Origin of the sequence: Xanthobacter aminoxidans, from assembly GCF_043193615.1 — a bacterium.
Classification (GTDB): Bacteria; Pseudomonadota; Alphaproteobacteria; order Rhizobiales; family Xanthobacteraceae; genus Xanthobacter; species Xanthobacter aminoxidans.
Window position 1 is genome coordinate 511,748 of the sequence record NZ_JBAFUS010000001.1, and the last position, 112,214, is coordinate 623,961.

The window sequence follows — 112,214 nt, forward strand, 5'->3', positions numbered from 1 at the left end:
TATGGTTAATGTTTAACGTTAACTTGCACGGCTGGGCGCAAGAGGCGTCACACGAAACGTATATTTTACTATGAAAATCAATAAGTTAACCAGTAAACCTGATAGTATACGGTTTTAAAATACCACTTAACACATTACATTAATACATCCATTTATTCCGGTATCATATTGAAAAATAATGATTTTTTGATTAAAGGAAAATATTCCTGCACATGCCGACAGGCCGCCCAGTGCCAGGAGAGACGTGCCCTCCCCTCCCGCACTCCGTTTTTCCGTGATGTCTGCTGGTGTTGGCTCGGCAAGGGCGCTCCAGCCCCTGCCCTTCCTCTCGAGGCGTTGACTGGCAACGCTGCAAGCGCTTACATCTGGGAGCGACCGCTTGTATTCGCGGGCCGATGCGATGTTACGGGCAAAACGGCGCTGCCGCTGCCCATAGAGGTGCCTTTATACCAATACTCAGGTGTCAGACTTTGTGAAACGGGCGCCCGTCCCAGCACCGGAGCGGCTGAGCCGCCCCGCCCCTCACCCTACGGTGTTGCGCGGCTTCAGATGGCGGTTCACATAGGCCGAAACGCCGTCTTCCAGCGAGGTAAACGGCCGGGTGAAGCCGGCTGCGCGGAGCTTGGAGACGTCGGCCTGGGTGAAATACTGGTAGGCCTTCTGCAGGCTCTCCGGCATGTCCACGTAGGTGATGTTCGGCTCTTTGCCGAGCGCGGTGAACACCGCTGTCGCGAGATCCGCGAAGGAGCGCGCCTCCCCGGTGCCCACATTGAAGATGCCGGACACGTCCGGGCTCTCCAGCAGCCAGCGCACCACTTCCACGCAGTCGCCCACATAGACGAAGTCGCGCAACTGCCCACCGTCGGTGTAGCGCGGGTCGTGGGACTTGAAGAGCGTCACGCTCTCCCCCGCCTCGGCGTTCGGATAGATCTTGTGCACCACCGAGCGCATGTCGCCCTTGTGGGCCTCACCGGGGCCATAGACGTTGAAGAAGCGAAGGCCGGCAAACTGGGGCGGCCGGGGCCGCCCTTCGGCGATGTCAGCCATGATGCGGCGATCCACGAACAGCTTGGACCAGCCATAGGGATTGAGCGGCGCGAGCGCGGCGAGATCGGCCCCCGCCTCGGAATCGCGAAAGCCGAGGGTGCCGTCGCCATAGGTCGCGGCCGAGGAGGCGAAGATCAGGCCCAGCGACTTGCGCGCGCACAGGTCCCAGAGGTCGAGCGTCGCGCGGATGTTGCGGGCGACGATCTTGTCGGCGTCGCGTTCGGTGGTGGCGGAAATGGCGCCCATATGGACCACCGCGGCCAGCCGCCCGCCTTCCTTCTCCACGAAGTCGTTGATCGTCTCGGGACGGATGACATCATGGAGCGGGATGTCGGAAATGTTGCGCCATTTGGGGCCGTCTTCCAGCCAGTCGGCCACGACCACGCGATAGCCGTCCTCCGCCGCCGCGCGGGCGATGTTGGAGCCGATGAAGCCCGCGCCGCCGGTGACGAGCAGAAGGTCACGACTCAACGCCACCGATCGGGTCATAGCGGGCATCCCATCCGTTCCACCGGGCGCAGGATGTGCCACACACGCCGACACCTTGTCCATCTCGACCGTGGCCGAAACGCCTGTATCAGGCTGCCGGGCCCAGCCTGCCGAGCGCCTGCCAGACCTCGGCGGCGGAGATGTCGGCGAGGCAGGGCGGCCCCTCGATGGTCTCGGGCGCGATGCGGCAGCGGGCCTTCTCGCAGGGCGCGCAATCGCGCCGCGCCTTCAGTTCCGTGACGCAGGGGCCGAACAGTCCGGTCAGCACCGGGTTGGTGGGTCCATAGAGACCGACGGTCGGCACCCCGTAGGCCGCGGCAAGATGGCCGAGGCCGGTGTCGACCGTCACGACGCCCGCCGCTCCGGCGATCTCAGGGGCGATCCCCTCCAGCCCCTGGGGCGGCAGCAGGCGCACATTGTCCTGTCCGGCAGCGATGGCCTCGGCGCGGGCACGCTCTTCAGCGCCGTGGGCGAAGAGGCGCACCGCCACCCCCGCCTTACCCGCCAACGCCGCCAAGGCGCGCCAGCCGTCGAGGGTCCAGGTCTTGGTCGGCCACGTGGTGCCGTGCAGGAAGACGAGATAGGGCACGCCGCCGGGGGCGGGCCGCAGCCCCGTGTCGGCGGGCAGATCGTCGAGCCCATAGCCGAGCGCCGCCGCGAACAGCTTCCGAAGACGCACCGCCATGTGCTCCACCTCGGGCACATGATGGCGCGTGCCATAGAGCAGGCTCGCCAGCCCTTCGCGCGCGCTCACCCGGTCGAAGCCGTGTCGCGGGCCACGGGCGAGCGCGGCCACGGCGGCGCTCTTCATCAGCCCCTGCCCGTCGATGACAAGATCGTACGGCTCGGCCGCCAGCGCCGCCCTCACCCGCATTGCCTCCCCATTGGAAACCGCGGCGAGCGGACGACGCGACAGGCGGCGAAGCGGAACGGTGATGGTGCGGCGGACGGCGGGATGGAGCCGGGCGACCGGCGCGAAAGCCTCCTCCACCGCCCAGTCCACCGTCAGCCCGGGCACGCAGGCGGCGGCGTCCGTCAGCGCGGGGAAGGTGTGGACCACATCCCCCAGCGACGACAGCTTCACCAGCAGCAGCTTCATCGGCGCATTTGCTCGGCCGCGGCCAGCACGTCCTCTGCGGCGATGCCTTCAAGGCACGCCAGCGTCTTGAGCGGGCATTCCCGCTTGTGGCAGGGCCGGCACGGCAAATCGCGGGAGACCACCCGGGCGAAGGGCGAGGCCGGGGGCGTCATCTTCTCGGACGACGCGCCGTAGATCACCACCAGCCTGCGGTCGAAGGCGCCGGCGATGTGCATCAGCCCGGAATCGTTGGAAATCACCACGTCCGCCCCCGCGAGGATGGCGGCGGCCTCGATGAGGGTGGTGCGGCCGACGAGATTGTCCACCGGCACGCCGGCCGTCTCCTCGATGGCGCGCGCGGCTTCGGCATCCTTGGGCGAGCCGAGGATGCGGATGCGATAGCCGTCCTTCACCGCCAATGCGGCAAGCGCAGCGAACTTCGCCGCCGGCCAGCGTTTGGCGGGCCCGTACTCGGCACCGGGGCAGAGCACCATCACCGGCGCGTCGCCGGCGAGAGGATACTTGGCGGCGGCAACATCCACGGCCCCGTCGGGCAGCATCAGGCGCGGGCGCGGGGCGCGGGCGATGGAGCCCGGCGGCAGGCCAAGGGCGACGAAGCGGTCCAGCGTGCGGGCGGTCTTGCGGTCGGGGTCGGGGCGCGCGTCGGTGAGAAGGGCGCTGCGCAGCTCCGCGCGATAGCCGACACGCTCGGGAATCTCGGCGGCGAGCGGAACGATGGCGGCCTTGAACGCCCGCGGCAGGATGATGGCCTTGCCGTAGCCTTCGCCGCGCAAGGCGCGTCCCGCCTTCCAGCGGGCGAGCAGGCCGAGTTCGCCATGGCCCAGCCCCAGCGGGATGGTGCGGCGAACGCCGGGGATCATGCGGGCGACGGGAAGGGAGGCGGGCGGCGCCATCACATCGATGGGCCGGCCGGGCTCGCGCAGGCGCAGCACGTCCACAAGGCTCGCCGCCATAACCATGTCACCGACCCACGAGGGGCCGATCAGCAGGAGCGGCGAGACTGAACCAAGGGCACGCATGCGATAACTCGCGGGGTGGAACGCCCCGCGTCATGACAAGGCGGACCCGCCGCGTCAAGCACGCTGGCCCGGACGCGGCGGTCGTTGAGGGGAGCGAAAGCTCAGGCGGTCGGACGGATCTTCTCGACCGAAGACTTGATCGGCTCGGACGAGTCCGCGGCGACCTTCTGCGCGAGGGCGGACAGATCCTTGGCCTGGCCGGTCAGCGTCTCGAACTGCTTGCGGACGTGGCCGGTGGAGAGTTCCACGGCCTCGGCGAGCGTCTTGGCCGTCAGGAGCGAATTGAAATAGTCGAACGCCGAGTTCACGTTCGATTGAACCGCCTCGAGCACCTTGGCATTGTACTGGGCCACGCCCTTGGAGGCGGTGGTGGCGCTTTCCTCGAGGGCGGAATTCACCTGCTCGGCGGCGGCCTTCAGCTTGCCGTAGTTCTCGCGGTAGGCGGCGAGACCCTTTTCCGCGATTTCGCGCACCGCCGGCGGCACTTCGACGGCCGGAACGGCATGAGTCGAGAACGCCTTTTTCGCCGCCTCGATCTGATCCTGATAAGCCTTGATGAAGGTGTCGTTCATGTCATCCTCGGAAACGGGGCATGGCGATCCGTGCCGAGGCGCATTGCTGCAGTGCCACCAGAATGAAACGCGACGCGCAGCGCCGTGCAACGCTTGCATTCCGGACATTCTAGGTGAGCTGTGTTTACCCCGACGATAGGGTTATACAGCAGTAAACGTGCAGCGCAAAATGAAATTCTGCGCTGCACAAGTCAAGCTTTCGCGCGCACCGGGGGTACGCGCGGACCGGTAGAGTAATCCCGTCAGCCCTTCTGATTGGGATCGGTGGCCTTGGCCGCAGCCGCCTGGGCTTCGCGCACCGCGGTCTCGCCCACCGTCTTCAGGTCCTGGGCGACGGCCTGGGCGCTCTGGGCGGCGGACGCGGCGAGGGCCTTCAGCCGCTCGGCGAGGGTGCGGGCGTGCTCGTCCATGGTGCGCACGGCGTTTTCGCCGAGAGCCTTGGCGTCGTCGCCGAAGGCCTTGGCCTGCTCGGAAACGGTCTTCAGCTGGTTCGTGAGGAACTCGGCCTGCAGGCTCATCATCTCCTGCGGGCTCTTGGCCGCGACAAGCTTGTGCAGGAAGTCGAAGCTCGCCTCGACATTGGCTTCCATCAGCCCGATGGCCTTCTGGCGGAAGTCCTTGATGTTGGAGCGAACCTCCTCGATATGGCCTTCGCTCTCGCCGACCGTCTCACGCGCATTCTGGAACAGCGTCTCGAACGCCTGGCGAGCCTGCGCCACATTCTTCTCGGCAATGGCACGCATTTCAGGGGGCAGCTCCAGCTCCGGACCGAACTTCGTCGTCATGGCCGTCTCTCCTCCGGTGTCGGGCGGCGCAAGCCACCGCACAGCGACCGATCTTAATCTACGGTAGTGCCGCTTCGCCAATATGAATGGCAGGCGCGCGGCGAAGTTGCACTGACGTTAATCAATGGCGGTGAGAATATGAGCCGGCGGGGTGGTCCCGCCTTTGTTCCCTCCTCCTCCGCAAGGTGCGATCCTGCAAACGATGACGCAGCACCACGGCAGCCCGGACGACCCGTCTCTCCTCTCCGGGGAGAGCGTGGAGGCCATCGCGTCCGCTCTTCCAGGCGCGGAGGCGGTGCTGGCGCCCCTCGCGCGGCAGGAATTCGTCTCCTTCCTTCTCGATCTCGGCACTGGGCGCATGCTGGCGGCGACGTCGGCGGCCGCCCGGCTTGCGATCGCGCCCGGTGAACCGGCACCCGAGCCGGTGATGACGGCGGCCACCCGCCTCGCCCGGCGCACCGCCGCCGGCTTCGGCGTGGCACGGCTGCGCCTGCCGGGAGACCTCTCGCCCCGCACCCTGCGCTTTGCCGCCCTCGCTTTGCCCTCCGGCCCCGCCATCCTGTTCGCGGACCCGGCCGCGTTCGCGCCCGCCCCGCCCTCGCCTGCGCGCCCCGCGGCGGCCCCGGCCGTGCCGGCGGCGCTGCGCCCGCTTCTGGCCCAGCCGCTGCGCGTGACGTGGGAGAGCGATGCGGATGGACGCCTGCGCGCGCTGTCCCCCCTGTTCGCGGCGGCGCTCGGCAGCCGCTCCGGCACCTTCATCGGCGCGAGCTTCGCGGATCTTGAGCGCGGCGGACACCTGACCGACGCTGACGCGCTCATCGACGCCATGGCTTCGGGCGAAAGCTTCACCGAGCGCACGGCGACGGTGCCGCCGGTGGGCGTCGAATCCCCGCTCGATCTCAGCCTCGGCGGCGCGCCGCTGTTCGATGCGGAGCGCCGGCTCAAGGGGGTGCGCGGATTCGGCATCGTTTCGGCGGCGGAGACACCTCTTCCCCTGCCGCCGAAAGCGCCGCAGGCGAGCGCACCGGCCGATCAGCCCCCGGTCGCCTTCGGCCGCAACGTGGTACCGCTCCGGCAGGGCAGCCTGTCGCCGCAGGAAAGCTCCGCCTTCCGCGAGATCGCCCGGACCCTCGCCGCGGCCATCGAGGACTGGCCGAGAATTCCGCCGGACACCCATCCGCCCGACCAAATGGACGCCGCATACGCCGAGCCCGAGCCCCCGCCCGCTTCCGGCGACGAGGCGGAATTGCTGGACAAGCTCCCGGTGAGCCTGCTGGTACAGCAGGAGGGCGAGCTGGTGCACGCCAACCGGGCCTTTCTCGCCCTGACCGGCTGGAGCGGACTGGACGCGCTGGCGGAGGCCGGCGGACTGGAGCGGGTCCTCTCCCGCGAATCCGGCGCCCTTCATGTGCTGACGCCCGACGGAGCCCGCCTGCCGGTGGAAGTGCGCCTCGTCGCCGCGCCGTTCCTCGGCCGGCCGGCGCTGATTCACGTCATCCGCGCCCTCGACACCACCGACGACGACCGCGAGGCCCGCGCGAGCGCCCGCCGCGCGGCGCTCGACATGGTGCCCTGGCCGGTCTTCCTGCTGGAGATGGACGGCACCATCCGCCTCGCCAATTTCGCGGCGGCCGAGCGGCTGGGCTTTCCCGCCCATGACCTTGCCGGCGAGCCCTTCACCATCGCCGTCGCCCCGACCGACCGCGCCGACGCCGTGGCCACCCTCGACCGCGTGCGGGACGACGGGGCCTCCGCGCAGGTCGCGCTCGCTCTGCGCAATCGCGAAGGCGACATGCTGCCGGGGTTGGCGGCCGTGACCCGCGCCGGCGCCGAGGACCAGATCCTGTGCGTCGTCATCGGTCCCGTGCCGCAGCAGCCCGAGCCGGCGCCGTTGGCGGTGCCCGTTGCGGTGCCCGAACCGGAACCGGCGGTGAATCTCCTTCCGCGCCTCGCCGGCCGCCTGCGCGCCGGGCTTGAAGGCCCCATGGCGATCCTGCGCGAAGCGCCCGCCGAGGCCCTGAGCGATCCGCTGCGGGGCGCCCTCAAGTCCCTCAACGCCGCCCTCGACGACCTCAACGCGCTCTCGCAGCCGACAGCACCGGCGGAAGCTGTCACCTGCGACGTGTCGGCGGCAGTGCGCGCCGCCGTGGCCGCGCTTCTTCCGGCCGCCCGGCGGCGGCGGCTGGCACTGCGCCTCGACGACGCCGGAGGGGTCACGGCCCTGGCCGCCGAAGCCCCGCTCGCGGAACTCGTGGCAATGCTGGTGGAAGAGGCCGTGGCGGCCACGCCGGCCGGCGGCGCGGTGGCCGTCTCGGTCTTCGCCGAGGACGAAGGTGATGGAGGACCGCGCGCCAAGGTGCAGCTGAGCGATGCCGGCGCGGGCCTTGACGCAACGGCGGCTGCGGCGGCCCTCGATCCGCTGTCCGGCCTCTCGCCGGACGACCGCTTCGCCGCGGACGGTCGCCCACTGCGTCTGACCCGCATGGCGGAAGCTGCGCGGGCGCTGGGCGGATCGCTTGAGATCGATCCGGTCGGGATGTCTCAGGCCGGTGAAGACCTGGGCCGGCGTCGCGGCATGATCGCGCGGCTCACCTTGCCCGCCTGAGCCTGCGAAGGTGTTCAACCACCAATCGGGTGGTATCCGCACAATGGAACTACTCCATTGTGCTGGCAAAAGCCTGTCTGAACGGCCCTCGACCCACCATGTCGCATATGTACGGAGTTGACGGGTCCGGCCGTCCTCTGCGAAAAATGCAATAGAAACAAGTTTTTAGAAGCCTTCCAAGTTAGCTTCGGGCCGTGCCATGATCGTTTGTTCATGCAACGTCTTTTCAGACCGGCAGGTGCTTGATGCGCTTGCGGGAACCCCATTGCGCTCCCCCAGCGAAGTTTATCGCTGCCTCGGCTGCTCGCCCCAGTGCGGACGCTGCGCCCGGACCATCCGCACGCTGATGGATCAGGTGCAGGCGCACGATTGCGGTGCCTGCGCGGACGAATGTCCCGTTGCGGGACTTACCGGAATGGTCGCCGCCGAATAAGCTTCCTAGAAGGGTGCCCGAACGCCCGGCGAACAACCGGCGGTGTGGTCGGGTACCTTGCCACCACATTAGAATTAGTCTAACGCTTAATCCAAACTAACTGTCCTTACGGCATCAGGAGCTGAGAATGAAGGGCGATCCGAAGGTTATTGAATACCTCAATCGGGGCCTGCGCTCTGAGCTGACCGCCATCAATCAGTACTGGCTCCATTACCGGATGCTCGACAATTGGGGCTACAAGGCGCTGGCCAAGAAGTGGCGCGCCGAGTCCATCGAGGAGATGGTGCACGCGGACAAGTTCACCGACCGCATCCTGTTCCTCGACGGCTTCCCGAACATGCAGGTGCTCGATCCCCTGCGAATCGGCCAGGACGTGAAGGAAATCCTCGACTGCGATCTCGCCGCCGAGCTCGATGCCCGCGCCCTCTACCAGGAAGCGGCCGCCTACTGCCAGACGGTGAAGGACTATCCGAGCCGCGACCTCTTCGAGGAGCTGATGGCGGACGAGGAAGGCCACATCGACTTCCTTGAGACCCAGCTCGATCTCGTATCCAAGCTCGGCCTCCAGCTCTACGCCCAGCACCACATCGGCGAGCTCGACGAGGACTGATCCTCCTCCGCCCGTCCGATATCAACGCAAAGCCCGGCTCTCACGCCGGGCTTTTTGCTTTGTGAGGCCCGATAGTCTGGAGAAAGTATAAACTGGCCCCACTGCGCGCAAAGCGTTTCGGAATTAGATGATTTCCAATGTTTCCGGGCTCACGTCCTTCTTCATTGACCCTTCGTAACGCGCCGGGCTAGCCAATTCTCCATCGTCTTGTCGTGCTCGCTCCGAGCCCGCGTGTGGGGATTTCAATGGGTCGCTTTCATCTCTTGCGCAGCCTTCTCGCCGGTGGCGCACTGCTTGTCGCGGCGCAGGGCGCCAGCGCGCAGCAGGTCGTCAACGTCTACACCACCCGCGAGCCCGGGCTGGCCGCTCCCCTGTTCGAGGCCTTCACCAAGGCCACGGGCATCGAGGTGAAGAGCGTCTTCATCAAGGACGGCCTCGCCGAGCGCGTGAAAGCGGAGGGCGCCAGCTCCCCCGCCGACGTGCTGATGACCGTGGACGTGGGCAATCTGCTCGACGTGGTGGATGCCGGCGTCACCCAGCCCGTCACCTCCCCTGCCCTCTCCGCCATTCCCGCCAACCTGCGCGATCCGGCCGGCAACTGGTATGCCCTCTCCCTGCGCGCCCGCCTCGTCTATGCGGCGAAGGACGAGGTGAAGCTCTCCGCCATCACCTATGAGGATCTTGCCGACCCCAAGTGGAAGGGTAAGATCTGCATCCGCTCCGGCCAGCACCCCTACAATGTGGGGCTGGTGGCGGCCTACATCGTCCATCACGGTGAGGAGAAGGCCGAGGCCTGGCTGCGCGGCCTGAAGGCCAACCTCGCCCGCAAGCCCGCCGGCGGCGACCGCGAGGGCGCCCGCGACATCCTCGGCGGCATCTGCGATCTGGCGGTGGGCAATTCCTACTATGTGGGCCTGATGCGCTCGGGCAAGGGCGGCGCCGACCAGAAGAAGTGGGGCGACGGCATCAACGTGCTGCTCCCCACCTTCCAGGGCGGCGGCACCCATGTGAACGTCTCCGGCGCCGCCGTGGCCAAGAACGCGCCCCACAAGGACGCCGCCGTGAAGCTGCTGGAATTCGCCATCTCCCCGGAGATGCAGGCGATCTATGCCAAGCAGAACCTGGAATATCCGGTGATCGCCGCGGCCGAGGTCGATCCCATCATCGGCGCGCTGGGGCCGCTCAAGGTCGATCCCATCCCGCTGGTGGACATCGCCAAGAACCGCAAGCGCGCCAGCGAGCTCATCGACAAGGTCGGCTTCGACAACTGACGGCCGATGGCTGAGACCGCATTGACCGGCGAGCCGCGCGCGACGCGGCTCCGCCTCCCCCGCCACCTCTCCCCGCTCCTTCTGGCGTCGGGATTGGTGGCTCTTTTCGTTCTGCTGCCCCTCCTCGCCCTCGCCGGCATCGCCGCGCGCGGGTCCGGGGACATGTGGCCCCACCTGATCGCCACCGTGCTGCCCGATGCGCTGGCCCAGACCGGCCTGCTGGTGCTCGGTGTCGGCGTGGTGACTCTGGTGGTGGCCGTGCCATGCGCCTGGCTGGTGGCCACCTGCACCTTCCCCGGCCGCTCGGTGCTGGAATGGGCGCTACTGTTGCCGCTGGCCGTGCCGGGCTACATCGTCGCCTTCTCCTATCTCGACGTGCTGCACCCCCTCGGGCCGGTGCAGGAGGCGCTGCGCGCGATGCTCGGCATCGCCAGCCCGCGCGGCCTGCGCCTGCCGGATGTGCGCTCCACCGGCGGCTGCATCCTCGTGCTTTCGGCCGTGCTCTACCCTTACGTCTACCTCTCGGCGCGGGCGAGCTTCGTGCTGCAGTCGGCGGCGGCGCTGGAAGTGGCGCGCACGCTGGGCGCCAGCCGCTGGCGCGCCTTCCTGCGCATCGGCCTGCCGCTGGCCCGCCCGGCCATCGTCGCGGGCCTGACCTTGGTGCTGCTGGAGGTGCTGGGCGATATCGGCGCCTCCGAATTCCTCGGCGTGCGCACCCTCACCGTCTCCATCTATTCCACCTGGGTGAACCGCTCGAACCTGCCCGGCGCGGCGCAGATCGCCCTCGTCATGCTCGCCCTCGTGCTGGGGCTGATCCTGCTGGAGCGATGGGCGCGGCGCGCCCGGCGGTTCGTCGCCACCGGCTCGGCCCGGCCGCAGGCGCCGCTGCGGCTGACCGGGCTTCAGGGCCTCGCCGCCGCCGCCTTCTGCGCCCTGCCGGTCATGCTCGGCTTCCTGGTGCCGTTGCTGCACCTCTCCATCTCGGCGGCGCGACGGATGGCGGAGACCGGCTTTCCCACACGGATCCTCGGAGAAGCTGCCACCACCGCCGCCCTCGCCGCCGGCACGGTGACCCTCGCCCTCGGCCTCGGCCTCGTGGTGGCGCTGGGGCAGCGGCTGACGCGCGCGCCGCTCGCCTCCGGCTTCGCGCGGGTGGCGAGCCTTGGATATGCAGTGCCGGGCACCGTGCTCGCCGTCGGCCTGCTCAGCCCCCTCGCCGGCTTCGACAACATGCTGGATGCCGCGATGAAGCAGGCCTTCGGCATCTCCACCGGCCTCCTCCTGTCGGGCTCGGGAGCCGCGCTGGTGGCGGCACTCGCCATCCGCTTCCTCGCCATCCCCGTCGGCGGCATCGAGGCGGGATTCGCCAAGCTCTCCCCGCATCTCGACATGGCCGCCCGCAGCCTCGGATCGTCGCAGCCGCGCACCGTGCGCCGGGTGCTGCTGCCGCTGCTGCGGCCGGCCCTCGCCACCGCTGCCCTGCTGGTGTTCGTGGATGCCATGAAGGAGCTGCCGGCCACCCTGCTGCTGCGTCCGCTCGGGTTCGAGACACTGGCCACCCACGTCTATGGCGAGGCGGCGCGCGGCACCTATGAGGATGGAGCGCTGGCGGCGCTGGTGATTCTCCTCGTCGGGCTGGGGCCGGTGATGCTGCTGGCCCGCATGTCCTCGTCCGCCCTTGCCGCTTCAGCGGACGGCACGCGCGGCAGCGCCTCGGCCCGCGACTGACCGGCGCGCCGGCCCACCCCGAAGCCCCCAGCCATCAAAGCGACACAGAGCCCGCTAAAGGTGCGGCCACGATCCAACGTGGCCTCAGGCGTCGCGCGCATCGCCCCGCCTGCTCCCTCGGAGACCTCTGTATCTTCATGCTGCGTGTCGGCCAGAACACCCGCCGGGCCGGGCTCATCGCTGCATCCGTGCTGGGCGCGGGAGCCGCGCTGCTGCTCGTCGCCATGGCGGTGCTGCCTTTCCTGGTCCCGGCCGCCGAGCTGCGGCGGGTGGCGGCGCAGGCGCTTGCCGGTTCGACGGGCCAGAAGGTGGAGATTCTCGGCGAGCCGTCGATTCGCCTCTTCCCCTCGCCGCGCGTGGTGCTCGGCAAGGTCAGCTTCCCGCTCCCCGCCGGCCAGTCGCTCGATGCCGAGAACGTGGTCACGCGGCTCGACCTGCTCCAGCTCGTCGCCGGGCGGGTGGCCGTGAACGACGTGATCGTCGAGCATCCGACCCTCGTCCTCACGGGCGAAGGCATGGCGCCCGCCCTCGGGATCGCGCCGGTGCTCGCCGCCACCGACCGGCCGGAGCTGCGCATCATCGACGGCACCATCGCCTGGCGCTCCAGCAGCGGCCTGACCCGCGAACTGGTGAGCGGCATCACGGCGAGCCTCGACCGGGTGCTCGACCGCGCCGGCATCGCCGTCGCCGTCCAGTTCGACTGGCGCGAGCAGCCGGTGAACGCGACACTCTTTATCGACGACATCACCGCCTTCATGGCCGGCACACCGGCGCCCATGCGCGTGACCGTGGCGACGGACGGCGCCAAGGCCCGCTTCCACGGCCGCGCCGCCCTCGGCAAGGCCCCCACCATGGACGGCGCGGTGACGGCGGACGCCGATTCGCTGCGTGACCTGTTCGACTGGGCCGGCATGGAAGCGCCCACGCGCAGCGGCTTCGGGTCCTTCTCCCTCGCCTCCCGCCTGAAGTTGGAGAAGGGCGAGGTGGCCCTGACCGAGGCGAGTGTCGATCTCGACGGCAACCGCGGCGATGGCGGCCTTCTGGTGAAGGTCTCCGGCCCACGCCCGCTCATCCAGGGCACGTTCGCCGCCGATCACATCACGTTCGCTCCCTACGGCGCCATGCGCCTGACGGGCGGCGAGCGGCAGGGCTGGGACCGGGGGGCGGTCGATCTCTCCGCCCTCGGCGCCTGCGACCTCGACCTCAGGCTTTCGGCGGCCCGGGTGGACGTGGGCGACACCGCGCTCTCCACCGTCGCCGCCAGTGCCGTTCTGACCGCCGGCCGGCTCGTGCTCGCCATCGGCGAAGCCCACGGCTGGGGCGGCGTGCTGCGCGCGTCCCTGACCCTCGCCCCCGCTCCGCCCGACGCGGCCGCCCCCCAGGCCCGCCGTTCGGCGGGCGCGGAGCTGCGGCTCGAGGCGGAAGCGAACGACGTGGAACTCGCCCGCGCCCTCGACGACATCGGCGGCTTTCGCCGCATCGACGGCACCGGGACACTCCAACTCGACGTGACGGGGGCCGGACGCAGCATCCAGGACATCGCCGCGAACCTTCAGGGCAGCGCGGCGCTGAGCGCGGCCAACGGCTACCTCAACGGTTTCGACGTGGCGCAGCTGCTGCAGCGCATCGAGCGGCGGCCGCTCTCCGCGGCCAGCGACTGGCGTGGCGGACGCACCGCTTTTACCGAACTCAACGGCCGCATCGCCATCAGCGACGGTGTGGGTACGGTGGAGGAGCTGGTCATGCGCGGGCCGCGCGCGCAGATCGACATGACTGGCTCGCTCTCCATCGCCCAGCGCGCGCTGGACCTCGCCGGCCACGCCGCGCTGCCGGCGACCAAGGGCGCGAAAACCGGCGCCATCGACCTGCCGTTCAGCGTCCGCGGCCCCTGGGACGAGCCGAGCATCATGGCCGACCCGCTCAGCCTCATCGAGCGCTCCGGCGCGGCTTTGCCGCTGCTGGAGGCGGTGAAGGCCCGTTCCTCAGCCCCCGCCGCCGAGCGGGCGATGGATGGCGGCGCGGCTGCGAACCCGCAGCAGCCTCCGGCGAACTGACAGCGCCCGCACCGGACACAACGGGAAGCGGAAACGAAAAAGGCCGGCGCGTTGGCACCGGCCTTAAATCCTGTTTGCCTGCGGCAGAGAAATCAGCCCTTGAGGCTGGCCTGCATGGCGGCGCCGAGGCCCTTGAACGAGAGCGGCAGGATGACCGGGCGGCGCGAACCGTCCTCGAACACGATCTCACCCTTGCCGGAGCTGGCCTTGAGCGCCGTCAGCTGATCCTGCGTCAGCTCGGTGGAGGCGACGCAATGCTGGCCGCAGCGCTTGAAGGTCAGCACCACGTCCGCGACGCCGGGAACCTTCAGGGAGACGTTTGAGGGCAGCCACACGCCGGGCGGGGTGAGGACGATGAGGCGCACCGGCCCACTCTTCTCAGCCCGCACGGCGACGTGGGCGAGGATATGGGCGAGGTCGGGGGTCTGCAGGGTCTGCACCGCCTCGCAGCCGCGCTTCTCGTCCTTGCCCTTGCAGCGGACGGTCCAGTCGTCGTGCACCGAATGGGTCTCGGTGGGATCGGCAGGAGCAGCAGCAGGCGCAGCGGCCGGAGCCGGCGCGGCAGCCGTCTGGGCGGCGGCGGGAAGGGCGAAGGCCGAGGCGGCAAGGACAGCAGACAGGAGCGAGAGACGGAAGGAGGGGATGAGACCGGTAAGCGCCATCTTTTACGTCCTCTCAATCGCACCCGCGCCCCGCAGCGGTGCCTCGCCGGGACATACCGACACCGGCCCCGCGAGGCAACGCAAATCGCGGCGGGACACCCCCTGACACTGGGGAAGGCGGCGCCCAAAGCACCGTCCCGCAGGGACAGTCCGACGCGACAATGGTGTCTGATTACAGGAAGCCGCACGCCCCGGCGTCTGGGCGTTCACCCCCGCGCCCTGTCCTCGCGCCGTGCGGCCACCGCGGCCAGCACACGCTCTGGTGTCGCCGGAGCGTCGAGCTTCACGGGACCCGCGCCCGGCAGGCCGGCGATGGCGTCGCGGATGGCCAGCCACACCGAGATGGCGAGCATCAGCGGCGGCTCGCCCACCGCCTTGGAGCGCAGCACCGTCTCTTCCGCGTTCGGCTTGTCGAGCAGGTGGACGTTGAGCACCGGCGGCACGTCGCGCGAGCCGGGGATCTTGTAGGTGGAGGGGCCGCGCGTGGCGAGGCGGCCGTTGGCGTCCCACTTCAGCTCCTCGCAGGTGAGCCAGCCCATGCCCTGCACGAAGGCACCCTCGATCTGGCCGATGTCGATGGCCGGGTTCAGCGAGCGCCCGCAATCGCCCACGATCTCGGCCCTGAGCACCCACACCGCGCCGGAGAGCGTATCCACCGCCACCTCGGCGGCGGCGGCGCCGTAGGTGTAATAATAGAAGGGCCGCCCTTCCGACTTCGCCATGTCGAAGTGGATCTTCGGCGTCTTGTAGAAGCCGGTGGCGGAGAGCGGCACGCGCTGCTGCCACGCCATGTGCGCCGCCTCGCTGAAGGAGAGGCTGCGGTTGCCCACGCTCACGCGGCCCTCGGCAAACACCACCTCCTCCACCGCCGCATCGAAATGCGCCGCCACCACGCCCGCCATGCGGCCCCGGATCTCCTTCGCCGCGATCAGCGCCGCCATGCCGTTGAGGTCGGAGCCCGAGGAGGCGGCGGTGGGCGAGGTGTTGGGCACCTTCGCGGTGCTGGTGGCGGAGACGCGCACATGGTCGAGCGGAATGCCGAAGGCGTCCGCCACCACCTGCGCCACCTTCACGAACAGCCCCTGCCCCATCTCGGTGCCGCCATGGTTCAGATGGACCGAGCCATCCGTATAGACATGCACCAGCGCGCCCGCCTGGTTCAGCGTCGTCAGGTTGAAGGAGACGCCGAACTTGATGGGCATGGTGGCGAGGCCCTTGCGGATCACCGGGCTCCGCGCGTTGAAGGCGTCGATTTCGGCGCGCCATGCGGCAAGGTTCGCCTTGGCGTCGAGGTGGGCCATGGCCTCCTCGATCAGGCTGTCCTCCACCTCCTGCCCGTAGGGCGTGATGTTGCGCGGGGCCGCGCCATAATGGTTGGCGGCGCGCACGACTTCGATGGGCTTGCCGAGATGGCGTGCGATCTCGTCCATCACCGCCTCGATGGCGAGCATCCCCTGCGGCGCGCCGAAGCCGCGAAAGGCGGTGTTGGAGACAGTGTTGGTCTTCACCAGCACGCCGCGGAAGCGCGTCGCCGGGATGAAATAGCAATTGTCCGCGTGGCACAGGGCACGGGAGACCACGGCAGGCGAGAGGTCCGCCACATTGCCGCAATCGGCGGCGAATTCCATGTCGAGCCCGGCGATGCGGCCGTCCCCGTCAAAGCCGGCTTCCCAGCGCACGCGGAAGGGATGGCGCTTGCCGGTGGCTTCCATGTCCACCTCGCGCGGCAGGCGCAGCTTCACCGGCTTGCCGGCGTGATGGGCGAGCAGCGCGGCGATGGCGGCGATGATGGTGGCCTGGCTCTCCTTGCCGCCGAAGGCCCCGCCCATACGCCGCACCTCCACCGTCACCGCCGCGAACGGCAGGCCGAGCACATGGGCGACACCGTGCTGCGCCTCGGTGGGGTGCTGGGTGGAGGAATAGACCAGCATGTCCCGGTCCTCGCCGGGAATGGCGATGGCGATCTGCCCTTCCAGATAGAAATGATCCTGCCCGCCGCATCGCACCTCGCCGGAGAGGCGCAAGGGCGCACCGGCCAGCGCGGCCGGCACATCGCCCCGCCCCACCTGCTGGTCCGGCGCGACGCGGGCGCCGGCCTCATAGGCTGCATCCAGATCGAGCAGCGCGGGCAGCGCCTCATACTCCACCCGCACCAGCGCTGCGGCAGCGCGGGCGGCATCGAGGGTCGGCGCGGCCACGGCGGCGACGGGATGGCCCACATAGTCCGCCTCGCCCGCCGCCAGCAGCGGCTCACCGGTGCGGATGGGCGCGATGTCGTTGACGCCGGGAATGTCGCCCGCCGCCACCGCCACCACGCCCGGCAGGGCACGGGCGGCGGACAGGTCGATGGAGACGATGCGCGCGCGGGCATGGGGGCTGAGCACCAAAGCGGCGTGGAGCAGGCCCGGCGGCTCCGGCATGTCGTCGAGATAGATGGCGCGGCCGCTCACATGGGCGTTGGCGCTCTCGTGGCGGGCGGGGACATGGACGGCGCGAGTCATAGCGCCTCCAACTCGAGTGGCACGCCGGGGCGCGTGGTGGCGATGTGGAGGCGGCGCACCAGATTGGCGGCGGCGGTGAGGCGATAGGCGGCGCTGGCGCGGTGGTCGGAGAGGGGCGAGAAGTCGGCGGCGAGGGCCGCCTCGATGCCTTCGGGCAGCGCATCGGCCCATGGCGCGCCGGTGAGGAGCGTTTCCAGAGCGGAAGCACGCTTCGCTCGGTCAGCCATGCCGCCGAAGGCCGCCGCGAAAGACATCATCCGTCCACCGTCCACCCGCAGGCGAAAGGCGCCGAGCAAGGTGGAGATGTCCTGATCGAACCGGCGGGAGAGCTTCCAGGCAAAGAGCTGCTCGCCCTCCGCGAGGCGCGGCAGACGAAGCGCGGCGATCACCTCGTCCGGCGCGAGCGCGGTCTTCCGATAGCCGGTGAGGAAATCCGCGACGGTCATGCGCCGCATCCCGGAGGGTCCGGCCAACTCCACCTCAGCATCCAGCGCCAGCAGCACCGCCAGCGTGTCGCCCACCGGCGAGGCGGTGCCGAGGTTGCCGCCGAAAGTCCCCATGGTGCGGATCTGCCGCGAGCCGATGCGGCGGATGAGGGCGCCGAACGCCGGGAAGGCCGTCTCCACCGCCTCCAGCCCCTCCGCATAGGTGACGGCGGCGCCGAGCACCAGCACATCGCCCTCCCACGCGATCCGCTTCAGTTCGGCGACGCGGCGGCTGGAGAGGACGAGGGGGAAGCCCTGCCGCTTCTTTGCGGGGATGAGGCCGAGATCGGTGGCGCCGGCGATCAGAACCGCGTCCGGATAGGCGCTGCGCAGCGCCACCAGCTCCGAAAGGGTCTGCGGCACGAGATGCAGTTCGCCCTGTGCCGCGATGCGGGTGTTGGGCTCCGGCGGAACGGACACAGGTTCAGCCATCGGCGGCGCGGCGCAGAGCGCGCGGGCGGCATCGACGATGGGGCGATAGCCGGTGCAACGGCAGAGATTGCCGGCCAGCGCCTCATGGATGTCGGCATCGCCCACCGGCGCATCAGCCGTGCGGCTCTCGCTCAGCGCATAAAGCGACATGACGATGCCCGGCGTGCAGAAGCCGCATTGGGTGCCGTCGCTCTCGGCGAGCACCGTCTGAACGGGATGGAGGCCGGACGCACCGGCAAGCCCCTCCACCGTCTTCACCTCGGTGCCGTCGATCTGGGAGAGCAGCAGGATGCAGGAATTGGCGACCTGCCACCGCGCCGCCCCGTTGTCCTGCCGGCCGAGGGCGATTGTGCAGGCGCCGCAATCGCCTTCCGCGCAGCCTTCCTTGGTGCCGGTGAGGCGGAGGCGGGTGCGCAGGAAGTCCAGCACCGTCATGGAGGGGGCGGCATCCGCCACCTCGATCCGCTCGCCGTTCAGGACGAAGGCGATGGCCACGCTTTCAGCCTCCCGCGCTCTGGGACGAGCGGAAGGCCCAGGCCACCATGCGCCGCTCGAACACGGCGAAGATCGCGTACATGAGGATGCCCTGGATGGCGAGGGAGATGAGCCCGGCGAACACCAGCGGCATCTGGAAGTTGGAGCCCGCCTGCACCATGAGATGGCCCACCCCCGCATTGGCGCCGATGGTCTCGGACACCACCGCGCCGACGAAGGCGAGCGTGATGCCCACCTTGAGCGCCCCGAAGAGATAGGGCCCGGTGCGGGGAATGCCAACCTTGCGCATGATGTCGAGCTTGGAGGCGCCGAGCGCCCGCAGCACGTCCTCCAGTTCCGGCTCGGTGGTGGCGAGGCCGGTGGCCACGTTCACCACGATGGGGAAGAAGGAGATGAGGAAGGCGGTGAGGATGGCCGGCACCTCGCCGATGCCGAACCACATGATGAGGATGGGCACCACCGCCACCTTGGGCACGGAATTGAACCCGATCATCACCGGATAGAGCCCGCGATAGATGGTGCGCGACCAGCCCACCACCACGCCGAGCGCGATGCCGAACACCACCGCGATGGCGAACCCCGCCATGGTGGTCCACAGCGTGACGAAGGAGTTCTTCAGCAGCGGCCACCAGTATTTCACCATGGCGGCGAAAATCTCGGTAGGCGCCGGCAGGATGAAGGTGTCGATTTTGAACAGGCGGCAGGCCGCCTCCCAGATCACGAACAATGCGACGGTGAAATAGACGGGGGCGAGGTTCTCAACGGAGAGCTTTTTCATCATCTCACGCCGCCTGCCGCACTTCGGCGATCTTGTTGCGCAGCTCGTGGACTAATCCGGTGAACTCTGGCCGGTAGCAGACATCGAGATCGCGCGGCCGGGGGAACGGCACCTGCCGCGTCTCCACGATGCGGCCGGGGCGCGCGCTCATCACGTGGATGGTATCGGTGAGGAAGGCCGCCTCGCGCAGATCATGGGTAACGAGGATGACGGTGAAGCCGAATTCCTGCCAGAGGTCGCGCAGCACGCACCACAATTCCTCGCGGGTGAAGGCGTCCAGCGCGGCGAAGGGCTCGTCCAGCATCAGCAGCGCCGGCTGGTGGATGAGGGAACGGCAGAGCGAGGCGCGCTGCTGCATGCCGCCGGACATCTCCCAGGGAAAGCGGTCGGCGAAGGCGCCGAGGCCCACCACATTGAGCAACGCCATGGCCTTGTCCTGAAACGCGGCCTTGTCGCGGGAGAAGCGGCGGCGATAGGGCTCGACGATCTCCAGCGGCAGCATCACATTCTGCAGCACGGTGCGCCACGGCAGGAGGTTGGCGTGCTGGAAGGCCATGCCCGCCACCTTCACCGGCCCCTTCACCTCCGCGCCATCGATGGAGACGGTGCCGGATGTGGGGCGGATGAGGCCGGTGACGAGCTTCATCAGCGTGGACTTGCCGCAGCCCGAAGGCCCCACCACCGCCGCGAACTCGCCCTTGCGCACATTCAGCGTGGTGCCGGCCAGCGCCGTCACCGGGCCGGTGCGGCCGGGATAGGTCAGGGTCACATTGTCGAGGACGATCACGGGGAGGCCTTTCGGTTCGGCGTCGGCCACTCCCCGGACAAGCGACACCGCAGGTGGAGCGCCGATCCGGGGTCCAGGGGAAAAGTCGGCGAAGCCGGCGATCGCCCCGGCGGCCTCAGGTCAGGTCGCTTTCGGCGATCCCTTGCGCTGGACCCCGGCTCGCATTCCGCTGTCGCTGCATGCGTCCGGGGTACGAAATCGCGTCACATCTTCCGCTCGCTCGCCGGCGGCAGGTACTCGCTGGTGAAGATGTCCGCCGCCGTGGGCTTGGCCTTGAACTCGTAGGTGATGCCCACCTGATCGATGGACTTCGCCAGACGCGCGGGGTCCACGTCGCCGGTGCCATTGGCCTTCACCCAGTCGGTGACGATGTTGTCCTTCAGCGCCATTTCGAGCCGGGCCAGCTCGATGGCCTCGTCGGCCGTCTCGTTGCGCTTCATCACGGACTTGATGGCGCTCTTGGGGTCCTTCGCCGTGTCGATGATGCCCTTGATGGTGGCCTTCACGAAGCCCTTCACCACCTCGGGATGGGCCTTAGCGAAGTCGGGGTTCACCATGATGGCGTTGCCGTAGAGCACGAGGCCGTGCTTGGACATGAGCATCACCGCGATGTCGTCCGCCGGCACGCCCTTCTGGCGCAGGTTGAAGAAGGAGGAGAAGGAGAAGCCGGTGATGGCGTCCACCTTGCCGTCGGCCAGCATGGGCTCGCGCACGGGGAAGCCGATGTTCTCGATCTTCACCTTCTCGGCGTCGATGCCGTTCTCCTTCACGAAGGCCTTCCACTGGGCGAAGGCGCCGTCCGGCGCGGGGGCGCCGAGGATCTTGCCTTCGAGGTCCTTCGGCTTGGTGATGCCGGTCTTCTTCAGGCTGACGATGGCGAAGGGCGGCTCGTCATAGACCATCTGGACGGCGGTGACCTTCTTGTCCGGGTTCTGGTCCCGGAACTTCATCAGCGAGTTGATGTCGAAGAAGCCGATGGGATAGGTGCCCGCCGCCACACGCGCGATGCCGGCCACCGAGCCGGGGCCGCTGTCGATGGTGACGTTGAGCCCCTCGGCCTTGTAGTAGCCCTTGTCCAGCGCCACGAAATAGGGGGCGGACGGCCCCTCGAACTTCCAGTCGAGCGCGAATTTCACGTCGGTCTCAGCCAGCGCGGGCGCCGCTGCCAGGGTGGCGAGAACGGCGGCGAACACGGAACGCATCAGGCCCATGAAAAAGCTCCTCGGTTTCGCTGCCGTGGACTGCAACCGCCATGCCAGCGGCCCCGCACGCCGTAGCGGCAGGCCACGGGCGCCCGGACCGTCGCGGATCGGCCACTGCCGCACGATGAGGCAGGCAGCCTCTGCCCTCAAGATCGGCAGATTGCTTAGGCCATAAGCAAACTGCGCTCTTCCCACCCTGCTGGACAGATCCCGCCGCCTGGGCCACTCCATCAATGACAGATGCCGACAAGCGGAGGGGCCATGGCACGGCGGGTGCTGCTCACCTGGGAACAGGGCGCGGGGTTCGGCCACACCATCCAGCTGGCGCGGCTCGGCCGGCGGCTCGCCGAAGCGGGCGCGGAGGTGGCGGCCGCGGTGCGCCACCTGCAGAATGCCGGGCCGCTGGCCGAAGCTGGCATCCGCCTGATGCAGGCGCCGCCGTGGCCCGCCCCTGCCCCGCGCGCTGGCGACCATATCCCGGCCTCGGCGACGCTGACCGACAGCCTCGCCCGCGTGGGCCTGCGCGATCCCGACAGCGTGCGCCCGGTGCTGCGCGCGTGGCGCGACCTGATGGATGTGGAGCGGCCGGACCTGGTGGTCTGCGACTATGCCCCCCTCGCCGGGCTTGCCGCGCGCGGGCGCTGCCCGGTGATGCAGGTGAGCACGGCCTATTGCCTGCCGCCGGCGGACCTCGAAGCCATGCCGGTGTTCCACGATTTCATGCCGTCCCAGCATCCGGATGGCGAAGTGGTCGCGGCGGTCAACACCGCGCTGGCGGATACGGGCCTTGCCCCCATCGACCGCATCGGTGCCCTCTTCACCGGCGATGACGCCTTCGTGCGCAGCTTCCAGCTGCTCGATCCCTACGCGGACCTGCGCAGCCGGCAGGCGGAAGGCCCGGTGATGACCGAGGCCATGCGCGAGGCGTCACCCGATGCCCGCACCGTCTTCGCCTATGTCCACACCGACGTGGCCTCGCGACCGGACATAGCCGCGGTGCTGATGGCGCTGGCCCCACGGCTGGAAATCTTCGTGCCGGGCGTCGACCGCTCCTGGCTCGCGCCGCTCTCGGCGGCCGGGGCCATCGTGCATGGGCGGCCGGTGTCCATGGCGGAGGCCATGACCCGAACCCGCCTGCTGATCCATCAGGGCAGCGCCGGGGTGGCGGCGGATGCGCTGGCGGCGGGCGTGCCGCAAGTCACCTTCTCGGTGCATGTGGAACACTGGCTGAACGGCGAGGCGCTTGCCGCCGCAGGGCTCAGCCGCAATTTCCCGCTGTTCCAGCCCGATGCACGGGTTGCGCCGGAGCCGGTTCTGGCCGCGCTGGAAGACAGGGACATGGCCATGATCGCCGCAGCGGCCGGCCGGATGCACCGGGCGGAACTCGCCGCCCGCGATCCGCTGGACGCACTGACGGAGCGCTGCCGCGCGCTCCTCTAGGCTCGCTCAGTAGCCGATCGGCCCGCCGCCACCACCGCCGATAGGTCCACCGCCGCCCCCTCCCCCGCCGCCACCGGGGAAGCCCGGAAAGCTCGGGATATTCGGGAAGGTCGGCAGGTTGGGGAAGCTCGGGAAGCCGCCACCGCCGCCATAGCCGCCGGGGAAGCCGCCGCCACCGCCACCGTAGCTATAAGGCGGCGGGGTGACAGGAATGACGACATTGCCCTGGTTCTGCTGGGAGGCCTGCTGGGCGATGGTGTCCGCCTCGCCCTGAAGCGCGGTGTTCACGGACCGGCAGGTCGCCGCCGCGAGGTCCATGGTGGTCTGGCCCTGCACCGGCACGCCGCACGGATGGCTGGACCCGCGGTCGAGGCCGGTCGTGTCCGCGACCGGGCCGCGGCGCCCGCCGGTCTGGCCGGTCTGGCTGCGGGTCTGGGCGATGACCGCGTCGATCTGGGCCTGCGAGACGCGCACCGGACCGCTCATGCCACCGCGCCCGACCGTGACCATGAAGCCGGGGCGGCGGATCACCACCGTCTCCCCGCCCGGCCCCACCACGGTGAGGGTGCCGAACTGGAGGATGGCCTGGGTCTCGCCGTCGCGGTGGATGATGGCCGCGACGCCGCCGCGGATGCCGATGGTCGCCACCGGCGTCTTCACCTCGGCGCCGCCGGTGTGGCTGGCATTGCCGCCGACGAAGCGCGCCGCGCCCTTGGTGAGGGTGAGCGCCATGGAGCCGGCCTTGGCGTTGGGATCGTAGACGAACTCGTCGATGACGAGGTTCGAATTGGGGCCGATGTTCAGCGTGGTCTTGTCCACGAACAGGACCTGCACGCTGCCGGCGGAGCTGGTCTCGATGCGTTCGCGGTGGATGATGCTGGAGCCGAGTTCCAGCGTCCGCACGCCCGACCCGGCGTTGCCGGTGGAGCGGGGATTGACCGCGGCGGCCGTGCCGACGCTGTTCTGCGCCAGCGCCGGGCCGGTGGCGGCCACGATGGCGAGGGAGGCGACCGAAGCCAGGAGACGGGCGGGGGTGCTGATGGGCATGATGCGTTGCTCCTCAGAACCGCACGTTCGGGCCGATGGAAACGCTGAAATTGTCGAACGCATAGTTCGGCAAGGTCGAGGTGGACCAGCTGTACTGGACCTGCGTCAGCAGCCCCCACTGCTCGTGGACCGGAACGTCCAGCGCGAGGCCGACCCGGTACTGGTTATCCTGTTCCGTGATGAACCGGGTGATGAACGGGTTGGGCGCGTCGTAATTGTAGCGCGTGTAGCCGACACTGGGGATGGCGATCCAGCGCTTCACGCCCCATAGGCCCTGGAACTCGAACGGCAGCGCAAGGTCCACCGCGAAGGTGTTGTAGGAGTACCAGGGCAGGTCGCCCGAGGCGTCGTTGTAGGAGAGCCGCGCGCGCCAGCGCCAGTCGTCGGTGATGCGGCCGAAGGCGTTGCCGCCCACCGTCCACATCTCGCCGCTCTGGAACGACGCGGTGGGATAATCCTGCGACGACTGGTAGTCGCGCTGGCGGATCTCCGCGAAGGGCTCCAGCCCGAACCAGGCGCTGAACGGCAGATAGAGCGAGACGCCCGCGCCGTAGGTGCCGAGATAGCCGCTGCCGCCCAGCGCCACACCGCCGGCGAGCACATAGGCGCGGATGGACGAGCCCGGCAGTGCGTCCGGCGCCAGCGCGAAGCGCGGACCGGTGTTGAATTCGGCAAAGCCCAGGTTCAGCTGCTGCAGCTGGAACTGCTGCGAATAATAGAGATTGAGGTTGGTTTCCCAGACATCGCCGCGCTGGTTGCCGAAGTCATAGACGTGGCGGATGGAGGCGAGCGCGAAGGCGTTGCCGTCCGCCTGCGCGGCGGCGCTCGGCGGCAGGAGCGCGCCCACATCCTGGCCGATCACGAGGCGGCTGGAGGGACCGTAGTTGGCGTTGGACTGGTAGCGCACGCCCACCTGCCCGTAGACGCTCCACTGGTTGGTGGAGAGGCGGCGGTCGATCTCCACCAGATAGGCGGCGATGTTGTCCCGCTCCTGCCCGGTCAGTTCCGGCGACTGGGCGATGGGCTCGAAATAGGCGCGCGCGGATTCATAGGAGCCGAGCCGGTAATAGAGCCGCGCCAGCTCAAGGCGCACGCGGACCAGCTTGGGATTGTAGAAGAGGATGCGCTCGTAGACGCCGATGGCGGCCTCGTAGTCGCCCACCTCCACCGCACGCCGGGCAAGGCGGAAGGCCAGTTCCACGTCCGCAGGACGCTTCATGGACTGGTCGAACAGGGTGTTGAATTCAGGGTCGGAGTCCGCCAGCACGGTCTGCTGCGCTGCCAGCGCGGGTCCCGCCAGCACGCTCAGCGCCACAGCCAGCACGATGCCGCGCACGGACGCCCTCTCCCCCAAGCTACCCCTGCTCGGGTCCGCAACCCGAGTATTGTACCGCTTCACCAGCATGCCTGACCATCCGGCTTGTGCTGGCAAGGCCCCGCCCCTTGCCCATGCAGCGATCCTTACCATTGCGGGTGCCGGAAGGGGATTCCGCGCGCCGGACAAGCCAAGGATTAATGCGCATTTCCGTGAGGTAAAAGCATTTTTGCCACAGGCGCCTGAGCGACGCGCCACGATCATACCGCCACGCAATCCTGTCCTCGCAATTCGCAGGACAGCGCACCTGGGACCGCCCGAACCCCTCGCATTTTCAGATTGCACGGATGCAATAAACATAGACTTTCATTCCATAAATGTTTGCATAAATTGACCTCAACGGCGGCCACGGTGCCGCCCAGAGGATCAAGGAGCAGACCCATGCGCAGCATCGGACTTCACCACGTCACCGCCATCGCCGGCCCGGCCCGTCGCAATCTGGACTTCTACACCCGCACCCTCGGGCTGCGGCTGGTGAAGAAGACCGTCAATTTCGACGATCCCGGCACCTATCACTTCTATTTCGGCGACGCCGCCGGCTCGCCCGGCTCCATCCTCACCTTCTTCCCCTGGGAAGCCGCCGGCACCGGCCGGGCGGGCGTGGGCGAGACGCAGGAGACCGCGTTCCGCATCCCGGAGGCGGCGGTGAGCTACTGGACCGAGCGCCTCATCGGCGCAGGCCTCGCGCCCGATCTGCCGGAGAAGCGCTTCGGTGAGACGGTGATCGCCTTCAAGGACCCGGACGGGATGCGCATCGCCCTCGTCGGCGTCCCCGGCATCGAGGCCGAGCCCGCCTGGGCCGGCGGCGAGGTGCCGGAGGCGCACGCCATCCGCGGCATGCATTCCGTGACCCTCCTGCTGAAGGAGGCCGGCGCCACCGCGGACATCCTCACCGACGTGTTCGGCTTCGAGGAGGCCGGCCGCGAAGGCACCCGCATCCGCTACCGGGCGCCGGGCGTGGCCGTGGGCGGCATCGTGGACATTCGCGAGGCCGGTGGCTTCCTCTCCGGTCGTCAGGGACGCGGCAGCGTCCACCACATCGCCTTCCGCGCCGCTGACGACGCGGCGCAGGCCGAGATGGTGGAGAAGCTGACGGCCCGCCACGGCCGCCACGTCACCGAGCAGCGGGACCGGAACTACTTCCGCTCCGTCTACTTCCGCGAGCCCGGCGGGGTGCTGTTCGAGATCGCCACCGACGATCCCGGCTTCGCCGTGGACGAGGCGCCCGAGCATCTCGGCGAGGCGCTGAAGCTGCCGGCCCAGTACGAGGCGCACCGCGCCGAGATCGAGCGGGTTCTGCCGCAGGTCGCCTGAGCGGACAGGCCCTACACCCCATCATCGCCCGGCCGCGCCAGCGGCCGGGTCGGAAAGGAACAGCCCCAATGACCACCGTTCCTGATGCGCTTGCCGCCCCCGCGCGGGGCGCCCTCTCCTTCACCCACCGCTTCTTGCCCGCCACCGATCCGGCCGCCGCACCGCTGCTGCTGCTCCACGGCACCGGCGGCGACGAGAATGATCTCATCCCCCTCGGCCGGATGCTCTCGCCCGGCGCGGCGTTGCTGTCGCCCCGCGGCAAGATCAGCGAAGGCGGAATGCCGCGTTTCTTCCGCCGGCTGGCGGAAGGCGTGTTCGACGAGGAGGACGTGGTGCGGCGCGCCCACGAACTGGCCGATTTCATCGGCGAGGCGCGCGCCGCCTATGGCCTTGCCGCCCCGGTGGCGGTGGGCTTCTCCAACGGCGCCAACATCGCCGCGGCCATGCTGATGCTGCGTCCGGACGTGCTCTCCGGTGCGGCCCTGCTGCGGGCCATGGTGCCGCTCGCCAACCCGCCGGCGGGCACCCTTCCGGGAACGCCGGTGCTGATGCTCTCGGGCGCCGCCGACCCCATCGTGCCCGCGAACAACGCGGCCCGGCTGGTTGCCCAGCTGGAGCAGCGGGGCGCCCGCGTGGAGCACCGCACGCTGCCGGGCGGCCATGGCCTCACGCCCACCGACATGACGGCCATGCGCGACTGGCTCACGCGGACCGGCGCGGCGGCGGCCTGAGGCTCAGCGCGCCGGTTCAGCGCGCCGGCTTGGCCGAAGCCGTGCCGCTGCCACCGCCCTGCTTCGCCGCCGCGATGATGGCGGGCGCCAAAGCATCGGCGAGGCAGGCGTAGCCGGCGTCATTCATGTGAAAGCTGTCCCACGACAGGGTGCCGCGGAACCCCTTCGGGTCTTCCGCGGCCCACTGCTTCATCATGGCGTAGCGGCGTAGCAGCGGCACGCCGCGCGCCGAGGCCGCCGCATTCACCGCCGCGACGAACGCCTCATAGCGGGCGAGATCGTTGATGCCGGGGAAATACTGCTGGTCGATGACCACCACCGCTGCGCCCGACGCTGCGATGGCGGCGAGGCCATCGGCAACCGTGGCGCGCAGCCGGGTCGGATCGCCGCCGAAGATCACGTCGTTCGTGCCCACCTGCCACAGCACCAGTTGAGGCGCCGGCTGGGTCTGCACGAGCGACTTGAGGCGCGCCAGCGTGGACGGCCCGGTCTCTCCCGAGACGCCGGCATTCACCATGGCGACCCGCCCTTCGCCCAGTGCCGCTGTCAGGCGGCGGGCGAGCTGGCTCGGATAGTTGGTGTCGCCGCTCGATGCGCCCACGCCTGCCGTGGTGGAGGAGCCGATGGCGAGGATGCGCAGGGGCTGGCCCTCCCTGAGCGCCTTGACGCCGGCAGGCATGGACAGCGCCGGCGAGGGCCGCGCCGTGCAGCCCGCGGCATGGGCGGCATTCGGCCCGCCGGCAACAAGGAAACCGCCCAGAACGGCGAGCAGCGGGACCGCAAGGAAACGAAGGCAGCGCATGGGGAAGGACCAATCCGGAAGAAACGGCGCCCGCCGAACGGACGCCGGGGCGGATTGAACCCAAGGCGCGCGCGACGTCAACAGCAAAGCTCCACGGGGCGCCTCGCTCCGCCGCGCCTCACTCCGCCGGGCCTCACTCTGCCGCGCGCATGGGGGATGCCCCCTCTTGCGGCCGCCCATCCGCCTTCACCCGGGGATCGGTCCAGCGGCCCGCCTCGATCTCGGCGATCTGCCGCGAGACGTCGCGCACCACCTTCCGGGAGAAGGGGCCGAGATGCATGTAGAACAGCGCCAGCGAGAGCAATTGCTCCAGCCTGTCCAGCCGCTTGAGCCCGCGCAACGCCACCGGCCAGATGTGCACCGCCGCCCGCGGATGGCGCCAGGTGACGGTGGCGAGCACGCCGAACAGCCGTCCGAGATCGGCGACCATCTGCCTGACGTCGATGGGCGCCGGCGGGGCCGGCGGCTCGGTCGCGGCGACCGCCCCTTCCTGCCGCCCGACGAGTTCAGAAAGCCGGCGGATGCGGCCGAAGAAGGCGCGCGGGGCATAGACCCGGGCATAGACCTCGCGGTAGCGCCGCAGCACGTCGATGCGCGGCTCCAGGGTCGCGAAATTGAGGCCGGCGCCGGTCTGGTCCCCGTGGCGGAAGTCTTCTTCCTTGATCGGGAACATCCGCCCTTCCCGCTCAAGCCGGCGGGAGAGCTGGGTATCGGGAAGCGCGTAGAGCAGGCCCAGCGAAACCACCGGGATGGCCGCCTCCTCGATCAGTTCCGCCATGGCGTCCGCCGCGTCGGGGGACTCATTGTCGAAGCCGACGATGAAGCCCGCGATCACCACGATGCCGGCGGCATAGATCCGGTGGACGCTGGCGGCGATGTCGCGCTTGGTGTTCTGCTTCTTCTGCGTGGAGCGCAGGACCTCGGGATCGGGGCTCTCGATGCCCACGAACACCAGATAGAATCCGGCCTCAGCCATCTGATCCAGCAGCGCGCTATCGTCCGCGAGGTTGAGCGAGGCCTCGGTGGAGAAGTGGAACGGGTGGCCGTGCGCCCGCTGCCATTCGATCAGGTGCGGCAGGAAGGCCTTCACCGCCTTCTTGTTGCCGATGAGATTGTCATCGACGAAATCCACATGGCCGCGATAGCCGAGCGCGTAAAGCGCATCCAGCTCCGCCAGCATCTGCGCCGCCGTCTTGGTGCGCGGCACCCGGCCATACAGCTCGATGATGTCGCAGAACTCGCAGGTGAAGGGGCAACCGCGCGAGAACTGCACGCCCACGAACAGGTAGTCCGGCAGGTGAAGCAGATCGAAGCGCGGCACCGGCGTTTGGGTCACGGCCGGCCGCTCTTCGGGCGTGGTGATGAGGCCGGAGCGGGCACCGCTCTCCCAGGCTTCGACGAAGGCGGAGAGCGTCGCCTCCGCCTCGCCGAGGACACGGAAGTCGGCGGCCGCATAGGCTTCGGGGCTCGAGGACACGTCCGGTCCGCCCACCACCACCACCTTGCCCGCCGCCTGCATGGCAGCGACGGCGGCCAGCGCCTCCTGGCGCTGGGGCAGCATGCCGCTGACGAACACCACGTCCGCCCATTCGAGATCAGCCGGGTCCAGCGCACGGGCGTTCAGGTCGCACAGGCGCGCCTCCCAGTGCGCCGGCAGAAGCGCGGCGACGGTGATGAGGCCCAGCGGCGGCGCCATGCAGCGCGCGCCCTTGAGCCGCGCCAGCTCAAGATTGCGCCAGAAGCTGTCCTGCGCAAACCGCGGATAAAGTAACAGTACCCGGACGCTCGACATCGCCGCCCCTATCGCCGCCCACATGATTCGCAGATGACCATAGGGCGGTTGCGGGACCGTGTCATCGCAACGGACCATGTGGCCTCAAGGGCAAGCTGGATCGCGGCCACGGCTTGCGCGACCACGGACACGTCAGGCGCGCGTTCCCCCCGTTTGATCGTCGGCCGAGATGGCCCCGCCGCGCACGAGTTGGGTCGGCGCCATATGGGCATCGCGATAGGAGACCATGCCGTCACCGATCTATTTTGTATCGTTTATTTCCTCAAGAAATAACGGGAAGTGCGCCGCGATATCGTCGACTTCCATGATGTGGTAAATGTTGAATCGGTAGGCTGGCCCAAGATCGACCTCCGGGGGCGTAAAGGGAAAGGCCAGATTACCAGCGGTCGACATGCGCCCCTCGAACCCCAGATGCAGCAGATATTGCTTGGTCGTCCGCATCACTTGCATGGCGCGGTCCGGGTTTGGCGCGAGACACTCGCCGAGTATGAAGACTTCATGGGGCGAAGGGGGCGCGCCATCGACGTCGAGCGGACGAACGCCGTCGATGCCGTACAGGCGGAACGCGAGCTGGTAGTCCTCCGGCGCGTTCTCGCACACGAGGTCACGCACCACTTCCTTGATCCGGTCCACGACCCCCGCGATGTGCAGGATGAAATTGGGATCCGCCGCCGCGCACAGCAGCACGGCCCGCGACCCGACGGACACGGCCCCCTCCAGTTTGATGGTCTGGCGCGAAGCGGGGCGAAAGTCCGCGCCGGAGACGCGGGTGCGCCGCGCGTCCAGCGCCTCGAAGCGGGCGTTGGAGAGATCGACCGCCCCGGCCGGCTCGCGGATGGTGAAAGGGTCTGCCTGTTCATAGAGGCTGTGGCCGGCCACAGAGGCCGGGGTGGCGGCGCGCTCGGGGTTCATGCTTTCAAGCTCGAACCCGTCGCGATCTATCGTCGCCAGGATCGCATCGCGCCCGCCGGGACGGCAGCAAATGGACGCACATTCGACGATTTTCGCCATGTGGATCGCCAGCCCCACCGGAAGGCCGGCCATGATCGGCAAGGCGGAGAAAATTCCGGTATCGCATGCGCGGCCGGCGATGATCACGTCGGCGCCGGACTGCAGGGCGCGCTGAAAGGCCTCCACACCCATTTGCCCGACGATGTGAGCGGCGGCGTCCACATCCGCCTCTGTGAGGTCGGGCATGGTATCCACCGGTCTGATACGGCCTTCGCGCAACGCCGCCTTGACGGCGGAGCGGGAAATGTCGGCGGGCATGTATGCAAGCGTGAAGGACAGGCCGTCTTCCGCAGCGATCTCGCGCACCAGCTCCAGCGTGCCTTCCAAATGCGGCGCGGCGCCCGCCGATCCGGCAGAGCCGATCACCAGTGGGACGCCAAGCTGCCGGGCGCCACCAAGGACCCGGCGCAGATCCTGCTTCGTACTGGTCCGGGATGTGGCCATCTTCCCGCTGCCGAGATAGGCGGGGCCAATGTCGATCGACCCCATGTCGCAGCCGATCATGTCCGGCCGGCGCGCAAGGCCGGCCTCGAATGCCGCCGCGGGAATGCCATAGCCGAGCTGCCCTGACGCCCCGAGGATGCGGATGCTGCGCCGACGGCCGGACGCGATGTCGTCGAGAAGCGTGCCGATGCCGTTCATAAGTCGATTCCAAGCAGCGGCGCGTGCTGTTGGGCGCCGTAGACGTCACGGTCGCCGGGATCCCCCGACATCACCTTTCGGGGGATCGATATCTTGATGGCCAGCGCCGGACGGTAGATGTGGACGGCAACCCGCTCCAGCGCTTCGCCATAGCGCCGCGCGACCTCCGCGCGCAGCGTTTCAGCCGCGGCGGCCACGTGGTTGAAGCGGTCCTCGTCGGGAAAGACGAGATCGAAGGTCAGGACCAGCGGCCCGGCATTCTTGCTCCGCAGAACGGAGACCATTTGATCGAGCCGCATGCGCCTGTCTCCGGCTGGTCGATCAGTTCACGCCGACGGCGTGACGGCCGGCGATCCGGCCGAAGACGGCCCCTCGCAGCACCGAGGTTGCCCCGGTATACCGGCCGTAATAGATGCCCATGGTCTCTCCGGCCGCGTAGAGATTGGCGATGGGCTGCCCGTCGTGGTCGACCACCTGGGCATTGGCGTTGCAGCGCAGTCCGCCGAAGGTGAAGCAATTGGCCGAACTGATCGGCCACGCCCGGAACGGCCCCTGAGCGAGGGGCAGCGCCCAGTTCGACTTTGGCGGCGAAATGCCCTCGGTCGCGAGCCCGTCACACTCGAGCGGCTTGAACGTGCCCGGCCGCGTCGCAGCGTTGAAGGCCGCCACCGTCGCAGCCAGTTTCTGCGGCGGGATGTCGAGCTGAAGCGCGAGGCCTTCCAGCGTGTCCGCCGTGAACGGCTTCTTGTCGCTCCGCACCGTGCGCTGCCAGTTCGGCACATCGTCCAGCCGCGCGTCGCAGATCACATAGGCGGTTCCGCCCGGCAGCCGCCCGATCAGGCGTGCGATGTTTTCATAGATCGTATCCACGGTGCCCGACGCCTCATCGACGAAGCGCTGGCCGTCGCGATCAACCAGGATGCCATAGGGAAACACGAAGACGATGGGCTCGGACTGCCCCGATCGCGGGTCGATGGGCTCGGCGTGGTACTCGGTGTAGTCACCGCAAGGAGCCGCTCCGGCTTCGAGGGCCATCTTGATGCCCTCGCCGCGATTGTAATAGCCGCCCCGGGCGACGGGACGGATGTACCGCGCCTGCGCCCCGTAATAGCGCGCCTGCATCTCCGAATTGCCTTCGAACCCGCCGCAGGCCAGCACCACCTTCCCGAGGAAGCGGCGCATGCCGTCCCCCGTCTGCGCCATGATCCCGGCGACCGACCCATCCTCGGCCCGCACGAGGCCGCGCGCGCTGGTCTCGTAGTGGAAGTCGACGCCGAGCTTCTCGGCGGTGGTGGCAAGCGCCTCCACCAAAGCGAGGCCCCCGCCCACCGGGCAGATGCGGGTGGTGGAGGAGGTGATCAGATACGTCGCCATGTCGGAGAATTTGATCCCGGCGCCGCGAAGCCAGGAGAGCGTCGGGCCGGCCTCCCGCGCGAGCGTCGAGATCACCTCAGGATCGGTGAAGGAGAGCGCCTTCACGATGGGGGACCAATCCGCATAGGGACGGCCGGTTTCGGCGATCAGCGACGGATCGAGGTTCCACCCCGCGTTCTGCATGAAGTGCTCTTCGAAGTCGTCGGAGACCTCGTTTTCGTTCTTCATGCGCATGAAGGCTTCGGTCCAGCGCGTGTTGCCGCCCCGCTCCTCGATGCAGGAGCGCTCAAGGACGGCCACGCGGCGACCGGTCTCAGCGGCGGAGACAGCGGCGGAGAGGCCCGCAATGCCGCAGCCGACAACAACGACGTCGTAAGCGTGCTCGATCATAGCTTGACCGCGAACGGATCGCGCTCCTCGTTGGAAAAATCGATCATCACGTTGCGAATGCTCGTGAATTCATCGAGCGCCACTTCGCCGCGCTCGCGCCCGAAGCCGCTCTCCTTGAAGCCGCCGAAGGGCGCCTGGACCGCGACCGCGCGATACGTATTGACCCAGACCGTGCCGGCCCGGATGGACCGGGAAACGCGCATGGCGCGTTGCAGGCTTTCCGTCCACACGCCGGCCGCGAGGCCGTAGCGGGTGTCGTTGCCGATCTCGATCGCCTCTTCCTCGGTATCGAACGGCAGGATCGACAGGACGGGGCCGAACACCTCCTCCTGGGCGATGGTCATGTCGTTCCGGACATCCTTGAAGATGGTGGGCTGTACGAAGAAGCCCTTCCCGAGCCCCGGGCCTTCGGCGGCGCCACCGCCGGCGGCGAGGGTCGCGCCGTCCCGCTTGGCGGCGTCGATCATGCCGAGGATGCGGGCGAACTGGGGCTCGTTGGCCGCGGTGCCCATCTCGGTCGCGGGATCGCAGGGATCGCCGAGCCGGATGCGGCTTGCGCGCTCCACCAGCGTCTCCACCACCTGGTTGTAGACGCCGCGCTGAACCAGCAGGCGCGATCCGGCGATGCAGGTCTGGCCGGTGGCGGCGAAGATGCCGGCCAGCGCACCGATTATCGCCTTCTTGAGGTCGGCATCGTCGAAAATGATGTTGGGCGACTTGCCGCCCAGCTCCAGGGTGGCCGGCACCAGGGCCCGGCCCGCCACGGCGGCGATCTCGCGCCCCACGCCGGGGCTGCCCGTAAAGCTCACGCGGTCGATCCGCCCCGAGGCCAGCAGCGCCTTGCCGACCCGCGCATCCCCGGTGACGACGTTGACGACGCCGGGCGGAAAGCCTGCGGCCTCCACGAGTTTCGCGAACTCCAGCGTGGTCGCCGACGCGTGCTCGGAGGGCTTGATCACCACGCAATTGCCGGCGGCCAATGCGGGGGCGAGCTTGTTGGACAGGAGCCCCATGGGGGAGTTCCAGGCAGTGATCAGCACGCACACGCCGATGGGATCGCGCACCGTGTAGTCGAGCGTGTCGCGCTGATCGAGCGGGATGGTCTTGCCCCAGAGCTTGTCCGCATAGCCGGCGAAGAAGCGATACTGCCGCGCCGCGAACAGCATCTGGCTCTGCGTCTCGCGGATGACCTTGCCGTTGTCCGTGCTCTCCAGCCGGCCCATGCGCGGCGCGTCCGCGGCCAAGAGGTCGGCGAGCTTGGTCATCAGCCGCGCGCGCTCGGCACCGGAGGTCTTGGACCAGTGGGTCTCGAAGGCCGTGCGGGCGGCCGCGATGGCGTCCGCGACCTGCTGGTCGCTGGCCTGCGCCAGCGAGGCCCACTCCTCGCGCGTGTAGGGGTTGATGGCGGGAAAGCGTTCCTGTCCCGGTTCCTCGACCCATTGGCCGTTGATGAAGAGCTTGTAGTGCGTCATGCGGAAACTCCGGCGATGTCCTGGATGCGTTTCGGGGCCGGTCAGACGTGACCCGCTGCGAACATCTGTCGTGCCACCTGCGAGTCGGGCAGGAAGGGACGGGCAGCAGTGATCTGGTTGATGGGCGCGCCGGCGAGCCAGGCGCGTAGGTTCTCAATCGTCTGCCCGTAGAAGATCTCGTAGTTCGCCTCGGTGACGAAGCCGATGTGCGGCGTAGCGACCACGTTCGTGAGCGTTCTGAACGGATGATCCTTCGGCAGCGGCTCGATCTCGAACACGTCGAGACCCGCACCGCCGATCCGTCGCTCCAGGAGAGCGCGGACAAGCGCCTCCTCGTTGACGATCTGGGGACGTGCCGTGTTGATGATGACGGCATCCCTCTTCATCTCCGCCAGCTCCGCGTCGCCGACAAGGCCGAGCGTCGCATCCGTCAACGGCATGTGGATCGTGATCACGTCGGACAGACGGAACAGATCGGACTTGGACACGCACTCCACCCCATGGGGCGCGGTGCGCTCGGGGGTCAGGTTGGGGCTCCAGGCAACGACCTTCATTCCCAGGATCTGGCCGATGCGGGAGACGGGAATGCCCATGTTGCCCAGGCCGACGATGCCAAGGGTGAGCCCCGCGAGGTTGCGGCCGAGACCGATCTGCCAGCCGCCCGCGCGCAGCGAGGCCGTCTCCTGGGGCATGTGGCGCGTCAGCGAGAAGATCAGCGCCCAGGTCACCTCCACGGTGGTCTGGTGCAGGGCATCCGTCGCGCACACGAAGATGCCCCGCGCGTCGGCGGCGGAAAGGTCGATGGAGCGGGCATTGCGCATGCCGGTGGCCAGGATCACCTTCAGATCGGGCAAGGCGTTGATGACCTCCGCCGGAAAGGCGGTCCGCTCGCGGATGCGCATGACCGCATGGAAGCCACGCAGGCGCCGGACCAGATCTTCGGACGTCGCCACGTGATCCGAGAACGCAACCGTCTCCACGCCGGCAATGGCGCCGTGGGGCCAGAACCGCGCCGCCACTCCCTGGTAGTCGTCGAGGATTGCCACCCGGAACGGATTGGGGACGCTGCTCTTGGGATGAGGGCTCTTCTCGTTCATCGATACCCCTTGTCAGATCTCAGCTCGCGGGCCTTCGCTCCAGCGTGAGCGCAATTCAAACCCGGCCTCCGGCTGCCATGCCGATGTGCCCGGGCACCCAGACCCGGCCGTCGAACAATCGCCGCGCGGTCCGGTAGAAACTGCCGCTGCGCACCTGCCAGCCGTCCGGTGTCCGCACCACGTCGGCATCGACCGTCAGCACACCGGCGGGCATCGCCAGCCGCATGGGTCCGGCGGAGCGTTCCGGCCGGCGGCATTCGGCGACGACCGATCCCTCCATCTGCACCGCCGCCGCCGCGCAGAGCGAAATGGTGAGCGGCAGCGCCCGGTGCGGCTGGCCGTTGGAGATGGCGCGGATGACGAGATCGCCTTCGTCGCCGGCCTTCGCGGATGCGACGAAACAGATGAAGGGGATGACGGGGATCCGCCGCGCGGCTTCCACATCCGGCGCGATGCCCATTGCCACCGACGCCGCACAGCGGATGGCATCGAGCCGGGCAAGAATGTCGGCGCGTGCGTCCAGCTCCTGGGGTGCCTCGTGGCCCGTGAGGCCCACGTCTTCAGCCCGCACGAAGATGGCCGCATTGGCCGCGTCCACCATGGAGACATCGATGCGTCCCAGGCCCGGCACATCCAGCACGTCGCGCACGGCTCCGGTGGGGAGCAGCCTGCCGGTCGACGCCCCGCCCGGATCGATGAAATCCAGCCGGATGGGAGCGCCCGTCCCGCTCACACCGGGAATGGCCAGATCGCCGTCGAACCGCGCACACCCGTCCTCGACGGGAAAGGTGGCATGGATGAGCTTGCTGGTGTTGGTGTTGAAGATGCGAACCCGCGCCTCGCCGTCTTCCTGCGGGGCGAGCATCATCTCGTCCAGTGCGAATGGCCCGACGGCCGAAGTCATATTCCCGCAGTTGCCGCTGTAGTCGACGCGCGACGCGCCGATCGCGACCTGCGCGAAGGTGTAGTCGACATCCGCGTCCGGCCGCTGGGAGGGCCCGACCACGCAGACCTTGGAAAGGGAGGAGAGACCTCCCCCCATTCCGTCCAATTGCCGCCCGTAGGGATCCGGGCTCCCCATGGCCGCCGCGAACACTTCGTCCCACGTCGCCCGATCAGGAGGCAGATCGCGCGCGTGGAACATGAGCGCCTTGCTCGTGCCGCCACGCATGAAAACTGCCGGAATGGAACGCTGCGCGGCCAAAGCCCTACTCCCCGATCCACACCCCTGCCCGCCGCCCACGCATCCTTACGTCCGGACGACATCGAACCTCACGACCTGCGCGCCGCCATCACACCTTGAGGAGACGGCACTTCGGATCCTTCTGCGCGGGAAACGCCGCCTCTTTCGAAACGGTGTCCACGAACTTCAGGAGATCCCAGGGGTCTTTCGATTCAGCCGGGGTCTTGCCGACGAACCGGTAGATCTGGCGCACCACCATGCCGTCCCCGCGGATGAAGCCATCCTTCGTGGACATGTCGTTGATGGGCATCTTCCGCATGGCGGCGAGCACGTCCGCAGTCTGATCCGTATTGGCGGCCTGCAGGCCTTTGAAATAGTGGATCAACGCATTGTAGGTGCCGGCATGCCCGACATCCGGCGGGCGGCCCGTCAGCTTGCGGAAGCGATCGGAAAAGGCGCGGGTCTCCGGATTGAGGTCCCAGTAGAAGGGCGCGGCAACCGGCATGCCCTGGATACCCTGCGGCCCCACCGCCTTCAGGTCGGAGTGGAAGGCGAACGGGGCGACCGGACGCATCGTCTTCACAATTCCGAAGTCGACGCACTGGCGCAGAAGGTTCACGAAGTCCTGCCCGAAAGTAACCACCCCGAGAACTTCCGCCTTGGAAGCCTGGGCGGTGAGCAGATGGGACGCGAAATCAGCCTCGCCCACCGGCGGGCGTGAGGTTCCCAGCACGGCGCCGCCCGCAGCCTTGATCAGAGGGGAGGCCTCGTCCTCCATGATGCGGCCGCCCGCATAGTCGGAGACGATGAAGTACCAGGTCTTGCCGCTGGTCTTCATCGCCATCTCGACCGTAAGCCTGACGATGGTGCGCGCCGTCCAGTTCCAGACGATGGCGTTGGGGGAGCAGTCCTGCTCGATCAACACGTCCGTCGAGGCATTCTGGACGATGTTGATCTTGTTCTTGTCGGCGGCAAGCTTCTGCACACCAAGCGCGACCGCGCTGTTGGTCAGGCCGGTGATGAGGCCGACCCCTTCGATGTCGTACCATTTGCGTGCGATGGAAAGGGCGAGGTCCGGCTTGTTCTGGTGGTCGCCGCTGACGATCTCGATGGGGCGTCCAAGCACCTTGCCACCGAAATCCTCGACCGCCATCCGGGCCGCGATCGTCGTGCCATTCCCACCGAGGTCGGAAAAAACCCCCGACATGTCTTCGAGCACGCCGACCTTTATGGGCTGCATCTGTGCATGCGCCCGCCCCAAGCCAGCACCAGTCAGTGCCAGCGCACCGCCAAACAAGACTGTTCGCCGCGAGACCATCGACACCTCCCTGTAGGCGCGGCGTGTTGTTCTGACATTTGGTGGCTGGAGCCCTCAACGGGAGACTCGCGGACGCCGACCGCCCCCTGGGACGGATCCGGCGCAGCCACGCAAACGCTGCCGCTACCATTATTGCTGTCGCCGCATCCATGTGCGGATGGCCAAGTCAGTCCCATGCCGCCCTCAAACTGTCAACAGTTTTCCGAAATTGCCGACAGGCGGGACTGCATCATGCTGTTTTTGAGCATTTCTCCATGGCTGATTGTCTGCAAGGTACGAAGCGTGCCAACGCCCCCCCCGCGCGGCAAGACGCCCCTCAATAGGAACGCTGCTGTCGCCGCGTCTCGCGGGGGGACGCGGCAGAGGCCTGGATCGAGGACAGGGCATTCAAGCGCGCATTGCGAATGTGCCGCCGCATGCAGCCTTCGGCGGCATCCGGGCTCCGGCTGAGGAGCGCGGCCAGAATTTCCCGGTGCTCGCCGAATGCCTCCTTGGCCCGGCCGGGCTGAGCGCTCGCCCTCAGCCGGTGCAGGCGGAGCTGATAGTAGAGACCATCCAGAAGAAGGCGCTCCAGCTGCTCACACCGGGCACCCTTGATGATGGCGAAATGGAAGTCATCGTCGCCGACACCCTGGTGATAGGCCTGCCCGGACGAAATATCCTGCTGCCGGCCATGCTCCTCCAGAAGATCGCCCAGTGCCGCAAGCTCTGATGTGGTCATATGTTCGGCAGCAAGCCTCGCCGCCATACCCTCCAGGGCCTCGCGGACGATGAAAAGCTGCGACACTTCTTCCGGACGGAAGTCGATGACACGGATGCCGATGCGGGGCGTGCGCATCACGAGGCGCCCCTCAAGGCGGCCCAGCGCCTCGCGAAGGGGCCCCCGGCTGATGCCGAGCTGGCGGGCAAGCTCCGATTCGGACAGGCGCTGACCCGGCAAGTATCGACCGGAGGTGATGACCTGCACCAGCTTCACGAAGGCCTCTTCCGCCAGCGAGGTCAAGGCGATGGGCTCAATGGCGCCGGGCCCCGACTGAGGGTCGGAATGAAGCGGGATCGGCCGGGTGGCCATGGTTGCACCTCACACGTTGAAGGGCACCCCTGCTGACAGGACTGCCGATAATTTTTGCTGAAAACACCATATCATCCCGGCAGACATTGAAGAAGCGCGCGCAGTCGGTACAAACCCAAAACTGTTGACAGTCGTCAGTATCCGGGTCTAGCTGAAGGCCAATGCCCCTGCCCCGGCGAGAGGAAACGGATGCGATCCGCGCTCGTTCTAAAAAACCTGGTTGCCCGCAGGGCGGCCATCACCGTGCCCGGCACGGCGAATGCCATGTTCGCACGGGTGATCGAGAACCTCGGCTTCGACGCCATCTATGTCAGCGGTGCGGGCATCGCCAACATGGCGCTGGGCGCGCCGGACATCGGCCTGACGACCCTGACGGAGGTCGCGGAGGCAACGGCCGCCATCGCGGACGCCGTCTCCCTGCCGATCATCGTGGATGCCGACACCGGCTTCGGCAACGCGGTCAACATGGTGCGGACCATCCGCATGCTGGAGCGCGCCGGGGCGGCAGGTATCCAGATCGAAGATCAGGTCTTTCCCAAGAAGTGCGGGCACTTCTCGGGCAAGGAAGTGATCCCGACCGGCGAAATGGTCCAGAAGATCAAGGCGGCGGTCGATGCGAGGGTCGACGGCGACATCCAGATCATCGCCCGCACCGACGCCGCCGCGGTGGAAGGCTTCGACCGGGCGATGGAACGCGCCCATGCCTTCATCGAAGCGGGCGCCGACATGACCTTCGTGGAAGCGCCCGTGACGGTGGAGGAGCTGGCGCGCATCCCGCGCGAACTTCCCGTGCCGCAGATCGCCAACATCGTCTTTGGCGGCCGCACGCCCGATCCGGGCCGCGAGCAGCTCGGGCAGATGGGCTTCTCGCTGGTTCTCTACGCAAACGCCGCTTTGCAGGCGGCGCTGAAGGCCTCCTACGAGGTTCTGGAGGCGCTGAAGCGGGAGGGATCGCTCGCCAGCGTCAGCCACCGGCTCGCCACGTTCGATGAACGCCAGAAGGCCGTCGCCAAGGATCATTGGGACGAACTAGAGAGCCGCTACAGCGCCGTTCCATGAGGCAGGGAACCCGCCGGACCATTTGCGACGACGCGTGCAGAGGCCTCGATCAACAAGAGGCCCAACCACATCTGGGAGGACGAAAATGATCTCGGCCACGAGGCGCGTATTCCTGAGTGCCGCCGGCATTGCGCTGCTGGCCTTCGCATCCCCCGCATGCGCGCAGAACCCGAAGCTGCGTGTCGGCGGCACACCGAACTACGGCCCGGTCCTGCCGATCATGGCGGCGGAGAAGCTTGGGCTTTTCAAGAAGGCGGGCGTGGACGTCGAATTCTCCGGCTACCAGGGTGGCAGCGCCTCCATGGAGGCGCTCGCGGCCGGTGAAGCCGACATCGTCAACTTCATTCCCCCGGGGCTGGCGCTGGCCAGGGCACGGGGCGTGAAGGCGAGGATCATCAGCGCGGGCACCATCACGCCACGCGGATGGTGGGTCATGTCGCGCGAGGATTCCTCCATCAAGACGATCAAGGATCTCGTGGGCAAGAAGGTCGGCACCAGCTCGCCCGGCGCCGCCACCGATTTCTTTGCCCTGTGGGTGGAGAGCCAGTCGGGCGGCACCTTCACGCGCGTTCCCGTCGGCGGCTCGGGCCTCATTCCAAACCTCACCGCCAAGAATGTGGATGCCGTGGTTGCCTTTCCGCCGGTGTCCTACCGCATCGCCAGCTCGGGGCTGGGACGCGTGGTCGTCGACCTGGGCACGGCCATGAAGCCCAATGTCCCCGACGTGTGGGTCGCCTCCGACGAGGCGATCGCGAAAAAGCCCGAAGCCGTCAAGAAATTCCTCGCCGCCTTCTATGGTGCCGTCCGCTACATGCAGGAAAACCGGGCGTGGACGGTCAAGTTCATCGATGAGGCCACGAAGTTCGGCGAAGCTGTCGCCGGCGAGGAGTTCGACAATACGGTCAAGGGGCTTTCCGCCGACGGCGCGTTCAAGGAGGAGTGGGTTCAGGAATCCCTCAATCTTGCGACGCTCGCCGGGATGAAGGAGCTGCCACCGGCAGCCTCGCTCTACACCACCGAGTTCGTGCCGGTCACGCCGCTTTCGCCCTGACCGGCCATGACCGCATCACCCCACAGCTGGCGCATTCGCGCCGTGCAGTTCGGGGCCGTGGCGATCGTCGCGGCCCTGTGGGAATTCGCGCCGCGGGCCGGCCTTGCCGATCCGACGCTGTTGCCGCCGTTCTCCGAGGTCTTGAAGCAGCTCATCGTGCTGCTCTCCGAGGGCAGCGTCGTGAAGGATCTCGCCATCACCGCGAGCGAGGTCGCACTCGCCTTCGCCATCGTCGCGCCGCTCGGGGTGGGCTGCGGCCTGCTGCTCGCCGAAAACGACTATATTGGACGGGTCTTCAAACCCTTCTTCTATTTCCTGGCGAGCGTGCCGAAATCGGTATTCCTGCCGGCTTTCATCCTGCTGTTCGGCATCGGCTTCGGGCAGAAGGTGGCATTCGGCGTCTTCCAGGCCATCTTCGTCCTGGTCATCAGCACCGTCGCGGCGGTGGCGAGCGTCGAGCCGGAGCTTGTGAAGCTCGCCCGCGCCTACGGTGCCTCGCGGGCTCGGATCTATGCCGAGATCTACTGGCCATCCATGCTTCCCTTCATCGTCGAAGGCATGCGACTTGGCGTCATCTTCTCCATCACCGGCGTGGTCTTCGCCGAGATGGCGGTGGCGCGCGCCGGCATGGGTGCGCGGATCGCGACCTGGGGACAGACCTTCCAGATGCCGGACCTCTATGCGGGCGTCCTTCTGGTTTCCCTGCTCAGCATCACCGTCAACGAGGCCCTGCGCGCCTACGAGAGAAAGGTCGGAAAATGGCGAGGCTGACGGCCGGCAAGCTCGATGCGGCGGACGACGAACGCGGCGCGGCCGGTGCCAGCCAGGCGGGACCCGCGCCGGTGGATGTGGCTGTGGAGCATATCTTCCACATCTACGGCGCCGGGGCCGTGAAGGCACTGGACGACGTGAACTTCACCGTCGAGCGGGGCCGGTTTGTTGGCCTCGTGGGGCCGAGCGGCTGCGGAAAATCTTCGCTACTGCTGATGCTTGCGGGCCTGATGCAGCCGAGCGAAGGGCGCATCGTGGTCGAGGGGACCGAGCTGTCCAGGCCCGATCCCGAGCGGGTCGGCGTGGTGTTCCAGGAAGCGAGCCTCCTGCCATGGAAGACGGCGCGCGAGAACGTGGAGTTTCCCCTGAAGGTGCGCGGCATCGGCAAGACTGAGCGGCGCGCGCGCGCCGACGCCTTCCTCGATCTCGTCGGCCTCTCGGAGTTCAAGGATCGCCTGCCCAACCAGCTCTCGGGCGGCATGCGCCATCGCGTTTCCATCGCCCGCGGCTTCTGCCAGGACCCGCACATCCTGCTCATGGACGAGCCTTTCGCCGCCCTCGACGAGCAGACCCGGATGACCATGGGCAACGAGCTGCTGAACATCTGGGAGAAGCGCCGCAAGACCGTGATCTTCGTCACCCACAGCCTGACCGAGGCGGTCTATCTGTGCGACGAGGTCGTGGTGATGAGCCATAGGCCCGGACGGATCCTCGAACGCATCGAGATCGATCTGCCGCGTCCGCGCACCTACGAGATGATGGCGACGGAAAAGTTCGGGCGGCTGCGGGATCACATCTGGCGCCTCATCCGGAAGGACTGACATGACCTCCGACGCATCCGGGGCCGCACGGCCGTTCATCAGCGTCCGTCAGCTCCAGGTCCTGCTCCTCGCCGGCCTGGTCGCCGCGTGGGAAATCCTGCCCCGGGCGGGGCTGGTGCCGCCGGTCATTCTCGCGCCCTTCTCGGCCACCCTTGAGGTCGGCTTCACCTCGTTCGGCATCTTCGCACCGGCCCTGCTGACGACGCTGGGCGAGATCGCGGTGGGCCTCGTCATCGCCTATGTCGGCGGGGGCAGCATCGGGCTCATTCTCGGCAGTGTGCGGGGGCTTCGGCTCACGCTGCTTCCGCTCCTCTCCTCGGCCTATGCCATTCCCTTCGTGGTGATCTATCCGATCCTCATCGCCTGGATCGGCATCGGCCCCCAGTCCAAGATCTGGTTCGGCGGCATGTATGGCCTGTTTCCCATGGCACTGGCGACAGCGGCGGGCGTGCAGCTCGTGGATGAGCGCCTCCTGCTGGCGGCGCGCAGCATGGGGGCGAACAGGCGCCAGCAGATCCTCGAGGTGATGATCCCCGCCACCCTGCCGGCGCTGGTGGCGGGCCTGCGGCTCGGCGGCGCGCTGGTGATCATCGGGGTGGTGGTGGCGGAAATGCTCGCCTCCACCGGCGGCATCGGATTCCTCATCACCCAGTACCGCACCATGTTCCAGACACCGCAGGTCTATTTCGGGGTGCTCATCGTCCTCGTTCTCGCCGGCGGTCTCGACTGGCTGATCGGACGGCTGGAACGCTGGGCGACACCGGCCCACCGGACCCGCGAGGCCCTCTGAAGCGCCGCGCAGCAGGGCGCGCCGTCCCCACAAACCGAGGAGGTCGCATTGCCCCATCCCGCAGCGCGTCTGCGCGCCCGCCTCACCCGGCCGGAGATCCTGATCGTGCCCGGCGGGGGCTCCCCCCTGGAGCTGAAGCTCATTGAGGGCGCCGGCTTCGAGGCGGCCTACGTCAGCGGGTACGCCGCGGCCGCGGCGCGCCATGGTGTCCCCGACATCGGGCTCATCGCCTATGCCGAGCAGGCCGAGCTGGTGCGGGCCGCGCGGCAGGTGACCGATCTCCCGCTCATCGTCGATTGCGACACGGGCTATGGCGATGTCGCCAATGTCGCGCGCACGGTGCGCGGCATGGAGGGGCTCGGCGTGGCCGCCGTCCAGATCGAAGACCAGGCGTGGCCGAAGAAGTGCGGCCACATGGACGGAAAAATCGTCGAGCCCGAAGATGTCGCCCTACGCAAGCTGGACGCCGCCCTCGCCGCCCGAAGAGCCGACACGGTGGTGATCGCCCGGACAGATGCCCGCGGCCCCCACGGCATGGAGGCCGCGCTTTCCCGCTGCCGCAAGTTTCGCGCGGTCGGTGCCGACGTGCTGTTCGTCGACGGGCCGGAATCCGCCGAGGAATTGCGCATCATCGGCCGTGAGCTTGACGGGCCCCTGATGGTGAACATGTCCGAAAGCGGCAAGACGCCCCTCTTCTCCGCCGTAGAGCTTGAGGCCATGGGCTTCTCCATAGTGATCTTCCCGAGCTCGACGGTCCGCATCATGGTCCGCCAGGTCTCGGCTTTCCTCGCCGACCTGAAGGCGACCGGCGATTCCCGCTCCTGGATGGACCGCATGGCGAGCCTTTCCGAACCCAACACGGCGCTCGGCCTGTCGGAGATCAGGGCGTTCGAGGCGAACATCCTGGAGAGGCAAAGATCATGAGCGAATTCCCGTATCCCTGGCCCCCGGGAGGTCCCTCCCCGGCAGATGAACTGGTGCGAGGGGCCATCGACCTGCACCATCACGGCTATCCGGAAATCGCCTTCGATCACCGGACCCGGCATGAGGATTGGGACGAGCTTGCCATCGCACGCGCCGCGGGCATGGCCGGTATCGTGCTGAAGTCGCACATGTGGCCGACCGTCGGGCGCGCCTATCACCTGCGCCGGATGGTACCGGGCATCGATGTCCACGCCTCGATCACGCTGAATCCGATCGCAGGCGGCTTCAGCCCGCTGGCCGTCGAGGCCGCCGCGCGGCAGGGCGCCCGCGTCATGTTCTTTCCCACATGGGGCGCCGCCCACGACCGGGAGCGGGGCGGCATGTCGCGGCATCTCGGCCACATTCTCCCCCGTGCCGCAGGCCTCACGCGCGAGGCCGGCCTGAGGGCCACCGACGAAGCCGGACGGGTTCGCCCCGAGGTGTGCGAGTGCCTCGCCGTTGCGGCCGAGCACAAGATGCTGGTCTGCACCGCGCACATTTCGCCGAAGGAGAGCATTGCCGTGGCCCAGAAGGCCAAGGACTTCGGCATCGAGTCCGTGGTCTTTTCCCACCCGGACAGCAACTCGGTCGCCGCGTCACGCGAGGAAATCCGGGACATGGTTGCGCTCGATGCCGTCTGCGAGTTCTGCACCCTCGGCATGCTGCCTCAATTCCAGCGCATCTCGCCCAGGCTGGCCATGGAGATCATCTCGGAAATCAGCGCCGACCGGGCGATCATAACCACCGATTATTTCTTCGAATGGTCTCCCCCGGCCTCCGAAACCCTCCGCATGCTCGCCGGAACCTTCCTCGATCTGGGCATGCCATTCGCTGACATCCGCAAGATGATGAAAGACACCCCCGCAAGGCTGCTCGGCATCGACTTGCAGCCGTGTCCGAGCCCGTAGGACATTGGGTTCAGACCCCGGCCTTCTGATCGAGCTTAATCCCAAACGGCAGGTAAGCCATCACGGCGTCGCGCGACGGCCGACGTGCCCAAGACAATGAGCATCTCCTTGCCTCCGAAGCGGGACTTCAGCCGCCAGAGGCGCGAGCCGTTCGGATTGACGAGAAGGTGCAGCCCACCGCTGTCCGACGCCTTGAACGGCTTCCCGGTGGGCTTGAGATTGCGAATGGCAAGGTCGGAAAGTGCCATCGGTGGGGGTATCGCCGCTGGGTGTAGGGAGCCGATCCCCCAAAGCTACCCCCTGATTGGCCGGATGCAACCGCCCCTTCCCGCACCATGCCGGACGGGGAAAACGGCTTAAGTTATTGATTTTTCAGATCTGACGGATTTCAGCGGGCTCATCGGGAGCGTGAAATGGTGCCCAGGGGCGGAATCGAACCACCGACACTGCGATTTTCAGTCGCATGCTCTACCAACTGAGCTACCTGGGCATCCGCCGGGCCGGGGCCCGGGTCCGGAGGGGCGTCAACCCCTTCGGAGCGGCGAGTGTATAGGGAGGAAATCGGGTCGTGTCCAGAGCCGGCATGCAGTCTGTAGGGCGGCGCGTGGGAGCTGTGGACAAGCCACGGCGGTGATCGCCTCGATGCGTTTCGGAACAAGCGTTTCCGCCCCCCTGTCACCGGAGACGCACGCGATCGCGGGACGGGCGCCCGCCGTCCTGAGCGGGTTGCAGACAGCCATTTTTCTCCACCCGCGTGCCATCGCGCGAGTCGCCAACGGTGCGATGCATTCTTGCGCGGAAGCTGGCACAATGGCCGGCAAATCACCGCCCGGACGCAGCATCACGGCTGGGGCGGATATGCGGGAACGACGGGGGATGGTGTGCCCGAGCGCAAGATGAAGAGCGTCGCCGAGCCGAAGAGCGTCGACCAGGAGACTGCCGACTATGTCACCGGGTCCAGCGCCCCCGCAGCGGAGGCGGTCACGCTGGAGGAGGCTCTGGGCGTGCAGGTGCGCTCCATCCGCCGCGAGCTGGATCTGACGGTTTCCGACCTCGCGGGCGCGGCCGGCATCTCGGTGGGCATGCTGTCGAAGATCGAGAACGGGCAGATCTCCCCCTCCCTCGCCACGCTGCAATCCATCTCCAAGGCGCTCAACGTGCCGCTCACCACGCTGTTCTCCGCCTTTGAGGAGCGGCGCGACTGCTCCTTCGTAAAGGCGCAGCAGGGCGTCATCATCGAGCGGCGCGGCACCAAGGTCGGCCATCAGTACGAACTGCTCGGCCACGGCCTCGGCGGCGACATCGTGGTGGAGCCCTACCTCATCACCCTCACCGAAGAGGCGGCGCCCTATACGGGCTTCCGCCATGCGGGCGTGGAGTTCATCTACATGCTCTCCGGCGAGGTGCTCTACCGCCACGCGGACCGCACCTATCACCTGCGTGCCGGCGATGCGCTGATGTTCGATTCTGGTGCCGCCCATGGCCCGGAAGACCTCATCAAGGCGCCCATGACCTACCTGTCCATCATCGTCTACGGCCGCGACCGGCACTGAGCCGGCGCCCCCTTCTCACCCTGACGATCGGCGAAGTTTTCCTCCAGAGAAAATTATATTCTCTTCCGATTGACGCCCTCGCCTAACGGGCGTACTCCTTGTGACAAGGCCGCAGCGGCGGCCCGCAATGGAGTAAAATCGAACGCCATGTGCGGCATCGTCGGACTTTTCCTCAAGGACCCGAAGCTCGAAGGCGAGCTGGGTGCCATGCTCGCGTCCATGCTCTGCGTCATGACAGATCGCGGCCCCGACAGCGCGGGCTTCGCGGTCTACGGCGCCGGCGGCAAGGACAGTGTGAAGCTCTCCCTGCGCGCCGCCCGGGGCTATGATTTCGAGGGCCTCGCCGCCGGCCTGTCCGGCCCGGCGAACGGCATGCCCGCCCTCGTCCTCCACGGCACCCATGCGGTGGTGGAAATCCCGCAGGTGCGTGAGGCCGCCGTGCGCGCCTTCCTCGCCGAGCGCCATCCCGAGGTGGCGGTGGTGGGCACCGGCTCCCGCATGGAAATCTTCAAGGAGGTCGGCCTGCCCTCCTCCGTGGCGCAGACCTTCGGCTTGGCGCAGATGCGCGGCACCCACGGCATCGGCCACACCCGCATGGCCACCGAGAGCGCGGTGACCACCGCCGGCGCGCATCCCTTCTCCACCGGCGCCGACCAGTGCCTCGTGCACAACGGCTCGCTGTCCAACCACAACGCCCTGCGCCGGCAGCTGAAGCGCGAAGGCATCGCCATCGAGACCGAGAACGACAGCGAGGTGGCCGCCGGCTATCTCACCTGGCGGATGCGGGAAGGCGCCTCGCTCGGGCAGGCTCTGGAAGCCGGCCTGAAGGACCTCGACGGCTTCTTCACCTTTGTGGTGGGCACCGAGAGCGGCTTCGGCGTGCTGCGTGATCCCATCGCCTGCAAGCCCGCCGTGATGGCCGAGACCGACCAGTATGTCGCCTTCGGCTCGGAATACCGCGCGCTCGTCGACCTGCCCGGCATCGCCAAGGCCAAGGTCTTCGAGCCCGAGCCCGCCACCGTGTATTTCTGGGAGCGCGCACAGTGAACGCCATTGCGCCGGACGTGACCTTCGACCTCGCCACCACGCCGCTGCGCGAGCTGAACGAGGCCCTTCACAAGGCCACCGCTGAATCCAACGCCCGCCGCTGGCGGGTGCTGAACCCCAACGGCCGCCACGCGGTGGCGGTGGGGCTGGCCATGCCCCTCACCGTCGAGATCGAGGGCAATGTCGGCTACTACTGCGCCGGCATGAATGCGGAAGCCTCCGTCATCATCCACGGCAATGCCGGTCAGGGCGTCGCCGAGAACATGATGAGTGGCTTCGTGCATGTGCGCGGCGATGCCAGCCAGTCGGCCGGCGCCACCGCCCATGGCGGCATGCTCGTGGTGGATGGCAATGCCTCCGCCCGCTGCGGCATCTCCATGAAGGGCGTGGACATCGTCGTGAAGGGCTCCATCGGCCACATGAGCGCGTTCATGGGTCAGTCCGGCTCCCTCGTGGTGCTGGGCGATGCCGGCGAGGCGCTGGGCGACAGCCTCTACGAGGCGAAGCTCTTCGTTCGCGGCACGGTGAAGAGCCTGGGCGCGGACTGCATCGAGAAGGAGATGCGGGACGAGCACAAGGCGCTCCTGGCCCAGAAGCTGAAGGCCGCCGGCCTCGAAGGCGCGGTCGATGTCTCGGAGTTCAAGCGCTACGGCTCCGCCCGCCAGCTCTACAACTTCCACGTGGACAACGCGTCCGCCTACTGACGCGCGCCGCCGTCGCGCCCGCCACGGGCGGGACGCACCGACCGCAGTTGAACTTTTCCGGGTGAGGACCCCATGACCGCCCACAACAACACGCCGCGCACCCCGCCGCGCTTCTCCGCCACCTTCGATCCGGCGACACTGGCCGAGATCCGCCGGGCCGCGGCGACCGGCATCTATGACATCCGTGGCGCCGGCACCAAGCGCAAGCTGCCCCACTTCGACGATCTGCTCTTCCTCGGCGCCTCCATGTCGCGCTACCCGCTGGAGGGCTATCGCGAGAAGTGCGGCACCGAGGTCACCCTCGGCACCCGCTTCGCCAAGAAGCCGATCACGCTGAAGACCCCCGTCACCATCGCCGGCATGAGCTTCGGTGCGCTCTCCGCGCAGGCGAAGGAAGCGCTGGGACGTGGCGCCTCCACGGTGGGCACCTCAACCACCACCGGCGACGGGGGCATGACGCCGGAGGAGCGCGGCCAGTCCAAGACCCTCGTCTACCAGTACCTGCCGTCGCGCTACGGCATGAACCCGGTGGACCTGCGCAAGGCCGACGCCATCGAGATCGTCATCGGCCAGGGCGCCAAGCCCGGCGGCGGCGGCATGCTGCTCGGCCAGAAGATCTCCGATCGCGTGGCCGCCATGCGCACCCTGCCCAAGGGCATCGACCAGCGCTCGGCCTGCCGCCATCCCGACTGGACCGGCCCGGACGACCTCGAGATCAAGATCGAGGAGCTGCGCGAGATCACCGATTGGGAGAAGCCGATCTACGTAAAGGTCGGTGCCTCGCGGCCCTATTACGACACCGCGCTGGCGGTGAAGGCGGGCGCCGACGTGGTGGTGCTCGACGGCATGCAGGGCGGCACCGCGGCGACGCAGGACGTGTTCATCGAGCACGTGGGCATCCCGATCCTCGCCGCCATCCGCCCGGCCGTGCAGGCGCTCCAGGACCTCGACATGCACCGCAAGGTGCAGCTCATCGTCTCCGGCGGCATCCGCACCGGCGCGGACGTGGCCAAGGCGCTGGCGCTCGGTGCGGACGCGGTCGCCATCGGCACGGCCGCCCTCGTCGCGCTCGGCGACAACGATCCCCAGTGGGAAGACGAATACCAGGCGCTCGGCACCACCGCCGGAGCCTATGACGACTGGCACGAGGGCCGCGACCCCGCCGGCATCACCACCCAGGACCCCGAGCTGTCCAAGCGGCTCGATCCGGTGAAGGCCGGCCGCCGCCTCGCCAACTATCTCTCGGTGATGACGCTGGAGGCGCAGACCATTGCCCGCGCCTGCGGCAAGAGCCACCTGCACAATCTGGAGCCGGAAGACCTCGTGGCGCTGACCGTGGAGGCCGCCGCCATGGCCGGCGTGCCCCTGGCCGGCACCTCCTGGGTGCCCGGCAGGACCGGCGGATACTGATCCGAACCTTCAAGCCGCGCCGCTCGACCGGCGCGGCTTTTTTCAAAGAATACCGCTTCCAAATTCCGGGGAATTTCGCATGGACCACTTCCGTACGCCGCTCCGCGAGGCCGAAGGCCGCGCTTCCGCCGCTGCCCAGATCGACCTCGCCAAGGTCGCGAAGGACCGCGGCATCAAGTATTTCCTGATCTCCTACGTGGACCTGTTCGGTGGCCTGCGCGCCAAGCTGGTGCCCGCCTCCGCCATCGGCCCCATGCAGAAGGAAGGCGCCGGCTTCGCCGGCTTCGCCACCTGGCTCGACATGTCGCCGGCCGATCCCGACCTGTTCGCCGTGCCGGACCCGACCAGCCTCATCCAGCTGCCCTGGAAGGAAGAGATCGGCTGGCTCGCCGCCGACCTCTACATGGGCGGCAAGGAAGTGGAGCAGGCGCCCCGCACGCTGCTGAAGAAGCAGCTCGCCGCCGCCGCGCGCCTCGGCTACGAGATCAAGACGGGCGTCGAGTGCGAATACTTCCTCATCACGCAGGACGGCAAGTCCATCTCGGACACCGCCGACACCGCCGAGAAGCCCTGCTACGATCAGGCCGCCCTCATGCGCCGCTATGATGTCATCAAGGACATCTGCGACGCCATGCTCAAGCTCGGCTGGGGCGCGTACCAGAACGACCATGAGGACGCCAACGGCCAGTTCGAGATGAACTGGAACTACGACAACGCGCTCCTCACCGCGGACCGCCATGTCTTCTTCAAATACATGGTGAAGTCGATCGCGGAGCAGCACGGCCTGCGCGCGACCTTCATGCCGAAACCCTTCATCAACCTCACCGGCTCGGGCTGCCACGCCCATGTCTCCATGTGGCAGAAGGGCAAGAACGCCTTCTCCGATCCCAAGGGCGAGCTGGGCGTCTCCGAGCTGGGTTACCACTTCATCGGCGGCCTCATCCACAATGCGGACGCGCTCTGCGCCCTCACCAACCCGACGGTGAATTCCTACAAGCGCATCAACGCCCCGCGCACCATCTCCGGGGCCACCTGGGCGCCGAACACCGTCACCTACACCGGCAACAACCGCACCCACATGATCCGCATTCCCGATGCGGGCCGGTTCGAGTTCCGCCTCGCCGACGGCGCGGCCAACCCCTACCTGCTCCAGGCGGGCCTCGCGGCCGCCGGCCTCGACGGCATCGAGAACAAGCGCGATCCGGGCAAGCGCCTCGACATCAACATGTACACCGACGGGCACAAGGTGAAGGGCGCCAAGCGCCTGCCGCTCAACCTGCTCGACGCCATGCGGGCGCTGGAGAAGTCCAAGGTGCTGACGGATCGCCTCGGCAAGCCGTTCGTGGACGGCTACCTGAAGCTGAAGACCGTGGAATGGAACGCCTTCTCCCGTCACCTCACCCAATGGGAAAGGGACAACACCCTCGACATCTGAGCCCTGCTCTGTCGGTTGTCCCCGGGAGCCCGGCGCATTCCCCTGCGCCGGGCTCTCACCTTTTTTGAGCACCTCACTCCGGCGCGGGCGTCGCCAGCGGCTTGTCTTTCTCGACGATGTAGGTGATGACGAGCTTCGTCTTGTCGCCCCCCACCTGGAAGGCGTGCGGCACTTCGGGCGGAATCTGGAAGCCGTCGCCCGGCGCCAGCGTGCGGTCGGGCTGGCCCTTCACCGAGAGCACGCCGCCCCCGGCCATGAGATAGGTGCTCTCGACGCCCGGATGGGTGTGACGCGCCACCTTGAGGCCGCCGTCGAACTCCGCCTCCATCAGGATCGCGACATACTTGTCGCCCGGCATGTCGGTGCGGCCGAGCACCTTGCGCGAGATTCCGGCGGGCGCCGCGGCGGGTGCTGATTGGCCCTGTGCCATGGCCTGCGTGCCGCCAACCTGCGTGGCGGCGAACCCCGCCAGCGAGCAGATGGCGCAGGAGATGAACCGGCGTCGAGCGAGCATGATCCTGTCCTCCCAATATTGGCCCGCGCGCCGCGCAGGCCCCTCAGGATAACGGGATTTCCGCGCGCGGCGAGTGGCTGCACCACGGGCCCGGACGCAACGAAGAAGGCGCCGCCCCGGCGGGGGGCGGCGCCTTCTTCATGCAGGATCGTCGGGGCTTCAGCGCTGGGCGACGTAAGGCGCGAGGCGGCCCACGGTGAAGATCTGGACGCGCCGGTTGATGGGATCGGTTGGCCGCTTGGGATCGAGCAGCACTTCCTCGCCCAGCCCCACCGCCTCGAGGCGGGTGGGATTGATGTTGAACACGCTGACCAGCGCGCTCACCACCGCATCGGCGCGGGCCTGGCTGAGCTTGAGGTTCACCTCACGCGGGCCGGTGACATCCGTGTTGCCGGTGACGATGAACTTGTAGCCGTGCAGGATCGGGTTGTGCATGGCATCGGCGATGGCGCCGAGCGTGCCGTAGGACGACGGCTCGATGATCGCCGAACCGAGGCGGAACTGGATCTGCACGTTGATCTGCGGCAGCTGGTCGAGCTTCAGCGCCAGCGAGGGACGGCTGAGCTGCTCGCCCGGGTTCTGCGCCATGTGGGTCTGGACCATGGAGCGCAGCTGCTGCGCGGTGATGGTCGGGGCCTTTTCGCTCAGGCCTTGCAGCCCCTGGAGGATCTGGCCATCGGAGAGGGCGGTCTGGGCATAGGCGGGGGTGATCGCCGGCACGGCGGCAGCGAGCAGCGCGGCCAGTGCAAGGCGGGTCAAAGGCGATGTCATCGCGAAACGTCCTTCGTTCGAGTGCGAGGATGTGAGGAGGACGCTCAGCGGTAGCCGGCGTTGGTGATCGCGGCGTTGCACTTGTCGCTCACCACCCGCGTCGCCTGGAGCAGGCAGGAGAGCAGGTTGCCATCCTGGGGCACCATGCCGGGGCACAGGCGTGCCGTATCCGCCGAGCAGACTTCCTGAATGGAATCCTGCGCCGCATCCCGCTCGGCGATGGAGGCCTTCGCCGTCGCATAGTCGGCTTTGCACTTGGCGCTGACCTGATTGATCTTCCCGTCCATGCAGGCGAGCAGCTTGCCCTCGCCCAGATTCACGTTCGAACAGAACTTGTTGATGTCCGCGCCGCAGCTGCGCGCCAGAAGGGCGCCGGCCTGCGCATAGCTCATGGTCTGCGCGCCTGCCGCAGAGGCAGACCCAGCAAGGATTACCGCTGCAAATAGAACTCCACCGATCCGCATTGTTGCCCCACCCCGTCTTCAAATGAATGCCCCGACACGACGTAGGGGTATCATCAAACGGTCGAGGCCGACAGCGGGCGGTGGTGCCTCCGGGATCGGACTTTTCAGCACAAACTTAACGTCAGGCCGAAAACTCGACTTCCAAAGCTTGGCAATTGGCCGCCACGAAGCTTGGCCTTCAGCAGTCTCACGCGTTGCCGCGCCTTCTATCCGAGCGTGTCGCCCACCCATGGCAGGGTGGCGCGCAGGACGGGCAGAACCGCCTCGTCCAGGGTCTGCCGGCAGAAGCCCGCCACCTCCCGCGGCAGGCGGCCGAGTTCCTGCCGGCGGCCGATCAGCGTCAGGCTGCGGGAGAAGGCGGGACCCGGCAGCGGCGCGTAACGGACCCGATCGCGATCCAGCCCCGCCTCGAAGATGCAGAGCGGCGTCGTCACCGCGAACCCCTCCCCCGCCGCCACCATGGCCGAGACGCCGAAGGGCGTGTCGAACTCCAGCCGGCGCGGCAGATCGAGCTTGAGGCGCCTCAGGTGCCTGTCCACCTCGATGCCCGTGCGCGAGCGGGCGGAGAAGCGCACCAAAGGCAGACGCTGCGCGAGGCGCGCCACCTCCTCCACCCGTTCGGGCGCCGTCTCGCCGGCGGGGAGCAGCAGCACATAGGGCTCGGTCAGAAGCGGGAAGCGCTCCAGCCCCTCGATGTCGGCGAGTTCGTCCACGCCCACCAAGAGATCGAGCTGGCGGGAGAGCAGCGCGCTGGCATGGGCGGCCGTGAGGCCGGCGAGCAGCGACACCTCCTCCGCCACCGCGCAGAGCCGCCCGGCCAGCGGCGCGGAGAGCGCACGGGAGAGGGAATCGACGAGGCCGGCGCGGATCAAAGGCAGGCGGCCGTGTTCCGTCTCCTTCAGCGCCGGCACGATCTGCCGGGCCTCGGAGAGGAGCGCGCTCGCCTTCTGCCTGAGCACGCCGCCCGCGGCCGTCAGCCCCAAAGGCCGGACGCTGCGATCGAACAGCGCGACGCCCATGCGCGTCTCCAGCTCCGCCACCGCCTGCGACACCGCCGGCTGGGTGAGCCCGAGCCGCCGCGCCGCGCCCGCCATGGCGCCCGCCTCGCAGACGGCGAGGAAGATTTCCAGCGCCTTCAGATCGAACGGCAGAAGCTCGCGCACCGTCATCCCCACAGAATAAGCAGGATTTATATTACCTGTGGTTTTTGGCGGGGCTATATCTTTTCCAAAGGGGTGCCTCGGCGTCCGCGCCGAGGGGTTCCCAAGGGTCCCGAGGGGTTCAATGTCCCGCTATTCCGTATTCAGCCTGATCGCCAACGCGCTCAACGGCCAGAAGGGCTGGACGCCCGCCTGGCGCGATGCGGTGCCCAAGCCGTCCTATGACGTCATCATCGTCGGCGGCGGCGGCCATGGTCTCGCGACCGCCTATTACCTCGCCAAGGAGCACGGCATCCGCAACATCGCGGTGCTGGAGAAGGGGCATATCGGCTCCGGCAACGCGGGGCGCAACACCACCATCATCCGCTCCAACTACCTGCTGCCCGGCAACGAGCCCTTCTACGAGTGGTCCATGAAGTTGTGGGAGGGCCTGGAGCAGGACCTCAACTACAACGCCATGGTCTCCCAGCGCGGCATCATCAATCTCTACCACTCGGACGGCCAGCGCGACGCCTATGCCCGGCGCGGCAACGCCATGCGCCTCGCCGGCGCCGATTCCGAACTGCTGGACCGCGAACAGGTGAAGGCGCTCTGCCCCTTCCTCGATTTCGACAACTCCCGCTTCCCCATCAAGGGCGGGCTGATGCAGGCCCGCGCCGGCACCGCGCGCCATGATGCCGTGGTGTGGGGCTATGCCCGCGCCGCCGACCGGCTGGGTGTGGACATCGTGCAGAATTGCGAGGTCACCGGCTTCATCCGCGAGGGTGACGCGGTGGTGGGCGTGGAGACCAATCGCGGCCCGATCCGCGCCGGCAAGGTGGGCCTCGCGGTGGCCGGCTCCACCTCGCGGCTGACCAGGCATCTCGGCCTGCGCCTGCCCATCGAGAGCCATGTGCTGCAGGCCTTCGTCTCGGAAGGGCTGAAGCCGCTGGTGCCGGGCGTCATCACCTTCGGCATGGGGCATTTCTACGTCAGCCAGTCGGACAAGGGCGGCCTCGTCTTCGGCGGCGACATCGACGGCTACAATTCCTACGCCCAGCGCGGCAACCTCCCCGTGGTGGAGGATGTGGCCGAGGGCGGCATGGCGCTGATGCCGCTCATCGGGCGGCTGCGCATGCTGCGCTCGTGGGGCGGCCTCGTGGACATGTCCATGGACGGCTCGCCCATCATCGACGTGGGTCCCCTGCCTGGCCTGTTCCTCAACACCGCGTGGAACTACGGGGGCTTCAAGGCGACGCCGGCCTCCGGCTGGTGCTTCGCCTGGACCATCGCCAAGGAAGAGGCGCACCGCTTCAACGCCGCCTTCCGCCTGGACCGCTTCCGCACCGGCCATGTGATCGACGAAAAGGGAGTCGGCGCCCAGCCGAATTTGCACTGATGGGCGCGCTTCTCGATTTTCGCGCCCCGGACCAGCGACGGCGGAGCCTAGAGTGCAATCCGTCTGGGAGCACGCTCTCGCCTTTTGGACTCCCTCTCCCCTTGCGGGAGAGGGTTGGGGTGAGGGGTATTTCCTCCACCACACGCCGGTCCATCCGAGCCCAGCGCAGCCCCCTCACCCCCTCTCCCGCGAGGGGAGAGGGGAGCCATGCTGCTCTTCACCCCTCCACCCGGACCTGACCCATGCGCATCACCTGTCCCTATTGCGGCGCGAGGTCGTCCCATGAGTTCGCCTATCTCGGCGATGCCGCGCCCACCCGGCCGGACCCGGCCGATCCCGAGGCGCCGGACGCCTTCAACGTCTACGTCTACGAGCGCGACAACGTCGCCGGCGTGATGGACGAGCTCTGGTACCACGCGGGCGGCTGCCGCCGCTGGCTCACCGTCACGCGCGACACCCGCACCCACACCATCACCGCAGTGCGCTTCACCCGGACGGAGGCGGCCGAATGACCCGGCTTTCCGCAGGGGGGCTGATCGACCGCAGCCGCACCCTCTCCTTCAGCTTCGACGGCAAGAGCTACACCGGCCATCCCGGCGACACGCTCGCCTCCGCGCTGCTCGCCAACGGCGTGCGGCTGGTCGGCCGCTCCTTCAAGTATCACCGGCCGCGCGGCATCGTCACCGCAGGGTCCGAGGAGCCGAACGCGCTGGTGGAGCTGCGCTCCGGCGCCCGGCGCGAGCCCAACACCCGCGCCACCACCATTGAGCTGTTCGACGCGCTGGACGCCACCAGCCAGAACCGCTGGCCCTCGCTGGACGTCGACCTGCTCAGCATGAACCAGCTCGTGTCGCCCTTCCTCGGCGCGGGCTTCTACTACAAGACCTTCATGTGGCCCGCCGCCTTCTGGGAGAAGGTCTACGAGCCCATGATCCGCCGTGCTGCCGGCCTCGGCCGCGCGGCCGAGGTGGCCGACCCGGACCATTACGAGAAGGCCACCCATTTCTGCGACGTGCTGGTCATTGGCTCCGGCGCAGCCGGCCTTGCGGCGGCCCTTGCCGCTGGGCGCACCGGTGCGCGGGTGGTGCTGGCGGACGAGGACTTCCGCCTCGGCGGCCGGCTCCTCTCCGAGCAGGCCGAGATCGACGGCGGCAGCGCGGCGGATTTCGTTACCCGCGCGCTCGCCGAACTGTCGAGCCTGCCCAACGTCCGCCTCATGCCGCGCACCACCGTGTTCGGCGCCTATGACGGCGGCGAGTTCGGCGCGGTGGAGAAGGTGAGCGACCATCTCGCCGTCCCCGCCCCCTTCCAGCCCCGCCAGCGGCTGTGGCGCTTCATCGCCAAGCGCTCCGTGCTGGCGGCAGGCGCCTTCGACCGGCCCATCGTCTTCCCTGGCAATGACCGGCCCGGCGTCATGTCGGCGCTGGCGCTCGCCACCTATGCCACGCGCTTCGGCGTCGGCGCGGGGCCGCGGGCGGCGGGCTTCACCAACAACGACCACGCCGTCGCCGCGCTGCTGGACGCCGCCGCGGCCGGCGTGAAGCTGGAAGCCATCGCGGATGTGCGCGACGCCGTCGCCCCTGCGCTGGCCGCGCGGGCGAAGGCGCTGGGCCTCGATCTCCTCACCGGGAGCGAGGTCATCGCCACCTCCGGCAAGTGCCTGTCCGGCGTCACCGTGCGCACGCCCAAGGGTGTCCGCACGCTCTCCGTGGAGGCGCTCGGCGTCTCCGGCGGCGCGACGCCCAACGTGAACCTCACCTGCCATCAGGGCGGCAGGCCCATCTGGCGCGAGGATATCGCCGCCTTCGTGCCCGGCGCCGTGCCGGTGGGCATGGCGGTGGCGGGCGCCGCCGCCGGGCACCTCACGCTCGCCGAAAGCCTCGCGGATGGCAGCGCGCTGGGCGCCGCAGCGGCGGAAGATGCGGGCTTCGCACCCGTCGCGACTCCCGCCCCCGTAGCGGGCGATGCGCCCAACGGCCTCAAGGCCTTCTGGCAGGTGCACGCCAAGGGTCCCGCCTTCGTGGACCAGCAGAACGACGTGACCGCCAAGGATGTGGCCCTCGCCCATCGCGAAGGCTTCCGGGCGGTGGAATTGCTCAAGCGCTACACCACCATGGGCATGGCCACCGACCAGGGCAAGACCTCCAACATGGCGGGCCTCGCCATCATGGCGGCGCTCACCGGCAAGGGCATTCCCGAGACCGGCACCACCGTGTTCCGCCCGCCCTATACCCCGGTGGCCCTCGGCGTGCTCGCCGGCCACCATCGCGGCGTGGACTTCAAGCCCACCCGCCCGACACCGACCCATCAGTGGGCGGAGGAACAGGGCGCGGTGTTCGTCGAGACCGGACAGTGGCTGCGCGCCGCGTGGTTCCCGAAGGCCGGCGAGGACTGGCAGGCGGCGGTGAACCGCGAGGTGAAGGCCACGCGCGAAAGCGTCGGCGTCATCGACGTGTCCACCTTCGGCAAGATCGACCTTCAGGGGCCGGACGCGGGCCGGCTGCTGGATCGTGTCTACATCAACATGTTCTCCACCCTCGGCGTCGGCAAGGCGCGCTACGGCGTGATGCTGCGCGAGGATGGCATCGTCATGGACGACGGCACCACCGCCCGTCTCGCCGACGACCATTATGTGATGACCACGACCACCGCCAACGCGGCCAAGGTGTTCCAGCATCTTGAATTCTGCCTGCAGGTGCTGTGGCCGGAGCTGGACGTGTGCCTCGCCTCCATCACCGAGCAGTGGGCGCAGATCGCCGTCTCCGGCCCGCGCTCCCGCGACGTGCTGGCGAAGCTGGTGGACGGCGCGGATGTCTCCAACACCGGCCTGCCCTTCATGGGCGCGCTCCAGACCACGGTGATGGGCGGCGTGGAAGCGCGCGTCTTCCGCCTCTCCTTCTCCGGCGAGCTCGGCTACGAGATCGCGGTGCCCGCCCGCCACGGCGACAAGCTGATGCGGGCGATCATGGCGGCGGGCGCGCCCTACGGCATCACGCCCTACGGCGTCGAGACGCTGGCCGTGCTGCGCATCGAGAAGGGCCATGTCTCCGGCAGCGAGCTGAACGGGCAGACCTCCGCCCGCGATCTCGGCCTCGGGCGCATGGCCTCCACCAAGAAGGACTTCATCGGCCGCGTGATGGCGGGCCGCCCCGCCTTCACCGATCCAGACCGGCCCACCTTCGTCGGCTTCCGGCCGGTGGACAAGGCGGCGCGGCTCAAGGCCGGCGCGCATTTCCTGCCCCTCGGCGCGGCCCCCACCACTGAGAATGACGAGGGCTACATGACCTCCGTCGCCTGGTCGCCCATCCTCGGCCACTCCATCGGCCTCGGCCTCCTCAAGCGCGGGCCGGAGCGCATCGGCGAGAAGCTGCGCGCCTATGACCCGGTGCGCGGCGGTGACATCGAGGTCGAGGTGTGCTCTCCCCACTTTGTCGATCCCGAAGGGGAGAAGCAGCGTGTCTGACCTCTTCCAGTCCCTCTCCCCCGCCCACCTCGTTCCGGCCGGGCACTATGGCGTCGCGGGCGCCACCGGCGTCACGGCGCAGGTGGTGACGAACCTTGCCGCCGCGACGCTGGTCGCCCGCAAGGGCAAGACCGCCGCGCTGATCGCCGCCGCCACCGCTTCCGGCCTACCTCTGGTGGATGCGCCGAAGGCGAGCGTCGGCGCCGGCCTTGAGGCCATCGGCACCGGCCCCGGCAAGTGGCTGGTGTTCGCCGAAGGATCGGACGGCGCCGCGCTGCGCCGGCGTCTCGAAGAGCTGGCGGCCGGCCTTGGCGCCGTCACCGACCAGAGCGACGCCAATCTCGTGCTCGACATCTCCGGCCCCAAGGCGCGCGAAGCGCTGGTGAAGGGCGTGGCGGTGGACCTCGATCCCCGCGCGTTCCAGCCGGGCGACGCGGCGACGACGCCGGTCTCCCACGTGGGCGTCACCTTCTGGCAGCGGGACGCGAGCCCCAGCTATCGCTTCGCGGTGGGCAACACCTTCGCCCCCGCCTTCCTGCGCTGGCTGGCGGCGAGCGCGGCGGAATACGGCTTCGCGCTCTCCGGCACCGATCGAGGTTGACGGCAGCGCGGCGCGCGCCTCCTCTCCCGCACCGATTTTCTGAACAGGGCGCCCGGCCGCATCGGTCGCGCGGCGCCATAAAGGACGCATCATGACCAGCCCCAACGAGCCGATCATCCTCGCCTTCTCCTGCCCCAACCGGCCCGGCATCGTCGCCGGCGTCTCGACCTTCCTGTTCGAGAAGGGCTGCAACATCCTGGAGGCGCAGCAGTTCGACGACACCGAGACCCGCCGCTTCTTCATGCGCGTGGTGTTCAACGTGGTCGAGGGCGAGGCGAGCCTCGCCGAAATCCGCTCCGGCTTCGCGGCGGTGGCGCAGACCTTCTCGCTGAGCTTCACGCTCCGCCCCGTGTCGGAAAAGCGGAAGGTGCTGCTGCTCGCCTCCAAGTTCGACCACTGCCTCGCCGACCTGCTCTATCGCTGGCGCATCGGCGAGATCCCCATGGAAATCTCCGGCATCGTCTCCAACCACCCCCGCGAGACCTACGCCCACCTCGATTTCGACGGCATCCCCTTCCACCACCTGCCGGTGACGAAGGCCACGAAGCTGGAGCAGGAAACGCAGGTCTGGGAGATCTTCCAGTCCTCCGGCTCCGAGCTTGCCGTGCTCGCGCGCTACATGCAGGTGCTGTCGGATGGGCTCTCCGCCAAGCTCTCGGGCAAGTGCATCAACATCCACCACTCGTTCCTGCCCGGCTTCAAGGGCGCCAAGCCCTATCATCAGGCCCATGCGCGCGGCGTGAAGCTCATCGGCGCCACCGCCCACTACGTGACCTCGGACCTCGATGAAGGCCCGATCATCGAGCAGGACGTGGAGCGCATCTCCCACCAGGATTCGCCCGAGGATCTCGTGCGCAAGGGGCGCGACATCGAGCGCCGGGTGCTGGCGCGGGCCATCTCCTGGCACCTGCAGGACCGGGTGCTGCTGAACGGTTCCCGCACCGTGGTGTTCCGGGACTGACCTCAAAAAGGGGAACCCGGCACCGGGGCCGGGGCGTTGAGGGGGCGATATCCACCAAAAGGAGAGAGCCCCATGCAACGCCAGGGCATGCTCGTCGCCGCGGCATTCGTGCTGGTCCTCGCGCTGGTCGCGGCGAACATGTTCTCCAACCGGGGCACGCCCGAACCGAGCGAGACCGCGCCGGAGAACATCACCGTGCCGCGCGGAAATCCCCCGCCCATGACCACCGCGCCCGACGCGCCTCCCGGCCGGACCCTTTCGCCGGCGGAGCAGAACCGGACGAGCCAGTAACGCCTGCCCATTTTTTCGGCATAAGGTGCACATCCCGCGCCCCGCAGTGGCAAATCCAGCCGCTGCGGGGCGCAGTTCGTTTGCATCAAGCATCTGATATTTATGAATTTATCGGAAATTGCATACAAGTGGCGCGCTTCCTGCTAGACCCCTGCCATCAGGCGCGTGGAGCGCCGTCATCAGGGTAGACCATGCAGACCGTCGCCAGCCTCCTCGAAGCCCACAGGTCCGGCCTCCGCTCCGTCTCGGATACGGTGCGCGGCGTCTATGCCCGGCTTGCGGTGCATGACGACCCGGCCATGTTCATCACCCTACGTGACGAAGCCGATGTGCTGGCCGAGGCGGCCACGCTGGAGGCCGCCGGCAATACGGCGCTGCCGCTCTACGGCGTCCCAGTGGCGGTGAAGGACAATATTGACGTCGCCGGCCTGCCCACCACCGCCGCCTGCCCGGCCTTCGCCTATGTGCCGGCGCGCGACGCCACCGTCGTGGCGCGGCTCAGGGCGGCGGGCGCGCTCATCATCGGCAAGACCAATCTCGACCAGTTCGCCACCGGCCTTGTGGGCGTGCGCTCGCCCTATGGCATCCCCCGCAACTCGGTGAACCCGGAGCTGGTGCCGGGCGGCTCCTCCTCCGGCTCTGCGGTGGCGGTGGGCGCGGGCATCGTGCCGGTGTCGCTGGGTACCGACACGGCGGGATCGGGCCGCGTGCCGGCCATGCTGAACAACATCGTAGGCCTGAAGCCCTCCCTCGGCCTCGTGCCCAACACCGGCCTCGTGCCGGCCTGCAAGACGCTGGACTGCATCTCCATCTTCGCCCTTACCGTGGACGACGCCATGGCGGTGCTGAACGTCATCTCCGGCTTCGACGCTGAGGACGCCTATTCCCGCGACCTGCCCGTCGGCCCGCTCACCGCTCCCCCGCCCGCGCCGGTGCTGGGCATCCTGCCCGAGGCGCAGCGGGAGTTCTTCGGCGATGCCGAGTCGGCGGCCGCCTATGAGGAGGCGCTGGCGCGCTTCGCATCGCTGGGCGCGGTGCTGAAGGAGATCGATTTCTCCGCCTTCGCCGAGACCGCGCGCCTGCTCTATGAAGGGCCGTGGGTGGCGGAGCGCTGGATCGCCGCCGAGCACCTTCTGACCACCGATCCCGATGCGGTGCATCCGGTGACACGGGCCATCACCGAGCCGGGCGGCAAGGCGAGCGCGGCGGATGCCTTCCGCGCCATGTACAAGCTCAAGGAGCTGCGCGCCCGCGTCGCCCCCATCCTCGCCGGCATCGACGCGCTGCTGCTGCCCACCGCGCCCTCCGCCTACACGGTGGAGGAGGTGCTGGCGGACCCCATCCGCCTGAATTCGCGCAATGGCACCTACACCAATTTCGTGAACCTGATGGATCTGTGCGGCATCGCGGTGCCGACCAAGATCACCGCCGCCGGCGTGCCCTATGGCATCACCCTCCTCGCCCCCGCCGGGAAGGATGCGGAGATGGCGGCGCTGGGCCGGGCCTATGTGGCGGCGGGCAATCTGCCGCTGGGCTGCGGCCATGCGCCCGCGCCGGCCCTGCCCCCGCTGGCGCCCGCCAGCGAGCCGGGGCGGCTCGATGTGTGCGTGTTCGGCGCCCACCTCTCCGGCATGCCGCTCAATGGCGACCTGAAGGCCATGGGCGCGCGCTTCGTGCGCGCCGCCAAGACAGTGCCGTCCTATCGCATGAAGCTCCTCCCCGGCGCCGTGCCCCGCCCGGGCGTGGTGCGCGTGACTGCGGAGGGCGCGGCGGTGGAGGGGGAGGTGTGGTCCCTGCCCTTCGAGGGCGTCGGCCGCCTGCTCGCAACCATCCCGGCGCCGCTGGGCCTCGGGCAGGTGGAGCTGGACGACGGCAGCCGCGTCACCGGCTTCCTGGCCGAGGCGGCGGCCCTCGACGGGGCGCGGGACATCACCCGGTTCGGCAGCTTCCGCGCCTTTGCCGCAGCCGCCGAATAGGCGCTCCGACTGACTGAGGGGAACCGCACAAAAGCGTGCGGTGGGGTGTCGGCGGGCTGGACAAGGTCGAGCGATACACTGTATCAACTGGCCATCGAAACCAGCGCGCCGGCCCCCATGTCCCTGTCCCTTTCCCCTTCCGCAGCGACGCCGCCGGCCCGCGAGGCGACCGGCCGGCAGGACCGCGCCGCGCCCGTCGGCGCCGGAGCCGCGGGGGGACACGACCAGGGCGATCATGGGCACGGCCATCACACCCATGCCGCTTCTCCGGCAGGCCGCAGGCCGCCCGTGCGCATCGGCGCGTCGGTGCTGCGCATGTCCCTAGCGGGGCGGCTCGCGCTGGTGTCGGTGCTCCTCCTCGTGCTGTGGAGCGCCGTCCTGCTGGTGACGGGAGGCGGCGCATGACCGCGCAGATTTCGTTCCGCAACCTCACCCTCGGCTATGAGCGCCACCCGGCCGTCCACCACCTCTCCGGCGATGTGGAGAAGGGCGCGCTGCTCGCCATCTGCGGCGCCAACGGCGCCGGCAAGTCCACGCTCCTCAAGGCCATCGGCGGTGCCCTGAAGCCGCTCGGCGGCACCATCGACCGTCACGGCCTCGACCCGCGCGAGATCGCCTACCTGCCGCAGGGCGCCGAGATCGACCGCAGCTTTCCCATCCATGTCTACGACATGGTGTCCATGGGCCTGTGGCGGCGCGCCGGCCTGTTCGGCGGCATCGGCCGGGCCGATCGGGAGAAGATCGAGCACGCCATCGCCGCCGTCGGCCTCGAAGGGTTCGAGAACCGGCCCATCGGCACGCTCTCCGGCGGGCAGATGCAGCGCACCCTGTTCGCCCGCCTGCTGCTGCAGGATGCCCGCGTGATCCTGCTCGACGAGCCGTTCACCGCCCTCGATGCCAAGACGGTGTCGGACCTCGTGGAACTGGTCCGCCGCTGGCACGGCGAGCAGCGCACCGTCATCGCGGTGCTGCACGATTTCGACCTGGTGCGCGCGACCTTCCCGCAGACGCTTCTCCTCGCCCGCACGCCTGTTGCATGGGGCCCCACCGCGGAAGCGCTCGACCCCGAGAACCTGCTCAAGGCCCGCCGCATGGGCGAGTCATGGAGGGACGACGCCGTCCCCTGCTCCGACGCGGCCTGATCCGACTTTCACCGACCGGCATGCGCCGGTCTTTTGGACGCACATCGCTGCTTTTGCGCTTGGCCGGGGACCACGGGCTCCGTCCAAGGCCGGTCCGGTTCCTCCAACCCACCGGATCGGCTCCCCGGCCAAGCGCAAGGGCAGGACGATGACAGATCCGGCCGGCCGCCCTGAGCGCGGCACGCGGCCCGGGATGGTTCGATGAGCCTCTATGACACCTTCATTTCTCCCTTCGTGGAGTTCGAGTTCATGCGGCGGGCGCTGGCCGGCGTGTTCGCGCTGTCGCTCGGCGCGGGGCCGGTGGGCGCGTTCCTGATGCTGCGGCGCATGTCGCTGACGGGCGATGCCATGGCCCATGCCATCCTGCCCGGCGCGGCCATCGGCTTCCTGTTCGCCGGCCTCAACCTCTACGCCATGACCGCCGGCGGCCTCGCGGCCGGCCTTCTGGTGGCGGTGGGCGCGGGCGTGGTGGCGCGGGCGACGGGGATGAAGGAGGACGCCTCGCTGGCCGCCTTCTATCTCATCTCGCTGGCGCTGGGCGTGCTCATCGTCTCGCTGCGCGGCTCCAACGTGGACCTGCTGCACGTGCTGTTCGGCACGGTGCTGGGCATCGACGACGCGACGCTGGTGCTCATCGCCGGCATCACCACCATCACGCTGCTCACCCTCGCGGTGGTATGGCGGCCGCTGGTGCTGGAATGCGTGGACCCGACCTTCCTCGCCTCGGTGAGCCGCAGCGGCGGCGTCAGCCACATCGCCTTCCTGTCGCTGGTGGTGCTGAACCTCGTGGGCGGCTTCCACGCCCTCGGCACGCTTCTCTCGGTGGGGCTGATGATGCTGCCGGCCGCCACCGCGCGCTTCTTCGTGCGCGACCTCACGGCGCTGGTCACCACCTCCACGCTGATCGCCTTCGGCTCGGGCGTCGCGGGTCTGCTCGTCTCCTACAACCTCGGCACGCCGTCCGGCCCGTCCATCATCCTGGTCGCCGGTCTCGCCTATGCCGGTGCCGTCTTTTTCGGGCCGATCGGCGGTCTCGCCGGCCGCCTCGTCCCTCGCCGTCACCTTGAAGCCTGAAGAGGACTTTCATGATCTCCAGACGTCTCCTCCTCGCCGCCGGCATGGTCGCCGGCCTTGGCCTGCCCATGGCCGGGCCGGCGCTCGCGCAGGCCCCGGCCCAGAAGATGCCCGTGGTGGCCTCCTTCTCCATCCTCGGCGATTTCGTGAAGCAGGTGGGCGGCGACCGCGTGGCCGTCACCACCATCGTCGGCCCCAACGGCGATGCCCACGTCTACCAGCCCACCCCCGCCGACGCGAAGGCGGTGGCCGCGGCCAAGGTGGTGTTCGTGAACGGGCTCGGCTTCGAAGGCTGGATGGACCGCCTCATCAAGGCGTCCGGCACCAAGGCGCCCATCGTCGTCGCCACCAAGGGCATCACGCCCCGCACCGGCTTCGTCGATCATGACGACGACGAGAAGCCGAAGGCCAAGGGCAAGGACAAGCACGACCACGCCAAGGAAGGCGGCCATGACCACGGCGGCATCGACCCGCACGCCTGGCAGTCCATCGCCAACGCCAAGGTCTATGTGGCCAACGTGCGCGACGGCCTGATCGCCGCCGATCCGGACGGCCGCGACGTCTATACCGCCAATGCCGCGGCCTACACCGCCAAGCTGGATGCGCTGGAGACGGAAGTGAAGTCCGCCATGGCCAAGATCCCGGCCGAGCAGCGCCGCATCATCACCTCCCACGATGCCTTCGGCTATTTCGGCGAGGCCTACGGCCTGGTGCTGGTCGCCCCCGAGGGTGTCTCCACCGAGAGCGAGGCCTCGGCCAAGGACGTCGGCCGCATCATCCGCCAGATCAAGGCGCAGAAGATCCCGGCCGTGTTCGTCGAGAACGTCACCGACCCGCGCCTCATCCAGCGCATCGCCAAGGAAAGCGGCGCCAAGGTGGGCGGAACGCTCTATTCCGACGCGCTGTCCGATGACAAAGGCCCCGCGAGCACCTACATCGACATGATGCACTCCAACGTGCGCGAACTCTCGTCCGCTCTGTCGAGCTGAGGGGACGCCCGTTTCCTTCCGGCGGCCGCCTCGCGCGGCCGCCGCAGTACCAAGGTGAAGCCATGGCTGAAACGCAGGCCGAGAAGATCCCCGTCACCGTGCTGACCGGCTATCTGGGTGCCGGCAAGACCACGCTGCTCAACCGCATCCTGTCGCAGCCCCACGGCAAGAAATTCGCCGTCATCGTCAACGAGTTCGGCGAGATCGGCATCGACAACGACCTCGTGGTGGGCGCCGACGAGGAAGTGTTCGAGATGAACAACGGGTGCATCTGCTGCACCGTGCGCGGCGACCTCATCCGCATCATCGACGGCCTGCTGCGCCGCAAGGGCGGCTTCGACGGCATCATCGTCGAGACCACCGGGCTGGCGGACCCCGCCCCCGTGGCCCAGACCTTCTTCGTGGACGAGGAAGTGCAGGCCAAGACCAAGCTCGACGCGGTGGTCACGGTGGCCGACGCCAAGTGGCTCTCCGACCGCCTGAAGGACGCCCCCGAGGCGAAGAATCAGGTGGCCTTCGCCGACGTGATCCTGCTCAACAAGACCGATCTCGTGACCGGCCCCGAGCTGGACGCGGTGGAAGCCCGCATCCGCGGTATCAACCCCTACGCCAAGCTCTACCGCACCCAGAAGTCCGAGATCGACATCGCCAAGGTGCTGAACCAGGGCGCCTTCGATCTCGAGCGCGTGCTGGAGCTGGAGCCCGCCTTCCTCGAGGAGGACGAGCACCACCATCACCACCACGCCCATGGCGAGGCGTGCGGCCCGGACTGCGGCCACGATCATCACGACCACGATCATGACCACCATCACCACGGGCTGAAGGCGGTGCATGACGAGGAGATCCAGTCGGTCTCCTTCTCCACCGACAAGCCGCTGGACCCGGACAAGTTCTTCCCCTGGGTGCAGAACATCGTGCAGGTGGAGGGGCCGAACATCCTGCGGTCCAAGGGCATCCTGTCGTTCAAGGACGATCCCGACCGCTTCGTGTTCCAGGGCGTCCACATGATCCTCGACGGGGACCACCAGCGCCCGTGGAAGGACGACGAGAAGCGCCTCAGCCGCATCGTCTTCATCGGCCGCCAGCTGAAGCGCGACCTGCTCGAAGAGGGCTTCCTCACCTGCGTGGCGTGAGGGCCGTCTGATCGGGGCGCTGACCCCGTTTCACAAGACGTCATCGCCCGGCTTGTCCGGGCGATGACAGCGGTGCAGCTGTCCCCCTCCCCTCTGGGTGAGGGAGAGGTGAGGATGCCGAGCAGCCTTGCCTACTTCCCCGCCAGCGCCTTCAGCGCCGCGAGCACCTGTTCCGTATCCGCACCCAATCGCGGGCTGGCGCTTTTCGCCACCTGCCGCACGCCGTCGAGCACGATGGGGCTCGCCACGGCGGGAATGGTGCCGCCGCCCGCCTCGGCAAGGTCCACGCGCAGGCCGCGCGCCTTGACCTGCGGATCCTCGAACACCTGCGACACCGTATTGATCGGCCCGGCCGGAACACCCTTCGCCTCCAGTGCGGCGAGGAGATCGTCGCGGGCGAACGCCATGGTCAGCGCGGTGAGCTTCGGCACCAGCACCGCGCGGTTGGCGACGCGGGCGGGATTGGTGGCGTAGTCGGCCGCCTGCGCCAGCTCCGGCGCGCCGAGCACGGCGCAGAAGCGGGCGAACTGCCCGTCATTGCCGATGGCGGCGATGAAATAGCCGTCCGCGCAGGGGAAGACCTGATAGGGCACGATGTTGGGATGGGCATTGCCCATGCGCTTCGGCGCCTTGCCGGAGGTGAGGTAGTTCATGGCCTGGTTGGCCAGCACGCCCACCTGCGTGTCCAAGAGCGCCATGTCCACATGGCCGCCCGTTCCGGTCTCGTCCCGCCGCCGCAGCGCCGCGAGGATGCCCACGGTGGCATAAAGGCCGGTGAAGATGTCGGCGAAGGCGACGCCCACCTTCTGCGGCTCCCCATCCGGCGCGCCGGTGAGGTCCATGATGCCGCCCATGCCCTGCACCAGGAAGTCATAGCCCGCGCGCGGCGCATAGGGGCCGTCCTGCCCGAAGCCGGTGACGGAGCAATAGACAAGGCGCGGATTCTCTTTCTTCAGGCTCTCATAATCGAGCCCGTACTTCTTCAGGCCGCCGACCTTGAAGTTCTCGATGAGCACATCGCTCTGCCGGGCGAGATCGCGAATGATCTTCTGGCCCTCTTCCGTCTCGAAATCCACCGCCACCGAGCGCTTGCCGCGATTGGTGGAGTGGAAATAGGCGGCGCCGAGGTCCGCCCCGTCCGCCCCCTTCAGGAAGGGCGGACCCCAGGTGCGGGTATCGTCCCCGCCCCCCGGCCGCTCCACCTTGATGACCTCCGCCCCAAGATCGGCGAGCAACTGCCCGCACCAGGGCCCCGCGAGGATGCGGGCGAGTTCAAGGACGCGAAGGCCGGCGAGGGGAGCGGAGGCAGGGGAGGACATGGGAGGACTCGTTGGGGAGGGGCGCACTCAAGGCAGTTTGTCATGGCCGGGCTTGTCCCGGCCATCCACGTGGTACGGCCGGGACCACATGTGCGGCCGTCGTCCCATCGGCCCGACGTGGATGCCCGGCACAAGGCCGGGCATGACGGCGGTGATGCGGGAACGCCGCACCGGTGCTCAGAAGAACGCCTGGATCCCCGTGATCGCCCGGCCGAGGATCAGCGCATGGATGTCGTGCGTGCCCTCGTAGGTGTTCACCGTCTCGAGGTTCGCCGCGTGGCGGATGACGTGGAATTCGGCGGAGATGCCGTTGCCGCCATGCATGTCGCGGGCGACCCGCGCGATGTCCAGCGCCTTGCCGCAATTGTTGCGCTTGAGGAAGGAGATGGCCTCGATGGGCAGCGTGCCGTCATCGAACATCCGCCCCGCGCGCAGCGCGAGCTGGAGGCCCAGCGCGATCTCGGTCGCCATGTCGGCCAGCTTCTTCTGCACCAGTTGGGTGGCGGCGAGCGGCTTGCCGAACTGCTTGCGGTCCAAAGTGTACTGGCGGGCGGCCGCGTAGCAGGCCTCCGCCGCGCCCATGGCGCCCCAGCCGATGCCGTAGCGGGCGCGGTTGAGGCAGCCGAAGGGGCCGGGCAGGCCGGCGGCGTTGGGCAGGAGGTTCTCTTCCGGGATCTCCACGTCTTCCAGCACCACCTCGCCGGTGATGGAGGCGCGCAGCGAGAGCTTGCCCTCGATCTTGGGGGTGGAGAAGCCCTTCATGCCGCGCTCCACGACGAAGCCCTTGATGGCGTTGTCGTGCGCCGCGGACTTCGCCCACACCACCGCGAGGTCGGAGATGGGCGAATTGGTGATCCACATCTTCGCGCCGTTGAGGCGGTAGCCGCCGTCAATCTTCTCGGCGCGGGTGCGCATGCCGGCGGGATCGGAGCCCGCGTCCGGCTCGGTGAGGCCGAAGCAGCCGACCCACTCGCCGGTGGCGAGCTTCGGCAGGTACTTCTTGCGCTGCTCTTCCGTGCCGTAGGCGTAGATGGGGTGCATGACGAGGGAGGACTGCACGCTCATGGCCGAGCGGTAGCCCGAATCCACCCGCTCCACCTCGCGCGCGGCGAGGCCGTAGGCGACATAGCCGAGTCCGGCGCCGCCGTATTCCGCCGGGATGGTGGGGCCGAGCAGGCCGAGTTCGCCCATCTCGTTCATGATCTCGCGGTCGAAGCGCTCGTCGAGATAGGCGGAGGTCACGCGCGGCAGCAGCTTTTCCTGCGCATAGTCGCGGGCGGTGTCGCGCACCAGGCGCTCGTCCTCGGTGAGCTGGCTGTTGAGATCGAAGGGGTCGGCCCAGTCGAAGATCGGCTTACCGGATGCGGCCATGGTGCGTCTCCCGCGCTAGAAATCACCGCCGGATGGCGGCAGGCATTTACATTCCTACCAGTCGGTATATAAATAAAAGCCAATCGTCAAGGAGCACGACGCTGCACGATCGAGGCGACCACGAACAGGATGCGCCGGCCCGCCCGGCCCCCGCCCGGCGGCGCGGCCGTCCGCCGAAATCGGCGGCCCTGCGCGTCGCGGCGGACGGCGACGGCGCGCGCCTTGGCCGCCCGCCGATGATGACCGACCCGCGCGCGGAAATCCTGCGGCAGGCTGCGCAAATGTTCGCGCAGAAGGGCTATGTGGATTCCTCGCTCAGCGAGGTGGCGCGGTCGCTCAATTATTCCAAGGGCGCCATCTACAACTATTTCTCCTCCAAGCAGGAGATCTACGACGCCATCATCATCTTCACCCTCACCGGCCTCAACGACGCGTCAGCCGCGGCGGTGAAGCGGGAGGACCCGCCGGCCGAGCAGCTGAAGCAGTTCATGGTCGCCCACGCCCGCTTCCTCGCCGACAATTACGATTGCTTCGTCACCATGCTGGTGGGCTTCTCCGGCATGGCCAATACCGGGCTGAAGGGCGATGCCCTCGCCTTGCGCGACGCCCATGAGGGCCTCCTGCGCCGGATCATCGCCGATGGCGTGACGGACGGTTCGTTTCGCGAGGTGGGCGCGGCCATGACCGGGCGCGCGGTGCTCTCGCTGCTGAGCTGGATGGTGCGCTGGTTCAAGCCCGGCGGCGGCAAATCCGCCGAAGAGGTCGCGCTGGAATATCACGATCTGCTGGTGCGCGGGCTGGTGGCCTGAGGCGTCACCCCCCTCCCCCCTCCATGCTCTTCATCAGCACATCGAGCCCTTCGTCGGGCGTTGCCTTTGGCCAGTCGGGCATCTGGTGGCGGAAGAAGGTGGCCTGCCTTTTGGCATAGCGGCGGGTGTCGCCCTGGCCCTCGGCGATGGCCTCGGCGAGGGACATCTCCCCCTTGAGATAGCGCGTGAGGGCCGGCGCGCCGTGGGCCTTCAGCACCGTGCGGTCGGGGGCGAGGTTGCGCGCGGCGAGCGCACGCACCTCCTCCAGCGCCCCGGCGGCCATCATGGCCTCGAAGCGCGCATCGATGCGCTGGCGCAGTGTCTCCCGGTCCACCTCCAGCACGATCTTCGCGCAGGCCGCCGCATCGAGCACCGGCGGCTGGGCGTCCTTCTGCCAGTCGGTGAGCGAGCGGCCGGTGGCGTGGATCACCTCCAGCGCGCGCAGCACCCGCTGGCGGTCGTTCACCTTCAGCCGTTCGGCACTTGCGGGATCGACCGTGGCGAGGCGGGCGTGGAGGGCGGCGCTGTCCAGCGCCTCGGCCGCGCCGCGCACCTCGGCGCGCACCGCTTCGGGAATGGCGGGAATTTCGGCAAGCCCCTGCGTCAATGCGCGGAAATAGAGCCCCGTGCCGCCCACGAACACCGGAAGGCGCCCCGCCGCCTCCGCCTCGGCGAGGGCGCGTTTCGCATCCTCCAGCCAGCGGCCGACGGAATAGTCCGTGTCCGCATCCACATGGCCGTAGAGGCCGTGGGGCACCTGCGCCATTTCCGCGACGGTCGGCCGCGCCGTGAGCACCCAAAGATCGCCATAGACTTGCATGGAATCTGCATTGAGGACGATGCCGCCCGTCCGCTCGGCCACGGCAAGCGCGAGCGCCGACTTGCCGCTGGCGGTCGGACCTGCGATGAGCACCGCCAACGGTTTTCCCCCTTCGAGCTTTGAAAATGCCATGGCCTATGTCGCGACGCTGATTTCAAACCCATCTGCCCCGGCTTTGACCTACGAGGCAATCCATGCCGCCCTTTCCGTGCTGCCGCAGGCGCAGGATCCGGTGGTGCTGGACGAAGGCGTGGCGGTGGATATCCACTTCGTCCCGGAACTTGCCGCCGATGCGGGCGCGCTGGCGGATGCGGTGCGCGGCGCGCTGAATGGCGCGCCCATCGATGTGGTGGTGCAGCTGGAGACCGGCCGGCGCAAGCGCCTGTTCCTCGCCGACATGGATTCGACCATGATCGGGCAGGAGTGCATCGACGAGCTGGCTGACCTCGTGGGCCTGAAGGCGCATGTCTCCGCCATCACCGAGCGTGCCATGCGGGGCGAAATCGCCTTCGAGCCGGCCCTGCGCGAGCGCGTGGCGCTGCTGCGCGGCCTGTCCGCGGGCGTGGTGGGCGACGTGCTGCGTGAGCGCATCACACTGACCCCCGGCGGGCCGGAGCTGGTGGGCACCATGAAGGCCAACGGCGCCTATGCCGCCCTCGTCTCCGGCGGCTTCACCTTGTTCACGCAGGAGATCGCCGCGCGCATCGGCTTCGACGAGAACCGCGCCAACGAGCTGCTGGTGGAAGACGGCACGCTGCTGGGTGCGGTCGCCGAGCCCATCCTCGGCCGCGACGCCAAGCTCGCGACGCTGGTGGAATTGCGCGACCGGCTGCACCTCGCCCCGTCCGAGACCATGGCGGTGGGCGACGGCGCCAACGATCTCGCCATGCTGGGAGAGGCGGGCCTCGGCGTCGCCTATCACGCCAAGCCGGCGGTGGCAGCGGCGGCCCATGCCCGCATCGACCACGGCGACCTCACCGCGCTGCTCTACATGCAGGGCTACAGAAGCAGCGAGTTCCGCACCGCCTAAGGGCATCGCCCGGCGCGTCCGGGCGATCCACGGGTCGGCCGGGTCGGATGGCCGGTCAGCGCGCAGGCGGAGGGGTGGATCGCCCGGAACCCGGCTGTTGCCGGGTCCCGCTCTCATCAACGGAAGTCGGCAACAGCCGACTTCCGGACAAGCCGGGCGATGACGCGGGCTGAAGGCGGGTCAGACTCCCGCGCGCCTTACTGCGCCGTCCCCTGCCCTGCTGCGGCGGTGCCCTGCTGACTCAAGGCGTTCTGGGAGCGCGGCAGGGGAATGACGCGCACCTTGCGCTGCCCCGGCTGTTCGGATTCCGGGGCGAGAGGGGCGGCGACGGTGGCGGCCACCGGACCACCGGCGGCGGCTTCGGCCGCGGCGGTGCTGCCCGCCGGCGGCTTGGCGCCGGCCTTGCCCTTGGGTTGATCGGCGGGGCGCGGCGCGGACATTTCGCGCGCCTGCTCCTCGGTCACGAGGATGTCGCCCTTGCGCAGGGTGGTCTCGTCCTCAAGCCCGGCGAGGGCCTGCGCCCAGGACTGGCCGGCCGGCTTGCAGGTGCAGGAGGGCACCAGTTCCTTGCGGTAGCGCAGGGCGTTGGGCAGCGACATGTAGGACTGGCCGGAGATGCTCACCGCGGACTTGATGTCGCCGCTATAGGTGAAGAGCTGCGCATCCGAGCCCGGGCACAGCCGCTTGCAGAGCTGTTCGTCCTGCGCGTAGCGGCTGGAGTTGGTGGCGCTCGCCATGGGGAAGAAGTAGCCGTCGCAGGTCCTGACGCACACGGTGCGCGAGGAATAGGTCTTCGGCGTCTCCAGCGGCATCAGGTCAAGGTCGGGCGAGGTTTCCTCGCTCTGGGGCTGCTGGGTGCCGAAAATGGCCTCGAAGAAGTTCTTCGGCTTCGCCGGCTCGGCGGCGCGGCGGGCGGCCTGCACGGCGGCGGTGTATTGCGGGCCGCAATTGTTCTGGGCAAGGGCGATGATGAGCGCCCGGCGCTGGCCGCCATTGTCGGTGCCACCGCGCTCAAGCCCTGCGATCTGCGACCTCAGGCGCGAGACCTGATCGTCGATCTGGTCGCACTGGGGCGGACGGGGCGGCCCCTGGAAGATGAGAAAGCCGCGCGGCGCATCGCAGCCCATGCCGCGCGCCTGGGCGGACAGACGGTCGAGATCGCCACGGAGCTTGGCGGCCTGCGCCTGCTGGTTGGCGACGCCACCGGCGCTGCGGTCGAGGGCCATCAGCGAACCTTCGAGCTGCTGGCAGGTGGGGCTGCCGGCCTGCGCCAGCGCGGTGCCCGCGGTGGTGAGGGCGACCATGAGGCCCAGCGCCAGACGGCGCGCAGCACCTCGCGCAGCCGTTCCACGGGCTGCAATCCGGGCCATCCGAATGGCGCCGATCCCTCGCGCGGACTCCATCCTCAGCTCTTCTCTCCACTGGCGCCGTGCCGATCCGGCGCCCCTCTATAGACCGACAGCGGGGGACAATGGTGACGAAACTGTGGCCCCTCTCCGGAAGGTGAGGGGCCAGCCCGGTTGCGTTCCGGCGCGCTCAGCCGCGGCCGCGCGAGCGGATGTTGTAGCTGTCGTAGGCATATTCCGCGATCTGCCACCACACCAATTGATCGGCGCGGATGGCGAGCATGGAATCCAGCGCCTGCTTGAACGCCGGGTTGGTGGCGGCCAGCTCGTTGTACAGCTCGAAGGACGCCTTGTAGCCCGCCTCCATGATGGACGCCGGGAACGGCTTCAGCTCCACGCCCTGCTGCACCAGCCGGCGCAGCGCCGGGGGGTTCACCGAATCGTACTTGGCCAGCATCCAGTTGTTGGCGGCCTCGGCGGCATTGCGGACGATGGCCTGGTAGTGCTTCGGCAGCGCGTTCCACTGGGCATTGTTGATGACGAGGTGCAGCATGGCGCCGCCCTCCCACCAGCCGGGATAGTAGTAATACTTGGCCACCTTCACGAGGCCGAGCTTCTCGTCGTCATAGGGGCCGACGAACTCCGCCGCGTCGATGGAGCCGCGCTCCAGCGCCGGATAGACGTCGCTGGGGGCGATCTGCTGCGGCACCACGCCGAGCTTCGCCAGCACCTGCCCGCCGATGCCGCCGATGCGGAACTTCAGGCCCTTGAGGTCGGCGACGTCGTTCAGCTCCTTGCGGAAGAAGCCGCCCATCTGGCAGCCGGAATTGCCGAGCGGCATGCCGGTGACATTGTACTTGGCGAGCACGCCGTTGATGATCTGCTCGCCCCCGCCGAAGAACCACCAGGAGTGCTGCTGGCGCGAGTTGAAGCCGAACGGCACGCCGGTGCCGAAGGCCAGCGCGGTGTCCTTGCCGGTATAGAAATAGGTCGCGGTCTGGGCGCACTCCACCGAGCCGGTGGAGACCGCATCGAGCGCCTGCAGGCCCGGCACCAGCTCGCCGGCCGGGAAGGTCTGGATCTGGAAGCGGCCGTCGGTGGCCTCGGCCACGTACTTGGCGAAGATCTGCGCCGTGCCGAAGATGGTGTCGAGGGAGCGCGGGAAGGAGGAGGTGAGGCGCCACTTCACCTCGGGCTGGGTCTGCGCGAGGGCGGGGGCGGCGACCGCGCCGGTGGCGAGCGCGGTGGCGGACGCGCCAATGAAATGGCGGCGCTTGATCTCCATGGATGTGCTCCTCGGGCCGGTTGATCGGCTCTCTAGGTTGGGGCGAAAACCGTGCGATGGGGCGAAAGGGGTGTCACGCGGCGCGGCGGCCGTCAATGTCGGCAATCGCCGGAGGAGTGATATTGCGCCGCTCTTCCGCTGCGGTCGGGGCATCCCATATGTCGGGGGCCCGCCTGTGGCAGCTTACCGGGGAGTTCCATGACGCACGCTGTCTCGACCATCCGTCCCACCCTCACCCGCCGCCTCGGCCGCCTCGCGCTCGCGGGCGCGCTGGGCGTCACGCTGGGTGTCATGGCGCTCGCGGGCGGGCCGGCGCTGGCGCAGGAGCCGAACCTCATCTTCCGCAAGTCCACGGTCTGGAAGTTCCTGACCCCCGACGACAAGCTTGCCGTCTACGGCATCGACGATCCGGTGGTGGAGGGCGTCGCCTGCCACTACACCACCCCCGAGAAGGGCGGCGTGAAGGGCATGGTGGGCCTCGCGGAGGAAGTCTCCGACATCTCGCTGGCCTGCCGGCAGGTGGGGCCGATCTCGTTCAAGTCGAAGTTCGAGCAGGGCGACGTGGTGTTCCGCGAGAGCCGCTCCTTCTTCTTCAAGAAGATGCAGATCGTGCGCGGCTGCGACACCAAAAGGAACGTGCTTGTCTATCTCGTCTATTCCGACAAGTTGATCGACGGCAGCCCGAAGAACTCCACCTCCACCGTCCCGATCATGCCGTGGGGCGGCAACACCGACGTGCCGAAGTGCGGGGACTTCCTGAAGTAACGGGAAGAGAAACGCCGCGCGCACAGGCGGGAGATCACCTCCGCCCCGGGCGCGCGGCGCATGCGTCAGAGGCAGGTCAGAGGAAGTTCACCTTGCCGGTGCCGATGTCGTACATGGCGGCGGCCGACTTCAACCTGCCGGCGGCGGCCCGCTCCGACAGGATCGGTGCCGCGGTCTGGGCCAGCTTGGCGTTCATCTTCACGTTCATGTCGCTGGCGGCGGCGAGGAGATCGGACGGGTTGCTCCGCATGGCCTCATAAACCGCCGGGCGGATGGCGTTGACGAGGCTCGGCAGGTGGCCGGGCGGCAGGGTGTTGTCCTTGATGGACGTGATGGTCGCCTGAATCGCGCCGCACGAGGCATGGCCGAGCACGACGATGAGCTTCACGCCGAGCACCGCGGTGGCGAATTCCAGGCTCGCCAGCCCGTTTTCATCGATGAAGTTGCCGGCCACCCGCACGATGAACAGTTCGCCCGGCCCCTGGTCGAACACCAGTTCCGGGACCACCCGCGAATCCGAGCAGGCGACGATGGCCGCGAACGGCTGCTGTCCCGTCGTGCGCTGCAGGCGGCCGGCGGAATAGTCCGCCTGCTGGGGCGTGCCGGCCACGTAGCGGGCATTGCCGTCCACCAGGCGCTTCATGGCTTCATCCGGAGTGACCGGCGTGGCCGTGCCATAGCCACCGCTCGACTGGGCGAAGGCGGAGGCGGCGAACAGCGGCGCGGCCGCAAGGGCCAGTCCACCCGCCAGTCCGCCGGCAAGCAGGCGTCGGCGTCCGATGGACGGTGATGAACACGTCTCGCACATGGGCGATCCTCTCCCGGTCACTGTGTTTGAGGCCTGTTTGGACCCGCCCGCAGCGGTGCCGCTGGGGCAGGCCGGGGCCGAACATAGCTGATCCGGGCACGAAGCATCAGGCCCGGCGATCACAAAACGCGGACCTAAAGCTTTGCCATGAAATGGCATTTCGGGTTCGATGGGACCATCCGGGCGATCGCGCGCAGCCGGGCTACCGCGAGCAGGTGATGGCCACCGTTTCCGGGCAGAGCGGGCCGGTGCAGGTCGTCGCCGGCGAGGCGACGCTGGAGGGGGTAAAGGCGGAGGCAGGCACCGCCACGCGGCCGAAGTCGATGACCTGCGTGTAGGCGTGGCTGCGGCACCAGGCTTCCGCCACCTTCCGCCCGCACGGCGCGCCGGAGGCGAGGCAGGAATCGATGTTGGAGCCGTCGGAATTGTCGATGAGGAAAATGCGCGTCTCCGCCATGGCCGGCGCCATCAGCGACAGGCTCGCCACGGCACCGGCGGCGAGGGTTCGGATCAGCGGCATGGACAGGTCGGCACCTCTTTGACAGGCGCGTCCCGAACGCGGCGGCGCGCTTTCGGGTCACGGGCGGGATCATCGGATGCGCCCCGACCCCCGCCCGGCGCAACTCAGCCGGGGATAGACGCTCACCAAGGGGCAGGTCAAGCTGGGGAAGATAACGATATCCGGAGGTGCCGGGCCGCGCCGGGCGGCGTGAAACATCTTGACGAGCGCCCGCGCCCGAACCATTGTCCCGCGCCATGAACGGCGGTCTCGTCACCATCTGCGCCATTGCGGCGATTATTTGCGGTTAGCCGAAAAGCTGGCCGCGGCCGTCCTTTGCTCATCTTCTTAGACAAGGATCTGGACGCCCCGGCCGGTGGACCGGCTTGGCGCTTGTGCGCCATTCGGGGGAACGATCCATGGAGCTCAGGCTCTACAACACGCTGACCCGCTCGAAGGACCTGCTGCGTCCGCTCGATCCCTTGAACGTGCGCATGTATGTGTGCGGGCCGACGGTCTACGACCATGCCCATATCGGCAATGCCCGCCCGGTCATTGTCTTCGACGTGCTGTTCCGCCTGCTGCGGCGCCTCTACGGGGCGGAGCACGTCAAGTACGTCCGCAACATCACGGACGTGGACGACAAGATCAACGCCCGCGCCGCCGATCGCGCCATCTCCATCCGCGACCTGACGGAAGAGACCTATCGCTGGTTCCGCGAGGACACGGCGGCGCTGAACTGCCTGCCGCCCACCGTGGAGCCCCGCGCCACCGAGCATATCGAGGAGATGCGCATCCTCATCGAGCGGCTCGTCGCCTCCGGCCACGCCTATGTGGCGGAAGAGCATGTGCTGTTCCACGTGCCCTCCATGCCGGACTACGGCCGCCTCTCCCGCCGCTCGCTGGACGAGATGATGGCCGGCGCCCGTGTGGACGTCGCCCCCTACAAGCGCGACGCCATGGACTTCGTGCTGTGGAAGCCGAGCGCCGCGGGCGTGCCCGGCTGGCCCTCGCCCGCCGGCATCGTCACCCCCGGCCGCCCCGGCTGGCACATCGAGTGCTCGGCCATGAGCTGGAAGCACCTGGGCGAGACCTTCGACATCCATGGCGGCGGCATCGACCTCGTCTTCCCGCACCACGAGAACGAGATCGCGCAGTCGCGCTGCGCCTTCCATTCCGGCGTCATGGCGCAGATGTGGATGCACAACGGCTTCCTGATGCTGGAAGGCGAGAAGATGTCGAAGTCCCTCGGCAACTTCGTCACCATCCGCGAGCTGCTGGACGAGTGGCCCGGCGAGGTGCTGCGCCTCGCCATGCTCTCCACCCATTACCGCCAGCCCATCAACTGGACCCGCCAGGGCCTCGGCTTCGCCGCCAAGACGCTGGACAAATGGTATCGCGTGATCGGCGACGTGGAGGCCGAGACCGGCGACGCCAACCCCTTCGAGACCGAGATCGCCGACCGCCTGTCCGACGACCTCAACACGCCCTCCGTCATCGCCCACCTGCACCACCTCGCCGAAGTGGCGGAGCACGAGGACACGTCCTCCGCTCTGCGCCGCCGCTTCAAGGGCGCGGCCAACCTGCTGGGCCTGCTCGGCGATACCGAAACCGGGTGGCGCGCGCGGCAGAAGGAGGGCATTGCGCTGGACGAAGGCGTGATTGCCGGCCTCATCGCCGACCGCATCGCCGCCCGCAAGGCAAAGGACTTCAAGCGCGCCGACCAGATCCGCGAGGAGCTGGCCGCCAAGGGCATCGTGCTGATGGACAACAAGGACGGGACCACCAGCTGGGAGGTGTCGCGATGAGCGCCATCGCTTTGCGCCCCTACCTCCCGGCCGACGCGCCGGCACTGGCCGACCTGTTCCGCGCCGCCATCGCCGAGCTGACCGGCGAGGATTACGACACCGAGCAGCAGGACGCCTGGGCCGCCAGGGCCGACGACGCGGAGGCCTTCGCCGCCCGCCTCGCCGCCAGCCTCACCCTCGTCGCCCTGCGCGGCAAGACGGTGGCCGGCTTCGTCTCGCTGAAGGACAATGCCCACATCGACATGCTCTATGTGGCGCCCGACGCCGCCGGCACCGGCGTCGCCAAGGCTTTGTGCGACGCCGCCGAGACGCTCGCCAAGGCGCGCGGCACCCGCAAGCTCACCGTGGACGCCAGCGACACCGCCCTCGGCTTCTTCCAGAAGCGCGGCTACGAGCCCCAGCGCCGCAACATGGTGCCGCTGGCCGACACCTGGCTCGCCAACACGGCGATGACGAAGACGCTGGGGGAGGACAATGCCGGCCCCCGGCACTGAGGCACCCGCTCCGGCGAAGCGGTCTCGCGCCCGTGCGCTGCGCGAGACGATGACCGATGCCGAGCGGAAACTGTGGCAAGTGCTGCGCGACCGCCGGCTCGAGGGCGCGAAGTTCCGCCGTCAGGTGCCGGTGGGGCCGTATGTGGCGGACTTCCTGTGCTTCCAGCACCGGCTGGTGGTGGAAGCGGACGGTGGGCAGCATGCGGAGTCGGCGCGGGACGCGGTGCGCGATGCGTATCTGGCGGCCAACGGATTTCGCGTCCTGCGGTTCTGGAACAACGACATCCTCCTGCGGACCGAGTCCGTTCTGGAGGCGATTTATCAAGCTCTGAGAGCCACCCCTCACCCCCAACCCCTCTCCCGCAAGGGGAGAGGGGAGGCAGGGCGGGGCAACCCCTCTCCCCTTGCGGGAGAGGGTGGATCGCGGCGCAGCCGCGAGACGGGTGAGGGGGCTGGCGCCGCAAAAGCAGGCGCCGAGGCGGGTCCCGCGATCACCCCTCACCCCCAGCCCCTCTCCCGCAAGGGGAGAGGGGAGGCAGGGCGGGGAGACCCCTCTCCCCTCGCGGGAGAGGGTGGATCGCGGCGCAGCCGCGAGACGGGTGAGGGGGCTGGCGCCGCAAAAGCCGATGCCCGAGGCGGACGGGGGAAAGAGAAAACAATGCCGACGAAAGAACGCCTCTACCTCTTCGACACCACCCTGCGCGACGGGGCGCAGACGAACGGTGTCGATTTCACCGTGGCCGACAAGCTCAGGGTGCTCTCCCTGCTGGACCGGTTGGGCGTGGACTATGTGGAGGCCGGCTATCCCGGCGCCAATCCCACGGACACGCAGCTTTTTGCCGAGAAGCACGAGGCGAAGGCCCGCCTCACCGCTTTCGGCATGACCAAGCGCCCCGGCCGCTCCGCCTCCAACGACCCCGGCGTGGCGGCGCTGCTGGCGGCCCATTCCGATGCCATCTGCTTCGTCGCCAAGTCCTCCGCCTATCAGGTGCGGGTGGCGCTGGAGACGACCAAGGAGGAGAACCTCGCCTCCATCCGCGAGAGCGTCGAGGCGGCCATTGCCGCCGGGCGCGAGGCGCTGGTGGATTGCGAGCATTTCTTCGACGGCTTCAAGGAAGACCGCGACTTCGCCCTCGCCTGCGCCCGCACCGCCTATGAGGCCGGCGCGCGCTGGGTGGTGCTGTGCGACACCAATGGCGGCACCCTGCCCCACGAGGTGGAGGCCATCGTCGCCGAGGTGGTGAAGGTGGTGCCGGGCACCAATGTGGGCATCCACGCCCACAACGACACCGAGCAGGCGGTGGCCAATTCGCTGGCCGCCGTCCGCGCCGGCGCGCGGCAGATCCAGGGCACGCTCAACGGCCTCGGCGAGCGCTGCGGCAACGCCAATCTCTGCTCGCTCATCCCCACCCTCTTGCTCAAGAAGGATTATGCGGCGCGCTTCGACATCGGCGTGGGCGAGGAGGCGCTGGGCGAATTGGTCCACGTCTCCCGCACGCTGGACGAGATGCTGAACCGCGCCCCCGACCGCCATGCGCCTTACGTGGGCGAGAGCGCTTTCGCCACCAAGGCCGGCATCCACGCCTCGGCCATCCTGAAGGACCCCGCCACCTACGAGCACATCGCCCCGGAAAAGGTGGGCAACCGCCGCCGGGTGATGGTCTCCGACCAGGCCGGCCGCTCCAACGTATTGTCCGAGCTGGAGCGCCTCGGCGTGCCGGTGGACAAGAAGGACCCGCGCATCTCCCGCCTTCTGGAAGAGGTGAAGGAGCGCGAGGCGCTGGGCTATTCCTACGAGGCGGCGGACGCCTCCTTCGCCCTGCTGGCGCGGCGGATGCTTGGCTCGGTGCCGGACTATTTCGCGGTGGAGCGCTTCAAGGTGAATGTGGAGCGGCGCTACAACGCGCAGGGCGAGCTTGTCACCGTCGCCGAGGCCATCGTGAAGGTGAAGGTGGACGACGAGACCATGATCTCCGCCGCCGAGGGCAACGGCCCGGTGAACGCGCTGGACGTGGCCCTGCGCAAGGATCTCGGCAAGTACCAGCCCTTCATCTCCGGCCTGCATCTCACCGACTATCGCGTGCGCGTGCTCAACGGCGGCACGGAGGCGGTGACGCGGGTGCTGATCGAGAGCGCGGACGAGACCGGCGACCGCTGGACCACGGTGGGCGTCTCCCCCAACATCATCGACGCCTCCTTCGAGGCGCTCTTGGATTCCATCACCTGGAAGCTGCTGAAGGAAGGCGCGCCGGCCTGACGGGCTCGCGAGCCGGAATGTGAAAAGGCCGGGCTGCGAAGGCCCGGCCTTTTCTTTTTTCAGTCCTGCGCTGGAGCCGTCAGCGCCCTGCCCTCACTCCGCCGCGGCGGGCGGGGGCGGCGCGACTTCCGGGGCGGGCGTGTAGATCAGGCCGCCGCCGTCGCGGAACTTCTGGGCCATTTCGGCCATGCCCGAGGAGGCGAGGTTGTCGGCCTGGGCGCGGGCGATGTCGCCGGCTTCCAGCTTCAGCTCCTGCGAGATCTTCATGGAGCAGAACTTCGGCCCGCACATGGAGCAGAAGTGCGCCACCTTGGCGCCCTCGGCGGGGAGCGTCTCGTCGTGGAAGCGCTCGGCCGTCTCCGGGTCGAGCGAGAGCGCGAACTGGTCGCGCCAGCGGAAGGAGAAGCGGGCCCGGGAGAGCGCATCGTCGCGGATGCGCGCGGCCGGGTGGCCCTTGGCGAGGTCGGCGGCGTGGGCGGCGATCTTGTAGGAGATGACGCCGGTCTTCACGTCGTCGCGGTCGGGCAGGCCGAGATGCTCCTTCGGCGTGACGTAGCAGAGCATCGCCGTGCCGAACCAGCCGATCATCGCCGCGCCGATGGCGGAGGAGATGTGGTCGTAGCCGGGGGAGATGTCCGTCACCAGCGGGCCGAGGGTGTAGAACGGCGCCTCGTGGCAGACCTTGAGCTGCTTCTCCACATTCTCGCGGATGAGGTGGAGCGGCACGTGGCCGGGGCCCTCGATCATCACCTGGCAGTCGTACTTCCAGGCGATCTCGGTGAGCTGGCCGAGCGTCTCCAGCTCGGCGAACTGCGCGGCGTCGTTGGCGTCGGCGATGGAGCCGGGGCGCAGGCCGTCGCCGAGGGAGAAGGCCACGTCATACTGGGCGAGGATCTCGCACAGCTCTTCGAAATGCTCGTAGAGGAAGCTCTCCTTGTGGTGCGCGAGGCACCACTTGGCCATGATGGAGCCGCCGCGCGAGACGATGCCGGTGACGCGGTTGGCGGTGAGCGGCACGAAGGGCAGGCGCACGCCGGCGTGCACCGTCATGTAGTCCACGCCCTGCTCGGCCTGCTCGATCACCGTGTCGCGGAAGATCTCCCAGGTCAGGTCCTCAGCGACGCCGTTCACCTTCTCCAGTGCCTGATAGAGCGGCACGGTGCCGATGGGCACCGGCGAGTTGCGCATGATCCATTCGCGGATGGTGTGGATGTTCTTGCCCGTGGAGAGGTCCATCACCGTGTCGGCGCCCCAGCGGGTGGCCCACACCAGCTTGTCCACCTCTTCCGCCACGCCCGAGGTCACGGCCGAATTGCCGATGTTGGCGTTGATCTTCACGAGGAAGTTCCGGCCGATGGCCATCGGCTCGGTTTCGGGGTGGTTGATGTTGTTGGGGATGATGGCGCGGCCGCGCGCCACTTCCTGCCGCACGAATTCCGGCGTGATCTCGGCGGGGATCGCCGCGCCGAGGCCCATGGCCTGATGGTGGGGGTGGGCGCCGCCGTTCACCTTGGCGAGGTTCTCGCGGGCGGCGACATATTCCATCTCGGGCGTGATGATGCCGGCGCGGGCATAGGCCATCTGGGTCGGGCGCTTGCCCGCCTTGGCGCGCAGCGGCCTGCGGCCGGAGAGATCGAACTGCGGCAGGGTGGAGGACTGGCCCTCCTTCAGGCCGTTGTCCTCGGGGCGGACGGCGCGGGCCTCCACCTCTTCCACGTCGCCGCGCTCGCGAATCCACTGGGCGCGCAGCTGCGGCAGGCCCTTGGTGAGGTCGATGACGGCATCGAGGTCGGTATAGGGGCCGGAGGTGTCGTACACCTTCACCGGCGGCTCGGACGGATCGGTCAGCGCGATCTCGCGCATGGCGACGCGCACGTCCGGCCGGGTGGCGGAAACGAACACCTTGCGCGAATGGGGCAGCGGCCCGGTGGTGACTTTCAGGGAGGACGTCGAGGCTTCGTCCAGCATTGCGGATCTCCGTTCAGCTTGCGCTTTCAACGAGAACCGGGGTGTTGAGCTAGGAGACGGGTGCGGAGCGACGCTGAGCGCCGGGAAGCACAAGTTCCGATCCCTTCGCCGGTATGACCCGGATCAGGTTCGAAGGGTCATCGCGGCGCCGCGGAGCATGACCCCCGCGAACTTGCGATATCTCAGCCCCTTCCGGGACCCCCCTTGGAACAGTGACACTGTGATGTATACGAAAGCCCAATGTCAACGCTGCACTGCAGCACGCGCATAGGTCAAGTCACCCAATTGGGAATGCCGGCGGTATTGGAACGCGCCGCGAAGCCGACTAGACCAGCCCTCCCACATCGCAAGGAGCATGGGCATATGGGCATGGCTGAAGACGGCACGATCCGCCACGACTGGACCGTTGACGAGATCGCGGCCCTCATGGACCTGCCCTTGCTGGAGCTGGTCGGCCGGGCCAATGCCGTCCACCGCGCCAATCACGATCCCAACGAAGTGCAGCGGGCGAGCCTGCTCTCCATCAAGACCGGCGGCTGCCCGGAGGATTGCGCCTATTGCTCCCAGTCCGCCCGCCATGCGGAAGTGGACCTGACGCGCGAGAAGTTCCTCGATCCCGCCTCCGTCATCGCCCTCGCCGGGCAGGCGCAGGCCAACGGCGCCGAGCGCTTCTGCATGGGCGCGGCGTGGCGGCGGGTGAAGGAAGGGCGCGAGTTCGACGCCGTGCTGGAGATGGTGCGCGGCGTGCGCGGGCTCGGCATGGAAGCCTGCGTGACGCTCGGCATGCTGGAGCCGCATCAGGCCCAGCGCCTCGCCGAGGCCGGGCTCACCGCCTACAACCACAATCTCGATACGGGGCCGGATTTCTACGGCGAGATCGTCACCACCCGCACCTATGCGGACCGCATCGACACCCTCACCTGCGTGCGCGCGGCGGGCATCGAATTGTGCTCCGGCGGCATCATCGGCATGGGCGAGACCATGCGCGACCGCGCGGCCATGCTGCAGGTGCTGGCGGGGTTCGATCCGCATCCCGAAAGCGTGCCGGTGAATGCGCTGGTGGCGGTGGAAGGCACGCCGCTGGCCGATCGCCCGCCGGTGGACCCGCTGGAGATCGTGCGCATGGTCGCCACCGCCCGCCTCGTCATGCCCGCCTCGCGGGTGCGCCTCTCGGCCGGACGCGCTGCCCTCAGCCGCGAGGCGCAGATCCTGTGCTTCCTCGCGGGGGCGAATTCGGTGTTCTACGGGGACACGCTGCTCACCACCCCCAATGCCGGCCTCGGCGCGGATGCCGCGCTGTTCGAGGCCATCGGCGGCGCCTGATGGGCGGGGGTAGGCGGAGATCAGGAGACCCTCGCACCCCGGACGCATGCAGCGATCAGCGGAATGCGAGCCGGGGTCCAGCGCAAGAAACCGCCGCAGGCGCTTCAATTCAACGGCTCAGGAGAATCGCCGGCTGCGCCGGACTCTCCCCTGGTCCCCGGCTCAGCGCTCCGTCTGCGCCGTCGCTTGGCCGGGGAGCGAGGCAGCCATGGGCCGCCTCGCCACGTTTCACGCCGCGAGGTGAGCGTGGTGCAGGCGCACCCGGTCGTGGTTGCGCGACTGGGCGCGGTCTTCCTTGTTCGGGCGCTGCTGGGCCTTGACCTGGCGCAGCACCTCGTCGAGCCGGGTGAGGGCATCGCTGGCGGCGTGCTCCTCGCGGCTCGATCCCGCCTCCCAGGCGGCCTCGTTGCGGAAATCCTCGGCCTGCGCTTCCTGCGCCAGATAGGCGCGAACCTCGAGCAGCGCTGCCGTGAGGTTGGTTTGGGAGCTCATGTGTCTTGCCCTTGATCGTCACGAGTCTTGGTGCGTGCTCTTGCTGGTCTAATACGGCCGGGTCGTGGCGAAAAAGGGGGTCTCCAAGGGTCATACGCTGCGGAAATCCCTCACTTTTTCGCCATCTGCCCCCACCGTGCCACACCTGTCCCAGCGTCAGCCTTGCCATAAGAAGCCGGCAACCATGTTCCCGCCGGCATGTGGATGGCGGCCGGCGGGTGCTGGCCGCATCCGGGCGGGCGGGCTAAAGTCGGACGGCGAAAGCCTTATGGCGCTTGATCTTGGCCGGACATACCTAATGGAAGCTTACCATCAGCTCCTGCGCCGCATTCTCGATGAGGGCGTGCGCAAGGACGACCGGACCGGCACCGGCACCCTCTCGGTGTTCGGGCACCAGATGCGATTCGATCTGGCGCGCGGCTTCCCCCTCGTGACCACCAAGAAGCTGCACCTGAAATCCATCGTCCACGAGCTTCTGTGGTTCCTCGCCGGCGACACCAACATCCGCTACCTCAAGGAAAACGGCGTCTCCATCTGGGACGAGTGGGCCGACGCCAAGGGCGATCTCGGCCCGGTCTACGGCCACCAGTGGCGCTCGTGGCCGACGCCGGAGGGCGGCGTGATCGACCAGATCGCGCAGGTGGTCTCCGATATCCGCCGCAACCCTGATTCGCGCCGCCTCATCGTCACCGCCTGGAACCCGGCGGACGTGGCGAAGATGGCCCTGCCCCCCTGCCACTGCCTGTTCCAGTTCTACGTGCTGGAGGGCAAGCTCTCCTGCCAGCTCTACCAGCGCTCGGCGGACGTGTTCCTCGGCGTGCCGTTCAACATCGCCTCCTATGCGCTGCTCACCCACATGGTGGCGCAGGTGACGGGGCTCGGCGTCGGCGACTTCGTCCATACGCTGGGCGATGCGCACCTCTATGTGAACCACCTCGATCAGGCCCGCGAGCAGCTCTCCCGCACCCCGCGCGCCCTGCCCTCCCTGCGGCTGAACCCGGCGGTGAGCGACCTCTTCGCCTTCCGCTACGAGGACATCGAGATCGTGAACTACGATCCCCACCCGGCCATCAAGGCCCCTGTGGCGGTCTAGCCGCCCGCAGCCATCCGGCCCGCCAAACCATGATCGAGACGCTGTTCCTGCCCGGCGCAACGGGAGACGCCGGGTTCTGGAAGCCCGTCGCGGCCCGGGCCGCATGGGACGGCATGTTCTTCTCCTGGCCCGGACTGGGCAGCCAGCCGGCCAGCGCGGACGTGAACAGCATCGATGATCTCGTCGGGCAGGTCGCGGACCGGATGCGCCAGCCGGTGGCCATCGTCGCCCAGTCCATGGGCGGCTACATCGCGCTCAGGCTCGCACTCGCCTTCCCCCACCTCGTCCGGACACTCGTTCTGTGCGTCACCTCCGGCGGGGTTCCGGTGGCTGATCTCGGCGGAGAAGACTGGCGCCCGGACTATTTCGGCGCCTTCCCGCACGCGGCGCGGTGGATCGCCGATCCCGTCGCGGATCTCTCCGACCGGTTGCCCTCGGTCCGCGCGCCGACGCTGCTGCTGTGGGGCGACGCCGATCCCATCAGCCCGGTGGCGGTCGGGGAAAGGCTGGCGCGCCTGCTGCCAAACTCGCGCCTGTGCATCCTGCCGGGGGCGGGACATGATCTGGCGCAGACCCACGCGGCGGCGGTAGCGGACGAGATCCGGCGTCATCTGATCGCGACTTCGTAAGCCTATTGAGCCGGGGCGGAGCATCTTCGGGCTTGTCCGGGTGCGGACTTCGTCCTTAGCTCACGCGCGGGATCGGGCGGCCCCATAAGCAAGATCATGCCCGCATTTGGACTCAACAGGGCTGTAGCAGCCCGATCGCGGCCGGGCCTTGCCCCGCGCAGCGGCACCTTGAGGGAGGAAGCCATGGCCGGAACGGGTGATCTTCTGGGACAGCTCATCGGCGCGGCGCTCGGCTCGGGCAGCGTGCGGGGCGGCGGCGCGCAGCAAAGCGGAGGCGGACTGCCGGGCGGGCTCGGCGACATTCTCGGACAGGTGCTCGGCGGCGGCGCGGGCGGCAGTGGCGCGGGCGGCGGCGCGCAGGGCGGCGGCGGCCTGCCGGGCGGGCTGGGCGACATCCTCGGACAGGTGCTCGGCGGCGGCAGCCAGCGCGGCGGATCGGGCGGAGCGCCGTCGGGACTGCCCGGCGGCCTCGGCGACATCCTGGGCCAGGTGCTCGGCGGCGGACGCGGAGCGCCGCAGGGTGGTCCGTCCGGCGGCGGAGCGGGCGGTTCCTCCGGCGGGCTGGAGGACATTCTCGGCCAGATTCTCGGTGGTGGCGCGGGCGGGCCGTCCGGCGGCTCCACGCAGGGGGGCGGCATGTCGGGCGGCGCGGGCGGAGGTCTCGGCGATCTCGCCTCGGAGGCCCTCGGCCGCGGCGGCTCGTCCACGGCCGGCGGCTATCCCCAGCCGGAGCCGGTCCCGCCTTCCGACTATCGCCAGCCGCAGCCCTCGCCCCAGCCCGGCCATCAACCCTCCGCCTCGGGCGGCAGCGACCTGATGCGATATGGCGGCCTCGCCATCATGGGGATGCTGGCCTGGAAGGCGTACCGCAAGTGGCAGGCGGGGGCCGGCGGACGCGCGGCCTTCACCTCCGGCACGCCGGACGCCGCCTTCTCCCCCGCCGCCGCGCCGGGTGGGCCGGAAGCCTTCTCCGGCGTGCTGCTCTCGGCCATGGCGGCCGCCGCGCAGGCCGACGGGGAGATCGATGAGGAGGAGGTCTCGCGCATCGGCGGCGGGCTGGAGCGCATGGGTGCCGGCTCTCCCCAGCGGGATGCCCTCATCGCCATCCTCACCACGCCGGTGGACCCCAACGAGGTGGTCGCCGCCGCGACGACGCCGGAGGCTGCGCTGCAGATCTACGCGGCCTCCGCCCTCGCCATCCGGCCGGACAACGACGCCGAGCACGCCTATCTGGACTGGCTCGCCGGCGCGCTGGGCATCGAACCCGGCCTCAAGGCGCAGATCGAAGGCGAGCTGAACGCCTGAGGAAGTCCGCCACGCTCAGGCGCCACGCGGGCTTGCAATGTGCTTCCGCTCAGGCGCCACGCGGGCTTGAAGTTCACGCCATCGTGCAGGCCGCGGCCGTAACGCTGCCGCAGGGGCCGGCGTAAGGGGAAGCAGGCGCCGGGCGGGCGCCTGCGCAGCTTTGCCGAAAGGTCCCGATGCCCCTGTTTCACGAGCGGTCCGGCCGTTTCAGCCCCGAGAAGACCCTGTTCCTCGTTTCCAGCATCCTGCCGGCGGTGTGGCTCGTGGGCCTTGCCGCCAACGGCCAGCTCGGCGCGCGGCCGTGGACCGAGGCGATCCATTTCACCGGCCTGTGGGCCATCCGCTTCCTCGCGGTGACGCTGGCGGTGACGCCGCTGCGGCGGCTGTTCAACATGCCGAAGCTGCACTTCGGCCGGCGCATCTTCGGCCTCGCCGCGCTCGGATACGCGGCGCTGCACCTCACGCTCTACATCATCGATCAGGGCTTCGGCCGGGCGCTGAGCGAGATCGTGCTGCGCATCTATCTCACCATCGGCGCGGTAGCGGTGGGGCTGCTCGTGGCGCTGGGCGCCACCTCCACCGACGGCGCCATCCGGCGGCTCGGCGCGACGCGCTGGAACCGGCTGCATATGGCCGTCTACGCCATCGCGGTGCTGGGCTCGGTGCATTTCTTCATGCAGTCGAAGCTTGATGTCACCGAGCCGGTGCTGATGGCCGGCATCTTCCTGCTGCTCTTCGCTTTCCGCGTCGCCGGGCGCGGCGGGAAGGCCGTCTCGCCCCTCGCCATGGCGGGCTTGTCCGTGGCCGGGGCAGCGCTCACGGCGGGCGTGGAAATGCTCTGGTATGCGCTGGCGACGCGGGTGGACCCGTTTCTGGTGCTGGATGCCAATTTCACCCTCGACCTCGGCCCCCGCCCGGCCGTGTGGGTGCTGGTGATCGGCCTCTGCGTGGCGGCGCTGGCCGCCATCAACCCGCCCGCCCCCCGTGCCGCCGGCCGCCGCGCGGCGATGACCGGCAAGACGACGACTGGAAATACGATGACCGGAAGTACGGAAGGCGCCGGCGCCTGAAACGGCGAAAGGAAGGGGTGCCCTGAGCCCCCTTCCTCCCGCGTGACGCCGGGCTGAACCCGTCTCGCACCCCGGACGCATGCAACGAAGTGGAATTCGATCCGGGGTCCAGCGCAACAGACCGCCGAAGGCGCTTCCTGCCCCGCCGCTCTGAGGCTTGGCCCCGCTGCGCGGGTGTTTCCCCTGGACCCCGGATCGGCGCTCCGGCTTCGCCGTCGCTGGTCCGGGGAACAGAGGAGACCGCCTCACGCCGCGGCGCGTTCCGGCACCGGCAGGCCGAGCCATTCGGTGTAGAAGGCGTCGATGTCGGGCTGGAAGTCGTGGATCACCGGATACCAGGGGGTCGGCGCCTCCACGTCATGGAGCGTGCCGCACTCGGGGCAGAAATATTCCCGGATCACCTGCCACGAGGGCGTCGGGGCCATGAGGCGGGGATAGATCTCCTCCATCTTCTGCGGCGTGTCGCGGACGTGGACGCGGGCATGCAGCTTCCAATTGTCCTTCCAGTCGCAGAAATCGTGGCCGCACTCGCAGCGCACGGTCCACTTCTTCGAGACCTTCTGCTGCACGATGTAGAGCTTCGGACCGAGCGGCAGGATGATCTTCTCATCCCACGGAACGCGCTCCTGCAGGATCTCCACATAGGTCACGAACCGCTCGGGGTCCTTCGGCGTGGAGAGCATCTGGTGCAGCGTATCGGGATCGATCTTGCCTTCCACGAGATCGACGATCTTGGCGCGGGTATAGGACATGGTTTCCTCCTGAATATTTCTGGGTTTCCTCGCCTCTCCGCGCGGAGAGGGCTTTCTGGATTTGTCATGCCCGGGCTTGTCCCGGCCATGACGGCCGTAAGAAAAAGCGGGCGGCGGCGCGGACCGCCGCCCAGTGGAGGGATCACTCCTCCACGAACTGCACGGTGCGCACGTCCGGCAGCTCGGAGATGTCCATGGAGTAGCGCGAGCCGTAGGTGGGGATGCCGATGTCTTCCTCGTTCAGCACCCAGCTCTCCGGCAGGTCCCAGAAGGCCCGGAACTCGCGCTCGAACTTCGGGCCCAGCTTGAAGGAGGCGGCGAACATCTGCTGCACCTGGGTGCCCGCATCCTTGGCGAGGATCTTCTCGCGCTCGCCCTTCATCCACTCGCGGGTGGGGACGGACTTGGCGATGCGCGCCTTGCGGATGTCCGCACGGGCGGCCTTGGTCGCCGCCTCGTCCACCACCACGAGGCCGCCGGCCCCCTTCTTCACCACCACGCCGTAGACATCGCCGGCGAGGCGCTCCAGCACGTAGCCGCCGTTGATGTCGTCGGCCACCGCCTGCGGCTCACGGTCGAGCGGATCACCGAAGCCGGGGCCGCCGCGCATGTAGTTGAGGTAGAGGTCGTAGTCGGAGAACATCTCCTCGGTGGTGATGGCCTGCTTGTCGCGCTTGATCTGCGCCTTGGGCAGCATCGCGTCCCAGGTGGGGTTCTCCGGGTCGGTGTCGCCGCCGAGCGGGATGTCGGCGCCGGAGGCGATCAGCTCCTTCAGCCCGGTCTGGTGGGCGGCGAAGCGATAGCCGGAGGCGGCGGGATAACCGCCCATCAGGCCCCAGTCGGACGAGATGTGGCCGTTGCCCATGAAGAACATGGTCCAGTCCTTGGCGTTCCAGACCATGCGCAGGCTCTCGAAGCCACAGCCGCCGCGATACTTGCCGGAGCCGCCCGAGGAGGCCTTGATCTGCCGGCCGAGATAGATCAGCGGCTCGGCCAGTTCCCAGATCTCCATGTCGCCCATGTCGCCTTCCGGGTTCCAGATGGCGGCGGCGTGGGAGAGGCCGTCCTGCACCGCGGTCGCCCCGGTGCCGTTGGCGGCGCACTCGAACGAGTTCACGGCGTGGATTTCGTCATACTGGTTGAAGCCGCCGCCCTGCAGCCAGTTGGAGGTGTTGGCGTTGCCCGCGTTCACCTCCTCCAGATAGCCGCGGCCGAAATAGGAGCGCGACAGGCCGCGCCACAGGGCCGTCCAGGCCGACACCAGGAAGTGCCAGGAATAGGAGAAGGCGACGCGGCGGTCGTCCGGGTTCATCCAGGTGCCCTTGGGCAGGCGGAACTCGGTGCCGTAGGCGGCGCCGTCGTTGATCATCTCCGAGGGGATGAGCGTCTGGGTCATCATCACCCAGATGCCGGAGGTGAAGCTCACCTGATGGGCATTGTAGGTGTGCCAGCCCCAGCGGCTCGACCCCTCGAAATCCAGCCGCCAGGAGCCGTCCTTGCGGATGGTCATCTCGCAGGGGGCATGCATGATGGTGTCGAGCTTGGCGAAGTCGGAGGGCACCCGCACGTCCTCATGGGCGTAGGGCACGTCCACGAAGCCCACCTGCCGGTAGGTGCCGGGTATGGTCATGGCCTTGATGCGCGCCTGAAGGCCGAGGCGGCCGTGCTCCACCGCCTCGTAGGCGAACTTCCAGTAGGCCTCGATGCCCTCTTCCGCGACCACCTCTTCCACCAGCTTGCGGATCATGTGGCAGCCGGCGATGCGGGTGCGCTCGTCCAGCATCCAGTAGCGGGTGGTGCGCACCATGCGCTGGCTCTCGTGCAGCCAGTCGCGGAACAGTTCGTCGTTGGCGCCCACCTTGCGGCAGGTGATCTGGTAGCCATCGCCGAAGCGCTGCACCTGCCCGGTGGCCATGGAGCCCGGCCCCACCGCGCCGGTGTCGATGACGTGGGTGACGCCGCCCACCCAGCCGATCAGTTCGCCCTCCCAGAAGATGGGAACGATGGTGTGGATGTCGCAGGGGTGGACGTTACCGATGAGGCAGTCGTTGTTGCAGAAAATGTCCTTGTCCTGGACGCCCGGATTGGCCTCCCACTCGTTCTCGATCATGTATTTGATGGCCGCACCCATGGTTCCCACATGGATGATGATGCCGGTGGAGGTGAGAAGGCTGTCGCCCGCCGCATTGTAGAGGGTGAAGCACAATTCGCCCTCCTGCTCGACGATGGGAGAGGCCGCGATCTTCTTCGCGGTTTCGCGCGCATCCACCACGCCGGCGCGCAGGCGCGAGAACAGCTTGTTGTAGAGGATGGGCTCGCTCTCGCGCAGCTCCAGCTTCTTGAGGCCGGCATAGTGGCCGGTGGCCTTGGTGGCCGTCATCAGCCGGTCGCGATGCTCTTTGAGCGTCTCGCCGCCACGGACGATGCCGCGGGTGGCGCCCTGAAGGCTGGTCTGGTTGACGTTGACGTTCATGGGTTCGTTTCCTCTTGAGATTGTTTGGGTTTGCTCCCCTCTCCCGGTGCGGGAGAGGGGGCATGACGGAGTCCTGCCCTCACACCTCCTTCAGGTGGAAGAGGCGATGCCCGTCGAGCCAGGTCTCGAAACCGTCGGGCACCACGAACGTGGTGGCGTCGGACTCGATGATGGCGGGGCCCATGACGCGGTTGCCGGGGCGCAGGGATTCCATCTTGTAGAGCTGCGCATCCACCCACTTCTTCTTGCGATAGAACTTGCGGGTGCCGATCTTTGCTTCGTCCGGCGGGGTCTCGCCCTCTTCCGGCTCCTTGGGGATGCGGGGCTTCGGGATCGGCACCATGCCGCGCATGATGGCGCCGGTGACCGAGTAGCCCAGCTCCGGCGAGCGGGCGGACGCCGCATAGACGCGGCCGTAAGTGGCGTTGAAGGCGTCGGTGAGCTGGTCCCAGTCAGCCGCCGTGCCGGCGGTGGCGATGGGGCTCTCGATCTCCAGGTCGTTGAGCTGCCCGCGATACTGCATGCGGTAGCCGGGCTGGAGCGTCACCTGATCGGCCGAATAGCCGTTCAGCTTGAACTCTTCCAGCACGTTGCGGGTCAGCTCCTCCCACGCCGCCTGAAGGGTTTCAGCCGCCTTCACCTTGTCCGCCTCCGGGGCGTCCGGCGGCATGTTGATGTCGAGGGACTTGTCGTAGCGATACTCGAAGTCAGCCGCCGCGCAGCCGAAGGCGGAGAAGCCGGCCGCCCAGGCGGGCACGATCACATCCTCGAAGCCGAGGCCTTCCGTATAGCCATAGGTGTGCACCGGTCCGGCGCCGCCGTAGGAGAAGCAGACGAAGCTCTGGGGCGAATAGCCCTTGCCCGAGATCATGGAGCGCAGGTAATCGCGCAGATCGGAATCCAGCAGCTCGATGATGCCGGCGGCCGCATCTTCCACTGAGAGGCCGAGCTTGTCGGCGATCTGCACCTTGATGGCATCCACCGAGCGCTGCCGGTCGAGCTTCACCGCGCCGCCGAGGAAGTTGTCGGGGTTGAGATAGCCAAGCACCATGTGGCAGTCGGAGATGGTGACGGTCTCGATGCCGCTCTCCTTCCAGCACACGCCCACCCGGTAGCCGGCCGAATCCGGGCCGAGCTTGATGGCGCGGGTGTAGGGATCGAGCCGGATGAAGGAGCCGGCGCCGGCGCCCACCGAATCCATCGCCACCAGCGGCAGGGACAGCACGAGCCGGGCCATGTCCGGGTCGTTCTTGATGGTCATCTCGCCCTGGGTGATGAGCGCCACGTCGAACGAGGTGCCGCCGATGTCCGAGCAGGCGATGTTCTTGTAGCCCAGCACCTCGCCGAGATATTTCGCGCCGATCACGCCGCCGATGGGGCCGGAGACGATGGTGCGGGCCAGCTCCTTCGCCTTCCAGGAGATGGTGCCGCCATGGGTCGCCATCACGCGGAAGTCGAACTTGGTGCCGCGCTCCTTGAAGGCGTTGGAGATCTTGGAGAGCGTCTGGCGCGAGGGCTCGGCGGCGTAGCCTTCGAGGATGGTGGTGTTGGTGCGGTGGGTTTCCTTACGCACCGGATAGTAATCGGCGGAAGCGAAGACCGGGATCTTCTTGCCGCTCTTCTCCACTTCCTCGATCACGATGTCACGCACGCGGCGCTCGTTCACCGGGTTCTTGTAGGAGTGCATCAGGGAGATGACGATGCCTTCCACATCCTCCGCGATCAGCTCGCGCGCCGCCTCGCGGGCGCTCGCCTCGCGCAGGGGGATCACCTCACTGCCCATCATGTCTGTCCGCTCGATGACGCCGCGGGTGAGCTGGCGGGGCACGAGCGGCGGGTCGTAGCGGTGGGTGTTGAGGTGGATGCGGTCCTCATAGGCATAGCCGAGGTGGCTCTGCACCGCGCGGCCCATGCGGTGGAAATCCTCCATGCCGCGATTGACGATGAGGCCGCATTTGAGCCCCTTGCGCTGGACCACGCGATTGAGCATCGCGGTGCCGGAATAGACGCCGGTCTGAAGCTGGGCGAGCGCGTCGTGGAGCGACATGCCCCAGTTGGCGAGCCCGTCCTCAGAGGAGGCGATGAGGCCGAGGGCCTCGTTCTGCGGCGTGGACTGGGCCTTGCCGACGACGAAGTCGCCGTCCTGGTCCACGAAGAAGGTGTCCGTCATGGTGCCGCCGGCATCGATGCCGAGCACCTGGACGCTGCGCAGGTTTCCCACGGGAACGTTCACGCTGGTTTCCTCCCTGTCGTGCCGGCGTTGGCTTTTCGGTGCCGGCTCGCAGCATGAGGGGCAGGATGCGTGCCATCCGCGCTCGACTGTATAAATGCGAGGATTCTCCTGATCTTTGTGCAATGCGTCATGTAATCTGGAAGTCTTCGACTGTCCGATTTCCGGACACTTGTTGTCCGCCGCCGGATCGTTTCAGACGACGACTGCCGCGGGGCGGCCGGCCGGACTTGCGAGCGACGTGAAAGTGCGCGTATTCTCCCGCCAAAGCCGCCGCCGCCGGCCTCGATGCCGGCGGTCAGAACGCGGCATTTCAGGGAGTGAACCCGCCTGCGGGCACCTCGGCCACCGGCCAAGGCGGCCTGCCGGCCAATGGCTCAGGCGGCGCGACCACGGGAACGCCGCGCCGCCCGGCCTGGAGGGCAGAGCTGGTGCCACATCGCGAGATCGCGCGTGCCTGGGAACAGTTTCACCAGGACGGCGCCGCCTCCGCCGTCATCCGCCCGGCGGTGATGGCGTCGTGGCAGCGCTCCCGCCTTCATCTCATCGCCGCCGACCGCGCGGCCGCCCCCGTGGTCAGCGAGGCGGAGCTGTTCCGCCGCCGCCACCAGAACAACCGCCTCGTCACCGCCGCGCGCCTCGCCATGGAAGAGGCGCGCCACCTGCTCTCCGACGCCCATTCCATGCTCATCCTCTCCGACCCCGACGGCACCATCCTCGAGGCGGAGGGGGACGCGCGGGCCCTCGACACCGGGCAGGAGGTGAAGCTCCAGCAGGGCGGCCTGTGGTGCGAGGCCGAGATCGGCACCAACGCCATCGGCACCGCGCTTGCCTGCGGGCGACCGGTGCAGATCCACGCCGCCGAGCATTTCTGCGCCCCGGTGCAGCGCTGGACCTGCGCGGCGGCGCCGGTGCGCCATCCCTTCGACCGGGAGATCATCGGGGCGGTGGACATCTCGGGCTCCACCGACACCTTCAACCCGCAGAACCTCGCCCATGCGGTGGCCCTCGCCCACCAGATCGAGGCGGTGCTGGGCCGGCGCATGGAGATGGAGCACGAGCAGGTGCTGCGCCATTTCCTCTCCAAGCGCTCGCTCTGGCTCACCGAGGAAATCCTCGCCTTCGGCCGCTCCGGCGCGCTGATCTATTCCACCGACCGCGCCCTGAAGGAGGCGGCGCGCCGCTCGGATCGCCTCATCGCCGACGGCCGCCTCACCGCCCTGAAGGACGTGACGCCCGACGCCTGGGCCGCCCGCATCGCCCAGTTACTCCCCGGCGCCAGCGTGGAGATCGTGCGGGAGGATGGCGAGGAGATCGGCGGCGTGGTGGTCCTCCACGCCGCGCGGCGTCCGAAGCCTTCACCGCGTGATCCGCAACGGGAGCTGGAGCCGCTGTCGTTCGATGCCATCATCGGCGAGAGCGCGATCATCGAGGAGGTGAAGGCCAAGGCCCGCCGCATGGCGGAGAGCGGCCTGCCCATCCTGCTGGAAGGGGAGACCGGGGTCGGCAAGGAGGTGTTCGCCCGCGCCATCCACGGCGTGCGCGCGCCCGTCGGCCCCTTCGTGCCGCTCAATTGCGGCGGCCTGCCGCGCGATCTCATCGCCAGCGAGCTATTCGGCTACGAGAAGGGCGCCTTCACCGGCGCCGACGCCGCCGGCAAGCAGGGCAAGGTGGAGGCGGCGGACGGCGGCCTCCTCTGCCTCGACGAGATCGGCGAGATGCCGCTGGAGCTGCAATCCTACCTGCTGCGCGTGCTGGAGGACGGCGTGGTCTATCGCGTCGGCGGCCACACCGGGCGACGGGTGGATCTGCGCCTCGTCTCCATGACCAACCGCGACCTCACCGGCGAGGTGGCGGCGGGGCGGTTCCGCAAGGACCTGTTCTATCGCATCGCCGCCCTGCGCCTGCGCATTCCTCCGCTGCGCGAGCGGGGCGACGACGTGCTGCTGCTGCTCGATCACATCGGCCGCAGCGCCGCCGCCCGCGCCGGCCTTCCCGCCCCGCGCTTCACGGATGCCGCCCGCGCGGCGCTCGCGGCCTATGCCTGGCCGGGCAATGTGCGCGAGCTGCGCAACGTGGTGGAGATGCTCATTGCCATGGGCAGCGCCGACACGCCCATCGATGTCGCCGATCTGCCGCCGGAAATCGCCACCGCCGCTGCGGCCGCGCCCCCCGCGACGGACCTTCGCACCGTGGAGGAAGCCGCCATCCGCGCCGCCGTGGACGCCTGCGGCGGCAACCTCACCCGCGCCGCCCGCCGCCTCGGCATCGCCCGCTCGACGCTCTACATGCGCCTCGCCGCGCTGGAGCGCGACGCCTGACCACCTGACGCTGGGTGATCTGCGCAGGTAACGGGGGGCGTGCTAGCCTGCGCGCCGACGCAACGCATCGACGCAACACATCCCTGCAGGCCCCCATGTCCCAGACACTGTTCGACATCCCCCTGAAACGCATCGACGGCACGCCGACGACGCTCGGCGATTTCAGGGGCGAGGTGCTCCTGGTGGTCAACGTCGCCTCCAAATGCGGGCTCACCCCGCAATATGCGGCGCTGGAAAAGCTGTATGAGGCGCGCCACGGCGAGGGGCTCGAAATCCTCGGCTTCCCCGCCAATGATTTCGCCGGTCAGGAGCCCGGCACCGAAAGCGAGATCGCCAGCTTTTGCAGCCTGACCTATGGCGTCACCTTCCCCATGTTCGAAAAGATCTCGGTGACGGGCGCCAACCGTCACCCGCTCTATGACGCGCTGGTGGCGGCCGAGCCCGAGGCCGAGGGCGCGGAGGCCATGCGCGCGCTCCTGTCGAGCCGCGGCCGCGCCGCCCCCGCCACGTCCGACGTGATCTGGAACTTCGAGAAGTTCGTGGTGGGCCGCGACGGCCGCGTCGTCGCCCGCTTCGCGCCAAACGTGGCACCCGACGATAAGCGCGTCATTGACGCGCTCGACGCCGCGCTGTCGGCCACCGCCTGAACTCCAGCCCGGCGCAACGAGCGGGGGAGCAGGGCCCCCTACCCCCGCCGTCCCGCCACCAGTTCCGCCGCCACCAGATCCTCGATGGCCGCGCCCACGGACTTGAACAGGGTGATGGCCTTAGGGGCCGTGCGCCCCTCCTTCGTGCCGCCGCACAGCTCGTAGAGGTCCGCCTTCACCTGATCGGTGGACCACACGCCCGCCGCCACCGGCAGCAGCAGGTCGCCGGCCTCGCCGAGGGCGCCGGCATAGGTGTCCACATAGACATCGCTGGCGCGGATGAGAGCGTCGTCGCTCTCGCGCATGGTGGGGGTGAAGGCGCCCACGAGGTCCACATGGGTGCCGGGCTTCACGTCCTGCCCGAGCACCAGCGGATCGTCGGAGGTGGTGGCGCTGGTGACGATATCGGCGGCGGCGACGGCGGCGGACAGGTCGCTCACCGGCTCCGCCGGCAGGCCCAGCGCCGCGAGATCGGCGGCCATGGCGGCGGCGCGGGCGGGCGCGCGGCCCCACACCAGAACGCGGCGGATGGGCCGCACGGCGCAATGGCCCTGCGCCAGCTGGAAGGCGAGATTGCCGGTGCCCACCACGGTGAGCGTCTCGCTGTCCATGCGCGAGAGGAAGGTGGAGGCCAGCGCCGAGGTCGCCGCCGTGCGCCGGTTGGTGAGCGCATCGGCCTCGATGATGGCGGTGGGGATGCCGGTGGAGCCATCGAACAGGGCATAGACGCCGTGCACCGCGCCGAGCCCGCGCGCGCCGTTGGTGGGGAACACGTTCACCAGCTTGACGCCGAACACCGCGCCCGGCCGCCACGCCGGCATGGTGAGCAGCCGGCCGGGCGTCTCGTCATTGCCCACATGGTGGACGCCGCGCACCGGCGATTCCACCTCGGCCGCAGCGAAGGCCGCCCGCAGCGCCGGCACCAGACGCTCATAGGTCAGCGCCGCCTCGACCTCGCTTGCATCGTAGAACGCGACCATCCCGCATCTCCTTCCGGAAACCTCTTCTACAGCATGGGCCGCCAGACGCCGCAACGGCGCAAAAACACGGGGCTCCGCCGCAACGGAGCAAAAACAAGGGTCTCCGCCGCAACGGCGCCAAATCAAAGGCCTCCACCGCAACGGCGCGGAACCAAAGGGCGGCGCGGCCACTTGGTTCTGCAAAGGAGACTTGACCATGCACCACGATGGCGCGAGCCGCGGACCCGTCCGCCATTTTTTCCACGAGGCCGGCAGCTTCTTCCACGCGCCGCCGGGCTCCGAGCCCATCCTCGAATGGCGCGCGCAGGCGCCGGGCACCGAGGTGCTGGTCTGCGACGGCATGCCCGTCGCCCGCCTCGACTGCCATGACCGCCGCTGGACGTGGCGCGTGCTGGACGACGCCTCCGCCCCCATCCGCGCGGGGTCCGAGGCCGAGGCGCGGCTGCTGGCGCGCTTCTACGCGCGGCGGCTGCATGGGTGATGTCGGGGATCGCCCGTAGCGCCCCCTCTCCCCTTGCGGGAGAGGGTTGGGGTGAGGGGTATGGCGCCACGAGAGCGGCGAACGGGACAAGGGGACAGGCTGCCCCCTCACCCCCGGCCCCTCTCCCACAAGGGGAGAGGGAAGACCCGAGCACCGAGCGCATTTTCCCTTGCCCGCGCCCCCGCGCGGGTGTGCTCTGAGCGGCGTTGAGAGAAAGCCTGCAACGAGGGGCGAGATGGCGCCACGGGCGAGCTGGAAAGGGTTTCTCACAGTCGGCGCGCTGAGCTGCGCCGTCGGCCTCTATGCGGCCGCCTCCACCTCCGAGCGCATCAGCCTGCACATGGTGAGCCGCAAGAGCGGCCATCGCCTGCGCCGGCAATATGTGGACGAGGAAACCGGCCAGCCGGTCGAGACCGACGATCAGGTGCGCGGCTACGAGGTCTCCAAGGGCGAGTACGTGACCATCGCGCCGGAGGAGGCGGCGGCCGTGCTGCCGGACAACGACAAGACCATCTCCATCGACGCTTTCCTGCCGTGCGACGGCATCGACACGGTGTATCTGGACCGCCCCTATTTCCTCGCCCCCGTGGATGAAGCCGCCGCCGAGGTGTTCGACCTTTTGAGGCGCGGGATGGCGGCGCAGAAGGTGGCGGCGCTGGGCGAGGCGCTGCTGTTCCGCCGCGTGCGCAAGCTGCTCATCCGCCCCGCCGGGGAAGGCGGAGCGCTCCTCGCCTCCACCCTATCGTTCGACTACGAGGTGCGCCCGGCGGAAGAAGCCTTCGCCGATGTGCCTGACGTGAAGATCACCGGCGAGATGCGGGAGCTGGCCACCCACATCATCAAGACCAAGGCTGGCACCTTCGATCCCGACGCTTATCAGGACCGCTACGAAACCGCTCTCTCCGAGCTGGTGCGCGCCAAGATGGAAGGCAAGCCCTTGCCCAAGGCGGCGCCGCGCAAGGAAGAGAAGGTGGTGGACCTGCTCGCCGCCCTGCGCGCCAGCGCCAAAGCCTCGGGTGGCGCGAGCGGGAAGGCTTCCGGCGGCATCAGCAAGAAAGCGCCTGCTAAAGCCAAGGCCACCGGGAAGGCCTCCTCCAAGAAGCCCGCGCCGGCCCGCAAATCCACCCGCAAGGCGGGCTGACCTATGGCCGACCTCGACCGCTACCGCGCCAAGCGCGACTTCGCCTCCACCCCCGAGCCCTCCGGCGCCGGTCGCCGGAAAGCGAAGGGCGAGGTCGCGCGGCCGGAAGGCTCGTTCGTCATCCAGAAACATGCGGCGCGGCGTCTGCACTATGATTTCCGGCTGGAGATGGACGGCGTGCTGAAGAGCTGGGCCGTCACCCGCGGCCCCAGCCTCGTGCCCGGCGAGAAGCGCCTCGCCGTGCATGTGGAGGACCATCCCCTCGACTACGGCGGCTTCGAGGGCACCATCCCCAAGGGCCAGTATGGCGGCGGCAACGTCATCATCTGGGATCGCGGCACCTGGACCCCCATCGGCGACCCGCACAAGGCCTATGCCAAGGGCCACATGGAATTCACCCTCGACGGCGAAAAGCTTCACGGCCGCTGGCATCTGGTGCGCATGGCGCCCCGCAAGGGGGAGACGAAGGAGAACTGGCTCCTCATCAAGGCCGAGGATGAATTCGCCCGGCCGGACGGCGCGCCGGACATATTGGAGGAAGAGCCCCTCTCCGTCGTCTCCGGCCGCGACGTGGACGCGCTTTCGGCCGATGACCCGCCGCAAAAGAAGCGGGCCGCGAAGTCCGGGATGAGTGCGAAGAAAGCCGCGCGAAAACCCACCGCGGCGAAGTCCCCCGCGCAGCCCGCCGACGATCCCCCGCCCGATGGTGCGAAGGGCACCAGCGGCACCCCCCTCCCCCTGCCCAAGGGGGCGAAGGCCGCCCCCCTCCCCACCTTCGTGCCCCCCGCCCTCGCCACTCTGGCGACGAAGGCGCCGGCCGGCACGCGCTACCTCCACGAGATCAAGTTCGACGGCTATCGCATCCAGGCGCGGGTCGAAAACGGGAAGGTGCGGCTGCTGACGCGCACCGGACTCGACTGGACTGACAGATTCGGCACTGGCATCCCTGCCGAACTCCACCGATTCCCCATCCGAACCGCGCTTTTCGACGGTGAAATCGTCGTGGAATCCGGCAATGGCGCAAGCGATTTCTCCGCCCTTCAGGCCGATCTTTCGGAGGGGCGCAGCGACCGTTTCGTCTATTACGTCTTCGATCTTCTCCACCTCGACGGCCACGACCTGACGCCCCTTCCCCTCAAGGATCGCAAGGAGTTGCTGGAAAAACTGGTGGGACAGGAGGGGGACAAGGTGCGCTACAGCGCCCATTTCGAGGACGACGGCGCCCTCGTCCTCTCCCACGCCTGCCGCCTGAGCCTGGAAGGGGTGGTCTCCAAGCTGAAAACCGCCCCCTATCACAGCGGCCGGACGCGCGACTGGATCAAGTCCAAGTGCCTGGAACGACAGGAGTTTGTGGTGGGTGGCTTCGTCCCCTCCACCACCTCGCGCACCGCCATCGGCTCGCTGATGCTGGGGGTGTTCGAGGACGGCAAGCTGCGCTACGTGGGGCGGGTCGGAACCGGCTTCACCCAGCGGGTCGCAGCCGATCTTCATAAGCTATTAGCCTCTGAAAAGACTGATGTTTCCCCCTTCTCCGGCAAGCTCACCGCCGAGGAGGCGCGGGGCGTCGTCTTTGTGAAGCCGCTCCATGTGGCGGAGGTGGAGTTCGGCGCCTGGACCGGCGACGGTCACCTCCGCCACGCCGCCTTCCGCGGCTTGCGGGAGGACAAGCCGGCCACCGAGATCGTGCGGGAAAGTCCTTCTGAAACAAAGGCTTCCGATCCGGACACGCCGAAGCGCCGGGTGCGCCTCACCCACCCGGACCGGGTCTATTGGCCCGATGTCGGCCTCACCAAGGAGGGGCTGGCGGACTATTATGCGCAGGTCTGGCGCCATATGGCCCCCTTCGTCACCGGCCGCCCGCTCGCGCTGGTGCGCTGCCCGGAAGGCATTGACGGTCAACACTTTTTCCAGAAGCACCCGTGGAAGGGACTGGACAAGAACATCCTTCAGGTCCCCGATCCCAAGGCGAAGGACGAAGCCCCCTACCTCGCCATCCGCGACCTCGACGGCCTGACCGCCCTGGTCCAGGGTGCGGCCCTGGAGATCCACCCCTTCGGTGCCACGCTGGCGGACTGGGAGCGGCCCGACCTCCTCACCATGGACCTCGATCCGGGGGACGACGTGCCGTGGCAGCACGTGATTTCCGCCGCCGAGGAGGTGAGGCAAAGGCTTGAGAAAAAAGGCCTTTTCGCCTTCGTGAAGACCTCCGGCGGCAAGGGCCTGCACGTCTGCGCACCGCTCTCGCCCAAGGCGGACTGGCCCCGGCTGAAGGTCTTCACAAAGCAGATGGCGGAGGAGATGGCGGCGGACGGCCCGGAGCGTTTCGTCGCCACCATCACCAAGTCGAAACGTAAGGGCCGGATTCTTATCGATTATTTGCGCAACCAACGCGGTGCGACGGCGGTGGCGCCTTATTCCACACGGGCGCGGCCGGGGGCGCCGGTGTCCATGCCGCTGGCATGGGACGAGCTGGGCGAGGCCATCGGCCCGCAGCACTTCAACGTGGGCAATGCCTTAGCAAGACTGATGAATCTCGGTCACGACCCGTGGGGAGACTTCCGCGCCGCAGCGGTGCCGCTGCCGGGCGCGTGAGGCGGGCGCGCCCTATTTGCGCTTGCCCTTCTCCGCCGAAAGGCTCCGGCGCAGCGCATCCATGATGCTGACCACATTGCCCCCCGCCGGCTCCTCCGCCGCGGCCTTGGCCGCCTTCTTCGCCGGGCGTTTCTTGCGCTTGGAGGCGATGAGATCGATGAGCCCTTCCTGCACGGGATCGTGCACCATCTCGGGCTCAAACGACTGCGTTCGCTCGGAAATCAGCTTCTTGACCAGACCCAGCGCCGCCTTGTCCGGCGCCTCCTCGGCCTCCGGTGCACCATCGAAATGGCGCACCTCGTCGCCGTAGCGCAGGGTCCACAGAATGAGCCCACGGTTGCGCGGCTCCAGCATCACGCCCCGCTCGCGGCGATACATGACAAGGCGCGAGAGCGCGGCCGTCTTCGTCTCCTCCATGGCGGATCGGATGACCGCGAAGGCTTCCGTGCCCACCTCGTCGTCGGGCACGAGATAGTGCGGCTTGTCCAGATAGACCCAGCCGATACTGTCCCGCGGCACGAAGCTCTCGATGTCGATGGTGCGGGTGGACTCCAGCGCGACATCGTCGAGTTCTTCATCCTCGACAAGGACATAGCTGTCGTCGCCTGTCTGGTAGCCGCGCGCTTCGTCGTCTTCAGAAACCGGCTTGCCGGAGAATTCGTCCACATAGCGGGAGACGATGCGGTTGCCCGTCGCCCGGTTCAGGGTGTGGAAGCGCACCTTCTCCCGCTCGGAGGTGGCCGGCGTCATGGCCACCCGGCAGGTGACGAGGGAGAGCTTCAGATAGCCCTTCCAGAAGGCCCGCGGCGCCATGGCCGGCTCACCGCTCAATCGTGGGAGACATGAGCGGGCTTGCCCTTCTGCTTGGTCGCGGCGAGGTCATGAAGCTCCTTCTCGCTCATGGAGTCCACCATCTCGCGGGAGGCGCCCTTGAGCGAGGATTTCTTGCGCTCGCCCCGCTTGGCGGAGAGGGCGGCGCCAGCCGCCATCTGCTGGGCCTTTGATTTTGCAGGCATAAAAAGCCTCCGTCAGTAGGAACGCCGGCCTTTCAGGATTTCCAGCTCCGCCCGCTCCCAGTATTCCCGGTCGCGGCCTTGGGGGCAGCCGTCCTCCCGCCAAAGCGCATGGGCGCGCCAGCGGATGCGGTCGCGTTCGGTGTCGGAGAGGCCTTGCAGCGCGTTGGCCGCATGAGCGGGATCGGTGCCGATGGATTCGGGGTTGGTGGCGTGGGGCATTTTGGTTCCTCCGCGCAAGTTGAAGGGCGCGCTTCGACGCGCGCCTCGCCCCCTCGGCTGAAACCCCCGGCCGCGCCCAATGGTTCCCGCCGGCCGAGAGGACGGCTAGAACAGGGCAAATCAGAACGAGGAGACGACCATGGCGCGCTTTCCCGGCACCGGCGAGATCGAAGCGGATGCAGATGCCCTGCTGGCGCGCCTCGGCATCCCGGATGACCGCCTCAAGGGCGGACGCGAGGCGGTGACGCCGCTGACCGGGGAAATCATCGCCCGCATCACGGAGATGGACGCCCCAGCGGTTCAGGACGCCATCGGCCGCGCCCATGAAGCCTTCCTCCAATGGCGCATGGTGCCGGCACCGCGGCGCGGCGAACTCGTGCGCCTGTTCAGCGAGGAGCTGCGCGCCGCCAAGGCCGACCTTGCGGCGCTGGTGACGCTGGAGGCCGGCAAGATCACCTCCGAGGGCCTCGGCGAGGTGCAGGAGATGATCGACATCTGCGATTTCGCCGTCGGCCTCTCCCGCCAGCTCCACGGCCTCACCATCGCCACCGAGCGGCCGGACCACCGGATGATGGAGACGTGGCACCCCATGGGGGTGGTCGGCGTCATCTCCGCCTTCAACTTTCCGGTCGCGGTGTGGGCGTGGAATGCCGCGCTGGCCCTCGTGTGCGGCAATTCCGTCGTGTGGAAGCCGTCTGAGAAGACGCCGCTCACCGCCCTCGCTGTGGACGCCATCTTCGCCCGTGCCGCCGCCCGCTTCGGCGGCGTGCCGGAAGGACTTTCGACGCTGGTGCTCGGCGGGCGCGCCGCTGGCGAGGCGCTGGTGGACGACGGGCGGGTGCCGGTCATCTCCGCCACCGGCTCCACCGCCATGGGCCGCCATGTGGGACCACGGGTGGCGCAGCGCTTCGGGCGGTCGATCCTGGAGCTGGGCGGCAACAATGCCGCCATCGTCTGCCCCTCGGCCGACCTCGATCTGACACTGCGCGCCGTCGCGTTCGCAGCCATGGGTACCGCTGGCCAGCGCTGCACCACCCTGCGCCGGCTGATGGTGCACGACAGCGTCTACGACGTTCTGCTGCCCCGCCTGAAGTCGGCCTATGCCTCCGTGAGCGTCGGCGATCCGCGCGAGGAGGGCACGCTGGTGGGTCCGCTCATCGATGCCGGCGCGTTCGAGGCCATGCAGGTGGCGCTGGAGGCGGCGCGCGCCGCTGGCGGCACCGTGATCGGCGGCGAGCGGCTCGGGGCCGAGTTCGCCCTCGATGCCTATTATGTCCGTCCGGCGCTGGTGGAGATGCCTGCCCAGACGGACAGTGTGGCAGCGGAGACCTTCGCGCCCATCCTCTACGTGCTGCGCTATTCGGACCTTGCCGACGCCATCCGCCTCAACAACGAGGTGCCGCAGGGCCTCGCCTCCGCCATCTTCACCGCCGACCTGCGGGAGGCGGAGCGGTTCCTCTCGGCGGCAGGCTCGGATTGCGGCATAGCCAATGTGAACATCGGCCCCTCCGGCGCTGAGATCGGTGGCGCGTTCGGCGGCGAGAAGGAGACCGGCGGCGGGCGCGAGGCGGGCTCCGACAGCTGGAAGGCCTACATGCGCCGCGCCACCAACACCATCAATTACGGCGACCGCCTGCCGCTGGCCCAAGGCGTGACCTTCGACGTGGGATGACCAGAGCGATTGGGGCTCGACACGACGGCAGGACTCCGCTTCAAACGATTTAACGGAGATACCTCATGAGCCTTCCGAGCCCCCTTCCCTTCGTCGCCAAGGCCCCGGTGGTGCCGGTCGTGGTCATCGAACGCCTGGAAGACGCCGTTCCCCTCGCCCGTGCGCTCGTGGAAGGCGGCCTGCCGCTGATCGAGGTGACGCTGCGCACGCCGGTGGCGATGGAAGCCCTGCGTCTGATCGCGGCCGAGGTGGAGGGCGCCATTGCCGGCGCCGGAACCGTCACCAATCGCGCGCAGATCGAGGCGACCATCAAGGCCGGCGCCACCTTCCTCGTCAGCCCCGGCACGACGCCGGAACTTGCCGCCGCCTTCACCGAGGCGCCAATCCCGGTCATGGCCGGCTGCGCCACGGCCTCCGAGGCCATGCGGCTGGCGGAATTGGGCTTCGAGGTGCTGAAGTTCTTCCCGGCGGAGGCGTCGGGCGGCGCGGCCTTCCTGAAGTCCATCGCCGGTCCCCTGCCCCACCTGCGCTTCTGCCCGACCGGTGGTATCGGCCCGGCGAACGCGGGCGACTATCTCTCCCTGCCCAACGTGGTGGCGGTGGGCGGCTCCTGGGTGGTGCCGACCGACGCCATCCGCGCCGGCAACTTCGACAAGGTGCGGGAACTCGCGGCGGCAGCTTCCCAGCTCAAGCGGGCGGCCAAGTTCGCCTGACCGGGACGCACCTGTCCAAAAGCAAAAGCCCGGCACTTGGCCGGGCTTTTTCGTCTGCTGAGGCTCAGTTCGCCTTGCCTCAGACGATGTTCTTGCCTTCGCCCTCGGCGAGGAAGTGCTCCAGCCAGTGGATGTCGTACTGGCCCTCGGCGACGTCGCGGGTGCGCACCAGCGTGCGGAACAGCGGCAGCGTCGTGTCGATGCCGTCCACCACGAACTCGTCCAGCGCACGGCGCAGGCGGCGCAGGCACTCGTCCCGCGTCTTGCCGTGAACGATGAGCTTGCCCACGAGGCTGTCGTAGGTGGGGGGAATGACGTAGCCCTGATAGGCGTTGGAATCGACGCGGATGCCGAGGCCGCCGGGCACGTGATAGTGCGTGATCTTGCCGGGCGACGGGCGGAAGGTGGTCGGGTGCTCCGCGTTCACGCGGCACTCGATGGCATGGCCCTCGATCACCACATCCTTCTGCGTCAGGGTCAGCGGCTCGCCCGCGGCGACGCGGATCTGCTCGTTGATGAGATCGATGCCCGTGACCATCTCCGTCACCGGATGCTCCACCTGGATGCGGGTGTTCATCTCGATGAAGTAGAAGTTCCCGTTCTCGTACAGGAACTCGATGGTGCCGACGCCGATATAGCCGAGCTTGCGCATGGCCGCGGCGCAGGTCTCGCCGATCTCGGCCCGCTGGGCGGCGGTGATGACCGGGGACGGCGCTTCTTCCCACACCTTCTGATGGCGGCGCTGGAGCGAGCAGTCGCGCTCGCCGAGATGGATGGCGTGGCCCTTGCCGTCGCCCAGCACCTGCACCTCGATGTGGCGCGGGGTGGAGAGATACTTCTCGAGATAGACGGCATCGTCGCCAAAGGCCGCCTTGGCCTCCGTGCGGGCCGTGGAGAGGGCCTGCGACAGGTCGTCGGCGGTCATCGCCACCTTCATGCCGCGCCCGCCGCCGCCGGCAGCCGCCTTCACCAGAACCGGGAAGCCGATCTCGGCCGCGACGCGGTGGGCTTCCTCGTCCGAATGGATGCCGCCATCGGAGCCGGGCACCACGGGGATGCCGAGGGCCTGGGCCGTCTTCTTGGCCTCGATCTTGTCGCCCATGATGCGGATGTGCTCCGCCTTGGGGCCGATGAAGTGGATGTTGTGATCGGCAAGGATCTCGGCGAAGCGGGCGTTCTCGGCGAGGAAGCCGTAGCCCGGATGCACCGCATCCGCCCCGGTGATCTCGCAGGCGGCGAGCAGCGAGGGGATGTTGAGATAGCTCTCCCGGGCCGGCGGCGGGCCGATGCACACGCTCTCATCCGCGAGGCGCACATGCATGGCGTCGGCGTCGGCGGTGGAGTGTACCGCCACCGTCGCGATGCCCAGCTCCTTGCAGGCGCGCAGGATGCGCAGCGCGATCTCGCCGCGGTTGGCGATGAGGATTTTTCTGAACATCAGCGGTGCGTACCTTGTAGGTGCCTGCCTCGTGGGTCTCTGCCGGTGTGTGCGTGCCTCGCGGGCGCGCTCATTCGATGATGAGCAGGGGCTCGCCGTATTCCACCGGCTGCGCGTTGCCCACGAGGATGCGCGTGACGGTACCGGACCGCGGCGCGGGAATGGCGTTCATGGTCTTCATCGCCTCGACGATGAGCACGGTCTGCCCCTCGCGCACGCTGGTGCCCACCTCGATGAAGGGGGGCGCACCGGGCTCGGCGGCGAGATAGGCGGTGCCCACCATGGGGGAGGCAACGACGCCGGGATGCTTGGAGAGGTCCGCCGGGGCCTCGGCCGCGACAGCCGGGGCAACCGCCGCGACGGGCGCGCCAGCCGGATAGGGCGCCGCGTAGGGGGCACCCTGGGCGATGGTAACCGAGGCGGGCGCGCGCACCACGCGGATGCGCAGGCCCTCGTGCTCCACCTCGATCTCGGTCAGGTCGCTGCCCGAGAGGAGATCGGCGATCTCCTTGACGATGGCGGTGTCGATGGGAGGGTTGGAGGGCTTCATGATGTTCCTGGCTCTGGCTGGCCGTCGGGCCGCGCGAGGGCGTTGGGGGATCTAAGGGGTCTGCGGCAGGCCGGCGATGGCGCGCAGGCCCAGCACATAGCTCTGGGGTCCGAAGCCGCAGATCACTCCGCGGACGACGGGCGACAGGTAGGAATGGTGGCGGAAGTCTTCCCGCGCGAACACGTTGGACAGATGGACCTCAATGGTCGGCACCCCCACCGCGGACACCGCGTCGCGCAGCGCGACGGAGGTGTGGGTGTAGGCAGCGGCATTGAGGACGATCCCCCGCGCTCCACGGGCCGCCTGGATGAAATCCACCAGCGCGCCTTCCGAATTGGTCTGGCGGAAGACGATGTCAAAGCCCAGCGCCTCGCCCTCGGCCCGGCACAGCGCCTCGACATCGGCAAGCGTCGCCGCGCCATAGATGCCGGGCTCGCGGGTTCCGAGCAGGTTGAGGTTGGGCCCGTTCAGGACGTGGACAGTGTCTGTCATCCGTGCGTGATCTGCCACCGGCCTCCTGTCGGCCGGGTCGCAGCCTTATAGGGGTGCGCGCGCCCGATGGAAAGAGCGCCCGCGGGACGGTCTGCCATGTGAAGGTTAGACCGAGTCCGCGGGCATCGGGCGGGTTGCCCCTCTTATTTCGCCGCCGGCTGCTTGCTGCGGGCGGTGGCGATGGCGGCCTTCAGCTTGTCGAAGCCGACGGCGCCGATGACCACCTGATCGCCGACCACATAGGACGGCGTGCCGTTCAGCGACAGCGCCTCGGCGATCTTCATGCTCTCGTCGAGGGTCGCGTTCAGCTCGGGCGAGGTGGACTGCTTCTGGATCAGCGCGGGGTCGATGCCGACCTCCTTGGCCGCCGCCAGCGCCTTGGCGCGATCGGCCTGGCCACGGCCGCCGAGCAGGGCCTGATGGAAGGCCATGTACCTCTCGGGGGCAACCATGCGCACGGCCACGGCCACCTGCGCCGCCTCCACCGAGCCCTGGCCGAGGACCGGGAATTCCTTCAGCACCACGCGCAGCTTCGGATCCTGCTTGATGAGGTCCTGAAGGTCCGACAGCGCCTTTTTGCAATAGCCGCAATTGTAGTCGAAGAACTCGACCAACGTGACGTCACCCTGCGGGTTGCCGGCGACGATGCCGCGCGGGCTGGACAGGAGGAGCGGCTTCAGCTCGGCGACCGCCTTGCTGCGCTGGGTCGCATCGGCCACCATCTGCCGGCTTTCCAGCACGGAGATGGCCTCCTGGAGGACTTCCGGATTCTGGATCAGATACTCGCGGATGATGCCGCCGAGTTCCTTCTTCTCCTCGTCCGTGAAGGCCGCGGCCGGGCTGGCGGCGAGGAAGAAGGCCGGTACGGCAGCCAACGCCAGCGCGGAGAGGCGGGCGGCGAGGTGCCGGAAACCGGTGCGGGCCAGGCCCGTGGGGGAGAACATGCGGGGCTCCTTGGGTGAAAAGCTGTCTTTTGGCATCAGCGCTGGTTTGCGGCAGATGCGGGCGGTTTGAAATTCACGAGATCGTCGGCCTTGAGCCAGCCGGGTGACCCCTGCGGAAACTTAGTCCGGGCACGGGCCGCGAGTTCCCGGCCGAGCTTGAAGTCACCGGAGGCGAAATAGGACTGCGCCGAGGCCAGGTCTGCATTGGCAATGTCGCCGGTGCGGCCGTAGGCGAGCGCGAGGGACCGCCAGGCCGAGGGCGAATTGGGATCGCGCTGCGTCGCCTGGATCAGCTCCCGGATCGCCTCCTGGGTGTTCGCCTGATTGCCCGACTGCACGAGCGCCTGCCCGAGCATCGCCCGGATGAGCGGCGCGCCGTTGGTCATCTGCACGGCCTTGCGCAGCGGACCGACCGCATCGCTCGCCCGTCCCGCCTCCAGCAGCGCCTGGCCTTTCAGCTCCTGGAAATAGGGATTCGAGGGCTCCTTGGCGATCAGCGCATCGATCTGACGGATGGACGAATCGACGTTGCCAAAACGGTAGGCCGAGATGGCGCGCGCATACTGCGCCGCCATGGAGGTATCTGACGGCGGGTAGCGCCGCACCACGGCCTCCGGCCGCTCCATGAAGCCGATGAGCTTCGCCCGCATCATGTCGTGACGCGCCTGCAGGGCCGGCGGGTCCTTGACGTTGTAGTAGGGGCTGGACTTGGCGAGCTGTTCCAGCGCGCCGATACGCTCGCGGGCCATCGGGTGGCTCAGGACGTAGGGATCGATCCGCTGGCTGATGAAGAGCTGGTCGTTCTGGAAGCGCTCGAACGTCTCCAGCATGCCCTTGGACGACTGGCCGGTGGCGTTGAGATACTTCACCGCCGACCGGTCGGCGGCCGCCTCCTCGCCGCGCTGGTAGGAGAGCAGCGAGCGGCGGATCATCTCCTGCGGTGCTGATATCGCGGCTGCGCCCACATTGCCCACGTCCCGGCCGTTCATGCCGCTCGCTGCGCCGGCCGCGACACCGCCCGCCGCCAGAAGCATGGCGACGATGGCCATGGTCTGGGCGCCGGCCAGTTGCTCGCGCATGCGGGCGAGGTGGCCGCCGGCGATATGGCCGGTCTCGTGGGCGAGCACGCCGATGATCTGGTTGGGCGTCACCGAATCGACGAGGGCGCCCGTGTTCACGAAAATGCGCCGGCCGTCCGCCACGAAGGCATTGAAGGCGCGGCTGGAGATGAGCACCACCTCCACATTCTGCTGCGCGAGGCCTGCGGCCTTCAGGATCGGACGGGTGTAGTCCTTCAGCAGGGCCTCGATCTCGGTGTCCTGAATGGTCTGCGGCGCCGAGCGGGGCGCCTGCTCCTGCGCATGGGCAGCGCCCATCCATGTCGCCTGGAACGGCAGAGCGGTCGCGGCGGCGAGGCAAAGCATGCGTCCGGCGGCACGAAGCCCGTGCCGGGCACGCTTTCCAGTTCCGATCCGCATATCCGCTCGGGTTCGATCCATTCCGTCAACCACCACGCAAG

100 protein-coding genes, 1 tRNA gene, 1 pseudogene and 1 riboswitch are annotated in these 112,214 nt (G+C 68.4%); of the genes and pseudogenes, 52 read left to right on the forward strand and 50 right to left on the reverse strand.

Annotated features, from left to right (window positions below):
* Nucleotides 1–522 precede the first annotated feature (522 nt).
* The 5 genes from rfaD to V5F74_RS02300 all read right to left on the reverse strand — a co-directional run bounded on the left by rfaD (nt 523) and on the right by V5F74_RS02300 (nt 5,011).
* Entirely contained in the window at nt 523–1,536 is a 1,014-nt protein-coding gene (gene rfaD / locus V5F74_RS02280; RefSeq protein ID WP_029558112.1) for an ADP-glyceromanno-heptose 6-epimerase, read from the reverse strand.
* Nucleotides 1,537–1,624: 88 nt separating this feature from the next.
* Entirely contained in the window at nt 1,625–2,635 is a 1,011-nt protein-coding gene (gene waaC / locus V5F74_RS02285) for a lipopolysaccharide heptosyltransferase I (RefSeq protein WP_029558111.1), read from the reverse strand.
* Nucleotides 2,632–3,654 (reverse strand): lipopolysaccharide heptosyltransferase II, encoded by a 1,023-nt coding sequence (gene waaF, locus V5F74_RS02290; protein ID WP_029558110.1) that lies wholly within the window; start codon nt 3,652–3,654, stop codon nt 2,632–2,634. Before waaF ends, waaC begins: the two co-directional genes overlap by 4 nt.
* A gap of 101 nt (nt 3,655–3,755) precedes the next feature.
* Complete coding sequence (locus tag V5F74_RS02295) at nt 3,756–4,226, reverse strand: phasin (RefSeq protein WP_051679188.1); 471 nt, start codon at nt 4,224–4,226, stop codon at nt 3,756–3,758.
* Between the two features lie 242 nt (nt 4,227–4,468).
* Nucleotides 4,469–5,011: a phasin family protein gene (locus tag V5F74_RS02300; protein WP_024279490.1), complete on the reverse strand. Its 543-nt coding sequence runs from the start codon at nt 5,009–5,011 to the stop codon at nt 4,469–4,471.
* 202 nt (nt 5,012–5,213) lie between these two features.
* Between V5F74_RS02300 and V5F74_RS02305 the strand changes: the two genes are divergently transcribed.
* From V5F74_RS02305 to V5F74_RS02330, 6 genes are all read left to right on the forward strand, one after another.
* A complete protein-coding gene (locus V5F74_RS02305) occupies nt 5,214–7,616 on the forward strand; it encodes a PAS domain-containing protein (protein ID WP_394006047.1) in 2,403 nt (800 codons plus the stop codon).
* A gap of 199 nt (nt 7,617–7,815) precedes the next feature.
* On the forward strand, nt 7,816–8,049 hold the full coding sequence (locus V5F74_RS02310; RefSeq protein WP_081762651.1) for a (2Fe-2S)-binding protein: 234 nt from the start codon (nt 7,816–7,818) through the stop codon (nt 8,047–8,049).
* Between the two features lie 127 nt (nt 8,050–8,176).
* Nucleotides 8,177–8,659 (forward strand): bacterioferritin, encoded by a 483-nt coding sequence (bfr, locus tag V5F74_RS02315; RefSeq protein ID WP_024279492.1) that lies wholly within the window; start codon nt 8,177–8,179, stop codon nt 8,657–8,659.
* A gap of 245 nt (nt 8,660–8,904) precedes the next feature.
* Nucleotides 8,905–9,930, forward strand: a complete 1,026-nt coding sequence (locus tag V5F74_RS02320; protein WP_394006050.1) for an extracellular solute-binding protein — start codon at nt 8,905–8,907, stop codon at nt 9,928–9,930.
* Between the two features lie 6 nt (nt 9,931–9,936).
* Nucleotides 9,937–11,658, forward strand: a complete 1,722-nt coding sequence (locus V5F74_RS02325; protein WP_394006052.1) for an ABC transporter permease — start codon at nt 9,937–9,939, stop codon at nt 11,656–11,658.
* A 137-nt stretch (nt 11,659–11,795) separates the two neighbouring features.
* On the forward strand, nt 11,796–13,712 hold the full coding sequence (locus V5F74_RS02330; protein WP_394006054.1) for an AsmA family protein: 1,917 nt from the start codon (nt 11,796–11,798) through the stop codon (nt 13,710–13,712).
* A 92-nt stretch (nt 13,713–13,804) separates the two neighbouring features.
* Here the strand turns inward: V5F74_RS02330 and V5F74_RS02335 are convergent, their stop codons facing one another.
* The 6 genes from V5F74_RS02335 to V5F74_RS02360 form a co-directional block, all read right to left on the reverse strand.
* On the reverse strand, nt 13,805–14,374 hold the full coding sequence (locus V5F74_RS02335) for an invasion associated locus B family protein (protein ID WP_394006056.1): 570 nt from the start codon (nt 14,372–14,374) through the stop codon (nt 13,805–13,807).
* A 206-nt stretch (nt 14,375–14,580) separates the two neighbouring features.
* Complete coding sequence (xdhB, locus tag V5F74_RS02340) at nt 14,581–16,875, reverse strand: xanthine dehydrogenase molybdopterin binding subunit (RefSeq protein ID WP_394006058.1); 2,295 nt, start codon at nt 16,873–16,875, stop codon at nt 14,581–14,583.
* On the reverse strand, nt 16,872–18,287 hold the full coding sequence (gene xdhA, locus V5F74_RS02345; protein WP_394006060.1) for a xanthine dehydrogenase small subunit: 1,416 nt from the start codon (nt 18,285–18,287) through the stop codon (nt 16,872–16,874). Before xdhA ends, xdhB begins: the two co-directional genes overlap by 4 nt.
* 4 nt (nt 18,288–18,291) lie before the next feature.
* Nucleotides 18,292–19,068 carry an ABC transporter permease gene (locus V5F74_RS02350; RefSeq protein ID WP_371745079.1) on the reverse strand — a complete coding sequence of 259 codons (777 nt, stop codon included), beginning with the start codon at nt 19,066–19,068 and terminating at the stop codon, nt 18,292–18,294.
* 1 nt (nt 19,069) lies between these two features.
* Nucleotides 19,070–19,852: an ABC transporter ATP-binding protein gene (locus V5F74_RS02355; RefSeq protein WP_394006062.1), complete on the reverse strand. Its 783-nt coding sequence runs from the start codon at nt 19,850–19,852 to the stop codon at nt 19,070–19,072.
* A gap of 203 nt (nt 19,853–20,055) precedes the next feature.
* On the reverse strand, nt 20,056–21,063 hold the full coding sequence (locus tag V5F74_RS02360) for an ABC transporter substrate-binding protein (RefSeq protein ID WP_374254233.1): 1,008 nt from the start codon (nt 21,061–21,063) through the stop codon (nt 20,056–20,058).
* 252 nt (nt 21,064–21,315) lie between these two features.
* On the opposite strand from V5F74_RS02360, the gene V5F74_RS02365 reads away from it, so the two are divergent.
* Nucleotides 21,316–22,494, forward strand: coding sequence for a hypothetical protein (locus tag V5F74_RS02365; RefSeq protein WP_394006064.1), 1,179 nt, complete (start codon nt 21,316–21,318; stop codon nt 22,492–22,494).
* 6 nt (nt 22,495–22,500) lie between these two features.
* Here the strand turns inward: V5F74_RS02365 and V5F74_RS02370 are convergent, their stop codons facing one another.
* A complete protein-coding gene (locus tag V5F74_RS02370) occupies nt 22,501–23,541 on the reverse strand; it encodes a FecR family protein (protein WP_394006066.1) in 1,041 nt (346 codons plus the stop codon).
* Nucleotides 23,542–23,554: 13 nt separating this feature from the next.
* Nucleotides 23,555–24,877 (reverse strand): tetratricopeptide repeat protein, encoded by a 1,323-nt coding sequence (locus V5F74_RS02375; protein WP_394006068.1) that lies wholly within the window; start codon nt 24,875–24,877, stop codon nt 23,555–23,557.
* 420 nt (nt 24,878–25,297) lie between these two features.
* Here V5F74_RS02375 and V5F74_RS02380 point away from each other — a divergent pair, with 420 nt between their 5' ends.
* Entirely contained in the window at nt 25,298–26,230 is a 933-nt protein-coding gene (locus V5F74_RS02380; protein ID WP_394006070.1) for a ring-cleaving dioxygenase, read from the forward strand.
* A 68-nt stretch (nt 26,231–26,298) separates the two neighbouring features.
* On the forward strand, nt 26,299–26,961 hold the full coding sequence (locus tag V5F74_RS02385; protein ID WP_394006072.1) for an alpha/beta hydrolase: 663 nt from the start codon (nt 26,299–26,301) through the stop codon (nt 26,959–26,961).
* A 16-nt stretch (nt 26,962–26,977) separates the two neighbouring features.
* Here V5F74_RS02385 and V5F74_RS02390 read toward each other — a convergent pair whose 3' ends face one another.
* The 10 genes from V5F74_RS02390 to V5F74_RS02435 all read right to left on the reverse strand — a co-directional run bounded on the left by V5F74_RS02390 (nt 26,978) and on the right by V5F74_RS02435 (nt 39,114).
* Nucleotides 26,978–27,763 carry an SGNH/GDSL hydrolase family protein gene (locus V5F74_RS02390; protein ID WP_394006074.1) on the reverse strand — a complete coding sequence of 262 codons (786 nt, stop codon included), beginning with the start codon at nt 27,761–27,763 and terminating at the stop codon, nt 26,978–26,980.
* Between the two features lie 133 nt (nt 27,764–27,896).
* Entirely contained in the window at nt 27,897–29,555 is a 1,659-nt protein-coding gene (locus V5F74_RS02395; protein ID WP_394006076.1) for a radical SAM protein, read from the reverse strand.
* 240 nt (nt 29,556–29,795) lie between these two features.
* Nucleotides 29,796–31,208: an acyclic terpene utilization AtuA family protein gene (locus V5F74_RS02400; RefSeq protein WP_394006078.1), complete on the reverse strand. Its 1,413-nt coding sequence runs from the start codon at nt 31,206–31,208 to the stop codon at nt 29,796–29,798.
* The gene (locus V5F74_RS02405) at nt 31,205–31,507 is read right to left on the reverse strand and encodes a DUF4387 domain-containing protein (RefSeq protein WP_029558089.1); all 303 of its coding nucleotides are present in this window, start codon (nt 31,505–31,507) and stop codon (nt 31,205–31,207) included. Before V5F74_RS02405 ends, V5F74_RS02400 begins: the two co-directional genes overlap by 4 nt.
* Before the next feature lie 22 nt (nt 31,508–31,529).
* The gene (locus V5F74_RS02410) at nt 31,530–32,972 is read right to left on the reverse strand and encodes an FAD-dependent oxidoreductase (protein ID WP_394006080.1); all 1,443 of its coding nucleotides are present in this window, start codon (nt 32,970–32,972) and stop codon (nt 31,530–31,532) included.
* Nucleotides 32,969–34,444, reverse strand: a complete 1,476-nt coding sequence (locus V5F74_RS02415) for an aldehyde dehydrogenase (RefSeq protein ID WP_029558087.1) — start codon at nt 34,442–34,444, stop codon at nt 32,969–32,971. The genes V5F74_RS02410 and V5F74_RS02415 overlap by 4 nt, the downstream gene beginning before the upstream one ends.
* 41 nt (nt 34,445–34,485) lie before the next feature.
* Nucleotides 34,486–35,541, reverse strand: coding sequence for a D-2-hydroxyacid dehydrogenase family protein (locus V5F74_RS02420; RefSeq protein ID WP_081837685.1), 1,056 nt, complete (start codon nt 35,539–35,541; stop codon nt 34,486–34,488).
* 55 nt (nt 35,542–35,596) lie between these two features.
* Nucleotides 35,597–36,745: a 2-methylaconitate cis-trans isomerase PrpF family protein gene (locus tag V5F74_RS02425; protein ID WP_081837684.1), complete on the reverse strand. Its 1,149-nt coding sequence runs from the start codon at nt 36,743–36,745 to the stop codon at nt 35,597–35,599.
* Between the two features lie 88 nt (nt 36,746–36,833).
* Entirely contained in the window at nt 36,834–38,042 is a 1,209-nt protein-coding gene (locus V5F74_RS02430; RefSeq protein ID WP_029558084.1) for an ABC transporter substrate-binding protein, read from the reverse strand.
* A 316-nt stretch (nt 38,043–38,358) separates the two neighbouring features.
* Complete coding sequence (locus V5F74_RS02435; RefSeq protein WP_374254209.1) at nt 38,359–39,114, reverse strand: GntR family transcriptional regulator; 756 nt, start codon at nt 39,112–39,114, stop codon at nt 38,359–38,361.
* A gap of 189 nt (nt 39,115–39,303) precedes the next feature.
* On the opposite strand from V5F74_RS02435, the gene V5F74_RS02440 reads away from it, so the two are divergent.
* The 7 genes from V5F74_RS02440 to V5F74_RS02470 all read left to right on the forward strand — a co-directional run bounded on the left by V5F74_RS02440 (nt 39,304) and on the right by V5F74_RS02470 (nt 45,477).
* Nucleotides 39,304–40,173 carry an isocitrate lyase/PEP mutase family protein gene (locus V5F74_RS02440; RefSeq protein WP_029558082.1) on the forward strand — a complete coding sequence of 290 codons (870 nt, stop codon included), beginning with the start codon at nt 39,304–39,306 and terminating at the stop codon, nt 40,171–40,173.
* Nucleotides 40,174–40,258: 85 nt separating this feature from the next.
* Nucleotides 40,259–41,224 (forward strand): ABC transporter substrate-binding protein, encoded by a 966-nt coding sequence (locus V5F74_RS02445; RefSeq protein WP_029558081.1) that lies wholly within the window; start codon nt 40,259–40,261, stop codon nt 41,222–41,224.
* Between the two features lie 6 nt (nt 41,225–41,230).
* Nucleotides 41,231–41,995, forward strand: coding sequence for an ABC transporter permease (locus tag V5F74_RS02450; RefSeq protein ID WP_051679178.1), 765 nt, complete (start codon nt 41,231–41,233; stop codon nt 41,993–41,995).
* Nucleotides 41,983–42,816: an ABC transporter ATP-binding protein gene (locus tag V5F74_RS02455; RefSeq protein WP_394006085.1), complete on the forward strand. Its 834-nt coding sequence runs from the start codon at nt 41,983–41,985 to the stop codon at nt 42,814–42,816. Before V5F74_RS02450 ends, V5F74_RS02455 begins: the two co-directional genes overlap by 13 nt.
* A gap of 1 nt (nt 42,817) precedes the next feature.
* Nucleotides 42,818–43,606 (forward strand): ABC transporter permease, encoded by a 789-nt coding sequence (locus V5F74_RS02460; RefSeq protein ID WP_394006087.1) that lies wholly within the window; start codon nt 42,818–42,820, stop codon nt 43,604–43,606.
* A gap of 48 nt (nt 43,607–43,654) precedes the next feature.
* Complete coding sequence (locus tag V5F74_RS02465; protein WP_394006089.1) at nt 43,655–44,530, forward strand: isocitrate lyase/PEP mutase family protein; 876 nt, start codon at nt 43,655–43,657, stop codon at nt 44,528–44,530.
* A complete protein-coding gene (locus tag V5F74_RS02470; protein WP_394006091.1) occupies nt 44,527–45,477 on the forward strand; it encodes a DUF6282 family protein in 951 nt (316 codons plus the stop codon). Before V5F74_RS02465 ends, V5F74_RS02470 begins: the two co-directional genes overlap by 4 nt.
* Nucleotides 45,478–45,512: 35 nt before the next feature.
* Here V5F74_RS02470 and V5F74_RS02475 read toward each other — a convergent pair whose 3' ends face one another.
* Together V5F74_RS02475 and V5F74_RS02480 are read right to left on the reverse strand one after the other, a co-directional pair.
* Entirely contained in the window at nt 45,513–45,725 is a 213-nt protein-coding gene (locus V5F74_RS02475; RefSeq protein WP_394006093.1) for an Arm DNA-binding domain-containing protein, read from the reverse strand.
* 166 nt (nt 45,726–45,891) lie between these two features.
* A tRNA-Phe gene (locus V5F74_RS02480) sits at nt 45,892–45,967 on the reverse strand.
* Between the two features lie 406 nt (nt 45,968–46,373).
* Here V5F74_RS02480 and V5F74_RS02485 point away from each other — a divergent pair.
* The 5 genes from V5F74_RS02485 (at nt 46,374) to glnT (ending at nt 51,626) form a co-directional block, all read left to right on the forward strand.
* The gene (locus V5F74_RS02485) at nt 46,374–47,030 is read left to right on the forward strand and encodes a helix-turn-helix domain-containing protein (RefSeq protein ID WP_029558051.1); all 657 of its coding nucleotides are present in this window, start codon (nt 46,374–46,376) and stop codon (nt 47,028–47,030) included.
* Nucleotides 47,031–47,177: 147 nt separating this feature from the next.
* Entirely contained in the window at nt 47,178–48,077 is a 900-nt protein-coding gene (locus V5F74_RS02490) for a class II glutamine amidotransferase (RefSeq protein WP_024279531.1), read from the forward strand.
* Nucleotides 48,074–48,781, forward strand: coding sequence for a GltB/FmdC/FwdC-like GXGXG domain-containing protein (locus V5F74_RS02495; RefSeq protein ID WP_024279532.1), 708 nt, complete (start codon nt 48,074–48,076; stop codon nt 48,779–48,781). Before V5F74_RS02490 ends, V5F74_RS02495 begins: the two co-directional genes overlap by 4 nt.
* A gap of 72 nt (nt 48,782–48,853) precedes the next feature.
* Nucleotides 48,854–50,191, forward strand: a complete 1,338-nt coding sequence (locus V5F74_RS02500; RefSeq protein WP_024279533.1) for an FMN-binding glutamate synthase family protein — start codon at nt 48,854–48,856, stop codon at nt 50,189–50,191.
* Between the two features lie 79 nt (nt 50,192–50,270).
* Nucleotides 50,271–51,626, forward strand: coding sequence for a type III glutamate--ammonia ligase (gene glnT / locus V5F74_RS02505; RefSeq protein ID WP_245272262.1), 1,356 nt, complete (start codon nt 50,271–50,273; stop codon nt 51,624–51,626).
* 73 nt (nt 51,627–51,699) lie between these two features.
* Here glnT and V5F74_RS02510 read toward each other — a convergent pair whose 3' ends face one another.
* The 4 genes from V5F74_RS02510 to V5F74_RS02525 form a co-directional block, all read right to left on the reverse strand.
* Nucleotides 51,700–52,140 carry a cupin domain-containing protein gene (locus tag V5F74_RS02510; protein ID WP_394006097.1) on the reverse strand — a complete coding sequence of 147 codons (441 nt, stop codon included), beginning with the start codon at nt 52,138–52,140 and terminating at the stop codon, nt 51,700–51,702.
* Between the two features lie 159 nt (nt 52,141–52,299).
* Nucleotides 52,300–52,911, reverse strand: coding sequence for an OmpA family protein (locus tag V5F74_RS02515; RefSeq protein ID WP_394006099.1), 612 nt, complete (start codon nt 52,909–52,911; stop codon nt 52,300–52,302).
* Nucleotides 52,912–52,955: 44 nt separating this feature from the next.
* Entirely contained in the window at nt 52,956–53,303 is a 348-nt protein-coding gene (locus V5F74_RS02520; protein WP_051460615.1) for a cysteine rich repeat-containing protein, read from the reverse strand.
* 278 nt (nt 53,304–53,581) lie between these two features.
* Nucleotides 53,582–54,544, reverse strand: coding sequence for a LysR family transcriptional regulator (locus tag V5F74_RS02525; protein WP_250168554.1), 963 nt, complete (start codon nt 54,542–54,544; stop codon nt 53,582–53,584).
* A gap of 115 nt (nt 54,545–54,659) precedes the next feature.
* On the opposite strand from V5F74_RS02525, the gene V5F74_RS02530 reads away from it, so the two are divergent.
* The 12 genes from V5F74_RS02530 to V5F74_RS02585 all read left to right on the forward strand — a co-directional run bounded on the left by V5F74_RS02530 (nt 54,660) and on the right by V5F74_RS02585 (nt 67,543).
* Nucleotides 54,660–55,913, forward strand: coding sequence for a sarcosine oxidase subunit beta family protein (locus tag V5F74_RS02530; RefSeq protein WP_029558046.1), 1,254 nt, complete (start codon nt 54,660–54,662; stop codon nt 55,911–55,913).
* A 242-nt stretch (nt 55,914–56,155) separates the two neighbouring features.
* Nucleotides 56,156–56,425 carry a sarcosine oxidase subunit delta gene (locus tag V5F74_RS02535; RefSeq protein WP_029558045.1) on the forward strand — a complete coding sequence of 90 codons (270 nt, stop codon included), beginning with the start codon at nt 56,156–56,158 and terminating at the stop codon, nt 56,423–56,425.
* Complete coding sequence (locus V5F74_RS02540; RefSeq protein ID WP_394006102.1) at nt 56,422–59,376, forward strand: sarcosine oxidase subunit alpha family protein; 2,955 nt, start codon at nt 56,422–56,424, stop codon at nt 59,374–59,376. The genes V5F74_RS02535 and V5F74_RS02540 overlap by 4 nt, the downstream gene beginning before the upstream one ends.
* The gene (locus V5F74_RS02545) at nt 59,369–59,977 is read left to right on the forward strand and encodes a sarcosine oxidase subunit gamma (RefSeq protein WP_394006104.1); all 609 of its coding nucleotides are present in this window, start codon (nt 59,369–59,371) and stop codon (nt 59,975–59,977) included. The genes V5F74_RS02540 and V5F74_RS02545 overlap by 8 nt, the downstream gene beginning before the upstream one ends.
* A 91-nt stretch (nt 59,978–60,068) precedes the next feature.
* Nucleotides 60,069–60,938, forward strand: coding sequence for a formyltetrahydrofolate deformylase (purU, locus tag V5F74_RS02550; RefSeq protein ID WP_024279543.1), 870 nt, complete (start codon nt 60,069–60,071; stop codon nt 60,936–60,938).
* Between the two features lie 72 nt (nt 60,939–61,010).
* Nucleotides 61,011–61,229: a hypothetical protein gene (locus V5F74_RS02555; RefSeq protein ID WP_250166586.1), complete on the forward strand. Its 219-nt coding sequence runs from the start codon at nt 61,011–61,013 to the stop codon at nt 61,227–61,229.
* A gap of 191 nt (nt 61,230–61,420) precedes the next feature.
* Entirely contained in the window at nt 61,421–63,205 is a 1,785-nt protein-coding gene (gene atzF / locus V5F74_RS02560) for an allophanate hydrolase (protein WP_394006107.1), read from the forward strand.
* Between the two features lie 117 nt (nt 63,206–63,322).
* Nucleotides 63,323–63,610 (forward strand): hypothetical protein, encoded by a 288-nt coding sequence (locus V5F74_RS02565; RefSeq protein WP_051679168.1) that lies wholly within the window; start codon nt 63,323–63,325, stop codon nt 63,608–63,610.
* Nucleotides 63,607–64,347, forward strand: a complete 741-nt coding sequence (gene aztA / locus V5F74_RS02570) for a zinc ABC transporter ATP-binding protein AztA (RefSeq protein ID WP_250166589.1) — start codon at nt 63,607–63,609, stop codon at nt 64,345–64,347. Before V5F74_RS02565 ends, aztA begins: the two co-directional genes overlap by 4 nt.
* A gap of 201 nt (nt 64,348–64,548) precedes the next feature.
* The gene (locus tag V5F74_RS02575; RefSeq protein ID WP_029558038.1) at nt 64,549–65,421 is read left to right on the forward strand and encodes a metal ABC transporter permease; all 873 of its coding nucleotides are present in this window, start codon (nt 64,549–64,551) and stop codon (nt 65,419–65,421) included.
* A gap of 11 nt (nt 65,422–65,432) precedes the next feature.
* Nucleotides 65,433–66,410, forward strand: coding sequence for a metal ABC transporter solute-binding protein, Zn/Mn family (locus tag V5F74_RS02580; RefSeq protein ID WP_394006111.1), 978 nt, complete (start codon nt 65,433–65,435; stop codon nt 66,408–66,410).
* A 62-nt stretch (nt 66,411–66,472) separates the two neighbouring features.
* Nucleotides 66,473–67,543 (forward strand): CobW family GTP-binding protein, encoded by a 1,071-nt coding sequence (locus V5F74_RS02585; protein ID WP_394006113.1) that lies wholly within the window; start codon nt 66,473–66,475, stop codon nt 67,541–67,543.
* A 131-nt stretch (nt 67,544–67,674) separates the two neighbouring features.
* Here V5F74_RS02585 and V5F74_RS02590 read toward each other — a convergent pair whose 3' ends face one another.
* On the reverse strand, nt 67,675–68,862 hold the full coding sequence (locus tag V5F74_RS02590) for a CaiB/BaiF CoA transferase family protein (RefSeq protein WP_394006115.1): 1,188 nt from the start codon (nt 68,860–68,862) through the stop codon (nt 67,675–67,677).
* Nucleotides 68,863–69,039: 177 nt separating this feature from the next.
* Complete coding sequence (locus tag V5F74_RS02595) at nt 69,040–70,233, reverse strand: acyl-CoA dehydrogenase (protein ID WP_250166593.1); 1,194 nt, start codon at nt 70,231–70,233, stop codon at nt 69,040–69,042.
* 239 nt (nt 70,234–70,472) lie between these two features.
* Here V5F74_RS02595 and V5F74_RS02600 point away from each other — a divergent pair, with 239 nt between their 5' ends.
* Nucleotides 70,473–71,042, forward strand: a complete 570-nt coding sequence (locus tag V5F74_RS02600; protein WP_394007456.1) for a TetR/AcrR family transcriptional regulator — start codon at nt 70,473–70,475, stop codon at nt 71,040–71,042.
* 4 nt (nt 71,043–71,046) lie between these two features.
* Here V5F74_RS02600 and miaA read toward each other — a convergent pair whose 3' ends face one another.
* Nucleotides 71,047–71,994: a tRNA (adenosine(37)-N6)-dimethylallyltransferase MiaA gene (gene miaA / locus V5F74_RS02605; RefSeq protein ID WP_394006118.1), complete on the reverse strand. Its 948-nt coding sequence runs from the start codon at nt 71,992–71,994 to the stop codon at nt 71,047–71,049.
* Between miaA and serB the strand changes: the two genes are divergently transcribed.
* Nucleotides 71,993–72,892, forward strand: coding sequence for a phosphoserine phosphatase SerB (gene serB / locus V5F74_RS02610; RefSeq protein ID WP_029558031.1), 900 nt, complete (start codon nt 71,993–71,995; stop codon nt 72,890–72,892). The genes miaA and serB overlap by 2 nt on opposite strands.
* A 197-nt stretch (nt 72,893–73,089) precedes the next feature.
* On the opposite strand, the gene V5F74_RS02615 is transcribed toward serB, so the two are convergent.
* On the reverse strand, nt 73,090–74,262 hold the full coding sequence (locus V5F74_RS02615) for a DUF2865 domain-containing protein (RefSeq protein ID WP_394006120.1): 1,173 nt from the start codon (nt 74,260–74,262) through the stop codon (nt 73,090–73,092).
* 166 nt (nt 74,263–74,428) lie between these two features.
* The gene (locus V5F74_RS02620; RefSeq protein ID WP_374252775.1) at nt 74,429–75,517 is read right to left on the reverse strand and encodes a TRAP transporter substrate-binding protein; all 1,089 of its coding nucleotides are present in this window, start codon (nt 75,515–75,517) and stop codon (nt 74,429–74,431) included.
* A gap of 297 nt (nt 75,518–75,814) precedes the next feature.
* Between V5F74_RS02620 and V5F74_RS02625 the strand changes: the two genes are divergently transcribed.
* Nucleotides 75,815–76,288, forward strand: coding sequence for a CreA family protein (locus V5F74_RS02625; RefSeq protein ID WP_197023073.1), 474 nt, complete (start codon nt 75,815–75,817; stop codon nt 76,286–76,288).
* Between the two features lie 76 nt (nt 76,289–76,364).
* On the opposite strand, the gene V5F74_RS02630 is transcribed toward V5F74_RS02625, so the two are convergent.
* Both V5F74_RS02630 and V5F74_RS02635 read right to left on the reverse strand, forming a co-directional pair.
* Nucleotides 76,365–77,096 carry a carbonic anhydrase gene (locus V5F74_RS02630; RefSeq protein WP_394006122.1) on the reverse strand — a complete coding sequence of 244 codons (732 nt, stop codon included), beginning with the start codon at nt 77,094–77,096 and terminating at the stop codon, nt 76,365–76,367.
* A 202-nt stretch (nt 77,097–77,298) separates the two neighbouring features.
* Entirely contained in the window at nt 77,299–77,616 is a 318-nt protein-coding gene (locus V5F74_RS02635; protein ID WP_394006124.1) for a hypothetical protein, read from the reverse strand.
* Nucleotides 77,617–78,014: 398 nt separating this feature from the next.
* Between V5F74_RS02635 and cysS the strand changes: the two genes are divergently transcribed.
* The 4 genes and pseudogenes from cysS to cimA all read left to right on the forward strand — a co-directional run bounded on the left by cysS (nt 78,015) and on the right by cimA (nt 82,154).
* Nucleotides 78,015–79,403: a cysteine--tRNA ligase gene (gene cysS, locus V5F74_RS02640; RefSeq protein ID WP_394006126.1), complete on the forward strand. Its 1,389-nt coding sequence runs from the start codon at nt 78,015–78,017 to the stop codon at nt 79,401–79,403.
* Nucleotides 79,400–79,897 carry a GNAT family N-acetyltransferase gene (locus V5F74_RS02645; RefSeq protein ID WP_394006128.1) on the forward strand — a complete coding sequence of 166 codons (498 nt, stop codon included), beginning with the start codon at nt 79,400–79,402 and terminating at the stop codon, nt 79,895–79,897. Before cysS ends, V5F74_RS02645 begins: the two co-directional genes overlap by 4 nt.
* 49 nt (nt 79,898–79,946) lie before the next feature.
* Nucleotides 79,947–80,168: pseudogene (locus V5F74_RS02650) on the forward strand (endonuclease domain-containing protein); the annotation flags it as partial.
* Between the two features lie 387 nt (nt 80,169–80,555).
* Entirely contained in the window at nt 80,556–82,154 is a 1,599-nt protein-coding gene (cimA, locus tag V5F74_RS02655) for a citramalate synthase (RefSeq protein WP_394007458.1), read from the forward strand.
* Nucleotides 82,155–82,247: 93 nt separating this feature from the next.
* On the opposite strand, the gene thiC is transcribed toward cimA, so the two are convergent.
* The gene (gene thiC, locus V5F74_RS02660; RefSeq protein WP_029558022.1) at nt 82,248–84,122 is read right to left on the reverse strand and encodes a phosphomethylpyrimidine synthase ThiC; all 1,875 of its coding nucleotides are present in this window, start codon (nt 84,120–84,122) and stop codon (nt 82,248–82,250) included.
* An 82-nt stretch (nt 84,123–84,204) separates the two neighbouring features.
* A riboswitch (TPP riboswitch) is annotated at nt 84,205–84,337 on the reverse strand.
* A gap of 148 nt (nt 84,338–84,485) precedes the next feature.
* On the opposite strand from thiC, the gene bioB reads away from it, so the two are divergent.
* The gene (bioB, locus tag V5F74_RS02665; protein WP_374252754.1) at nt 84,486–85,445 is read left to right on the forward strand and encodes a biotin synthase BioB; all 960 of its coding nucleotides are present in this window, start codon (nt 84,486–84,488) and stop codon (nt 85,443–85,445) included.
* A gap of 228 nt (nt 85,446–85,673) precedes the next feature.
* Here the strand turns inward: bioB and V5F74_RS02670 are convergent, their stop codons facing one another.
* Entirely contained in the window at nt 85,674–85,937 is a 264-nt protein-coding gene (locus V5F74_RS02670) for a hypothetical protein (protein ID WP_374252752.1), read from the reverse strand.
* A 298-nt stretch (nt 85,938–86,235) separates the two neighbouring features.
* Here V5F74_RS02670 and V5F74_RS02675 point away from each other — a divergent pair, with 298 nt between their 5' ends.
* From V5F74_RS02675 to V5F74_RS02690, 4 genes are all read left to right on the forward strand, one after another.
* The gene (locus V5F74_RS02675) at nt 86,236–87,030 is read left to right on the forward strand and encodes a thymidylate synthase (RefSeq protein WP_394006131.1); all 795 of its coding nucleotides are present in this window, start codon (nt 86,236–86,238) and stop codon (nt 87,028–87,030) included.
* A gap of 29 nt (nt 87,031–87,059) precedes the next feature.
* Nucleotides 87,060–87,659, forward strand: a complete 600-nt coding sequence (locus V5F74_RS02680; RefSeq protein WP_394006133.1) for an alpha/beta fold hydrolase — start codon at nt 87,060–87,062, stop codon at nt 87,657–87,659.
* Between the two features lie 183 nt (nt 87,660–87,842).
* On the forward strand, nt 87,843–88,964 hold the full coding sequence (locus V5F74_RS02685; RefSeq protein ID WP_394006135.1) for a tellurite resistance TerB family protein: 1,122 nt from the start codon (nt 87,843–87,845) through the stop codon (nt 88,962–88,964).
* 176 nt (nt 88,965–89,140) lie between these two features.
* The gene (locus V5F74_RS02690) at nt 89,141–90,034 is read left to right on the forward strand and encodes a protein-methionine-sulfoxide reductase heme-binding subunit MsrQ (protein WP_394006137.1); all 894 of its coding nucleotides are present in this window, start codon (nt 89,141–89,143) and stop codon (nt 90,032–90,034) included.
* Nucleotides 90,035–90,279: 245 nt separating this feature from the next.
* On the opposite strand, the gene V5F74_RS02695 is transcribed toward V5F74_RS02690, so the two are convergent.
* The 3 genes from V5F74_RS02695 to V5F74_RS02705 form a co-directional block, all read right to left on the reverse strand.
* On the reverse strand, nt 90,280–90,786 hold the full coding sequence (locus V5F74_RS02695) for an acetone carboxylase subunit gamma (protein ID WP_024279572.1): 507 nt from the start codon (nt 90,784–90,786) through the stop codon (nt 90,280–90,282).
* Between the two features lie 142 nt (nt 90,787–90,928).
* On the reverse strand, nt 90,929–93,259 hold the full coding sequence (locus V5F74_RS02700; RefSeq protein ID WP_250166605.1) for a hydantoinase B/oxoprolinase family protein: 2,331 nt from the start codon (nt 93,257–93,259) through the stop codon (nt 90,929–90,931).
* A gap of 79 nt (nt 93,260–93,338) precedes the next feature.
* On the reverse strand, nt 93,339–95,492 hold the full coding sequence (locus V5F74_RS02705; protein ID WP_250166606.1) for a hydantoinase/oxoprolinase family protein: 2,154 nt from the start codon (nt 95,490–95,492) through the stop codon (nt 93,339–93,341).
* Between the two features lie 317 nt (nt 95,493–95,809).
* Between V5F74_RS02705 and V5F74_RS02710 the strand changes: the two genes are divergently transcribed.
* Together V5F74_RS02710 and V5F74_RS02715 are read left to right on the forward strand one after the other, a co-directional pair.
* Nucleotides 95,810–97,810 (forward strand): sigma-54-dependent Fis family transcriptional regulator, encoded by a 2,001-nt coding sequence (locus V5F74_RS02710; RefSeq protein ID WP_394006139.1) that lies wholly within the window; start codon nt 95,810–95,812, stop codon nt 97,808–97,810.
* Between the two features lie 95 nt (nt 97,811–97,905).
* Complete coding sequence (locus V5F74_RS02715; protein ID WP_394006141.1) at nt 97,906–98,457, forward strand: glutathione peroxidase; 552 nt, start codon at nt 97,906–97,908, stop codon at nt 98,455–98,457.
* A gap of 38 nt (nt 98,458–98,495) precedes the next feature.
* Here the strand turns inward: V5F74_RS02715 and V5F74_RS02720 are convergent, their stop codons facing one another.
* Entirely contained in the window at nt 98,496–99,437 is a 942-nt protein-coding gene (locus V5F74_RS02720) for an ornithine cyclodeaminase family protein (RefSeq protein WP_394006143.1), read from the reverse strand.
* Nucleotides 99,438–99,633: 196 nt separating this feature from the next.
* Between V5F74_RS02720 and V5F74_RS02725 the strand changes: the two genes are divergently transcribed.
* The 3 genes from V5F74_RS02725 (at nt 99,634) to ligD (ending at nt 103,651) form a co-directional block, all read left to right on the forward strand.
* Nucleotides 99,634–99,918, forward strand: coding sequence for a hypothetical protein (locus tag V5F74_RS02725; RefSeq protein ID WP_029558011.1), 285 nt, complete (start codon nt 99,634–99,636; stop codon nt 99,916–99,918).
* Nucleotides 99,919–100,153: 235 nt separating this feature from the next.
* Entirely contained in the window at nt 100,154–101,059 is a 906-nt protein-coding gene (gene ku / locus V5F74_RS02730; RefSeq protein ID WP_394006146.1) for a non-homologous end joining protein Ku, read from the forward strand.
* 3 nt (nt 101,060–101,062) lie between these two features.
* Nucleotides 101,063–103,651 carry a DNA ligase D gene (gene ligD, locus V5F74_RS02735; protein ID WP_394006147.1) on the forward strand — a complete coding sequence of 863 codons (2,589 nt, stop codon included), beginning with the start codon at nt 101,063–101,065 and terminating at the stop codon, nt 103,649–103,651.
* A 12-nt stretch (nt 103,652–103,663) separates the two neighbouring features.
* Here ligD and ku (V5F74_RS02740) read toward each other — a convergent pair whose 3' ends face one another.
* Genes ku (V5F74_RS02740) through V5F74_RS02750 form a run of 3 tightly spaced genes read right to left on the reverse strand, consistent with a single transcriptional unit; the run spans nt 103,664 to nt 104,886 of the window.
* Nucleotides 103,664–104,464 carry a non-homologous end joining protein Ku gene (gene ku, locus V5F74_RS02740; RefSeq protein ID WP_394006148.1) on the reverse strand — a complete coding sequence of 267 codons (801 nt, stop codon included), beginning with the start codon at nt 104,462–104,464 and terminating at the stop codon, nt 103,664–103,666.
* Between the two features lie 14 nt (nt 104,465–104,478).
* Entirely contained in the window at nt 104,479–104,667 is a 189-nt protein-coding gene (locus V5F74_RS02745; RefSeq protein ID WP_029559111.1) for a DUF3008 family protein, read from the reverse strand.
* A gap of 12 nt (nt 104,668–104,679) precedes the next feature.
* Nucleotides 104,680–104,886: a DUF2934 domain-containing protein gene (locus V5F74_RS02750; protein WP_051679165.1), complete on the reverse strand. Its 207-nt coding sequence runs from the start codon at nt 104,884–104,886 to the stop codon at nt 104,680–104,682.
* A gap of 139 nt (nt 104,887–105,025) precedes the next feature.
* Here V5F74_RS02750 and amaB point away from each other — a divergent pair, with 139 nt between their 5' ends.
* Nucleotides 105,026–106,558 (forward strand): L-piperidine-6-carboxylate dehydrogenase, encoded by a 1,533-nt coding sequence (gene amaB, locus V5F74_RS02755; RefSeq protein WP_029558008.1) that lies wholly within the window; start codon nt 105,026–105,028, stop codon nt 106,556–106,558.
* Nucleotides 106,559–106,623: 65 nt separating this feature from the next.
* Nucleotides 106,624–107,271: a bifunctional 4-hydroxy-2-oxoglutarate aldolase/2-dehydro-3-deoxy-phosphogluconate aldolase gene (gene eda / locus V5F74_RS02760; RefSeq protein ID WP_394006149.1), complete on the forward strand. Its 648-nt coding sequence runs from the start codon at nt 106,624–106,626 to the stop codon at nt 107,269–107,271.
* 79 nt (nt 107,272–107,350) lie between these two features.
* On the opposite strand, the gene accC is transcribed toward eda, so the two are convergent.
* The 5 genes from accC to V5F74_RS02785 all read right to left on the reverse strand — a co-directional run bounded on the left by accC (nt 107,351) and on the right by V5F74_RS02785 (nt 112,173).
* Complete coding sequence (gene accC / locus V5F74_RS02765; RefSeq protein WP_029558006.1) at nt 107,351–108,709, reverse strand: acetyl-CoA carboxylase biotin carboxylase subunit; 1,359 nt, start codon at nt 108,707–108,709, stop codon at nt 107,351–107,353.
* A 70-nt stretch (nt 108,710–108,779) separates the two neighbouring features.
* Complete coding sequence (accB, locus tag V5F74_RS02770) at nt 108,780–109,259, reverse strand: acetyl-CoA carboxylase biotin carboxyl carrier protein (protein ID WP_024279587.1); 480 nt, start codon at nt 109,257–109,259, stop codon at nt 108,780–108,782.
* 51 nt (nt 109,260–109,310) lie between these two features.
* Nucleotides 109,311–109,751 (reverse strand): type II 3-dehydroquinate dehydratase, encoded by a 441-nt coding sequence (gene aroQ / locus V5F74_RS02775; RefSeq protein ID WP_024279588.1) that lies wholly within the window; start codon nt 109,749–109,751, stop codon nt 109,311–109,313.
* 143 nt (nt 109,752–109,894) lie between these two features.
* A complete protein-coding gene (locus V5F74_RS02780; RefSeq protein WP_394006151.1) occupies nt 109,895–110,695 on the reverse strand; it encodes a DsbA family protein in 801 nt (266 codons plus the stop codon).
* 35 nt (nt 110,696–110,730) lie between these two features.
* Entirely contained in the window at nt 110,731–112,173 is a 1,443-nt protein-coding gene (locus V5F74_RS02785; RefSeq protein ID WP_029558004.1) for a M48 family metalloprotease, read from the reverse strand.
* Nucleotides 112,174–112,214 lie beyond the last annotated feature (41 nt).

What these genes read in the sequence shown, in the direction of transcription:
- rfaD (WP_029558112.1), bottom strand. Translation starts at nt 1,536, where the DNA reads ATGACCCGATCGGTGGCGTTGAGTCGTGACCTTCTGCTCGTCACCGGC.
- waaC (WP_029558111.1), bottom strand. Translation starts at nt 2,635, where the DNA reads ATGAAGCTGCTGCTGGTGAAGCTGTCGTCGCTGGGGGATGTGGTCCAC.
- waaF (WP_029558110.1), bottom strand. Translation starts at nt 3,654, where the DNA reads ATGCGTGCCCTTGGTTCAGTCTCGCCGCTCCTGCTGATCGGCCCCTCG.
- V5F74_RS02295 (WP_051679188.1), bottom strand. Translation starts at nt 4,226, where the DNA reads ATGAACGACACCTTCATCAAGGCTTATCAGGATCAGATCGAGGCGGCG.
- V5F74_RS02300 (WP_024279490.1), bottom strand. Translation starts at nt 5,011, where the DNA reads ATGACGACGAAGTTCGGTCCGGAGCTGGAGCTGCCCCCTGAAATGCGT.
- V5F74_RS02305 (WP_394006047.1), top strand. Translation starts at nt 5,214, where the DNA reads ATGACGCAGCACCACGGCAGCCCGGACGACCCGTCTCTCCTCTCCGGG.
- V5F74_RS02310 (WP_081762651.1), top strand. Translation starts at nt 7,816, where the DNA reads ATGATCGTTTGTTCATGCAACGTCTTTTCAGACCGGCAGGTGCTTGAT.
- bfr (WP_024279492.1), top strand. Translation starts at nt 8,177, where the DNA reads ATGAAGGGCGATCCGAAGGTTATTGAATACCTCAATCGGGGCCTGCGC.
- V5F74_RS02320 (WP_394006050.1), top strand. Translation starts at nt 8,905, where the DNA reads ATGGGTCGCTTTCATCTCTTGCGCAGCCTTCTCGCCGGTGGCGCACTG.
- V5F74_RS02325 (WP_394006052.1), top strand. Translation starts at nt 9,937, where the DNA reads ATGGCTGAGACCGCATTGACCGGCGAGCCGCGCGCGACGCGGCTCCGC.
- V5F74_RS02330 (WP_394006054.1), top strand. Translation starts at nt 11,796, where the DNA reads ATGCTGCGTGTCGGCCAGAACACCCGCCGGGCCGGGCTCATCGCTGCA.
- V5F74_RS02335 (WP_394006056.1), bottom strand. Translation starts at nt 14,374, where the DNA reads ATGGCGCTTACCGGTCTCATCCCCTCCTTCCGTCTCTCGCTCCTGTCT.
- xdhB (WP_394006058.1), bottom strand. Translation starts at nt 16,875, where the DNA reads ATGACTCGCGCCGTCCATGTCCCCGCCCGCCACGAGAGCGCCAACGCC.
- V5F74_RS02350 (WP_371745079.1), bottom strand. Translation starts at nt 19,068, where the DNA reads ATGATGAAAAAGCTCTCCGTTGAGAACCTCGCCCCCGTCTATTTCACC.
- V5F74_RS02360 (WP_374254233.1), bottom strand. Translation starts at nt 21,063, where the DNA reads ATGGGCCTGATGCGTTCCGTGTTCGCCGCCGTTCTCGCCACCCTGGCA.
- V5F74_RS02365 (WP_394006064.1), top strand. Translation starts at nt 21,316, where the DNA reads ATGGCACGGCGGGTGCTGCTCACCTGGGAACAGGGCGCGGGGTTCGGC.
- V5F74_RS02370 (WP_394006066.1), bottom strand. Translation starts at nt 23,541, where the DNA reads ATGCCCATCAGCACCCCCGCCCGTCTCCTGGCTTCGGTCGCCTCCCTC.
- V5F74_RS02380 (WP_394006070.1), top strand. Translation starts at nt 25,298, where the DNA reads ATGCGCAGCATCGGACTTCACCACGTCACCGCCATCGCCGGCCCGGCC.
- V5F74_RS02385 (WP_394006072.1), top strand. Translation starts at nt 26,299, where the DNA reads ATGACCACCGTTCCTGATGCGCTTGCCGCCCCCGCGCGGGGCGCCCTC.
- V5F74_RS02390 (WP_394006074.1), bottom strand. Translation starts at nt 27,763, where the DNA reads ATGCGCTGCCTTCGTTTCCTTGCGGTCCCGCTGCTCGCCGTTCTGGGC.
- V5F74_RS02395 (WP_394006076.1), bottom strand. Translation starts at nt 29,555, where the DNA reads ATGTCGAGCGTCCGGGTACTGTTACTTTATCCGCGGTTTGCGCAGGAC.
- V5F74_RS02400 (WP_394006078.1), bottom strand. Translation starts at nt 31,208, where the DNA reads ATGAACGGCATCGGCACGCTTCTCGACGACATCGCGTCCGGCCGTCGG.
- V5F74_RS02405 (WP_029558089.1), bottom strand. Translation starts at nt 31,507, where the DNA reads ATGCGGCTCGATCAAATGGTCTCCGTTCTGCGGAGCAAGAATGCCGGG.
- V5F74_RS02410 (WP_394006080.1), bottom strand. Translation starts at nt 32,972, where the DNA reads ATGATCGAGCACGCTTACGACGTCGTTGTTGTCGGCTGCGGCATTGCG.
- V5F74_RS02415 (WP_029558087.1), bottom strand. Translation starts at nt 34,444, where the DNA reads ATGACGCACTACAAGCTCTTCATCAACGGCCAATGGGTCGAGGAACCG.
- V5F74_RS02420 (WP_081837685.1), bottom strand. Translation starts at nt 35,541, where the DNA reads ATGAACGAGAAGAGCCCTCATCCCAAGAGCAGCGTCCCCAATCCGTTC.
- V5F74_RS02430 (WP_029558084.1), bottom strand. Translation starts at nt 38,042, where the DNA reads ATGGTCTCGCGGCGAACAGTCTTGTTTGGCGGTGCGCTGGCACTGACT.
- V5F74_RS02435 (WP_374254209.1), bottom strand. Translation starts at nt 39,114, where the DNA reads ATGGCCACCCGGCCGATCCCGCTTCATTCCGACCCTCAGTCGGGGCCC.
- V5F74_RS02440 (WP_029558082.1), top strand. Translation starts at nt 39,304, where the DNA reads ATGCGATCCGCGCTCGTTCTAAAAAACCTGGTTGCCCGCAGGGCGGCC.
- V5F74_RS02445 (WP_029558081.1), top strand. Translation starts at nt 40,259, where the DNA reads ATGATCTCGGCCACGAGGCGCGTATTCCTGAGTGCCGCCGGCATTGCG.
- V5F74_RS02450 (WP_051679178.1), top strand. Translation starts at nt 41,231, where the DNA reads ATGACCGCATCACCCCACAGCTGGCGCATTCGCGCCGTGCAGTTCGGG.
- V5F74_RS02455 (WP_394006085.1), top strand. Translation starts at nt 41,983, where the DNA reads ATGGCGAGGCTGACGGCCGGCAAGCTCGATGCGGCGGACGACGAACGC.
- V5F74_RS02460 (WP_394006087.1), top strand. Translation starts at nt 42,818, where the DNA reads ATGACCTCCGACGCATCCGGGGCCGCACGGCCGTTCATCAGCGTCCGT.
- V5F74_RS02470 (WP_394006091.1), top strand. Translation starts at nt 44,527, where the DNA reads ATGAGCGAATTCCCGTATCCCTGGCCCCCGGGAGGTCCCTCCCCGGCA.
- V5F74_RS02475 (WP_394006093.1), bottom strand. Translation starts at nt 45,725, where the DNA reads ATGGCACTTTCCGACCTTGCCATTCGCAATCTCAAGCCCACCGGGAAG.
- V5F74_RS02485 (WP_029558051.1), top strand. Translation starts at nt 46,374, where the DNA reads ATGAAGAGCGTCGCCGAGCCGAAGAGCGTCGACCAGGAGACTGCCGAC.
- V5F74_RS02490 (WP_024279531.1), top strand. Translation starts at nt 47,178, where the DNA reads ATGTGCGGCATCGTCGGACTTTTCCTCAAGGACCCGAAGCTCGAAGGC.
- V5F74_RS02500 (WP_024279533.1), top strand. Translation starts at nt 48,854, where the DNA reads ATGACCGCCCACAACAACACGCCGCGCACCCCGCCGCGCTTCTCCGCC.
- glnT (WP_245272262.1), top strand. Translation starts at nt 50,271, where the DNA reads ATGGACCACTTCCGTACGCCGCTCCGCGAGGCCGAAGGCCGCGCTTCC.
- V5F74_RS02510 (WP_394006097.1), bottom strand. Translation starts at nt 52,140, where the DNA reads ATGCTCGCTCGACGCCGGTTCATCTCCTGCGCCATCTGCTCGCTGGCG.
- V5F74_RS02515 (WP_394006099.1), bottom strand. Translation starts at nt 52,911, where the DNA reads ATGACATCGCCTTTGACCCGCCTTGCACTGGCCGCGCTGCTCGCTGCC.
- V5F74_RS02520 (WP_051460615.1), bottom strand. Translation starts at nt 53,303, where the DNA reads ATGAGCTATGCGCAGGCCGGCGCCCTTCTGGCGCGCAGCTGCGGCGCG.
- V5F74_RS02525 (WP_250168554.1), bottom strand. Translation starts at nt 54,544, where the DNA reads ATGACGGTGCGCGAGCTTCTGCCGTTCGATCTGAAGGCGCTGGAAATC.
- V5F74_RS02530 (WP_029558046.1), top strand. Translation starts at nt 54,660, where the DNA reads ATGTCCCGCTATTCCGTATTCAGCCTGATCGCCAACGCGCTCAACGGC.
- V5F74_RS02535 (WP_029558045.1), top strand. Translation starts at nt 56,156, where the DNA reads ATGCGCATCACCTGTCCCTATTGCGGCGCGAGGTCGTCCCATGAGTTC.
- V5F74_RS02540 (WP_394006102.1), top strand. Translation starts at nt 56,422, where the DNA reads ATGACCCGGCTTTCCGCAGGGGGGCTGATCGACCGCAGCCGCACCCTC.
- purU (WP_024279543.1), top strand. Translation starts at nt 60,069, where the DNA reads ATGACCAGCCCCAACGAGCCGATCATCCTCGCCTTCTCCTGCCCCAAC.
- V5F74_RS02555 (WP_250166586.1), top strand. Translation starts at nt 61,011, where the DNA reads ATGCAACGCCAGGGCATGCTCGTCGCCGCGGCATTCGTGCTGGTCCTC.
- atzF (WP_394006107.1), top strand. Translation starts at nt 61,421, where the DNA reads ATGCAGACCGTCGCCAGCCTCCTCGAAGCCCACAGGTCCGGCCTCCGC.
- V5F74_RS02565 (WP_051679168.1), top strand. Translation starts at nt 63,323, where the DNA reads ATGTCCCTGTCCCTTTCCCCTTCCGCAGCGACGCCGCCGGCCCGCGAG.
- aztA (WP_250166589.1), top strand. Translation starts at nt 63,607, where the DNA reads ATGACCGCGCAGATTTCGTTCCGCAACCTCACCCTCGGCTATGAGCGC.
- V5F74_RS02575 (WP_029558038.1), top strand. Translation starts at nt 64,549, where the DNA reads ATGAGCCTCTATGACACCTTCATTTCTCCCTTCGTGGAGTTCGAGTTC.
- V5F74_RS02580 (WP_394006111.1), top strand. Translation starts at nt 65,433, where the DNA reads ATGATCTCCAGACGTCTCCTCCTCGCCGCCGGCATGGTCGCCGGCCTT.
- V5F74_RS02585 (WP_394006113.1), top strand. Translation starts at nt 66,473, where the DNA reads ATGGCTGAAACGCAGGCCGAGAAGATCCCCGTCACCGTGCTGACCGGC.
- V5F74_RS02590 (WP_394006115.1), bottom strand. Translation starts at nt 68,862, where the DNA reads ATGTCCTCCCCTGCCTCCGCTCCCCTCGCCGGCCTTCGCGTCCTTGAA.
- V5F74_RS02595 (WP_250166593.1), bottom strand. Translation starts at nt 70,233, where the DNA reads ATGGCCGCATCCGGTAAGCCGATCTTCGACTGGGCCGACCCCTTCGAT.
- V5F74_RS02600 (WP_394007456.1), top strand. Translation starts at nt 70,473, where the DNA reads ATGACCGACCCGCGCGCGGAAATCCTGCGGCAGGCTGCGCAAATGTTC.
- serB (WP_029558031.1), top strand. Translation starts at nt 71,993, where the DNA reads ATGGCCTATGTCGCGACGCTGATTTCAAACCCATCTGCCCCGGCTTTG.
- miaA (WP_394006118.1), bottom strand. Translation starts at nt 71,994, where the DNA reads ATGGCATTTTCAAAGCTCGAAGGGGGAAAACCGTTGGCGGTGCTCATC.
- V5F74_RS02615 (WP_394006120.1), bottom strand. Translation starts at nt 74,262, where the DNA reads ATGGCCCGGATTGCAGCCCGTGGAACGGCTGCGCGAGGTGCTGCGCGC.
- V5F74_RS02625 (WP_197023073.1), top strand. Translation starts at nt 75,815, where the DNA reads ATGGCGCTCGCGGGCGGGCCGGCGCTGGCGCAGGAGCCGAACCTCATC.
- V5F74_RS02630 (WP_394006122.1), bottom strand. Translation starts at nt 77,096, where the DNA reads ATGTGCGAGACGTGTTCATCACCGTCCATCGGACGCCGACGCCTGCTT.
- V5F74_RS02635 (WP_394006124.1), bottom strand. Translation starts at nt 77,616, where the DNA reads ATGCCGCTGATCCGAACCCTCGCCGCCGGTGCCGTGGCGAGCCTGTCG.
- cysS (WP_394006126.1), top strand. Translation starts at nt 78,015, where the DNA reads ATGGAGCTCAGGCTCTACAACACGCTGACCCGCTCGAAGGACCTGCTG.
- V5F74_RS02645 (WP_394006128.1), top strand. Translation starts at nt 79,400, where the DNA reads ATGAGCGCCATCGCTTTGCGCCCCTACCTCCCGGCCGACGCGCCGGCA.
- cimA (WP_394007458.1), top strand. Translation starts at nt 80,556, where the DNA reads ATGCCGACGAAAGAACGCCTCTACCTCTTCGACACCACCCTGCGCGAC.
- thiC (WP_029558022.1), bottom strand. Translation starts at nt 84,122, where the DNA reads ATGCTGGACGAAGCCTCGACGTCCTCCCTGAAAGTCACCACCGGGCCG.
- bioB (WP_374252754.1), top strand. Translation starts at nt 84,486, where the DNA reads ATGGGCATGGCTGAAGACGGCACGATCCGCCACGACTGGACCGTTGAC.
- V5F74_RS02670 (WP_374252752.1), bottom strand. Translation starts at nt 85,937, where the DNA reads ATGAGCTCCCAAACCAACCTCACGGCAGCGCTGCTCGAGGTTCGCGCC.
- V5F74_RS02675 (WP_394006131.1), top strand. Translation starts at nt 86,236, where the DNA reads ATGGAAGCTTACCATCAGCTCCTGCGCCGCATTCTCGATGAGGGCGTG.
- V5F74_RS02680 (WP_394006133.1), top strand. Translation starts at nt 87,060, where the DNA reads ATGATCGAGACGCTGTTCCTGCCCGGCGCAACGGGAGACGCCGGGTTC.
- V5F74_RS02685 (WP_394006135.1), top strand. Translation starts at nt 87,843, where the DNA reads ATGGCCGGAACGGGTGATCTTCTGGGACAGCTCATCGGCGCGGCGCTC.
- V5F74_RS02690 (WP_394006137.1), top strand. Translation starts at nt 89,141, where the DNA reads ATGCCCCTGTTTCACGAGCGGTCCGGCCGTTTCAGCCCCGAGAAGACC.
- V5F74_RS02695 (WP_024279572.1), bottom strand. Translation starts at nt 90,786, where the DNA reads ATGTCCTATACCCGCGCCAAGATCGTCGATCTCGTGGAAGGCAAGATC.
- V5F74_RS02700 (WP_250166605.1), bottom strand. Translation starts at nt 93,259, where the DNA reads ATGAACGTCAACGTCAACCAGACCAGCCTTCAGGGCGCCACCCGCGGC.
- V5F74_RS02715 (WP_394006141.1), top strand. Translation starts at nt 97,906, where the DNA reads ATGTCCCAGACACTGTTCGACATCCCCCTGAAACGCATCGACGGCACG.
- V5F74_RS02720 (WP_394006143.1), bottom strand. Translation starts at nt 99,437, where the DNA reads ATGGTCGCGTTCTACGATGCAAGCGAGGTCGAGGCGGCGCTGACCTAT.
- V5F74_RS02725 (WP_029558011.1), top strand. Translation starts at nt 99,634, where the DNA reads ATGCACCACGATGGCGCGAGCCGCGGACCCGTCCGCCATTTTTTCCAC.
- ku (WP_394006146.1), top strand. Translation starts at nt 100,154, where the DNA reads ATGGCGCCACGGGCGAGCTGGAAAGGGTTTCTCACAGTCGGCGCGCTG.
- ligD (WP_394006147.1), top strand. Translation starts at nt 101,063, where the DNA reads ATGGCCGACCTCGACCGCTACCGCGCCAAGCGCGACTTCGCCTCCACC.
- ku (WP_394006148.1), bottom strand. Translation starts at nt 104,464, where the DNA reads ATGGCGCCGCGGGCCTTCTGGAAGGGCTATCTGAAGCTCTCCCTCGTC.
- V5F74_RS02745 (WP_029559111.1), bottom strand. Translation starts at nt 104,667, where the DNA reads ATGCCTGCAAAATCAAAGGCCCAGCAGATGGCGGCTGGCGCCGCCCTC.
- V5F74_RS02750 (WP_051679165.1), bottom strand. Translation starts at nt 104,886, where the DNA reads ATGCCCCACGCCACCAACCCCGAATCCATCGGCACCGATCCCGCTCAT.
- amaB (WP_029558008.1), top strand. Translation starts at nt 105,026, where the DNA reads ATGGCGCGCTTTCCCGGCACCGGCGAGATCGAAGCGGATGCAGATGCC.
- eda (WP_394006149.1), top strand. Translation starts at nt 106,624, where the DNA reads ATGAGCCTTCCGAGCCCCCTTCCCTTCGTCGCCAAGGCCCCGGTGGTG.
- accC (WP_029558006.1), bottom strand. Translation starts at nt 108,709, where the DNA reads ATGTTCAGAAAAATCCTCATCGCCAACCGCGGCGAGATCGCGCTGCGC.
- accB (WP_024279587.1), bottom strand. Translation starts at nt 109,259, where the DNA reads ATGAAGCCCTCCAACCCTCCCATCGACACCGCCATCGTCAAGGAGATC.
- aroQ (WP_024279588.1), bottom strand. Translation starts at nt 109,751, where the DNA reads ATGACAGACACTGTCCACGTCCTGAACGGGCCCAACCTCAACCTGCTC.
- V5F74_RS02780 (WP_394006151.1), bottom strand. Translation starts at nt 110,695, where the DNA reads ATGTTCTCCCCCACGGGCCTGGCCCGCACCGGTTTCCGGCACCTCGCC.
- V5F74_RS02785 (WP_029558004.1), bottom strand. Translation starts at nt 112,173, where the DNA reads ATGCGGATCGGAACTGGAAAGCGTGCCCGGCACGGGCTTCGTGCCGCC.